Below are 114410 nucleotides of genomic sequence, written 5' to 3'. Positions count from 1 at the left end.
CATGACTTGTCCGGCTGTGCATGCCGGTGGACATTGGTCAGGAGTTCCGTGACGCCCAGCGCTGCCTGGTCGATCAGGGGATCGAGATGCCAGTAGCGCAACTGCGCCGAGATGATTCTGCGGACCTGACCGATCCGCGACGGCAGGGCCTGGAGCTCCACCGTGCAGTGCCTGCTTGGCTCGCTGATCACGGCTGCGACTCCCCGAAATAGGTCCGGAAGAAGACGAAGGGACGGATCCAGCAGATGGCTGACCGCTGATTCCGGGCCGGCGGCCTGGATCACAGTGTGACCGCCGGTAAACCATGAGTGACGTGACTCCAATGTCGCTCAGGGGTTCCGGCTCCGCAACTCGCGGTGTCCCCGTGGCACCGCTCCGTCAGCCGTGCGCGGCCGCCGCCCCGCGCAGCGCTTCGAGGAACCGGCGCGCGGGACCGGCCTCGTCCGGCTTGTCCGGGCGGCGCGGCATCGTCAGCCGGTACCGCGTCCCGTTGACCCGTGCCACCGTCGCGTCCGCGCCGGAGAACCACGCTCTGCCCGTGCTCACCGTCCCGACCGGTGCGCTGTCGATCTCCCGGCCGTAGCTGGTCAGCAGCGCCAGCCGGCCGTCCTTGACGGTCACCTGCCCGGCCCGTGAGAGCGAGCGCGCCCACCGGTCGATCCGTACGCCTGTCTCACTGAACTCCGTTTCGGACATGGCCCCTTCGCCCCCTTCGTCACGCCCCCGAATGAAAGTGTGCACAACCCGGACCGGCTGCACCAGACCGGGGCGGGGCGCAAAGACGCATTCGCGCCGCGACGGCTCCCGCAAGCGCCCCGCCCGCAACACCAAGGCAGGGCTATGGAGTATCAAAGTCAATGTTTGTGCAGGTAGGGGGCATATCGTGGGGCGCGCCGAGACCGGTCGTACGAGGAGAAGCGCGCTGATGGACACGAGTGAGCACAGAAGTGAGCACAGACACGACGGCGAAGCGGTGGCGACCGTCGACATCGACCGCACCGACCTGGCGTACCGGGCCTGGCTCAAAGAAGCCGTACGCAAGGTCCAGGCCGACGCCAACCGCTCGGCCGACACGCATCTGCTGCGCTTCCCGCTGCCCGAGAGCTGGGGCATCGACCTCTACCTCAAGGACGAGTCGACGCACCCCACCGGCAGTCTCAAACACCGGCTGGCGCGCTCGCTCTTCCTCTACGGACTCTGCAACGGCTGGATCCGTCCCGGACGGCCGGTGATCGAGGCGTCCAGCGGTTCGACCGCCGTCTCGGAGGCGTACTTCGCCAAGCTGATCGGGGTGCCGTTCATCGCCGTGATGCCCCGCACCACCAGTCCCGAGAAGTGCCGGCTCATCGAATTCCACGGCGGCCGCTGCCACTTCGTGGACGACTCGCGCAGGCTGTACGAGGAGTCCGCCAGGCTCGCGGCGGAGTCCGGCGGCCACTACATGGACCAGTTCACCTATGCCGAGCGGGCCACGGACTGGCGCGGCAACAACAACATCGCGGAGTCGATCTACCAGCAGCTGCGGCTGGAGCGGTACCCGGAGCCCGCCTGGATCGTCGCCACGGCGGGGACCGGCGGCACCTCCGCGACCATCGCGCGGTACGTGCACTACATGCAGCACGACACCCGGATCTGTGTGCCCGACCCGGAGAACTCCTGCTTCTTCGACGGCTGGACCCATCACGACCCGCTGGCCACCAGCGACTGCGGATCGCGCATCGAGGGCATCGGCAGACCCCGGATGGAGCCGAGCTTCGTCCCGGGAGCCATCGACCGGATGATGAAGGTCCCGGACGCGGCGACGGTCGCGGCCGTGCGCGCGCTGGAGCGGTCCATCGGCCGCAAGGCCGGCGGCTCCACCGGGACGGGGCTGTGGAGCGCCTTCAAGCTGGTCGCGGAGATGCTCGCGCAGGGCGTCACCGGCAGCATCGTCACGCTGATCTGCGACCCCGGTGACCGCTACCTCGACAAGTACTACTCCGACTCCTGGCTGGCCGCACAGGGCCTGGACATCACGCCCTACGCCCGGACCATCGACCACTTCCTGAGCACCGGCAGCTGGCCCGGCCCGCACGGGAGCGAGGGCTGATCCACGGGAGGCCGTACCCGCCGCGAGCTCCGGGCCGCCGCCCCGCTCAGGCCCCGGCCGGTCCGGAGAGCCGTCGGCCGAGGTTGCGCACGGCGTCGCTGAACGATTTGCCCACCGCAGGCCGGGCCCGCCGCATCGTGAACCGGAACAGTGCGGACCCGTCGGCGGCGAAGGTCCACTGCACCCGGGTGCCGGCACCGGACGGGGTCAGCAGCCACTCCTCCACCAGGGCGTGCAGACCAGGGGCGTTGGAGTCGTCGATCCGGTACGCGTACCGGCTGCCGGGCTCGGCCGCGACGACCGTCTCCCGGAACCTGACCCCGCCCCGGAGCCGCACCTCGCGCCCGGCGCCCGCGTCGACCGGCCGCGCCGACGTCAGCTGGGTGAACCAGCAGGGCCAGCCCTCGACGTCATCGGCCAGGGCGCGGTACACGGCGTCGGGCGGCGCGGCCACCTCGGCGGCGAAGACCAGTCTCAGCGGTGCGGCCCCGACGAAGTCGAGGTCCACGGAGCGGAGTCGGCGTGCCATGGAACGCACCTCCCGTGCGGTCGGCGGCGGACGGGCCGCCGCCACCATAGCTGACATGCTGTCAGTTGTCCTCTGCGGTACCGGAGCCGACCCGGCCGGCCGTACGCGGGCCGGGTCAGCGCACCGCTGTGAGCGAACCGCCCTCCCGGAGCCGGGCCTTCAGTTCCACCGAGGCGTCGCGCGGCGCCCGCACCGCGAGCGTCGTACCGGAGGCCGACGCGCGGACCGCGCCGGTGGCCTGGATCCGGTCGACCGCACGGCTTCCCGCTGCCAGCACGTACCATCGCCCCGAGGGCGCCTTCCAGTGCGTGCCGCCCAGGACGTGCTGACCGAACCGGCTGCACAGCGCCGTGTCGCGCTGGTCGCCCACCACGGTCGCCGGGGCGGTCGTCGACGGATCAGGTCCCAGGAACTGCACCAGCACGCGTCCTGGCCCCTGCCAGGTGTCGGCCCGGGTGCAGACCCACTGCGCCGGGGCGCCGCCCTCCGGGAGGCGCTGCTCGGCGAAGTCCCAGTTGTTGACCGCCCGCACACCGGTGCCGCCCAGCGCGCGCAGCGAGCACGCGGTGCGCGCCCAGCTCAGCAGTGCGGGGCCGCCCGTCGCCTCCCTGGGCTGCCGTGCGGGAGCGCCGCCGCCGGGTTTCGGCGTGAAAGTGAGGTGAACCGGGGCGAGATCGCCCAGGTCGGTGACGAGGAACGCGTGCTTCTCCACGATGCGCTCCGAGGACCGTAGCTGCATCACCGGCCAGGAGTCGCAGCCGCCCTCCGGTGAGGGACGCGGGACGGGGTCCGTCACACCGTCCGCCCCCACCTTCAGCGCCCGCGCCGGAGTGTCCGGCCGCAGCAGATCGCGGGTCGTGGACTGCGCGATCCAGGGCGCCAGCAGAAAGCGGGCACGGCCCCCGCCGCGGCTGACGACCACGGCCGCACCCGTCGTCACATCCGCGTCATCGGTCCGGGCGAAGTCCAGGGCCGGGGCCCCGGTCCCGGACAGCGGCTCCGCGTAGCGCACCACCCGTACCCCGCCGTCGTGGAACAGCACCACGGCGGCGCCGTCCACCTCACCGGCGTACAGCAGCCGAGGCGGCTGGGCGGGGGGCACCGCGAGCGCCCCAGGGGTGGTCGAGACCGAGGTTCCCCTCGGGGTACGGCCCCAGGCCGACAGCGCCCGGCCGAGCAGCGCCCGGTCGTCGGTGCGGTCCCCCCGGGCCGGCCACGCGGTGAAGTCGACGCGGGAGGTGTCCGCCCACTCCTCCGCCGCGGTACGCAGCAGCGCCGCCGGATCGAGGGCGGGGGCGAGCGTGCTCCCGGCGTCGGGGAGACGGACAGCGGAGCCCTCCTCTGCCAGCGCGACCACGCCGCCCGCCACCACGCACAGCGCGGCGACGCCCGCCACCACCCGCATCCGGTGCCGGCGTCGCAGCAGATCGCTCGGCCGCGTCTGGAGCACGCACGGATCGAACTCCCCGGACCTCAGCAGCGCCCCGGCCCCGGCACGGTCACCGGTCCCGAGCCGCCTGGCCGCCCGTACCGCGCTCGCCGGGTCCCGCGCATCGGCGCGGGCCAGCAGGGACTGCGCCTCCGGCTCGTCGAGCTCCTCCAGCAGCCGCAGCGCGAACGCCGCCCTGACAGCCGCCGACACCGTCGACAGCTCCTGGTCCAGCGCCAGTTCGGCCGCTCCGCCGGCCCGCGGGAAGAGCCGCAGGCCCCAGACCGCCGGGAGCGAGGGGCGCAGCGCGGCCGGTGCCGGCAGTCGTCCCGGCCACCAGCGCGGCCGCCGCTCGTGGGCCAGCGCGGTGTGCAGGACACGCAACCGCATCCAGGCGTAGGCCGAGGTCACACCGTCGTCAGGAGCGGGCGCGGGGGAGGCGCCGCGGGTCTGTGCCGCAACCCGGGCGGGCGCCGGAGCCTCGGGCGCCCTGCCCGCCCCGGGCAGGGCGCGCTGCACAGCGGCGTGGGCGGCCAGCACCCGGCGATGCCGGCCGAGGGCGGGCGGCAGCACCAGATAGGCGAGCCGGACGAGACGCGGGTAGTGCTCCACGAGCGCGGCCTCGGCCTGCGGGACGCCGGGGCGTTCGCTGCTGCCGGAGGACCGCTGCTGCGGTTGGTGGATCGGCATGAATTCGATGCTTCCTGAGCCGTGGGCGGAAACCGTCACACCGACAAACGACTCGATCGTGTGACGGTCACATCACCTGCTCAGGGCACCCGTCAGCACCGTACGGATCCGGCCACCGGTCACTTGCAGTCCCGCGCCGGCCGGTCGAGCATCGAGTCGAGCACCCGGCCGAAGATCCGCCGCCCCGCCCCGGAGATCAGCGGATCACCCCACCTCGGCAGCAGCCGCACGCTCAGCTCCTCCACCCACACCACATGGGAGCCGGCATGAGTGGGGTACACGTCGATCGACGCCCGGCCCAGCACCACCCGGCCACGCTTCTCCAGACGGCACATCCCCGCCCGGCTGCCGGACGGCGGTGACCACCGGACCACTTCCATCGGATCGTCGAACGCCAGCGGACCGATTCCGGTGCGTGCCACGAAGACCGTCCCGGCCCGGGTCGCTGTCCCCGCGGGCACCGTGATCGTGGTCAGCGGGACCTGCGCGGCGTGCCGTTCCCAGTCCGTCACCCGGCGCCAGGACTCGGCTGCGGGCAGTGGGGTGAAGCGCTCGATCCGGAAGACGGCCACCACACGATCCTAGAGCCTGCCGGGCCTCCCGCGAGCGGAGCGGAATCCGGGGGGCCACCGCGGGCCGGGCCGAGCCCGCCTCAGCCCCGGGCGGGCCCGCCGTCGGCGCCCCGGCCCGCGACCACCAGACCGGGCAGGTGCTCCTCGATCTCCTCGCGGACCTCGTCGGAGAGGCCCGCGTCCGTGACGAACGTGTTCACCTGCTCCAGTGTGGCGAACGAACTCAGCCCCACCGTGCCCCACTTGGTGTGGTCCGCGACCACCACCACGCGCCGCGCCGACTGGACGAAACGGCGGTTCGTCTCGGCCTCGGCCAGATTCGGCGTGGACAGGCCGGCCTCGACCGAGATGCCGTGCACACCGAGGAAGAGCACATCGAAGTGGAGCGAGGCGATCGCCTGGTCCGCGACCGGGCCGACCAGCGAATCGGACGGCGTCCGTACCCCGCCCGTCAGCACCACGGTCGCGGCACCCGGCCGGGCACCGGGCGATCCCGGACGCTGCGCGGTGTGGAACACATCGGCGACCCGAACCGAGTTGGTCACCACCGTGAGGTCCGGCACGTCCAGCAGGTGCTGGGCGAGCGCGTAGGTCGTGGTACCGCCGGACAGCGCGATCGCACTGCCGGGCACGGCCATCGCGGCGGCAGCCCGCGCGATGTCCTCCTTGGCGGTCAGCTCCAGCGTCGACTTCGCCTCGAAACCGGGCTCGTGCGTACTCGCCTCGACCACCGGTACGGCGCCGCCGTGCACCTTCTCGATGACACCCTGCCGGGCCAGCGCGTCAAGATCCCGGCGGACGGTCATGTCGGAGACGCTCAGCTTGCGGGTCAGCTCATTGACCCTGACCCCGCCGCGCCTGCGCACCTCGTCGAGGATCAGCGCGCGTCGCTGCTCCGCGAGCAGATTCTGATTCTCGCTCAACGCCGGGTCCGGTCCTTCCCTGTGGCCGTGCAGGAGTCCGTTCGGACGGGGCTCATCCTGCCACGCGGTGTCGCGGGCCGCCGCACTGGGGAGATTTCGTGAGAGCGGCACGGACACCGCCGCCAGGGCGTGACTCTGGTGACCGGCCATCAGCCGCCTTCCCCTCCGAGAGCGAGTCACCCAGTGCCACCTCCCACCCAGGCCACCCAGAGCACCGGGCCAGCGCTGGAACTGCTGGTCCACGGTGTGGGCGGAACCACGCCCCAGGAGATGCTCGTCGACCCGCGCACGGTCCGCGTCACCGGCGACGCCACCGCCGCCATCTACCGGCGTTCCGGCGACATCGACGCGGAGCAGCACCCCGAGCGGTACCGGGACCGGCCCATCCCCGAGGCCTACTGCTGGTCCAACCTCACCTCCGGCAACGGCTCCCGCGCGCTGTGGCTCCTGCTGCTCCCGTTCATGGTGATCAACCTCGCCCACTGGATGCGCCCGGCCGCCACCGGCCGCCCCCGCACCGTCCGGCTCTACGGGGCACTGGTCCGGCTGGTCGCGCTGAGCCTCACCGTCCTGCTGACCGCCGCGGCCTGCGAGGTCGCGCTCGACCTGACCGCCTGGCAGTGCGCCGGGGTGGCCGCCTGTTCCGACCAGCGATCGTGGCTGGGCTTCCTGTCCGCCGCCCAGGGCGGCTGGTGGTCTCAGCCGGGCCGCCGGCTCGCCCTCGCGGCCCTGGTCCCCACCGCGCTGGTGGGACTGCTCTGGTACCTGTCCAACCGCACCTGGAGCGCCTACGAGTCCCAGCGCCCGCTGACCGGCGCCTTTCCCGATGACGACGACAGCGCCGGGACCGCCCCCGCCGAGCCGCTGCGGCCCGCGCTCGGGCGCCCCGGATTCTGGTTCGGGCGCCGGCTCGTCGCCCGGCTGCGCGCCGCCCACACCGCCGCCGGGTTCCTGACCGTCACCGCCTCCGTCGCGGGCGCGGCGGCCCGGCACGACCGGGCCGCGCAGGGTTCGGTCCCCGCGGTGTACGGCCGGGTCATCGAGGCGCTGCTCGTCCTCGGGATGCTGGTGGTGCTCTGGGTCGTCTGCCGGCGCGGCCGCAGCGAACGGCGCCTCGACAACCGGCTCGACCGCGCCGTCATCACCTACCTGCCGGGGGCGGCGCTGACCCTGCTCGTCCTCGCCTCTGTGCACGCCGCCTGGTCCCGGCCCGGCTGGGCCTCCTCCGGCACCCTCCCGGGCGACATCACCTTCCGCGTCGTCACCCTCGCCCAGGGAGCCTTCGTCGTCGCGCTGGCCGCGGTGGCGTGGCGGCTGTACCGGCGCGGCCCGGAGCCGCGCACCGTGATGCGGGGCCTCGGCGGCCCCTCGGTCGCGATGCTCGCCTGCGCGCTCGGCGGCGTGATGACCGGCGGGGTGGCCCAGCGGGTGGCCGACTGGCTCGACGGTCCCGGCAGCCCCGGCATGGGCCGCAGCGCCGTCATAGAGGGGCCGCCGGTCCTGCTGAGCTGGCAGGCCTCCGTCATCCCCGTGCTGCTGGTGCTGCTCCTGCTTCCCGGCGCCGCCCTCGGCGTACGGACCTACCTCGCCGCCCGCAGCCTGGAGCCCATGGTCGACGCGGAGTACCAGGAGCGGCGGCCCGACCCCGCCCGTACCAAGCAGATCGCCCGGACCCGCGCCACGGCCGCGCTCACCGACTCCGCGCCCGGCATCGTCGGCCTGGTCTCCGGCGCCACGCTGCTGCTGGGCGCCGGGGCGGTCGGCGGGGCCTGGGCGAGCGGGCAGGTGCCGGGGCTCGCGATGGACGGCAGCAGCCCCTTCGTCGAATCGGTGGCAGAGGCGGCGCAGTCGACCGGATCCTGGATGATCGGCTTCGGCTTCCTGGTCTTCGTCGCCTGCGGCCGGCGTGCCTACCGGGACGCCTCCGCCCGGCGCACCATCGGCATCCTCTGGGACGTCGGTACGTTCTGGCCGCGCGCCGCCCACCCCTTCGCACCGCCCTGCTACGCGGAGCGCGCCGTCCCCGACCTGGCCTCACGCATGTCCGGCTGGACGGCGAGGACCCGCGGCCGGCTCGTCATCTCCGGCCACTCCCAGGGCAGCGTCCTGGCCGCGTCAGCGGTCTGGCAGCTGCCCGCCGGTACCCGCCGCAGGGTCGCCCTGCTCACCTACGGTTCACCGATCGAGCGGCTCTACGGGCGTTGGTTCCCCGCCTACTTCGGCCCCGCCCAACTGCACGGACTGCACCGCTCCGTGCACTGCTGGCGCAACCTGTGGCGGGCCACCGACCCGATCGGCGGCGAGATCCGGCTCGGCGAGGAGTCGGGGCCGGAGGTGGACCGGGGCCCGCTGAAGGACCCGCTGGTCTACGGACGCACCCCCGAGCACCCGCTGCCCGAGCCGGTGCTGGGCCACTCCGACTACCAGGCCGACCCGGTCTTCGCCCAGGAGCGGGCCGCGCTCCTGGAACGGCTGACCCCGCTCCTGCCCCAGCAGGCCGACGAGTCCCGCCAGGAGCTCAGGGAAGTTCCGGGAGGTCCTCCGGGTACAGCAGGGTGAGGTCGTCCGTGCTCGTCTCCGCGAGCTGGGCGACCCGGCCCGCATGCCGCTCCACCATCGACTCGAAGGTCTGGCGGGCCGTGCGGCCGTTGCCGAACGCGGGCCCCTTGGGCAGCTCGGTGAAGTACTTCAGCAGCGCCTCGTCGGTCCCGGAGGCCAGGCTGTACTCCTGCTCCTCCGTCTGCTGCTCGACGATCCGCAGCAGCTCGCGCGGATCGTAGTCGCTGAAGGTGATCGTCCGTGAGAAACGGGACGCCACACCGGGGTTGACGGTGAGGAACCGCTCCATCTCGTGGGTGTAACCGGCGACGATGACGACCACCGCGTCCCGGTGGTCCTCCATCAGCTTCACGAGCGTGTCGATCGCCTCGCGGCCGAAGTCCCGCCCGGAGTCCTCGGGGGACAGGGCGTACGCCTCGTCGACGAACAGCACCCCGCCGCGCGCCCGCTCGAACGCCTCCTGGGTCCGGATGGCGGTCGAGCCGATGTGCTCGCCGACCAGATCGACCCGGGACACCTCGACCAGATGGCCCCGCTCCAGGACGCCGAGGGCGGCCAGGATCTCCCCGTACAGCCGGGCCACCGTCGTCTTGCCGGTGCCGGGGGAGCCGGTGAAGACGAGGTGGCGGCGGACAGAGGCGGCCTTCAGACCGGCCTCCTGGCGTCGTCGCCCCACCTCGATCATGTCGGTGAGGGCGCGCACCTCGCGCTTGACGCTGTCGAGCCCGACCAGCGTGTCCAGCTCGCCCAGCACCGCCGCGGAGGTGCGCACCGGCCGGGCCGGGGGCTCCACGGCGACGGGCTCGACGGCACGCGGCGCCGGGACCGCCCCGAGCAGTCCGGGGGTCGCCTGGGTCGCCGTCAGGACAGCCGGCGGCGGGGGAGTGGCGGTGCGCAGCGCGCTCTCGTCGCTGGTGCAGTCCTCCACGACCGGGCCGGTCCCTGACCCGTCGCTCTGGGCGCCGCCCTCCGGGAACTCGTAACCCCCGCGGGCACAGCGCTCGGTGCGGCAGCGGGTCAGCGTCGTACGGCAGCCGTCCATCACGTGGAAGCCGTAGCCCTCGCTGCCGGTGACCCGGCAGCCGTGGAAGGTGCCGCGGCCCTCGGCCGACACGTAGAAGCCGGCCTCGGCGGGTGAGGTGACCGTGCAGCGCTCGATCGTGGGATCGGCGCCCTTGGTGACGATCACGCCCGTCTGGGCGGTATCGATGGTGCAGTTGTTCAGGGTGCCGCCGCTCCCGTGGTCGCGGAACCAGGCGCCGGTGGACGTCTCACGGATCCGGCAGTCGTCGAGCTGCGCCGTCGCTCCGTCGCTCACCGAGACCGCCGTGTTGCGGATCTGGGAGAGGTCGCTGTCCACGACGTCGGCGCGCGAGCCCCGGTCGAGCACGAAGATGGCGTCCGGCACGTCGTGGACGCGGCAGGAATCCAGTATCACCGTCGCTCCGTCGCTGACCCAGACCGCCGGGTAGTCGCCCGTACTGTCGTGGATCTCGCACTGGTTCGCGTCGACCCGGGTGCCCGGGTCCCAGACCGAGAGCCCGTTGCGGCCGAACCGGCGCACCGTGGAGCGGGTCAGGGTGAGGACCGAGCGCGAACGCAGGTCCACCGCGTTCTCCGGGATGTCGTGGATGTCGCAGTCGGCCAGCGTGAGCACCGCGTCGGTGTCGAGGGTGACCCCGTCCGCGGAGGTGCGGTGGACGGTGCAGTCGGTGAGGTGGGCCGAGCCGCGGGCGGCCACCTGTATTCCGCTGCCCTTGATCTCGTAGATCTCGCAGCCGACCGCCTCAAGACCGCTGCCCTCACCCGTGACGGACAGCCCCGCCCCCGAGGAGTGGTGGATACGGCAGCGCTCCAGCCGGGGATGCGCGCCGTCGCGCACCGAGACACCGGACTGACCGGCCGAGACGATCTCGCACTCCTCGAACACGCCGCCCGCGCCGTCGAGTACGGCGATGCCGACGCCGGCCGGATTGTCGACGGTGCAGCGGCGCACGGTGGGCCGGGCCGCGCCGCGCACCTCAAGCCCGGCGGCGGAACGGGTCACGATCCGCAGGTCCGCGAGTTCCGGGGCGCCTTCCTCGATCAGCAGCGCGGGGGCCGCCGAGTCCTGGCCCTCGACATGGAGGTCCTGGACGACGGCGGAGGCGCGCAGCGTCAGCGGTACGCCGTCCACGGGGGCGATCCGGACGGACCCGAGGGAGCCTTCCGGGCCGCGCAGCGTCACCGCGCGGGCGATGACGAGGTTCTCCCGGTAGGTGCCCGGCGCGACGGTGAGCACATCACCGTCCGCCGCCGCTTCCAGCGCCGCGGTGAGGGAGGCGTATTCGCCAGTGCGGCGCCGCCACCGCGATGTGCCGGTGTGCGTCACCTGGACCGTGCCCTGTGCCATGGCGCTGACGTGCCCCCGCCTCGTGCGTGTGTGATGCCCTGGTCACCGGCCTCGCGGCAGTGACCACCCAGAGTCCGCCCTGCCGAAGTGAGAGGCGGGCCGGTCCACCGTAGCGCGCGCGGAGGGCGGGAGTTGACCTGATGGGCAGCCTCGCGGTGCCGTGACGGGCAAAGCCTCCCGGGCGGGACGGACCCGGCTCAGCTGCCGGTACCGGTCCTGCCCCAGTCCGGACCGGCCCTGGCCCAGGCCCGGTCGAGCCGCTCGTACCGTTGCCGGACCATGCGCCAGACGATCAGCCGGCGACCGGCCTCGATCAGCAGGGCGGTGAGCATCGTGGCACCGAGCCCGGCGAGCACGGCATGGGTGTGCGCCGTCGGCGCGTCCATGGGGCGCAGCGCGGGATGCCCCTCGGGGTCGGTCCAGATCCTGACCCGGGCCCCCGGAGCGGTGTTGCGCGATGAGGTCGTCACCGTGGCGCTGCGGGCGGTGCCGTCCGGTGCGTGCCAGCGGGCCAGCACCGTGGTCATGGCCGCGCGGTCGGTGGAGACCTCCGGGTCGGCGACGAAGTGCTGTGAAGCCGCAGAGCGGCGCACTACGACGGCGGTGGTGAGACGGGTCCGCGCCTGCTGGGCCCGCACGGATTCCTGCAACGCGCCGTCGACGCGCGAACCGGACAACCAGCCGGACGCCGGCGCCGCGAGCACGAGAGTGACGAACGCGACCAGGGCCACCCACGCCTCGTGCCGGTCCGTGGCACGGCGCAGAGGGTTGTGCCGCCAACGCCAGACTCCCGAAAGTGCCCGCACAGTCCTGCACCCCCTTCCGTATCCGTCTTAACCCGATACGGTGCGGTCCGCACGCCGGAGCGACCGGGAGAGAGCAACCTCACCCCGCCCAACGCACCGGCCCGCTCCGGGAGTTCCCGTCAACGGGGGACGGTTCGTCACGGGCATCCGGCGAGAGCCGCCGTCGAGTCCCCATGGCTCGACCGCACTCTCGCCGGCCGCCGGTGCCGTCTGCACTCCGAACGGGCGGCTGTGGACGGCACGGGGTACGGCAGGGCGCATGCGCCCATTCTGCCAGCAGCCGCCGACAGCACGCCGCCTGCGCGGCGTTACCCCTACAGGACGCCCTGGACGTCCCCAGGTCCTGGTACCTCTGGCCCTAGTACCCCCGGCCCTGGTACGGGCGGTTGTACGGGTCCTCGTACGGCGACTGCGCGGGAACCGGACGCGGCGACGCCGGGCGCATCGACTCGTAGCCGGTACCCGGCGCGGGCCGAGGCTGCTGTTGCTGCTGCGGCGGCGACTGGTAGCCGCCCCGGCCGGCGGCCGGCTGCTGCGGGATGTACGGCGCCGGGGCGTGCTGCAGATGGGCCGGCTGCATCGGCGCGTAGCCCTGCTGCGCGGCCGGCTGCGGGTAGCCGTACGACGGAGCCGGCTGGGAAGGCGCCGACGGAAGGGCGGGGAGAGCCGACGGGAGTGCCGGCAGATAGCCGCTGCCGGTGTCGTAGGCGGCAGGCACTCGGATCGGCGCGATCTGAGGGGTGCCCCGCTCCGCGACGAGGGAGTCGTAGATCGGGGTGTCGGGGAACGACGGCGCGGCGTAGTAGCCACCACCGTAGGTGGAGCGAGGGGAGGTCATGCCACCTAAGTTAAGCCCACGATGTGCCGATTGGGGAGTCCCAATCTTGCGGTTATCCGTTTTACGCGGATTCTGCCGTCCTGACCTGCCAGAACATTGTTAAAGCCTTCGTTAACAGAGGGGGCTTTTCAGTGGGAGGTTCCGCAGGACGTGAATAGGGCTTGGTCGAATCGGTATTAGCCGGCCGGCCGCTTGTCCAAGGGAGTTCGGCGCCAGGATGGTCATGAACCACTCGGGGAAAGGGAGGGAGCGGGGCCGCCCCAGTGGACGGCCCCGCTCCCTCCCTTGTCTCCTCTGCGGCCGGTCAGGCGGCCGGGTCGCGCCGCAGCGCCACCACGTCGATCTCCACGAGGATGTTCATCAGGTCCGAGCCGACGGTGGTGCGCACCGGGCGCGGATCGCTGAAGTGCTCCCGGTAGACCTCGTCGTACGCCGCGAAGTCCCGGTGCAGGTGCTGGAGGTGGACCGTCGACTTCACCACGTCGTCCAAGTCGAGTCCGTCCGCCCGGAGCAGGGCGCGGAGGTTCGCCAGGACCTGGCGGGTCTGCTCCTGGACGGTGTCGGCCACCGCCCCGGTGTCCGGGTCCTGCGGTCCCAGACCCGAGGTGAACAGGTACGGCCCGGCGGCGATCGCCTTGCTGTAGCCGCCGGCCGGTGGCGGCGTGCGGTCGCTGTGCACGGCGCGCTTGACGGGGGCCGCGACGGGCCGGGGAGGGGTACTCATCGGGTCAGGTCCCCCTCGCGCTCGTTGACGCCGGCGTAGTGGCGCAGCTTGTCCTCGTCGACCGTGACGCCCAGTCCGGGGCCGTCCGGCACCCGCAGCCGGCCGTTCTCCAGTGTGAGCGGCTCGATGATGTCGTCCGCGTGCAGGTAGTACATGGAGTCGATGGCGCGCGACAGCACGGGGGTGGAGGCCACCACCGCGAGGTGCGCCGCCGTCGCGATGCCGAGCTCGCCACCGCTGTGCAGGTTCATGCCGAGCCCGAACGTCTCGCAGTGCGCGGCCAGCGCCTTCGTCGGGGCGATGCCGCCCCACTTGTACACGTCACCGTGGATCACGTCGACGGCGTTCAGCCGCATCGCGGGCGCGAAGTCCTCGAAACGGACCACGCACATGTTGGTGCACAGCGGGATGCGGACCTTCTGCCGGACCTGGCTCATGCCCTCGATCCCGACGCACGGGTCCTCCAGGTACTCCAGGTCCAGCTCCTCCAGGGCGATGCCGGCCCGGATCGAGTCCGGCACCGACCAGGCCGCGTTCGGGTCGACGCGCAGGTTCACGTCCGGCAGCGCCTCGCGCACCGCGCGCAGGATGGCGACATCGCCCTCCACGTCCTTGGTGCCCTTGAGCTTCACGGCGGTGAAGCCGCCCTCCGCCACCACCCGCACGGTGTGCTCTGCCAGCACGCCCGGCAGGTCCGCGGGGCGGGCGCCCGGCGCGTCGGCGCGGGTGATCAGCGCGGTCAGCGGCACCTCGTCGCGGACCCGGCCGCCCAGCAGGTCGGTCACCGACTGGCCGGTGGCCTTGCCCATGGCGTCCCAGCAGGCGACATCGAGCGCGGCGAGCGCCGCGTAGCCGAGGTAGCCGTAGAAGAACGGCACCATGTGGTGGCGGCGGTGGAAGGACTCCAGGGCGAACGGGCTCGTCCCGATCAGGTCCGCCGCGAGGTCGCGGACGATCGCGGCGACCGGCTGGCCCCACATCGTCTCGCCCCACCCCTCGACGCCGGAGTCGGTCCTGATGCGCACCACGGTGCGCGTCTCCCCGGTCTTCGTCTCGAACGAACTGGTGAACGGGTTGACCAGGGGAAGGTTGACGACCTGGACGTCGACCTCGGTGATCTTCATGGGGTGCGGGTTCCTCTCGGTGGGGGCAGGCAGGGGGCGGGTCACGCGGTGGGGCGGGTGGCGGCGTCGAAGGCGAGTACCGCGCGCGCCAGGCCGAGGGCGCGGCGCTCCAGCAGCCGGGCCCCGCTCCCCGCGTCGGCGCCGGACGCGTCGTCGGTGGAGCCGCCCACCCGCTCCCACTCGCCGTGCCGCTCCACGGTCAGACCGGGGTAGGGCGGCTTGTCGAACAGCGGCGGCGGGTCGACGGGCTCGCGCCCGGCCCGCTCCGTCCGCACCAGCTCGGGCCGGGCGGCCAGCATCAGCGAGGTCTCGAACCAGCCGGCGTGCCCGGGGATCAGCCCGGAGGCGCCGTCCTCCTCCGGGGCCTCCCCGGGCTCCCCGGTGTCGGTGAGCGTCCAGTACGAGCAGGCCGCCGCGGTCACCTCGGCGCGCAGCGCGAACCGCTTGACCGCGAGGCGCATGATCTCGTCGTTGCCGCCGTGGCCGTTGACGACGAGGACCCGGCGGTAGCCGCAGGCGGCCAGCGAGTCCAGCAGTTCGTCCAGGACGGTGCCGAGCACCGGGGCCGACAGGGTCAGCGCCGCGGCGAACAGATGGTGCGGGCTGTGCCCGTACGGCAGGGTCGGCAGCCGGACCAGTCCGGGCACGTCCGCACCGGCGGCGGCCCGCTCCGCCAGGACGGCCAGGGCGCGGGAGACCACCGCGTCCGCGAGCATCGTGTCCGTGCCCATCGGCAGGTGCTCGGCGTGCTGCTCCTGCGAGCCGATCGGCAGGATCGCGATCGATTCGGCCGCCGCGGCGCGGGTCTCGCGCCAGGTGCTCTCGGTCAGATTCCGGTGAGTCATGCCGCTGTCTCCCCGGATCGGTGGCATGACAGAGTCGGCGCATGGCGCATGAACGTATTCCTTTGCGGTTGGTACCCGATCCGCGGCCGGACGAGCCGGCCGGGCGGGACGTCGGTGTGCTGGGCGCCGTCGAGGTGCTGCCCGGTCTGGTGCGCTCCGCGCTGCTGGAGCGCACCGGGGTCGTAAGGGAACGCGCGCAGGCCCGCTTCGACGCGGGCAGCGCGGACCCGGGTGTGGTCGACGAGGCGCTGCGGGAGGCAGCCTCGGTGTTCGCGGGCCACGCCCCGCTGGGCGTCGGCGTGGCCGCCGCCGGGGTGGTCGACCCGGCGGCAGGGCGGATCGTCGAGGTCAACGACGCGCCCGCGCTGCGCGGCTACCCGGTCGCGGAGCGGCTGACGGAGCTGGCCGGTGCGCCCGTCCAGGTCGAGCACCGGGCCCGCGTCCAGGTCCTCGGGGACCGGTGGTTCGGCGCGGGACGCGGCCGGCGCTCCTTCGCGTCCGTCGCGACCGGTGAGGTGCTGGGCGTCGGCATCCTCTACGACGGTCAGGTGCTCGCCCCGGTCGGCGGCCGCAGCGGCGCCCATATGACGGTCACCGCCAGTGGCGACGTCTGTACCTGCGGCCGGCGCGGCTGCTGGAAGACCGTGGCGACGACCCGCTGGCTGCGCGACCGCGCCGCCGCACTCGGCATGGACCCGCGAGGCGTCTCGCCGGGCACGCTGCTCGCCTTGGCGGACCCGGCGGCCCGCGAACTCGTCGTGCGGTACGCGGAGAACCTGGTGCTCGGCCTCGCCACCGTCCAGCAGCTCTTCGCCTGTGGACTGTTCGTGCTGCACGGCGAGGCGCTCGACGGCGGTGAGCCGTTCCGTGAGCTGGTCGAGACCCTGCTGCGCGCCGATGAGCTCGGCGGCGGCGAGGCCCCCACCGTGGTGCTCGGCGAGCCGGCCGACACCGGCACGCTGCTGGGTGCGGCGGGTCTGGTCCTGTCCGGACGCTAGGGCGCCGCGAAGGCCTGGCGATCCGGCGGGCGGTCGCGGGTTCATGCCGCCTCGTCCGCCCGGACGCGGCGCCGCGAGGGGTCGGGGACCGGCACCGCGTCCAGGAGCCGCCGCGTGTACGCGTCCCGAGGCTCCGTGAAGACCTGCCGGGCCTCGCCGCTCTCCACGATGCGGCCCCGGCGCATCACGGCGACCCGGTCCGCGATCTGCCCGACGACGGCCAGGTTGTGCGAGATGAAGAAGTACGTGAGACCCAGGCGTTCCTGGAGCTCCGCGAGCAGGTCCAGGACGCGGGCCTGCACGGACACGTCGAGCGCGCTCGTCGGCTCGTCCAGGACGACCAGGCGCGGCTCCAGGGCGAGGGCGCGGGCGATGGAGATGCGCTGGCGCTGTCCGCCGGAGAACTCGTGCGGATAGCGGTCCAGGATGCCCCCGTCCAGGCCGACGGAGTCCAGGAGCTCGCCCGCCCGCTCGCGGACCGCCGCCCTGCCGCGCCGCCCGCGCGCCCACTCCTCATGGGTGACGAGCGGTTCCCCGACGATGTCCGCGATGCGCATCCGCGGGTTCATGCTGGAGTACGGGTCCTGGAGGACGACCTGCATCTGCCGTCGCAGCGGCCGCAGTTCGGCGCCGGTCAGCGACAGCAGCTCCGTACCGTCGAACCGCACACTGCCCGCAGTGGGTTCCAGCAGTCGCAGCAGCAGCCGGGTCAGCGTCGTCTTGCCGCAGCCGGACTCCCCGACCAGGGCGAACGTCTCTCCCTCGCGGACCGTGAGGGAGACGTCGTCGACGGCGACGCTCGGCGGCCGGCCGGGGAACTCCTTGCGCAGTCCGCTGATTTCCAGAAGGTCGCTGGTGGTCATGGGGCGGGCTCCAGTCGGGGGGTGGCGGCCAGCAGGTCGCGGGTGTACTGCGCGGCGGGGCGGCCGAAGACCTGGTCCACGTCCCCGGTCTCCACGACCTCGCCGTGCCGCATGACCGCCACCCGGTCGGCGGTCTCCGCGACCACCCCCAGGTCGTGGGTGATGAGCAGGACGGCCATGCCGTGCCGGCGCTGCAGCGTGACGAGCAGTTCGAGGATCTGCCGCTGCACGGTCACGTCGAGCGCCGTCGTCGGCTCGTCCGCGATCAGGACGCGCGGCCGGGCCACGAGCGCGGAGGCGATCATGACGCGCTGGCGCAGCCCGCCGGACAGTTCGTGCGGGTACTGCCGGTAGCGCTGCTCAGGGTCGGGGATGCCCACCTCTTCGAGCGCGGTCAGCGCCGCCTGGCGCGCCTGCGCGCGGCTGTGGCCGCCGTGCAGCCGCAGCGCCTCTGCGACCTGGGCGCCGACCCGTTGCAACGGGTCGAGACTGGTCATCGGGTCCTGGAACACCATGGAGATCCCGGCGCCGCGCACCTTGCGCAACTCCCGCTCCGGCAGGGCCAGTACGTCCCTCCCGTCGAGAAGGACCCGGCCGCCCGCGTAGACGCACGGCGGTTCGGGGTTGAGGCGCATCGCGGACAGCGCGGTGGCGGATTTACCGCTGCCTGACTCACCGACGACGGCGAGGGTCTCACCGGCGGCGACGGACAGGCTCACCCCGCGCACCGCGTGCACGGTGGAGGCGGCGAGTTCGAAGTCGACGCGCAGGTCCTGGAATTCGAGGACGGGTGCGGCGTCCGGGGCATCGGGGGAGTGGGTCATCGGCGGTACGCCTTCGGGTCCGCGACGTCGCGCAGCGCGTCGCCCAGGATGTTGATGGCCAGGGAGGTGAGCATCAGAGCCACACCGGGGAACACAGCGATCCACCAGGACGTGCCGAGGTACAGCTGTCCGTCGGCGAGCATGCCGCCCCAGGTCACCGTCTCCTTCGGCACACCGAGGCCCAGATAGCTGAGTGAGGCCTCCGCGACGATCGCGGCCGCGATGTGCAGGGTCCCGATGGTGGCGAGGGGCGCCATGACGTTCGGAAGCAGATGCCGCCGCATGATCGTCAGGTCGTCCACGCCGATGGCCCGCGCCTCGGTGATGAAGTCGCGGGTGCGCAGCGACATCACCTCCGAGCGCACCACCCGGGCGTACGAGACCCAGCCGGTGATGCCGAGCACGAGGATCACGTAGCCCAGTCCGGAGCCGACGAAACCGACGACGGCGAGCGCCAGCAGGATCGCCGGGAAGGCGAGCTGGACATCGGCGACGCGCATCACGACGCGGTCCGTCCAGCCGCCGAGGTAGCCGGTGGCGAGGCCGGCCGCGGTGCCGATGACGCCCGCGAGCAGGGCGGCGCCGGCGCCGACGAGCAGCGAGACACGGGTCCCGTACACGACGCGGGAGAGCAGGTCGCGGCCGAGCTGGTCGGTGCCGAGCAGATGGGCGGTGCTGCTGCCGGACTGCCAGGCGGGCGGCTGGAGGCGGCCCAGGAGGTTCTGCGCGTTCGGGTCGGCGGGCGCGATCAGCGGTGCGCACAGCGCACACACGATGATCACCGCGAGGAGGACGAGCGCGACCGCGGCGAGCCGGTTGCGCAGCAGCGAGCGCCACACGGACGGCTGTTTCGCGACGGCCGGGGGGATTTCGGCGGTGGGCGCGGGGGCGGTGGTGGTCATCGGGAGTTCCTCACCCTCGGGTCGAGGAGGCCGTAGGACAGGTCCACGAGCAGGTTGACCACGACGAACGTGGCGGCGAAGAGCAGCACCGTGCCCTGGACCAGGGGGAAGTCGCGGTTGGCGATGGCCTGCACGGTCAGCTGGCCGACACCGGGCCAGGAGAAGACCTGCTCGGTGAGGATCGCGCCGCCGAGCAGGCTGCCGACCTCCAGGCCGACGACGGTCACCACCGGCAGCGACGCGTTGCGCAACCCGTGCCGCAGCACGGTGCGCACCGGACCGAGACCACGGGCGCGGGCCGTACGGATGTGGTCGGAGCCCAGCACGTCGATCAGGGACGAGCGCAGCAGCCGGGCGACGACGGCGACCGAGTAGACGGAGAGCGTGACCGCAGGCAGGACGAGGTGGGCGAACGTGCCGTACCCGGAGGCGGGCAGCGCGTGCAGGCCGACGGCGAACACCAGGATCAGCAGGATGCCGATCCAGAAGGGCGGGGTGGACTGGCCGACGAGCACGGCCGTGATGACGCCCCGGTCGGCAGGCTTGCCCCGGCGCATCGCCGCGATCGTCCCGGCGGGCAGCGCGATCAGCAGCGTCACCACGAAGGCACCCGCCGCGAGCAGCAGGGTGGCCGGGATGCGGTCGGCCAGTACCTGGCGCACTGGCTGGCTGTAGAAGAGGGAGTCGCCGAAATCGAAGCGCGGCAGCCCCCACAGATAGTCGAGGTACTGGCTGAACAACGACTTGTCCAGGCCGAGGCTGTGCCGCAGCACGCTCTCCTGCTGGGCGCTGGCGTCCGGCGGCAGCATCACCTTCACCGGGTCGCCGGACAGCCGCACCAGGAAGAAGACGACGGTCGCGGTGCACAGCAGCACCAGGACCGCGGTGCCCAGTCGGGCGGCGGCCGGGCGCAGCACGGCCACGACGCGGCTGCGCGGTGCCTCGGCCGGACCGGCGGGCCCGGCGGACTTGGCGGGCAGGGTCAGGGACTCGCTCATCACACGGCCACCTTCGCGCTCGCCATGTCGAGGATTCCGGCGGCGCCGGGCGTCCAACTGGGCCGGGTGTTGTGCACGTAGATGTTGTCGATCTGGTAAAGGGGCACGAAGGGCGCCTCGTCCTTGATCAGTTGCTGGAGACCGGAGAAGGCGCGGCGCCGGACGGCCGGATCCACGGACAGTTCCTCGGTGTCCACGAGCTTGTCGGCGCGCTTGTCGTGCCAGCGGCTCTGGCGCCGGTCGCTGCGTACGTTGGACTGGAGCATGCTCTCGCCGTCCAGGGTCCATACGGTCGACGCGGCCAGGTACATCGGCCCGAGTGCGCCGTGGTTGTCCGAGGTCAGCCGCTGGGCGTAGGTGCCCGGGTCGAGCAGATCCACCTTGGCGCGCACCCCGGCGTGGGCGAGCAGCCCGGAGATCGCCTCCGCGACGTTCGCGTCGAGGTTGGAGGCGGTGAGCGAGGTGCTGATGCCGTCGGGGTGCCCGGCCTCCGCGAGCAGCGCGCGGGCCTTGGCGGCGGAGCGGAGGTAGGGCTTCACGGTCTCGTCGAAGCCGAACGCCCCGCGCGGGATCATCGCGGGGACCTCGGTGGCGTTGCCGCCGAGCACCGCCTTGATGAGCAGCGGTACGTCGACGGCGTGGTTGATGGCCTGACGCACCCGGCGGTCGCGCAGCGGCCCGTCCGCCAGGGTGTCGAGCGACAGGTAGGAGGTGCGGACGCCGGTGTGGTGGTCGATCCGCACCCCCGGATAACCGGCCAGCTGCTGGGCGGCGTCCGGGGTCATGCCCGCCACGATGTCCACGCCGCCGCTCTGCAGGGCGGCCAGCGCGGAGGAGGAGTTGGGGGCGGGGACGAAGACCAGCTCGTCGAGGTGCGGGCGGCCCTGCCAGTGGCCGGCGTAGGCGCGCAGCCGCAGTTCGTGGTCGCGCTGCCAGCGGCGGAACGCGAAGGGGCCGGTGCCCACGGGATGTGCGGCGAAGCCCTCGTCCCCGACCTTGTCCAGGTAGCGCGGGGGAACCACGACACCGCCGAACAGGGACAGCTTCGCCGGCAGGATCGGGTCGTGCACCGAGGTGTGCAGGTCCACCGTGTACCGGTCGACGACGGTGACGTCCTCGACGTAACGCAGCTCCACGATCGGTGACTTGGTCGCGGGGTCGAGCAGCCGCTTGATGCTGAACCGGACCGCTTGCGCGTCGCAGGGCTCGCCGTTGTGGAACGTGACGCCGCGCCGCAGCTCGAACCGCCAGACCTTGGCCCCGACGGCCTTCCAGGAGAGCGCGAGCCGTGGCCGCAGGGTGTTGTCGCGGCCCATGGAGGTGAGCGTGTCGAAGATGTTGATCAGGGCGTTCATCGACGTCATGTCGCCCTGCTTGTGCGGGTCCATCGTCTTGGGGTCCCCGGTCTGGGACACCCGCAGGACGTTGCCGGCGGCGTCCGCGGGCGGCGACCCGCACCCGGTCAGCAGGGCGGGGGCGGCCAGGGCGGGCGCGGCCAGAGCGCTGGCCCGCAGTACCGAGCGGCGGGAGCAGCCGGCGCGGGGGCCGCTTTGCCCTCCACGTATTCGTTCCATTGAACAACACACCCGTTCCGGTGAATGGAATGCAGTGCGGGTAAGGTAATCCCCATGGGGAAACCGGTCAACAGTCGTTCGCAGCAGCAGACGTCCGCCACCGCTCTCGACGAGGCGGCCGTGACAGCCCTTCCACCCGCGCCAGGCCCGGTGGACAAGGCCATGGAAGTGCTCTCCGCCCTCGCAGAAACCGGAGCGCCACACCGCCTCGCGGACCTCGCCCGTCACACGGGCCTCGCCAAACCCACCGTGCACCGCCTGCTGCGCGCTCTCGCGGCCAGTGGCTACGCCGAACCTGCCGCAGGCGGCAGCTACCGCCCCGGACCCCGCCTCCTCGGACTTGCCGCAGGTGTCCTCGCCGATGACGCGGCCACCCGCCAGACCGGCCCGGTCCTGGAGGAACTCCGCATCCGCACCGGCCTGTTCGCCTCCTACGCGGTGCGCGACGACAGGGCCCTGGTCCACCTGCGCGTGCACGCACCCGCCCAGGGGCCCGCCCTCGGCCTGCGCCCCGGAACGCGTGAGTCCGTCACCGCGGGCGCCGCCGGACTGGCCCTGCTGGCGGCCCTTCCCGCAGAGGACGCCGAAGCCCTGCTGACCGGACCGGACGGGGCCCCCGCCGACGAGGTGACACGCACCGCGCTGGCCGCCGCCGCCCGCGACGGCTACGCCTTCGACAGCGCTGACGCCTGGCGGGACCGCCGCGCGCTCGCCGCCCCGGTCCGCGATGCCGCGAGCCGTCCGGTGGGCGTGCTCGTCCTCACCGGCCTCGCCTTCACCCTCGACGAGGCGGCCGCGCATCTGTACGGGCCGATGGTGCGCTCCGCCGCGGCCGCGGTCTCCGCGGGCCTCGCCGCGCAACCGGGAGCACGGCTCGGCCTGGTGGCGGAGCCGGACCAGGGGACGGGGTACGGACGGTGAGCAACCACCACGCCGCCGCACGCCGGCGCATCCTCGAACAGGGACGGGCGCGCGGCCTGTACTCCGGCGCTGCCTGGTCCCTGGGCGACGCGAACGGGCCGTACGACCGGGGCTGGACCGGCAGCCGGGCCAACGGCGGAGCCCCGCTGGACGGCACCGACCTGTGGGACCTCGCCTCGGTGACCAAGCCGATCGTGGGCCTCGTCGTCATGGCCCTGGTGGAGCGGGGCGTACTCGGCCTCGACGACACCGTGGGCCACCACCTGGACCGGTACCGCGACAGCCCGCACGCCGCCCGCACCCTCGCCCAACTCCTCGACCACACATCTGGGTTGCCCGGCGGCGTCCCCCTCTACCGCGAGCACCCCACCCGCGAATCGCTGCTCACCGCGCTGGGGACACTGGAGCGCACCGCCGAACCCGGCACGCACGTCGCGTACTCGTCCCAGGGGTTCATGCTGCTCGGCCTGATCGCCGAACAGGCCACCGGCCGGGGGCTGGACGCGCTGCTGACGGAGTTCGTCAGCACGCCGCTCGGACTCACGGACCTGTGCTTCCGGCCCGGCCCCGGGCGCCGGGCCCGTGCGGTGGCCACCGAGGACTGCCCGTGGCGCGGCCGGACCGTGACCGGCGAGGTGCACGACGAGAACGCCGTCGTGCTCGGCGGTGTCGCGGGCCACGCCGGTCTCTTCGCCACCCTCACCGACATGGAACGGCTCGCGCGCTCCCTGCTCGGCGGTGGCCCGGCGTTGCTCGCACCGGACACCCTCGCGCTGATGACCGCACCCCGCACCGACCATCTGAACCTGCGCCGCGCCCTGGCCTGGCAGGGGACGGACCCGCACACGTCGCCGGTGGGCGACACCTTCGGGCCCGCCTCGTACGGGCACACCGGATTCACCGGCACCAGCCTGTGGATCGACCCGGAGGCGGCGCGTTACGCGATCCTGCTGACCAACCGCGTCCACCCGGACCGGACGGAACGCGGATTCGTGCCGCTGCGACGGGAGTTCCACACGGTTCCCGCCCACCCCTGACCGAGGCCGGCGGCGTCGCGCACGCCGGGCGTAGGGGCCCGGAGCCAGATGTCGGGAGCTGTGGCCCCGGCTGAGGGACGCCGGTTCGATCGTCACCGCGCCCGATCCGGCGGACGGCAGAAGGATCGTGACCGCGCCCGATCCGACGGACGGCAGAAGGCGGTTGATCCGCCGGGCCCCGTCCGGCCCTGAGTAACAGCCTTCCCGCACCTCATTGACAGCGCTTTCCGCCGTGGGCGAGTATCCGTCCCGAACACCTCTGACAACGTTGTCCAGGGCGGGAGATCTCATGCAATCGCAGGAGCACCAGGGCGGACTTCCACGACGGCGGCTGCTCCAGGCGGGCGCCGTACTCGGTCTGGCCGCCACCCAGGTGGCCAACGCGTCGCCCGGTCACGCGGCCGCGCGCACGGCAGCAGGGCCGCCCGGCATCGAGTTCGGCGGCGGACAGGACCAACTGCTGGGCGCCGCCTACCGGTCCGCGTGCCACAACCTGCTGGACATCAACACCGTCCCGTACGACCCGGCGGAGTACAACCAGACCGGTCTGATGACGGACTCACCCGGTACGTTCATCCGGGCGGGCGGCGGATACGAGCAGCCGTGGACCCGGGACGCGTCGGTCAACTCCTGGAACGCGGCCAGCTTTCTGACGCCGCAGGTGGCACGCAACACCCTGTGGGCGGTGTGCCGCCGGCAGGACGACGGCACGCTGATCGTGCAGCAGGACAACCAGTGGTGGGACCAGATCGTGTGGGCGGTGGCGGCCTGGCACCACTACCTGGTCACCGGGGACCGCGCGTTCCTCACCGATGCCTTCCAGAGCGCCGTCAACACCCTGCGGGCCGACCGCGATCAGCACCACAACGAGCGCTACGGGCTCTTCGAGGGCCCCGCGTTCCTCCAGGACGGCATCGCCGGCTACCCCGCCCCGCCCGCAGACCCGGACAACCCCTCCTCGTTCGTGCTCGACCACCCGGGCACGGACAAGATGATGTGCCTGTCCACCAACTGCCTCTTCCACGCCGGGTATCTCGCCACCGCCGCGATGGCGCAGGAGACCGGCGACCGGCGCACCGCGCAGGAGTTCCGGCTGGCCGCCGCCCGGCTGCGCACCGCGATCAACGCCCACCTCTGGCGCCCCGACGCCGGAACCTACGGCTACTTCATCCATGGCGAGGGCGAGCGGGCCGGCCGGCTGGAGACGTACGAGGAGGCCAACGGCCTCGCCTTCGCGGTGCTGTGCGGGGTGGCCTCCGAGCGCCAGGTGCGCACGGTCCTGGACCGCACCCATCACGAACCGCACGGCGTGGTCAACGTATGGCCGCACTTCGAACGCTTCGACGACCAGCATCCCGGCCGCCACAACGCGATCGTGTGGCCGATGACGGTCGGGATGTGGGGGCACGCGGCTGCGGCCGGCGGCCGGACGGACCTGCTGGCCCGCGCGGTCACGGACATCGCCACCCTCGAACACCAGGACGGCCACTTCTGGGAGATCCACAACGCCCTCACCGGCGCGGTGGACGGCGGCTGGCAGAACGCGCGTCAGTGGGGCTCGGAGCCGGACCAGACCTGGTCCGCGACGGGCTACCTGCGCCTCATCCACCAGGGCGTGTTCGGCATCCGGCACGAGCGGGACGGGATCCGGTTCGCCCCGAACCTGCCGCCCGGCTGGGGTCCGGTGACCCTGCACGACCTGCCCTACCGCGGCATGACCCTGGACATCACCCTCACCGGCTCAGGCCGCCGGGTCGTCTCGTCCACCGTCGACGGACACCACCGCACCACGGTCCCCGCCGGCCTCCGGGGGCGGCACCGGGTACGGATCGAACTGCGCTGACGTCCCTCGGTCCGGGAAGCGGGCTCATCGCCTGACGCCGCGGGACCGCTGCTACCGGGGAGGCGCCAGGGTGTACCGCGTCTCCCCGGGGATGTGCGACGTGTCGCGGCGGGCCAGCAGCCAGTACAGCACCGCCGGGATCACCAGGCCCACGATCCAGGAGATGTCCGCGCCGCCCAGCGGATCCACCAGCGGCCCCGTGTAGAAGTTCGTCGCGAGGAACGGGAGCTGGGCGAGGACGCCCACCCCGTAGACCGTGAGGGCGTCCCAGCGCCAGGCGCCGTAGCGGCCCCCGGGGTCGGAGAGCGCCGGGATGTCGTACCGCTCCCGCGAGATCAGGTAGTAGTCGACCAGGTTGATCGCGGACCACGGCGTGAAGAACGTCAGCAGGAACAGCAGGAAGTCCTTGAAGGACGTCAGGAAGCTGTCCTTGCCCAGGAGCGCCACCGCCGTTCCCGCGACCATGATCACCGCGATGTAGAGGGCCCTGCCGCGCTGCGAGAGCGTCTTCTGGCCGCGGAATCCGCTGACGCCGGTCACCATCGACATGAAACCGCCGTACGTGTTCAGCACGTTGATGGTCAGCTTTCCGAACGCGACCACGAAGTACAGGAACGACGCGATCAGGCCCGCACCGCCCAGGCCGACCACGTATCCGACCTGGTTGGAGAGGAACGCGTCCCCCGCGCTCGCCGCCACCAGCACTCCGAACGTCATCGACCACTGCGAGCCGAGGGCAGAGCCCGACAGGGTCCACCAGAACGTGGCCCGGCCGGACGTCGCCCGCGGCAGATAGCGCGAGTAGTCCGCGACGTACGGCCCGAAGGCGAGCTGCCAGGACGCCGAGAGCGACACCGCGAGCAGGAACATCGGCAGTCCGAAGTGCGCGTCGCCGAGCAGCGCCGACAGGTCCACGCGGTCCAGGAGGCGGATGCCCAGGTAGATGAAGGCCAGCGCGCAGACCACGCTCGCCACTCGTCCGAGGACGTGGATCACCCGGTAGCCGACCGCCGCCACCACCCCGGTGACCACCGCGAAGACGATGATGCCGGTGGTGTCGTTCGTGTGCGTGAGCTCGGCCGTGGCCTGTCCGGCGAGGACGCTGCCGCTCGCGAAGAAGCCCACGTACATCAGGACGACCAGGAGGAGGGGGACGACCGCGCCGCGCACCCCGAACTGGGCGCGGGACTGGATCATCTGCGGCAGACCGAGCTTCGGTCCCTGCGCGGAGTGCAGGGCCATGACGGCGCCGCCGAGCAGATTGCCCAGCAGGAGGCCGGCCAGCGACCACACCACGTCGCCGCCGAAGACGACGGCGAGCGCGCCGGTGACGACCGCGGTGATCTGCAGGTTCGCGCCGAGCCAGAGGGTGAACTGACTGAACGCGGTTCCGTGCCGTTCGCCGTCCGGGACGACGTCGATGGAGCGCCGCTCCACCAGGTCTTCAGCTGCCATGACTCGGTTACCCGGCCTCTCGTTGTTGTGTCCCGCCGTGTGGTCCGGCGGTGGGTGCTACTTGATTCCGTGCCGTGCCGCCCAGTCGCCCGCGACGTCCTCCGGGTCCTTCTTGTCCTTGTCCACCAGGCGGTTCAGCTCGGTGAGGTCCTCGGTCGTCAGCGCGTTGCCGAGCCGGCCGAGCGCCTTGCGGACCGTCGAGTCGGCCTTGCGGTCCGCGATGAGCGGGACTACGTGCTGGCCCGGGACGAGGTTCTTGGGGTCGGTGAGCACGACCCAGTGCTCGGCGGCGATGTCGGTGTCGGTGGTGAAGAGGTTCGCGACATCCACGTCCCCCTTCTTCAGGGCGCCCTTGACCAGCGGCCCGGAGGAGTCGAGGGACTTGAACTCCTTGAACTCCACGCCGTACACGTCCTTGAGGCCCACCGCGCCGACCGCGCGCTTCTTGACCTCCGGCGCCGCGCCGATGACGAGCTTGCCGTTGTGCCGGGCGAGGTCCGCGAGCGACTTGAGACCGTACTCGGCGGCGGTCTCCCTGGTGACGACGAACGCGTCGGAGTCCTCGGCGCGGCCGTACGGCAGGATCTGCAGTCCGGCGGGCAGGGCCACGGCGAGGGCGTTCTGCATCTCGCCCTCCTCCGCGGCCTTCGACTTGGTGTCGAGGTAGTGCAGCAGGGCGCCCTGGTACTCGGGCAGGAGATCGATGTCGCCGCCCTTGAGCGCGGGGATGAGGATCTCGCGGGTGCCGAGGTTGGGGCGGACCTTGGTCTTCACGCCGGCCGCTCCGAGGGCGGCGGCGTACAGGTACCCGAGGACCTGGTTCTCGGTGAAGTTGGCGGTGCCGATGGTGACGCCGTCCTTGCTGGAGCCCCCGCCCCCGCCGCCGGACCCCTGCCCGTCGAGCGAGGTGACGCCGCCGCTGCAGGAGGCGAGCGCGGGGACGGAGGCGGCGGCGAGGAGCCCGCCGAGGAGGTTTCTGCGGTTCATCGTGTGTGCTCCTAGGCCGACTTGGCGGGGCGATGGCGGAAGAGGGCGCGTTGCAGGGCGGAGAGCGCGAGGTCCAGGACGACGGCGACGACCGCCACGAGTACGGCTCCGCCCAGTACCTGTACGAGGTCGCGCTGGGCGAGACCGTCGAAGACGTACCGGCCGAGCCCCCCGAAGGAGACGTACGCGGCGATGGTGGCCGTCGCGACGACCTGGATGAGGGCGAGCCTGAGTCCGGTCATGATCAGCGGGAGGGCGAGGGGCAGTTCCACCTGGAGGAGGACCTGATGCCAGCGCATGCCCTGGCCGCGCGCCGCGTCCCGTACCTCGGGGTCGACGGCGGACATCCCGGCGTAGGTGTTGGTGACGATGGAGGGCACGGCGAGCGCCACGAGGGCGATGTAGACCGGCCACATCGAAAGGCCGCTGGCGAGGAAGACCAGCACGACGAGCCCGACCGTGGGCAGCGCGCGCCCGAAGCTGGAGAGGTTGATCGCGAGGAAGGCGCCGCGCCCGGTGTGGCCGATGAGCAGGCCGACCGGCAACGCGATGGCGGCGGCGATCAGAGTGGCGAGCAGTGAGTACTGGAGGTGTTCCGCGAGGCGGTGGCCGATGCCGTCGGGACCGGTCCACTGCTCACCGCTGACCAGCCAGGCGCCGAGGTTCTTGAAGAGTTCGTACATGAGCGCTCAGGCCCCCTGCTTCTGCCGGCGGGTCCATGGGGTCAGGACGTACTGGAGGGCGACGAGCACCGCGTCCGCGACGAGTGCGAGGAGCAGGGTCAGGACGACGCCGACGATGACGGGGGTGGGGAAGTTGCGCTGGAAGCCGTCCGTGAAGAGCTGGCCCAGTCCGCCGTCCCCGATGTACGTGGCCACGGAGACCAGCGAGATGGCCATGACCGTCGCGATCCGCACGCCCGCCATGATCACCGGGAGGGCGAGGGGGAGTTCGACGGTGAGCAGGGTGCGCAGCGGCCGGGTTCCCATGGCCTTCGCGGCCTCCTTGGTCCTGGCGGGCACGGAGTCCAGACCCTCGACGGTGTTCCGCAGGAGCACCACGAGGGTGTAGATCGTCAGGCCGATGACGGTGGTGGTGCGGGTGAGCCCGCTGACCGGCAGGAGGAGCACGAAGACGGCGATGGACGGAATGGTGAACAGGATGTTCGACAGCCCGAGGAGCAGCCCGCGCAGCCGGCGCACCCGGTGCGCGAGTACGGCCAGGGGGAGCGATACGACCAGGCCCAGGAGTACGGCGGTGAGGGCGGCCTGGAGATGGGAGACGGCCAGGGTGGTGAGATCACCGGAGTGGTCGGATATCCACGACCAGTCGATGCTCATGCGCCCACCGTGCTCGCCGCGCCGTGGACGCGTCCCGCGTGGTCGTGGATGTCCTCGCGGGACGTCACACCCGTGAGAACGCCCTCCGCGTCGACCCGGGCGACGAGTCCGCTCGGCGCGGCGATCGATTCGTTGAGGGCCGAGAGGAGCGAGTCCGTGTCGCGCAGCGGCCGGACCGGGGCCTGCGCCTCGCTCTCGGTGTCCTGCCAGGCCAGCGGCTTGCGGGCGGCGTCGAGGGTCAGCTGCCAGCGGGTGCCCTTGGGAGCGGGGCCCTGGGTGACCTCCGCCAGTGCGGTCAGCGACAGCAGCTTCAGACCGCGCTCCGCGCCGAGGAAGTCCGCGACGAACGCGTCCGCGGGGCGGGCCAGCAGCTCGGCGGGGCCGGCGCACTGGACGAGGTGGCCGCCGGTACGGAAGACGGCTATGCGGTCCCCGAGCCGGACGGCCTCGTCTATGTCGTGCGTGACGAAGACGATGGTCTTGTTCAACTCCCGCTGCAGGCGTAGGAGTTCGTCCTGGAGCTGGGTGCGCACCACGGGGTCGACGGCGCCGAACGGCTCGTCCATCAGGAGTACCGGCGGGTCTGCGGCGAGCGCCCGTGCCACGCCGACCCGCTGCTGCTGGCCGCCGGAGAGCTGATGGGGGTAGCGCTTCCCGGCGTCGGCGGAGAGGCCCACCGTCTCCAGGAGTTCCGCCGCCCGTGCCCGCGCCTTCTTCCGGCCCCAGCCGAGCAGCAGGGGCACGGTCGCGATGTTGTCGAGGACCGTGCGGTGGGGGAAGAGCCCGGACTGCTGGATCACGTAGCCGATGGAGCGGCGCAGGTCGGCGGCGTCCTGCTCCAGGACGTCCTTGCCGTTGACCCTGATCGTCCCGGAGGTCGGATCGACCATCCGGTTGATCATCCGAAGTGTTGTTGTCTTGCCGCAACCGGAAGATCCGACGAGGACGGTCACGCCGCCTTCCGGCATGTCGAGCGTGAGGTCGTGCACCGCGGTCGTGCCGTTCGGGAAGCGCTTGTTGACCGTGTCGAATTGGATCATGTGGAGTCCCTTGCCCGGCTGCATATCATCATGCAGAGTTCTTGGTGTCTGAATAGATTGTCAATAGTCAGTCGCCGTTCAGGAGTAAATCCCTGGTGACAAGTGGCCGTAGGGCAAGACGAAGCTTCCGGTTGAGGAGGAATTGCGCGTGATGTCGTCTCATATCGCGGACGGGGTGACGGTCGGCAGCGATGCGGTCGTCACCCTCGACGGCCGGGGACTGATGGTCGCAGATGTCGTACGCATGGCCGAATCCACCGTAAAACCCGTCCCCGGGGCGGAGGGTATGAAGCGTGTGGAGACCTCGTGGAACGCCGCCCGGGAGATCGCCTCATGGGGTCGCGTCTACGGCCGCTCCACCGGCGTGGGTGCCAACCGGAACGAGCCCGTACCGACGGAGGCGGCCGCCGATCACGGGCTGCGGCTGCTGCGCAGCCACGCCGGATCGATCGGGGAGGAGCTGCCCGCGCGGCAGGTCCGCGCCATGCTCGCCGTCCGGGCCAACCAGCTGCTCGCGGGCGGTGCCGGTCTGCGCCCGACCGTCGTCACGGCACTCTGCGAGGCGCTGGAGACGGGCGCCCATCCGAAGGTCAACGAATTCGGCTCGGTCGGCACCGGCGACATCGCCGCACTCGCGCAGATGGGCCTCGCGCTGGCCGGTGAACACCCCTGGCAGGGCCCCGGGGTGGCCCCAGCCCCGCAGCCCCTCGACAACAACGACGCCCTCGCCCTGATCAGCAGCAACGCGCTCACCCTCGGCCAGTCGGCCCTCGCCCTGCACGAGCTGCGCGGCCTGATCGCCGCCACCCAGGTGGTGGCGGCACTGTCCCTGATGGCGACCGACGGTTCGTACGAGGCGTACGCGCTGCCCGTGCACGAGGCGCGGCGGCACGCCGGTTCGTACGCGGTCGCGGAACGGATGCGACTGCTGCTCGGCGCCGCCGACCGCCCCACGCCCCCGCTCGGCCGGATCCAGGACCCGTACGGCTTCCGCTGCGTGCCCCAGATCCACGGACCCGCGCACGATGCGGCGGACGCGCTCGAAGACGTCCTCACCGTCGAGATCAACGCGGCGGCGGAGAACCCGCTGATCTCGGCGGACGATATGGCGGCCTACCATCACGGCGGCTTCTACATCGCCCAACTCGCGCTTTGCCTGGACCACTTCAGGCTTGCGGTGACGCAGGTGGCGCGGCTGTCGACCTCGCGCCTGTCCACGCTGAACGAACCGGCCTTCACCCGGCTGCGGCCGTTCCTCGCGGACGGCGCGCCGGCCGCGTCGGGCGTGATGATCCTTGAGTACGCGGCCGGCGCGGCGCTCGGGGATCTGCGCGCCTTCTCCGCGCCCGCCTCGCTCGGCCACGCGGTGCTCTCGCGCGGGGTCGAGGAGCAGGCCAGCTTCGCCTCACTGGCGGCCCGGCAGACGCTGCGCGCGTGCCAGGCGTACCGGCTGGTCGTGGGATGCGAACTCGTCGCGGCCGTAAGGGCGTTGCGCCAGCGTGACATGCGGCTCGATCCGCAACTGCCGGTCGGGCGGGCCTTCGCGCTGGCGGACGCGGTGCTCGACGCGGAGCTGGCCGACCGGCCGCTGACGGACGATGTGACGGCGGCGGCCGGGCTGCTCGACCGGTTCACCGAACTGTGGCTGGACCTCGGCTCGCGGAGTGACACGGCCTTCGACGCCCAGGGCGCGGTGCGGCGCGGGTGAAGAGCGGCCGTGCGGGCGTGGGACGGTCCCGGGGCGCGACCGTCCCGGCGCGCGCGACCGGAAGAGTTTCCTCCCAGTAGGTGCAGACCGCGAGAAATTGAGCAGGCGAGAGATATGGGCTCACTTCTTCGAACCACCCCATCACCGTCCGAGCAGTCGCTCCGGTCGCGGGAGAAGACGACGGCTCGGCGGGCCGGTACGCGCCGGCCCCGGCTGCTCGTCCCGGTCGCGGCCGCGTCGATCGCCCTCGTCACGGCCGGCTGCGGCGGCACCGCGGCCTCGGCCGGACAGCCCGCCGCGAGCGGCTCCGCCGGCAGCGGCGCGCCGACGGCGAAACACTCCTCGGACCCGCAGACCTCCGCGCCGGCGGCGGCCACGGGCGCCCCCGAGAGCTCGGCTGCCCCCGAGGGCTCGACCGCCCCGGACTCCGCCGGCTCCGGAACGGGAACCCGGCGCTGCACGACCAAGGACCTGTCGATGAGTCTGCGCACCGGCGACGGCGGCGCGGGCCAGGTCCACTACCGGCTCACGTTCGCCAACAAGTCCGGCCACTCGTGCACCCTGCGGGGATTCCCCGGCGTCTCGTTGATCAGGCGCGACGGCAGCGCGATCGGCGTCCCGGCCGAACGCGAGGGCGCCTCGGGGCAGCAGACCGTGATCGGCGCGGGCGGGACGGCGGACGTCACGCTGCACACCCTGAACCAGGGGATCGCGGATTCCGGCTGCTGGCGCACGCCCGACTACCTCAGGGTCTACCCGCCCGGCTCCAAGGAGGCGCTCACCCTGCGGACCTCCGGCATCCGGGTCTGCGGCGACCGCTTCACCACCACGGCGGTGGAGGGCTGAACCACCGGTCGGCGGACAGGACCACCGGCCGCGGGCCGCCCGGGACTTACCGGGCGGCCCGCGGTGCGTGGACGGCGGCCGCTCAGCCGAGACTGCCGGTCATCGCGTTGAGCAGGGTGCCGACGGCGTCGTCGTTCTCCAGGGAGAAGGCGAACATGCCGGCCAGCCCCTTCTCGGCGGCGTACGCGGCGCGGGCCTCGATGGCCCGAGGCGTGTCACCGGTCCAGAAGTTGGTGCCGTCGTAGATCCAGGAGCTCTCGGTGACGGGGTCCCAGTGGGTCTGGGCCGCCGTCGGGTTCAGTTCCTTCCAGGCCGCGAGCCCGGCCTCCTGACTCAGGGGTCTGGCGGGGGTGGGGCCGGTGGCGCTCTGGTAGAGCCCGGAGTCCGTCCCGGCGGGCACGCCGGTCCAGCCGCGCCAGTAGAACGGCACCCCGAGCACCAGCTTCGACGCGGGGAAGCCGCCGGTGATGCCGTATTCGGGCAGTCCGTCGGTGTAGGCGGTGACCGCCGTGTCGAGGTTGTACTTGGCGCTGCCGGGTTCGATCGGGGTGGTCGGGTCGGCGGGGCTGTCGTGCAGCGGGTCCTGGTGGTTGGTGGGACCGGTCGCGTCCCAGGAGCCGTGCATGTCGTACGTCATGACGTCGGCGTAGTCCAGATAGGCGCCGATCCTGTCCGTCTCCAGGTACTTGATCTTGTCCTGTCCGCTGGGAAGGGCCGCGGTCAGCAGGAACTTCTTGCCGAGCGTCGCCCCGTACGCGTCGAGCTGGGTGCGGAACTCCTTGAGCAGCAGGGTGAAGTTGGCCTTGTCCGCGTCGGCGTAGTGGTTGCCGGTGTGGCCGCCGGCCGATCCCGGGTACTCCCAGTCGATGTCGATGCCGTCGAAGATCCCGGCGGCGGAGGCCACCCCGCCGGACGGGTCGCCCTGGACGTTCTTCGGCAGGTTGCCCTTCATGAACATGTCGATGCAGGAGGAGACGTACGCCTTCCGGGACGCGTCGGTGGCAGCGGCGTCGGAGAAGTACTTGGAGTAGGTCCAGCCGCCGAGCGACACGGTCAGCCGCAGGTTGGGGTACTTGGCCTTGAGTGCGCGGAGCTGGTTGAAGTTGCCCTTGAGCGGCTGCTCGTAGACATCGGCCGTGCCGTCCACGCTGTCGCCCGCGGCGACATCGGCCTGGTAGTCGGCGTAGGCGTCACCGGCACCGTCGCCGGCGTTGGGGTTGTCCTCGTTGCCCGCGTCCGACGCCTTGATGGCCTCGAAGCACTTGTGCGTCGTGGGATGGACGTTCTCGAAGGCGTACGTCACCACGTCGAGCCCGGCCGCCGCGCCGCTGGTGCCGATCTGCTTCGGGTAGTACGCGTTCTCGTAGATCCCCCACTGGTCGAAGTAGGCGGAGGCGTACGGCTTCGCCGCGGGCGCCTCGCCGGTTGTCACGGTGACGGGCTCGGACTGGCCGGAGGCGTGGCCCGCCCGGTCGTAGCCCTGCACGGTGAAGGTGTAGGAGGTGCGCGGCCGGAGGGAGCTGACGGCGACGGTGGTGCCCATGGACGTGGCGGCGATCTCGCCCTTGGCGTAGACCTTGTACGCCGGAACGTCGCCGTTCTGCGAGGAGTCCGTCGACTTGTTCCACTTGAGCACCACGGCGTTGCCGGTGACCTTCGTGGAGACCAGGCCGGTGGGGGTGCTGACCTTGCCGTCGCCCGTGGGGCCGTTCGGGTCGGTGCTCGGCGGCGGTGTGGTCGGCGGGGTCGTCGGAGGGGTGGTCGGCGGCGTGGTGGGATCGCCGCTCGGGCCGGTCAGGGTCAGGTCGTCCGCGCGGTAGGCGCCCTGTCCGTACCAGCCGTGGGTGTAGACGGTCACCGAGGTCGTGCTGGCCCCGGTGGTGAAGGTGGTCGACAGCCGCTTCCACGAGGTGGCGTCCGGCGCCCAGGCGCTCGCGTCGACACCCGTGCCGGTCGCGCCCAGGTAGACGTAGCTGCCCTGGACCCAGCCGGCCAGCGTGTACGGCGTTTTCGGCCGCACGGCCACCGTCTGAGCGCACCGGCCGGTGTCGGAGGCGGTGGCGGGTGCCGCCAGGGCGCCCGAGCCGCTGTGCGGGGGAGCGGAGGCGGTGGCGCCGGCGGCGCACGTCCAGCCCTCCAGGGAACCGGCCTCGAAGCCGGAGTTGGTGAGCAGCTCGGCGTCCGTCGCGGCGGCGGAGCCCGGGACGGCGGCGAGCGCCGCACCCGAGGCGACCAGGACGGCGGCCACCGCCAGCGCGCTGTGGCGCAGCGCGCGTCGTGCCGGGCTGCGGGCCGCCGGAATTCCGGGGCCGGCCGGGTTTGCAGGCATCATGCAACCTCCGTGGGGGACGGACCGCACCAGGGGATGTGTTCATGCCGCATCCAGCGGCACGCCCAAGAGATTGGACTGGACCAATAGGGGCGTCAAGGGGTGCGGCAGGCACTCGGGGGAATTTGGATTAGACCAATTTCGCGGCGCTGAGACATCGGGGCAGCTGGCCCGGCCCGTGCGCCGGAGTACCACGGGCGAGGCGCGGCCGGACGCGCCGCGACGGCAAGGGCACCTCCGGGCCGCAGGCTGCGGCCCGGAGGTGCCCTTCGCCCCGCCGGGCGGACGGTGCGGTGCATCAGGAGGCGGGATCAGCCGGGCAGCTTCGCCAGGACGACCTTGTTCGAGCCACCGTTCTCCGTGTCCATGGCGTAGAACGCCACCTCGCCCCGGTTGTTGATGCTGATGCCCTCGGTCGGCACCCAGCGCGGCGATTCGATCATCGCGCTCACGTCGTACATGCGGCCCTCGGGGTCCCAGACGACCGGCGTGTTCGCATCGGGCGCCGTCTCCGCGCTGCCCACGATCCAGCCCGCGTCGTTGACCTTCAGTGCCTTGGCGCTGAACCCGAAGTCGGGCAGCCGCGTCATCGTGCCACCCGGCTTCAGCACGAACGCGTCGTCACCGCTGGTGCCGACGATCGTTCCCGAGGAGTTGACGCTCTCGGCGTAACTGTCGGCCATGCCGGGCAACGTACCCAGTTCGGTGATCGTCCCGCCGGCGTCCCACCGGACGGCACGACGCCTGCCGTCCTTGGACGAATGCCCGACGACCACACCGGAGTTGTTGATGGCGAGGGGCTCGGTGAGGTTCCGGCTCTCCGTGAGGTGCGGCAGCTTGCGGAAACCGTCCTTCGCGTTCCAGACGAAGCCCTCGTTCACCTCCAGGCTGCGCCCGGTCGCCGGATCGGTGATGTTCCCGGTGGCGTTGCCCACGACCGTTCCCGTGTCGTTGACGGCGAATCCCCGTGCGAACCGGTAGTCGGCCCAGTCGGGCAGCGGCAGGGTGGTGAGTTCGCCGTCCGCGTTCCACAGGCCGGCCCGGGTGCCCTCGGCCGGCGTCAGCTGACCAGTGGCGTATCCCGCCGTCGCGCTCTGGCCGAGCACGTGGCCGTCACGGGCACCCCCGTTGTCGAGCAGGGTGACGCCGTTCGACGCGTCCCAGCGGATCGGCCGGCCCATGCCGGAGACCTGCTGGGAGCCGGCGACCCGTCCGGTGTCATCCAGGCTGAAGGCGACGGCCGGGCCGAACGAGGCGGTGACGTCCGCGTGCGGGTTGGTGACCTTGCCGAGCAGCACGTCGGCGCTGCCCAGCGTGGTGCCCGCGTCCGTGGCCAGCGAGAACCGTCCCACCAGGCTGCGGCCCGCAGGCGGCGCCGTTTCCGCCGTCAGACGGCCCGTCACCTTCGTCGACTCACCCGGGTCAAGGCGCACCGGCTTCCTCCGGTCCACGGTCACGGAACCGAGCGACGCCGAGAACATCGTGTCCTGGATGTCGAACGCGGTACTGCCCGACGGCACGTCCGTACCGGCGATGTACAGCAGGTAGTAGCCGGGGGTGGGGTTGTCCAGGGAGAGCGACTCGCGCGAACCGCCGTTGGTGGAGGAGGCGATCAGCGCCCCCGACTGGGCCACCAGGTACAGATCCAGATCGGCGTTCTTGTCGGAGGCGTTGCCCATCGACACCTCAAGCCGCGTCGCGTCCCTCGGCACCGCGATCTGCTTGCCCGTCATGTCCTGGTCGCTGACGGTCGGGTGCTCCTGCGACAGGGCGCCCAGGGAGCCGCCCACCGCGTGGGCGGTCACCGGCGCGAACCGGTTGACGGCCGTGAACGACTTCTCGGCCGGAGCGTGGACCGCCGCCTCGTCGATCACCGAGGACGCCGGGTCGAGCGCGGCCCCCAGCACGGTGGCGGTGAGCCGGTAGGGGTTCTCCAGGACGGGGGACGTGCGCCGGGCCTCCACCTCGAACTCCCAGACGCCAGGCATCGGCCGCTCGTACGTACGCGAGCCGGGAGCACAGTCCTTCGGGTCCGAGAAGTTCGTGTAACAGCGGCTGACGGCCGTGTCCTCCACGGGCTTCCCCTGCGGATCGACCGCCAGGAAGCGGGTCTGGCTGTCACGGGCGACGCCGGACAGGTCCACCTTCACCGCCGCCGCGCCCTCCGGCACCGCGACGAAGACCGACCGGGTGCCGTTGCGGTCCACCGAGCCCTTCGCCGACACGGCGTACGACGGCTTCGCGGGGGCGGCGGCGGCCACGACGGTGACCGGCACCAGCCGGTCGACGCCGGGTGTCGCCGGATCGTCGACGCGCAGCAGCGCGGAGTGCGCACCCGTGGTCCCGGACTGTGCCCGGATGCTGATCGTGGCCTTCCCGCCCCGGTCCAGCCTCACCGAGCGCGGCGCGCGGAACGTTCCGTCGTTGCCGAGCCACGACAGCTCGGCCCGGCCACTGCCGGAACCCGTGCGGGTCAGTTCCACCGTGTAGTCCTTCGCCCGGTGGACCTCCTGCCCGCCGTCGCCGGGAGCGCAGCGGTTGTACACCCCGGCGCCGGACTTCGGAGTCGCCAGCAGCCCGGCGAGTACGCCGCACACCGGCGCCTCGACGTCGTACGAGGTCGGCCGGCCCTTCTTCGCCAGCAGCTTCCACGCCGCCGGCACGGAGATCAGACCGGCGCCCTGAGCGTAGGCGGGCCGATCCTCCAGGTACGCCGCAGAACCGGTCAGCGCGGTGCGCATCGCGGCCGGTGACACCTTCACCCGGGTGTCGGCCGCCGCCGACAGCAGCAGTGCGACGGCTCCGGCGGCCTGCGGCGACGCCATCGACGTGCCGTTGAACATGCCGTAACCGGCCGGCAGTTCATAGCCGGTGTCGGGGACACTCTCGCCGGGCAGCCACGTCGGTATGGACGACACGGCGGCGCCGGGGGCGAGGAGCTCCGGTTTCATCCCGCCGTCCTCGCGCGGACCGCGTGCGGAGAAGGGGAACAGCGACTGACGGGCCTTCACCCGGGAGCCGTAATCGGCCCACCAGGTGTCCTTGCTGACGGAGGCGCCCACCGCGATCACCTTGTCGGAGGTCGCCGGGTCGGAGACGGTGTTCATGCCCGGCCCGTCGTTGCCGGCCGACGACACGATCTGCACGCCGTACTCGTCGATGAGGCGGTTGTACAGCACCGCGCGGACGTTGTCGCCGTCATTGAGGGCCGACAGCCCGCCGATCGACAGGTTGACGACGTCCGCGCCCTTGTTCACGACGACATCGATCATGCCCTCGGCAAGGGCGTAGGAGGTGCAGCCGGAGGCGAACAGGCAGACCCGCTCGGAGACGATCCGCGCACCCGGCGCGGCACCGTCCATCTTCCCGCCGAACAGCCCGTGGCCCGCGGTGATACCCGCGACGTGAGTGGCGTGCGAACCGGAGACGATGCCGATGTTCACGAAGTCGGCGCTCGTGCCGGCGCTGCCGCCGCCACGCGCCGAGAGGTCCACGTCATCCCGGTACTCGACGGTGAACGGCAGGGACTCGACGACCACCGTGTCCGGGTCGTCCTTGCCGAAAGTGCCCCAGGTGCCGCTGTCGGCGTACGGCTCCACGACATCGGAGTCACCGAACGACCGGTCCAGGTCGGCGTCGACCCAGACCCGGTGGTCCGACTTCCGGTACAGGACACCGAACCGGTCACTGTGGTCGCCGTCCCGGTTCACGTCACCGGCGAGTTCGCTGCCCCAGGTGGCCTCCTCGTCGAAGAGCTGGAACTCGTAGGAACCGTCGGGGGCTTTGTAGTCCACGCCGCCGTACCGGAAGGTGCCGTCCGTGACGGTCACCTTGAGACGCATCTCCAGCCATGTGGGGTCGGCGTCGGTGACCGGGTCGGTCGCCGTCACCCAGTCCTGGATCTTCGGCTTTCCGGTCGTGGTCGTGCGCAGTGCCGGATGGGACGGATCGACCCCGGTGTCCAGGATGCCGACCGTGACGCCCCGGCCGTCCCAGGAACGGTGGTCCTCGGTGAAGCCGGTGGCGCCCGTCTCGGCGACCGGCAGATAGGGGTTGTCCGCCGGGGTCCTCCGGCCGGGCGGAGCCGGGGCGGCGGTGTCCGAAGGCCCCTTGCCCTCGGCCTTCTTCCTGTCCTGGCCGGTGACCGGTGAGGGATCGGGGATCTTGAACGTCTCGCTCAGGTCGACGGCGCGGACCGACTTGAGCGCGGCGAGCGCGGTGACCTTCCCGGTGGGCACCGTGGCGCGGACGTAGCCGAGCCTGTCGTCCGCCCTGACGACGTGACCGCCGAGGCGGGCGACCTCGGCACGCGGCGTTCCGGTGTCTCCCTCGGCGGTGGCCAGCAGGACGGTGACCGTTCCGCTCTTCCTGCTCTCGGCCTTCTGCAGCAGCGTGCGGTCGCGCGAACCCAGCTTGTCGCGCTGGTCCGTGGGGGCCTTCTTCGGTACGCCGGGCACGGCCGTGCCCAGCGGGTGCGGCACATCGGCCGCCTGGGCGGGCAGCGTCGACAGGCCCAGCAGCGAGCCGCTCAGGCCGGCCGCGAGGACGACGGCGGTGAACCGTCTGCGGCGCGTGGTGGGGCGGGACATGGGTGCCCTTTCGCATGGCGGGGCCCCGGCGGGACCGGGACCACGGCGGTGGCTTCGCCGGTACCCGGGGCGCCGGCGAAGGGTCATGGGCACGGTCTACCGAGCAGGCGGCGGGTGACGCAGCCGGAACGACTGGCGGATGTGTGACACGACGTGAAGTCGCCACGCCCCGTGCGGCCCAGCACACCAGCAGAGATACGGCCGGACCCACCCGGAGAGATGCGGCTGGACCCATCCGGAGAGGTCCGGCTGAACACTCCCGCAGCGATGGCGACTTGCCGACAGGCGCAATCTCGCCACCGGCATTCACTTCCGCCGGCCCGGCTCCGGGTTCATGATCATGCGATGCCCGTCTCTCCGTCGCCCACAAGGCGAGTTGAGGCACCGTCACTGCCCAGAGCGGAGCCACGAATCATGAGTCAAGTCCCGGGGCGCAGACGCCTCGCGATGGCTGCGGCGGCAACCGTCCTCGCCACCCTGGCGGCCACCGCACCCGCTGCCGCGGCGGCGCCCTCCCCGGCCGCCACGCAGAGCGCGGACCGCCTGCTCGCCTCCCTGGACGGCCAGGAGCTCCAGGCTCTGCATCACATGGCCGGCCTGGACCTGGGCGGCCTGCACCTCACCGACAAGGCCGCGCTGCGCAGCGCGGAGCCGGTCGACGTGATCGTCCAGCTGAGCACACCGCCCGCCAGGACCGCCCGGCTGCTGGCGGCGGCCGAAGGCCGCACCGTCAGCGACGCGGAGGCCCGCGACGCGGTGACGAAGGCGCACCAGAAGTTCCGCACCGCTCTGGAGGGCATGTTCGCGCGGCCCGACGGCGCGAAGACGGCGAAGAAGACGCCCGCGCCGACGCCGGGACGCAGTTTCACCCACAGCTTCGACGGTGTGAGCCTCAGACTGCCGGGCAACCGGGTGGCCGCCCTCCTGGACAACGACCAGGTCACCGCCGTATGGCCGGACACCACGGTGAAGGCGCTCGCACAGCGCGAGCCGGCCGGCGCCGCCGTGTCCGGAGCCCGGGAGCCGGGCGGCGCCGACGACGGCGCCACCCGGCTGCACGAAGAAGGCATCACCGGCAAGGGCGTCAAGGTCGGCATCATCGACACCGGCATCGACTACCACCACCCCGACATCGAGGCCGCCTACGCGGGCGGGTACGACTTCGTCGACGACGACTCCGACCCCATGGAGACGACGTACGCCGACTGGAAGGCATCCGGCCAGGCCGAGACCAACCAGGGCGCGACGTACTACACCGAGCACGGCACCCACGTCGCCGGAATCATCGCGGGGCGCGGCGCCGCGTCCACGGAACGCGCCGCGCACGGCGTCGCTCCCGGCGCGTCCGTGTACGCCTACCGCGTGCTGGGACCGTACGGCAGCGGCCGCACCAGCGACATCATCGCCGCGATGGACCGGGCCGCCGACGACGACGTGGACGTCGTCAACATGTCGCTCGGCGCTGCGGTCAACGACCCGCTCAGCCCGGCGTCCATAGCCGCCGACAACCTCGTTCTCGACGGCGTCACCACGGTCATCGCCGCAGGCAACAGCGGGCCGGGCACGAACACCCTCGGCAGCCCGGGAGCCGCCGCACTGCCGCTCACCGTCGGCGCGCACGACGAGCCGATGACGCTGCCCGCGTACACCCTGGACGCCGGCGGCACCACGGGCCAGGGACGGCTGCTCGCCCAGCCGTTCGGCGACGCGCTCGACAAGCTGGCCTCCGGCGAATACCAGGTGGCCGACGCCGGCACCGGGACCGCCGCCGGCTACACCGGCAAGGACGTGACCGGCCGGGCGGTCCTGGTGCGCCGGGGCGGGATCACCCTCGACGAGAAGGTGCGGCGCGCGCAGTCCGAGGGCGCCGCGGCCGTCCTCCTCGTCAACGACAACGCCGCCGAAGGGCACATCCCCTCCTACATCGGTGAGAGCCCGTCCTACGTCCCGGCGTTCTCACTCACCGCCGCCGACGGCGCCGCACTGACGGCCGCGACCGCGGACGGCTCCGCCCGGCTCACGTTCACCGAGGCCGGGACGTTCAGCCTCGGCGACGGCTCACTGGCCGACTTCACCTCACGCGGTCCGGCGTACGGCACCGGCACCATCAAGCCGGAGATCACCGCCCCCGGCGTCAGCGTGCTCTCCTCCGTTCCCTCGGACGTCGTCGACCCGGAGACCGGGGACTACACCTACGCGTACGCCCGGCTGAGCGGCACCTCCATGGCCTCGCCGTACATCGCCGGAGCCGCGGCACTGATGCTCCAGCACGACCCCCGGCTCACGCCCGACGACATCAAGACGGCGCTGATGAACACCGCCCGCCCGCTGCCCGGCAAGGTCAGCGTCTTCGACGCCGGGGCCGGCGCCGTCGACCCGTACTCCGCCGTGCACGCCACGGCCGGGCTCCAGGTGCAGGCCCGCACCCCGTACATCGGCCTCGACGGCACGCGGAGCGAGATCGGCCACCGCACCGGCGCCCTCGACCTCGGCACGCTGCCAGTGGGCCGGGCCGTGCGGACCGAGCAGCGGCTGAGTCTCGTCAACGAGGGCCGCTCCAAGGAGAGTTACGCCGTGAGCGCGGAGTTCACCCGGGGCAACGGCACCTCCGGCGATGCCCGCGCCGCCCGCATCAGCCTGCGCACCGATGACCGGGTCACCGCGAAGCCCCGCGGCACGACGACCGTGCGCACCACCCTGCGGGTGCCCGCCGGTGCCCCGGCCGGCTACTACGAGGGCTTCCTCACCCTCACACCGGTCCGGAGCGGGGGGTCGCACGCGCTGCGGGTGCCGTTCGGGCTGCGCGTGGCCGAGTCGGGCTTCGAGGAGATCGACATGACGAAGCCGGTGATGTCGACCAACCAGTTCTCGGACGCCGGTTCCGCCGGCGGCGGGGCGGCCACCTTCGACCTGCGGATGGCCGGGCAGCTGCGCAGCGTCGACGTGTTCCTCGCCGACGCCCGCGGCAAGGACCTCGGCTACATCGGCGGCGTCAGCACCGTGGGCCTCACCGAGGGCGTCCTGTACGGCCCGGTGACGGTCGGCGGCTGGTACCACCCGCTGACCGGGCGGGCCGCCACGCCGGTCGACCCGCGCGGCCGGTGGGCCGCGGACGGCCACTACAAGCTGCGGATCGTGGGCACCGACGCCCACGGCGGCACCGACACGGAACTGCGTGACGTCTACGTGGACTCCCACCCGCCGGTCTACGAGGACGCGTACGGCGGCTGGGACCTGTCCCATCCCGTGGTCGTCCAGCGACCGGCCGACGCGACGTCGTTCGCCGTCTCCGGCATCCTGCGTGACGGTGAGAGCGACGCGATCCACGACGCCGGGTTCGACATCGGCCAGCAGGACAACCAGCTGCTGTACTCCACCTACAGCCCCAACTCGCCCACCGGGCACGTCAACGCCGACGCGCAGGGCAAGGTGGGCCTCCAGGTCCCGATCAGCGCGGGCCCGCCGACCACCTACCTCAAGCTGTGGCCCACCGACGCGGCCGGCAACATCGGGGACGTCCGCGTGGTCAACCTCATCAAGGAGGGGACCCCGTACGTCGTCGGCACGGCAGGCGCTCCGGCGGCGCGCGCCGGGGACCGCGTCACGTACACCCTCACCGCGCACGACCTCGACCACTGGAAGTCCTTCACCTCCCAGATCCGCTACGACGACCGCGACGTGCGGCTCGTCGGTGTCGAGCCGACCGCCGAGCTGGCGGCCCACGGCTCTTCCGCGATCCACCGGACCGACGTGTCCGACGGGGCGTCGTCGTACAGCACCGTCTCCTTCGACGTCTCCGACACCGCCGGGCTGACCAGCGACTCGATGCCGCTGCTGAAGGTGACGTACGAGGTGACGGGGGAGCACTGGACGACGTCGGCCGGGCTGAACACCGGCACGACGTACGCCGTCGACACAGCGGGTGCCAAGGTGCAGCTGAACATCCAGTACTACGGCTCGGTCCGGATGCTGAACCCGGAGTCCACCTTCGGCGCACGGCCCGCGGCCGAGGCGCTGCTGACCGAGGACTACGGATTCGACACCGGGCGCGACTACGGCCTCGACGGCTTCGACGCGGCTCTGACCGCGCCGGACGGCACCCGGCGAACCCTGCCGGTCGACGCGGGCGCCAGGGTCTCCGCCGACGGTCTGCCTCCTGCGGAGAAGCCCTACCGGTTCGAGGTCAAGGTCCCCGGCCACTTCGCCTGGTCGGAGGAGATCGACCTGGGCCTGCACGGATACGGGCCCGTGGCCGGCACCGGAGGCTCCTCGGTGCCCGCTCTGGTCGCCGGTGACGTCAACGGCGACGATGTCATCGACGTCCGCGACGCGGCCGCCGTGTACGAGGCGCGCGGCACCGCGAACCGCGCCGCCGACATCGACCACGACGGCACGGTCGACGACCGGGACCTGCACTGGGTGGTGCAGAACTACCTTCAGCACAACACCATGTCGGAGCACGTCACCGACCCGGTGAAGCGGCTGCGCGGCAGGACCCTGGAGGACTACGTGAACCGGATGTGAACCCCGGTACCGGGTGAACGGTCCGCCCGTCGGCGCCCCGGCGGCGGACCGTTCACACCCAGTTGTTGCGCATCGCGTACCAGCCCAGCTGGACACGCGAGGAGACCGCCGCCACGTCCATCAGAGCGCGGAGCCGGCGCTGGACCGTGCGGGGCGACGTGCCGAGCTGGTGGGCCGTCGCCGCGTCCGTCAGACCGGACAGCATCAACTGCAGGAGCCGGCGGTCCTTCGGGCTCAGATCGCCGTCCTCGCGCAGATACGGGCGCGAACGCCGCCAGACCGCTTCGAACAGCTCGACGGCCAGCAGCACCACGGGCGGCCCCAGCACCATCGATCTGCCGCCCCCCACCTGGACCATCGCGGTCTCGCCGTCCGCGACGACGAGTTTGATCAGGGGCTGGTCGACGACCCGCACCTGATGACCGGCCGCCAGCCGCTCGTCGAGCGCGTGCAGGGCCGCCGGCTCGGAGAGGAAGTCGCGGTCGACGACCACGCGGTAGGCGGCCGTGGGGTTCCCGTCCTTCCGCAGGGCCGGCTCCGGACCCTCGTTCGGCGGCGGCGGCGGCGGCGGCGTGGGCGTGGGCGTGACCAGCGTCGACGGGACGGGCGCGACGGTGTTGGCCCCGGACTGGAAGACCAGGAGCGAGGTGCGGGCCGAGTACTCCAGCTCGTACAGGCGCCGGGCCTGCGCCTCGTGCCCCTGCCAGTACTCGATGGGCTGCTCCGGCTCCCCGTCGGCGCCGGTCCGCCACTGGCCGAGCAGTTGGGCCAGCGAGTCGTCGGCCCGGCGCAGGTCCTCCTGGAGCCTGGCCAGGGAGGAGCGCACGGAGTCGGAGGGCCCGGCGGCCGGGGAGCCCGGTGGGTCGGGAGACGGTATAACTGCCGGACGCGGTGGTATTCCTGAATCGGACGACATGGATCAAGTGTCTTCACGAATGGATCAGTTCTGACAACACCCCCCGGGACGCCGCCCGCGCCTTCCGCTCACCGGCCACGCGGCTCACGCGTCCGAAGCTGGAGGCCCCACCGCGCAAACCATTAGGTTGGCCGGGAAGGTTTCGGCAGCCGGACTCACGATGGGGGCGAGCATGACCATGCTCAAGGGAACCAACGTTCCAGTGGCGGCGCAGGCCGTGCGCGTCGAGCTGGGGTGGCACACCACCCCCGGGACGCCGGACGTGGACGCCTCCGCGCTCCTCCTCCTCGCATCGGGAAAGGTGCGCGGCGACGCGGACTTCGTCTTCTACAACCAGCCGGCCCACGCGTCCGGCGCGGTGCGCCACGAGGGCAAGCAGGTGGCCGACGGCGCGGCCACCGAGAGCCTGGCCGTCGATCTGACACGGGTGGAGCCCGCCGTCGACCGCATCGTGCTGGCCGCTTCCGCGGACGGTGGCACATTCGGCCGGGTGACCGGGCTGTACGTGCGGATCACGGACACGGCGAGCGGCTCGGAACTGGCCCGGTTCGACAGCGCCGACGCCACCGTCGAGACCGCGTTCGTCCTCGGCGAGCTCTACCGGCGCCAGGGCGCCTGGAAGTTCCGGGCCGTGGGCCAGGGATACGGGAGCGGGCTCGAAGGCCTCGCCACGGACTTCGGGATCTCCGTCGACGAGCCGCGGCAGCCGCAGCAGGCCCCTCAGCCCCCGACACCGCCGCAGCCCCAGCAGCCGAACCCGGCGACACGGGTCGACTCCGTGCCGCCGCCGCAGCTGTCGCCCCCGCAGCCGCCGTATTTCCAGCCGGCCGCCGCCGCTCCGATCGCGCGCCCGGCCCCGCCCGCCCCTCCGGCGCCTCCAGCCCCTTCGGTCACCCAGCCCGTCAGGCTCACCAAGGTGACGCTCACCAAGGAAGCGCCGTCGGTCTCGCTCGCCAAGCAGGGCGGTACCTCGGGATCCATGCGCGTCAACCTCAACTGGGAGGTGCGCAAGCAGTTCAAGGGGTGGGGGAGCAAGCTGGGCCGGGCCGTCGCGAACCACGCGGACCTCGACCTCGACCTCTGTGCCCTCTACGAGCTGACCGACGGGCGCAAGGGCGTGGTGCAGTCGCTCGGAAACGCCTTCGGATCCCTCCGGCAGGCGCCCTACATCCACCTCGACGGCGACGACCGGACGGGTGCTGTCGCCTCCGGTGAGAACCTGACCGTCAACCTCGACCAGAAGTCCAGGATCCGCCGGATCCTGATCTTCGTCACCATCTACGAAGGGGCCCGGAGCTTCGCCGATCTGCACGCGACGGTGACCCTCCAGCCCCAGCACGGTGCCGCGATCGACTTCTCGCTCGACGAGTGCACCGTCCCGTCCACGGTCTGTGCACTCGCGCTCATCAGCAACGACGGGGGCGATCTCACCGTGCAGCGGGAGGCCCGCTACCTGGTGCCGCAGCGCGGGGTGAGCCCGCAGCGCACCATCGACCAGGCCTACGGCTGGGGCATGAACTGGACCCCCGGCCGCAAGTGAGCTCCGGCCGCCGGTTCACCGGTCCGGTGCGGCCTCGGGACGCGCGTACGTACGCCCCTTCCAGGCCGCACCGCGGCCCCGGTAGTGCTGGACGGCCGAATCGACCGTCATCAGCAGGTACAGCAGTGCGGTGAACGGCAGCAGCGGCGCCAGCCACAGGGACTGCCGGTAGTACCCCAGCATCGGCATATACGTACCGGCCATCACGACCCAGGCGACGCCCCCCGTCCAGGCCGCCAGGGAATTGGGGGCCAGCAGTCCGGCCACCAGCGTCACGGGCGGCGCGAGGTAGACGAGCGCGAGCCCCAGCACCGTGCCGAGCAGCAGCAGCGGATTGTGCCGCAGCTGGGCGTACGCGCTGCGGGAGATCATCCGCCACAGGTCGGCCAGGCAGGGGTACGGCCGCACGCTGTCCACCCGGTCCGCGAGCCCCAGCCAGATCCGGCCGCCGCTGTCCCGCACCGCACGGGCCAGCGACACGTCGTCGATCACCGCCTGCCGGATCGACTCCGGCACCCCCGCCCGTACGGCGGCCTCGGTCCGCAGCAGTACGCAGCCGCCCGCGGCCGCGGTGGTGCGTGCAGCCGCCCGGTTCACCCACCGGAACGGGTAGAGCTGCGAGAAGAAGTACACGAACGCCGGGACGACGAGCCGCTCCCAGGTGCTCTGGACCCGCAGCCGGGCCATCTGCGACACCAGGTCGAAGCCGCCCGGCCCGGCGGCCGCCACCAGCTCCCGCAGACTGTCCGGCTCGTGCGCGATATCGGCGTCCGTGAGCAGCAGGTACTCCGGGTCCCTGGTCCGGGCCTGCGCCATCCCGTGCCGCACGGCCCAGAGCTTCCCCGTCCAGCCGGGCAGCGGCTCCCCGGGCGACACCACGGTCACCGGCAGCCCACCGTGCCGCACGGCCAGCGCGCGGGCCAGATCCCCGGTGCCGTCCTTGCTGCAGTCGTCGACCAGGAAGATCTCGGCCGGTCCCGGATAGTCCTGCGCCATCAGCGACGGCAGACTCACCGGAAGCATGTCGGCCTCGTCCCGGGCGGGGACGACGATCGCGACGGACGGCCAGTCGCCGGGCTCCGTGCTGTCCGGCAGCCGCTGGTCCGTCCGCCAGAAGAATCCCTGGCCCAGCAGCAGCCACACCCAGGCGGCGAGGGAACCCACGGCGATCCAGACAATGGCGCTCATTGGCCGAAGTCTGCCCCACTGAGCCGGGACCGCAAGGGTGGTCGACTATGGTGACCGGGTGAAGATCGCGCTCATGGACTCCGGAATCGGCCTGCTCGCCGCCGCCGCAGAAGTACGCCGGCTGAGGCCGGACGCCGATCTGGTGCTCTCCTCCGACCCCGACAGCATGCCCTGGGGCCCCCGCACCCCCGAGTACGTGACGGAGCGCGCGCTCGGCGTCGCCCGCGCGGCCGCCGCCCACCGGCCCGACGCGCTGATCGTCGCCTGCAACACCGCCTCTGTGCGCGCGCTCCAGGCGCTGCGGGCGGAGCTCGAACCCGGCCTGCCGGTCATCGGGACCGTTCCCGCGATCAAGCCGGCCGCGGCCGCCGGCGGACCGTTCGCGATCTGGGCCACCCCGTCGACCACGGGCAGCCCGTACCAGCGAGGACTCATCAGTGACTTCGCCGGCTCCGCGGCCGTCACCGAGGTCCCCTGCCCCGGTCTCGCCGACGCCGTGCAGTACGCCGACGAGGAGGGCATCGACCGGGCCATCGCCGCGGCCGCCGCGCTCACCCCGCCCGACGTCCGGGCCATCGTGCTGGGCTGCACCCACTACGAGCTGGTCGCCGAGCGCATCCGCGACGCCGTGCGCCGGCCCGGCCGGCCCGCCGTGGCCCTGTACCCCTCCGCCGGAGCCGTCGCGGCCCAGGCGCTGCGCCGGATCGGGGCCGAACCCGCTCCGTCGGCCGAACCGGCCTCCGGTCTCGTGGTGCTCCTCGGCGGCCGGGTGTCCGAACTGCCGGAAGCCGCTCTGGCCTACCCGGAGGGGCGCCGGCTCATGGTGGCCACCCCCGCCCGCTGACCTTCCGGCGACCCGGCCGGAGCCGCGGGACCCGTTCCGTCGTGCGGATTCTTCAGTACGCTGCTTGGCATGAGGGACCACCCCCGAGAACCGAGGCACAGCGGAGCCGACTCCCACCCGGCGGTCTGGACCGGCCGGGCCACCAACCGGACCCAGTGGGTGCTCGCCGCGGCGGGCGCCGCCTGCCTGGCGCTCGGCATCCAGCTCGCCGTCAGCTCCACCTGGACCTCCGGCATCGCACCGCTGCTGATGTCGGTGATCGGCTGCATGGCGGCCGGTCTGCTGATGCTCTTCGGCACCCTGGCCTTCGTGAACGTGGCCGTCCGGGTCGACGGCGACGCCCTCGAAGTGCGCTGCGGCCACATGGGCCTGCCGCGCCGCCGGATCCTGCTCACCCATGTGGTGGGCGCGGAGTTCGCTCCCCGGGTCACCCCCCGCCAGTGGGGCGGCTGGGGCTACCGCTGGCGCCCGGAGCAGGGCACCGCCGTGGTCGTACGGCGCGGCGAGGGCCTGGTGCTCCGGCTCGGTGACGGCAGGACCTTCACCGTGACGGTGGACGACGCGGAGGCGGGCGTCCGGTTCATCCGCGACCGGCTGCACCTGCCGGCCACCGGCGCCCCGGCCGGAGCCTGAGACACCGCGGCGGGTCTCCGGGCCTGTGACGGCCCGTGCGTGACGGCCGGATCAGACCGGTCGGCGGGGGACTGCCGCACAGATCAACGGCCCCGGCAGGCACCCGTCAGGGATATGCGCAGAATAGGCTGAGAAACGATCCGGATGTACGGATTCCGCCATCGGGACAGGGCTGCCGGACGCACAGCGGGCCACCGTAGACTCCGCCTGGTGAGCACCACCATCGCCCCGGTCGGCGACCCGCAGCAGCCCGCCTCCGTCCATCGAGCCAGGCGCCTGCTGCCTCGACTCGTCCGTCCCAGCGCAGCCGTGCTCTCCGGGCTGATGCTGTACGTGAGCTTCCCGCCCCGGCCCCTGTGGTGGCTGGTTCTGCCCGGGTTCGCACTGCTGGGCTGGGTGCTGTTCGAGCGCAGGCCCCGCGCCGCGTTCGGCCTCGGCCTGCTCGCCGGGCTGGGCTTCATGCTGCCGTTGCTGCACTGGACCGGTGAAGAGGTCGGCCCGCTGCCTTGGCTGGCCCTGGCAGCCGCCGAAGCACTGTTCATCGCGCTGGGCTGCATCGGCATCTCCGCCGTGTCCCGGCTCGCAGGCTGGCCGTTCTGGGCCGCGGCGGTCTGGGCCCTGGACGAGGCGGTACGAGCCAGGGTGCCGTTCGGCGGCTTCCCCTGGGGCAGGATCGCCTTCGGCCAGGCGGACAGTGTCTTCCTGCCGCTCGCCGCGCTCGGCGGCACACCGCTGCTCTCCTTCGCCGTCGTGCTGTGCGGCTTCGGGCTCTTCGAGGCGGTCCGCCGCTTCCGGGTCCGCCGCGCCACCGGTGAACTGCCCCGGCTGGCCGCCGCGGTGACCGCCGCGGCCGTCCTCGTCCCGGTCGCCGCGGCGCTCGCGTCGCTGCCGCTGGTGGACGACTCGGCCGAGGACGGCACCGCGACCGTCGCCGCGATCCAGGGCAACGTGCCGCGCCTCGGCCTCGACTTCAACTCCCAGCGCCGCGCCGTCCTGGACAACCACGCGAACCGCACGGAGCAGCTGGCCCGGGACGTGAAGGCGGGCAAGGTACCGCAGCCCGACTTCGTCCTGTGGCCGGAGAACTCCTCCGACCTCGACCCCTACCGCAACGCCGACGCGAAGATCGTGATCGACGACGCGGTGCGGGCGATCGGGGTGCCGACCGTCGTCGGCGCGGTCGTCGAGCCCGACACCGGCAAGCTGCGCAACACCCTCATCCAGTGGGACCCGGACAAGGGCCCGGTGGCCACGTACGACAAGCGCCACATCCAGCCGTTCGGCGAGTACATGCCGATGCGTTCCTTCGTGCGGCTCTTCAGCTCGGACGTGGACCGGGTGCAGCGCGACTTCGGACCGGGCAAGAAGGTCGGCGTCTTCGACCTCTCCGGCTCCTACGTCGGGCTCGTCACCTGCTACGAGGCCGCGTTCGACGACGCCGTGCGCGACACGGTCGAGCACGGTGCCCAGATGATCGCGGTGCCCAGCAACAACGCCACCTTCGGCCGCAGCGAGATGACCTACCAGCAGCTGGCGATGTCCCGGGTGCGCGCGGTGGAGCACAGCCGGTCCGTCGTCGTCCCGGTCACCAGCGGCGTCAGCGCGGTCATCCGCCCGGACGGCACCGTCGTCCGCAAGACGAAGATGTTCACCCCGGACGCACTGGTGGAAGAGGTGCCGCTGCGGTCCTCGCTGACCCCCGCGACCAGGATGGGACCGCTGCCCGAAGGGGTGCTCTCGCTGCTCGCGGTCATCGGCCTCGGCTGGGCCGGCACGCGTGCGGTCCGCACGCGCCGCGCCCGCTGAACGACTCCGCACGCGACGTAGGCTCATCTCATGGCAATTCCTGACTTCATCCGAGAGATCCGCGCCACGGCGGGTCAACAGTTGCTCCTGCTGCCCGGCGTCAGCGCCGTCGTCTTCGACGAGGAGGGCAGAGTGCTGCTCGGACGGCGCGCGGACACCGGGAAGTGGTCGATCATCGGGGGCATCTCGGAGCCGGGGGAGCAGCCGGCGGCGACGGCGGAGCGCGAGGTGCACGAGGAGACGGCCGTGCACTGCGTCGCGGAGCGCGTCGTACTGACCCAGGCGCTGCCCGCCATCCAGTACGACAACGGCGACCGGTGCCAGTTCCTGGACATCACCTTCCGCTGCCGGGCCACCGGCGGCGAGGCCCGCGTCAATGACGACGAGTCGCTGGAGGTGGGCTGGTTCGGCGTCGACGCGCTGCCGCCACTGGACGAGTTCGCGCTCCTGCGCATCAAGCAGTCGCTCAACGACGGACCCACCTGGTTCGAGGCCACAGAACCGCAGTGAACGTGACGGACCGGGCGACGGCGCGAACGGCCGCCGCCCGGTCCGCGACACGGCACGGAATCCGACGGGCCCGCCGCCCCGCGCGCGGATCCCGGTCGTGCCGACGGGAGTTGTGGTCCGGCGTGTGCGGATGTGGCACAGTCGGGCCGTGGACGCACTGAGGCCCCAGGACCCCGCCCGCATAGGCACCTACCAGCTGCTCGGCCGTCTCGGCGCGGGCGGTATGGGGCAGGTGTACCTCGGCCGGTCACCCGGCGGACGGCTGGTCGCCGTCAAGGTCATCCGCGACGAGATCAGCGATCACCCCGAGGCACTGGCCCGGTTCCGGCGCGAGGCCGCGACCGTCGAGACGGTACGCAGCGTGTACACCGCCCAGCTGATCGAGGCTTCCCTCGACGCGTCCCCCTACTGGCTGGCCACGGAGTACGTACCGGGGCCCACGCTGCGCGCCGCCGTCCGCGCGGGAGGCCCCTTCCCGCCGGACAGCGCCCTGCGGCTGCTGGCCGCACTCGCCGAAGGACTGGCCGCGGTCCACGTGCACGGGGTCACACACCGGGACCTCAAGCCGCACAACGTCATCCTCTCGCCGCAGGGACCGCAGCTGATCGACTTCGGGATCGCACGCGGCATCGAACAGTCGGTCCTCACCCCGGAGGGGATGGCGTCGGGGACACCCGGATACACGGCCCCCGAGGTGCTGCTGGGCAATGAGGCTGGCCCGGCGGCGGACGTCTTCGCGCTGGGTGCCACGCTCGCGTACACGGCGACGGGCCGGCCCCCGTTCGGCACGGGCGACGCCGCCTCGGTGAGTTACCGGACCGTGCACGAGGAGATCGACCTGACCGGAGTGCGGCCGGACCTGGCCGCGCTGATCCGGAAGTGCGTCGAGAAGGACCCCGCGGAGCGGCCGGCGCCCGCCGTCGTGATCGCGCTGTGCGGGGTGGACTCGCCGCTGGCGTCGGACGCCCACTACGGCGCGCTGGTCCGCGCCCCGGGAGCCGTTCTCGTACCGGGGGGCGCGACCACGGCGCCGATGGTGTCCGGCGCGCACCCGGCGCCGGGGACGGACACGGTGCAGGCCCGGGGGACCGCCGCCCCGACCCGGCGGGAGCCCGGCCCCGCCGATCAGCCGGCGGCGGGGCCCTCGACGGCCGGGACCGTGGGCCGGCGCCCGCGGCGGGGGAGGGTCTGGGCCGCCGTGTGCGCGGTGGCGGTCGCGGTGCCGGTGACGGTCTGGCTGCTCCCGGAGACGGACGGCGGGGGCGCAGGCGCCGCGGCCGAGCCCGGTGCCACCGCGTCGGGCCGGCCGGCCGCGAGCCGTTCGCCAGCCGCGGAGAAGCCGAAGAGCCCACCGGACCACATAGCGAACGACCGTGTCTCGCAGGACCGCTGGACCCTGTCCGACGATCCGGACCAGGCCGCTCTGGGCAGCGGCGGCTGCGATGCGGACGAGGTTCCCGAGTCCTTTCCGCCGTCCGGTCTGACCTCCACCGTTTCGCACACCACCGGCTCCGGCACCGCCTCGGTGTCGATGCGGTTCGAGGACGCCGGGAAGGGAAGGAGACCGGCGCCCTACTACGTCTCGGTGGGCGTGCGGCCCCCGCACGAGACCGACCGCGCCACCGGGCGGCCGCTCCGGTCCGAGGCCAGGGGCATCGGTTTCACCAGCAAGCCGGTCGACATCTACTCCCACTGGTCCTCCGGCGGGGCCGTCAGGCTGAAGTACCCCGATGACTTCCGGGCCCACTTCGGAACGAAGACCCTCGGCGCGATTCCGGTGGGGGAGGACCGCGGGGACTGGACGGTGGTGATCTACCGCGTCGACGGCGGGCCGAAGGACTACACCCCCGTCGTGTGCAACGGCTTCCACGCCTGAGGCAGCACGTCTTCCTGTCCCGCGGGCCGGGTCAGGCGGCGTAGGCGGAGATCTTCAGCGTTTCGGCGAGGACGCGCCACAGGACCTGGGCACCCGTACGGCTTGCCGCGCTGCACAAGGTCCGCTCGCTGCACGGGGTGGGCCTGTCCTGCCAGGCGCTGACCACCAGGCAGTGCAGCCCGAGAACGCGGGCGAAGGTGAACCGGATGTGCATGCCGTCGCCCAGGTCGTGGCCGGGAAGCGTCGCGATCTGCAGGCTGTCGTACCCGATCGCCTCCACCCGGACCGGGTTTCCGCCCAGCAGATCGCATTCGTCCGCCGGGTGGATCACGGCCGGGCAGTCACCGCTCACCGGGAACAGCCAGAAGTTGCCGGTGAGCTGGGCGGTGACGTCGTGGGGGCTGGTGAAGGGGTGGAAGCCCAGCGAGTAGCCGTACCGGTAGACCAGGTTCGGACCGGTGGACGGCGATCGAGATCCGGCAGACGGCGACCGGCTCGGCGGTGAGCCGGCGTGGGACGGGGTCGCTGCCGCTGTCGTTGTCACCGTCGCTGTCGTCGCCGTCGCGAGCAGGAGCGCGGCGATGAGCCGGCCTGCGGACGCGGTACGGACCGAGGCGCTGCCCGGCCCCTGGGCGGAGCCGCTGAGCGCCCGGCGCGGAGTGCGGCCTGCCTTCCGCATCAGCACCTCCCGAAGCGCGAACATGAGCCAAGTGGAAGGTATGCGCTGGTACGCGCTTCGGCATCTCGGCACCGTGCGGTGGGCCGGTGGCGAGCCGCACTGACCGTGGCGAGGGGGTAAACAACGGTCACCCGCCCGCTGTCACGGCCTTCAGCTCGTCGAGGACCTCGCGGATGAGCTGTGACATGTCCGGAGAGCCGGTCCCGTCGATCCAGCGCTCGAACGTCACCTTGAAGACGGCGATCCCCGCCTCGGCGGCCAGGCTCGCGGCCGGTTCCGCGACGCCGCGTCGGCGAAGGGTGTCGGAGATGGCCGCGGACAGCCTCGCGAGCTTGATCAGCTCGCGTTCCTGCAGCTCGGCGTTGGCGTTGATGATTTTCTGGCGCTGCTGGGCCTGTTCGTGACGGTCCTGGAAGACGGTCGCGGCCGCATCGAGCGCCGCGGCCACGGCATCGATGGGGGCCGCAGATTCGGGTGTGCCCGCGAGCGTGTCCACGAAGAGGTCCTGGAGCGTGGACGAGCCCGCGAACAGGACCTCGCGCTTGTCGCTGAAGTGCCGGAAGAAAGTCCGCTCGGTGAGCCCCGCCCGCCTGGCGATCTCGGTCACGGTGGTCTGTTCGAACCCGTGCTCGCTGTAAAGCTCCATCGCGGCCTGTTCCAGCCTGCCGCGTGCGTTCGGCTCCCATCTGCTCATAGCGGCGATTCTATGTGATGACAGTGACTGGCATCAGGTGTACGGTGATGACAGTTGCTGACATCGACTGTCCGCTGAGATTTTCGACGTGGGTGGTCGGCATATCCGGGAGGTTTCCCATGCGTGTCTTCGTCACTGGAGCGTCCGGCTGGATCGGATCCGCCGTCGTTCCCGAGCTCATCGGCGCGGGTCATCAGGTCGTCGGACTCGCCCGTTCGGACGCTTCGGCCGCCGCGCTCGACGCGGCCGGGGCCGAGGTGTACCGAGGCAGCCTCGAAGATCTCGACGCTCTGCGGAGTGCGGCCGAGGCCACCGACGGCGTGGTCCACCTGGCGTTCAAGCACGACATCGCCTTCTCGGGCGACTTCCAGGGTGCGGCCGACGCGGACCGCGCCGCCATCGAGGCGTTCGGCGACGCGCTCGCGGGCTCCGGCCGGCCCTTCGTCATCGCGTCCGGGACGATGGGGCTCGCGCCTGGGCGGGTCGCCACCGAGCGGGACGGGCTCAGCTCCGACGGCGAGGTGCCGTTCGAGGGTGCGGGGGCCCGGCTGGCCAACGCGCAGCTGACGCTCTCCCTCGCCTCACGCGGTGTCCGCCCGTCCGTGGTGCGGCTCCCCCCGACGGTGCACGGTGACGGGGACAAGGGCTTCATCGCGTCCGTGGTCGGCGTCGCCCGAGACAAGGGCGTCTCCGGCTATGTCGGTGACGGCTCCAACCGCTGGCCGGCCGTGGCCCGGCTCGACGCCGCACGCCTCTTCCGTCTGGCGCTGGAGCAGGCTCCCGCAGGATCCGTACTGCACGCGGTCGCTGACGAAGGGGTCCCGATCCGCGACGTCGCCGAAGTGATCGGACGCGGTCTCGACCTCCCCGTGGCCGCCGTCGCGGTGGAGGACGCGAGCGAGCACTTCGGCTGGCTGGGCGGGCTCCTGGGCCTGGACGGCCCGGCGTCGAGCGCCCTGACCCGCGAACTGCTCGAGTGGCGGCCGACCCACCCCGGGCTCCTTGAGGACCTCGGCAAGGGGCACTACTTCGACAGCCCGTCCGCGTAACGTCCCGACCGCGACAGGGCTGGAGTCACAGACAGCGTTTGCCGGACGGGGGTCGGGCCGGGTGTGCCCCAAGGGGCGACGTGAAGTCGCGCCGGCACCGACGCGGGCGGACATGACGGCCCGGCTCCGGGACAGCGGGCCGGATCCGCCGCTACATTTTGGCCTCGCTGGGCACGACGACTGCCGGTCGGGACCGGTGGGTTGGACTCCAGCTGTTCCGGTACGAGGGGAGAGGGTGCACGGATTGCGTCTAGCGACGCTAGGAATAATTTCGACGACATGCTAGTGTCGACCTAATTCCTTGCGGTGCTAGAAATGGAGACGGATCATGCTCACGTCCCTCGCCTACGGCTTGGCCATCCTGCTCAACGCCATGATCATCTTCATCGGGGTGCGGTTCCTGGTGGTGCCGCACCCGGCTGCCGCCGCCTACGGGGTGCCGGCGAAGGAGAACGGGGATGCGGCCTACCTGTCCATCAAGGGTGTGCGCGACCTCAGTTACGGCATACTCGGCTTCGCTCTGCTGGCCTTCGCGAGTGCTCAGACCGCCGGATGGTTCATGCTGGTCGTCACCATCGCCCCGCTCGGTGACACCCTCATCGTTCTGCGCAACGGCGGTACCAGGGCGGTCGCGTTCGGCATCCACTTCGCCACGGCCGTGGTCATGCTCATCAACGCGGCTCTCCTCTTCGCCGTCTGACGCGAGGACCCGACCCTCCCGATCGGAGTATCAGATGTCGCTCATCGTTCCGGACTTCGACGAGTCCGTTGTCGTCCGTTCCGCCGACGCCGAAGTGATCGGCCGGGCACCCACCACCATCAGGCTGCTGGCCGACAGCAGTTCGACCGGCGGAGCGCTGTCCACCCAGCGGGTCAGCCTGACCAACGGCGCGGACGGCGCCAGGCCGCACCACCACGCGCGATCGGCCGAGCTGTTCTATGTACTGGACGGCACGGCCCAACTGCTCTCGGGCGAACAGCTCGTGACCGCGGAACGGGGTGACCTCGTCATCGTCCCGCCCGGTCTCGCGCACGCCTTCGCCGCCGCGCCCGGAGAGGACGCCGACATCCTCATCGTCATCACCCCGGGCGTCGAGCGCTTCGAGTACTTCCGTCACCTGGAGCGCATCGCCTACGGGAAGGTGCCACCGGAGAGCCTGCTGGAGGTTCAGGAGCTGTACGACACCTACTTCCTCAACAGCGAGGCCTGGAACGGGGCGAGGGGGTGAACGGCCCAGGCGCACCCGGTCATCGTGCCGGGGACCGGACGCCGAACCACTGCTCGGCGCCGAAGGCCTGATATCGCTCCACCTCGGTGAATCCCAGCTTTGCCGCGAGGCGCATCGAGGCCTTGTTGGCGGTCTGGGTGCGGAGCACCACCGCTTCGCCGGGGAGCTCGCCGGCCAGCCAGGCGAGGGCCGCCGCGCACGCCTCCGCGGCGTACCCGTGCCCCCACGCCCGCGGCAGGAAGAGGTAGCCGAGCTCGGTCTTCCCGATGTCCGGGCGGATGTGCCCCGGACGCTCCGCGTGCGGATCGAGCAGGATCGTGCCGATCGCCGCCCCGTCGAGCTCGACGACGAAGAAGCCGGGGCGCTGTCCGGGCACTTCGGGCACCGTGCGTTCGAGCTCCTCGCGCGGCTGGGGGCCACCGAGGTACGTGGTCACCTCCGGCGAGGCGTTCAGCTCGATGGTCACCGCACGGTCCCGCGCCTCGGACTGGCGCAGTACGAGCCGCTCGGTCCGTATCGGGGCGGTCGGCCAGGTCAGGGGTCGGGTATCAGTCATGCCGTGCCACTTAACCAGCAAGCTCGACGATGATCAAGGTTCGCTCTGTGAGCTCCGCGGACTCCGTCAGCTGCGCCGGGCGAGCAGGAACAGGTGGGGTTCGGGCACAGCCCCCGGATGGGCCGGCGTGAACACGCTGTTGCTCTCCGACAGGACCGTGAATCCGGCCCCGGTCACCAGCGCGGTGAATTCCGCGGGCCCGAAGCTGGTCACCCGCGCGGGCCGCCCCATGAACTCACCACTCACGTCCTCCAGGTCCAACGGGACTGTCGCGACGGCCAGATGGCCGCCGTTCCGCAGCACCCGCCCGAGCCGCGCCAGCACCGTCGACTGGTCGGCGCGTGACATCTGAAGGAGTGAGAAGTACACGCACGCGGCGTCGAAACTCCCGTCCTCCAGCGGCAGCTCGCGGATATCGGCACAGCGGAACTCGGCCCGGGGCACCTGCCGGGACGCGATGTCCACCATGACCGGCGAGACATCGACGCCGGACACCTCATGGCCGGCGCCGGTCAGGGTCTGTGCGGTCGGCCGTCCGGTGCCGCTGCCGACGTCCAGTACCCGGCTGTGCGGTGCCAGGTGCTCCAGCAGCAGCGCCAGCGAGGCTCGGTGCGCGGCCGATCCGGCGAACGCCTGCTCGTACTCGGCGCCGATGGCATCGAACAGTGAGGCAGCGGCGGTGGGCTGTTGGCCTGAATCCATGACGATCCACTCTCCTCCGGGCCAGGTCACCGGCCCCCGTGACGACAGTATTCGCACCCGCCGTGGATTACTGCAACGCGTGCACAGCCACCCCGAAGACGGCTGGTGCGCGGTATGCGACCGGGACGATCAGGCGGGCGGTCGCCGGATGCCGTGCCATCGACAACAGGCCTTCGGTGAGCAGGCGGTGACGCCTGGTCAGGCTCCGCCACCGGGCCGGGTAGTCCTGCGGACGGCCGGCGGCCAGTGCGTCCACCGCGGCCCCTGCCGTCGCCAGGGCCAGCGCCACCCCCTCGCCGGTCAGCGCGTCCACATAGCCCGCGGCGTCACCGACCAGCAGGACCCGGCCGGCCCGCCGGTCCAACGCCCGCCGGCGCAGCGGTCCGGCGCCGCGCACGGGCCCCGCGTCCCGGCCGGCGAGCGAGGCGGCCAGCCGGGGGAACGCCGTCAGATGCTCCTCGTAGGAGCGCCGTTCCCGGCTGAGTACGGCCACCCCCACCAGGCCGTCCCCGAGCGGCGTCACGTACGCCTCCCCGCGCCGGGACCAGTGGACCTCCACGAACTCCGTCCACGGGGCGATCCGGTAGTGCCGGCGCTGCCCGTACCGGCGTACCGCCGCGCCCGGTCCGTCCAGGCCCAGTTCGCGGCGGAGCGGCGAGTGCAGCCCGTCGGCCGCGACCAGCCAGCGTGCCGTCAGTCCGCCCACGCAGACCCGGTCCTCGCTCTGCGTCACCCCGGAGAGCTTTCCCGGCACGATCCGGACGCCGAGCTCCACCGCGCGGCCGTGCAGGGCCGTGTGCAGCTCGGTCCGCCGCACACCGAGCCCCGTCCGGCCCCGGAACGCCGCTTCCGCGCTACGCGTCCCCTCCAGATATCGGATGCCGCGCAGCCGGTGCCCGGACACCTCGACGCCGAGGGCGCGCAGGGCGGCGACCCCAGTGGGCATGATGCCCTCACCGCAGGCCTTGTCGATGGGGGAGGCGCGGGGTTCGACCACGACGGTCTCCAGGCCCAGCCGGGCCGCCCGGATCGCCGCCGCCAGACCGGCCGGACCGCCACCCGCCACCAGCACGTCGATCACGCCGTCACGTCCGCCGCCGTCGTGGCGGTCAGAGCCGCCTCCTCGCACCGGACCCGCACGGCCATGAGCGCCGCGTTGAGCACGGTGAAGAGCGCCGCGGTCAGCCACGCGCCGTGGACGAGCGGCAGTGCGAGCCCCTCGGCGGCGACGGCGGCGTAGTTCGGGTGGCGCAGTAGCCGGTACGGCCCGCCGGTCACCAGCGGCAGCCCCGGAACGACGATCACGCGGGTGTTCCACCGGTGGCCGAGCGTACGGATGCACCACCAGCGCAGACCCTGTGCGGCCACCACCACGGCCACCATCGCCCAGCCGAACAGCGGCACGAACGGCCTTTCCGCCAGCCGGACTTCCACCAGACAGCCCAGCAGCAGTGCCGTGTGCAGCGCGACCATCGCCGGGTAATGGGCGCGACCCGTCTCGACACCGCCCCTGGCCAGTGCCCAGCGGGTGTTGCGGAGCGCGACGACGAGTTCGGCGAGCCGTTCGCCCGCCACGGCCAGCACCAGCGCCGTGTACCAGATCATGTGTCCTCCGAACTACCAGCGCAGCAGCACCAGTTCGCAGCAGAATCCCGGCCCCATCGCCATCAGCAGCCCCGGCGACCCCGGCTCCGGCCGCCGCTGTTCCAGCGTGTCCCGCAGCACGTGGAGCACAGAGGAGGACGAGAGGTTCCCGACCTCGGCCAGCGAGCGCCAGGTGACATCGAGAGCGCCGTCGGGGAGCGAGAGGACCTCGGAGACGGCCTCCAGGACCTTCGGCCCGCCCGGGTGGCACACCCAGTGCGCCACGTCCTTCGGCTTGAGCCCGTGCTCCGCCAGGAAGTCGCCTACGTCGTCCGCGAGATACCGGCGCACGACGTCGGGGACGGCCGGATCGAGCAGCACCTTGAAGCCGGAGCTGCGGATGTCCCAGCCCATCAGGTGCCCGGTGTCCGGATACATGCGGCTGCGGGCCGCCACCACCTGCGGCCCTGTCCCGGCCGCCCGGTCCGCGCCGAAGGCCACTACGGCGGCCGCCCCGTCACCGAACAGCGCGGTCGCCACCAGGTTGGCCGTCGACGCGTCGTGCCGCTGGAACGTGAGCGAGCACAGCTCCACCGAGAGCAGCACCGCCACGTCGTCGGGGTGGCCGAGCAGGTAGTCGTGCAGCCGGGCCACCCCGGCGGCCCCGGCCACGCAGCCGAGCCCGAAGACCGGCAGCCGCTTCACATCGGGGCGCAGACCGAGACGTCCCACCAGCCGGGCATCGACCGAGGGGGCGGCCACCCCGGTGACGGATGTGAACATCAGGAGGTCCACGTCCTCGGGCCGCAGCCCGGCTGTCCGCAGGGCCCCGCGCAGCGCCTCTGCGCCCAGGTCCACGGCCGAGGCGATGAACACGTCGTTGGCGTCGCCGAACCCGTCCAGCTCCGCATACCGCTCCAGGGGCAGCACCATGTTCCGGGTGCGCACCCGGGCGTTCTCGTGCAGCCGGTCCAGCACCCGCCGGTCGGCCCCGGGCGGCAGACAGGTGCGGGCCACCATGTCGGTGACCTCGCGCTGGGTGTGGCGGTACGGAGCCGGGGTGCCGTGAACGGCGGCGATTTGAGTCATCCCGGGTCCTGGTGCGGAGGCGTCATGGCCCAACCCTGCCTCACTCGGTGGACAAAACGCCGCAAACGACCCCGTGGGTGGCGGGTAAAACGCCGCAGACGACCCGCGCGTGGCAGGCAGAACGCCGCGAACGGCCCGCGAGTGGCAGGCAGAACGACGCGAACGGCCCGTGTGGCTGTCATGTTCCTCCGGCACGGAGTACCTACGATCACCGGATGGGTACCCCAGACCCGCCGCGCGTGTACGCCGCGACCGGCTGGCCGCCGCGCCGTACGACAGCACTCGCCCGCTCCTGTCACCCGGGCCCGGTGGTCGCGGTGAGTGTGCTGGCCGGCGCCCTCGGCGTCGGCGTGGGACTCGACGGGGTCCGCCGCGCCCTTCTCGTCGCCGCGGTGTTGAGCGGTCAGCTCTCGGTGGGCTGGTGCAACGACGCGTTCGACGCGCGACGGGACGCCGCGTCCGGCCGCCGCGGCAAGCCGGTGGCCGACGGGTCCGTGAGCCGCCGGGCGGTGTGGACGGCCGCGTTCACCGCCGCGCTGCTGTGCGTTCCGCTCTCGCTGGCCTGCGGACCGCTCGCCGGAACCGTGCACCTGGCCGCGGTGGCGGCGGCCTGGGCGTACAACCTGGGGCTGAAGGCGACGGTCCTGTCCTGGCTGCCGTACGTCATCGGGTTCGCCGCCCTGCCCGCCATGGCCGCCCTGACCCTGCCCGGCAGTCCGGGCCCGGCCTGGTGGGCCGTCACGGCCGGTGCGCTGCTGGGCCTGGCCGCCCATCTGGGCGATGTGCTCCCCGACATCGACGACGATCTGCGGGGCGGGGTGTGCGGACTGCCCCACCGGCTGGGTGCCACCGGCACCCGGCTGCTGCTGCCGGTGCCGCTGGTGGCGGCCTCCGCGGTCCTGGCGTTCGGCCCGGCCGGATCTCCGGGCCGGTGGGGAGTGGTGACCCTCGCGGTGGCGGCGCCGGCCGCGCTGGCCGGGCTGGTGCTCGGCCGGTACTGGCGCGAGGCGGCCCTCGCCGCCGCCGTGGTCGTGGCGGCGGCCGACGTGGCACTGCTCCTGGTGCGCGGCGCCGCCCCGCTGTGACCTGGACCTGGGCCGGCCGCTGAAGCCTCACACCGTGCGCAGCCACGCGTCCAGCTGCCGGAAATCGGCGTCGGTGAGACCGCGCCCGGGGTCGACGCGGTGGAGCAGGGCCCGTCCGCCGTGGTGCGCGGTCACCCATCTCCGGTCCGCCGCCCGGCCCCGTCGCCGGGCCGAACGGCAGGAGCGGGCCGTCGACGTCGAGGAAGAGCGGCGGAAGCCCGCCGGAACCGGTCACCGCCGCACCGTACCGCCGGACGTCAGCGTCCGCCCGCCACCCGCAGGATCGCCCCCGTCGTGTAGGACGCGTCGTCCGAGAGCAGCCAGGCGACGGCTCCGGCGACCTCGTCCGGGCGTCCGGGCCGGCCCAGCGGGATGCCGGCTGCGGCCTTGTCGGGGCGCTCGGGGTCCTCGTGGAACTCGGTACGGATGATGCCGGGCGACACCGCGTTGACCCGGATGCCCGCCGCGGCGACCTCCTTGGACAGTCCGATGGTCATCGTGTCCACCGCGGCCTTGGCGGCGGCGTAGTGGACGTACTCGCCGGGGCTGCCGAGCGTGGCGGCCGCCGAGGACATGTTCACGATGGCCCCGCCTCCGGTGCGGCCCATGTCGCGCACGGCGCGGCGGGCGCAGAGCAGGTACCCGATGACGTTGACGTCCAGGGCGCGCCGGAGCCCGGCCGGGTCGGCGTCCGCGAGCGGGCCCGTCGGGCCACCGACGCCCGCGTTGTTGACCAGCCCGGTGACCGGGCCCAGCCCGTCGGCCGCCGCCTCGAAGAGCCGGTCGACACCCGACTCGTCGGTCGTGTCCATCCGCACCGTGACGCAGCGCCGGCCCGCCCCGCGTACGGCTTCGGCCACGGCCTCCGCGGCAGCCACGTCGGAGCGGTGGCCCAGCGCGATGTCGTGGCCGTCGGCCGCCAGACGTACGCAGACCGCCGCGCCGATCCCGCGGCTGCCGCCGGTGACCACAGTGACCGGATGACGGCTCATGAATGGATGCCCCTGTACTCCCGTGCGAGGACCCGGTGGCCCCCGCCGAGGGACCATCGTAAGGAGTGCTGATCGAACACCGCCCGGCGACGGTCCGGAAACGGCTCGGTGGACTGTCACCCACTCATGGAAGAGTGACAGTCCACCGGCGGTACACGTGAGGCGGTGCTACACGGGGAGGTCGCTGCCGCCCCGGCCGGCCGGCCGCTCGCTCTGCTCCTGCAGCTTCCGGGCCTTCTCCTGCAGCCGACGGCGCTGCTCCGGGTCGTTGGTGCGCTCCGCGGCCTCGGTCATGTGCCTGGCCTTCTCGCGCATCTGGTCGGCTCGGCCGGTTTCTCCTGCAACGCTCATCGTCGCTCCTTGGACGGTAGGGAAGAGCGGGCTCACTCAGAGAACCAGCGCTCCGGGACCGTCGCACCCCGAAGCGTTACGTACCGTGAAGGTGCCAGGTGGGACGGGCTCCGGGAGCGGGCCGAGGCACCGGCGGGACTCGCGGGCCCGCGACGCTGGCATGATCAGGGGTATGAACGAGCGCATGATCGCCGCGTGTGACGGGGCATCGAAGGGGAATCCGGGGCCCGCGGCCTGGGCATATGTGGTGGCCGACGCGGACGGCAGGCCGTTCCGGTGGGAGGCGGGGCCACTGGGCACCGCCACGAACAACGTCGCGGAGCTCACCGCGCTCCAGGAGCTGCTGGAGTCCGTAGACCCCGGTGTGGCGCTTGAGGTCCGGATGGATTCGCAGTACGCGATGAACGCGGTCACCAAGTGGCTCCGGGGCTGGAAGCGCAACGGCTGGAAGACGTCGGCCGGCAAACCCGTCGCCAACCGTGGGCTGGTGGTCCGCATCGACGCCCTGCTGACCGGCCGGGCGGTGGACTTCGTCTACGTGCCCGCCCACCAGGTGGACGGCGACCCGCTGAACGCCCTGGCCGACCAGGCGGCCAGCGAGGTGGCCGTGGCGCAGCGCGCGGCAGGCACCTCCCAGGGTTCCGCGGACCTGCCGGTGCCCGTGGCCGCCCGCGCCTCCGAAGGGCGCCGGACCGGCGGTACGGAGAAGAGTGCGACGAAGAGCCCGGCGAAGAGCACCGGCGGGGCGGCCCGTTCCGGTGCCACCATCCGCGCCAGGTACGCGGGGCGGTGCCACTGCGGCAAGCCGTACGCGGCCAAGGACACGATCGCGAAGAACGATCAGGGCTGGGGCCACCCGGAGTGCCGCACCGCCTCCGCCTGAACCGCCTCCGCCCGAACCGCCGCTGAACCTGCGGAACCGCCCCGCGCGGCGCGTTCCGCGTGCCATGATGCGGCTCCGGCGGAGCGGTCGACGCGCCGCCGGAGCCGTGGACGACGGCGACACGCTGGGGGGCGTATGGAAAGCACGGGAACGGTGCTGCGTGAACTGCGCGGGGCGCAGAAAACGGCCAAAGGGGTGTCGCTCTACTCGCGGTACGTGAACCGGCCGGCCGGGCGGATCTTCGCCGCCGCCGCGTTCCGGCTGGGTATGACACCCAATCAAGTCACTTCGCTGAGCGCGGTGTTCACCTTCGCCGCCGTCGCGTCCGTGGCGCTGGCCAGGCCCACGTGGGCGCTGGCCGTGCTCGTCTACCTGGGGCTCGCCGTGGGGTTCGCACTGGACTCGGCCGACGGGCAGCTCGCCCGGCTCACCGGCCGGGGAGGCCCCGACGGCGAATGGCTCGACCATGTCGTCGACTGCGCCAAGATGATCCTCGTCCACACCGCCGTACTGATCTCGTTCCACCGCTTCTTCGCCCTGCCGGCGGACGGCTGGCTGCTGCTGCCGCTCGGCTTCCTGTTCGTGGCCGTGCTCACCTTCTGCGCGGGGCTGCTGCGGGAACAGCTCGGGAAGGCGGCCGCCGCCGCCCGGCCGGAGCCGGACGGCGGCGCCGGGCCCCCGCGGGCGGCCTCCCGGCTGCGGGCCGCGGCATTGCTGCCGGCCGACTACGGGGTGTTCTGCCTGGTGTTCCTGCTGCTCGGTGACGAGACGCTGTTCCGGATCGGCTATGCCGCACTCGCCGCCGTGCACGCGCTGTTCCTGGTGGCGTTCCTGGGCAAGTGGTTCAGGGAGCTGAAAGCGCTCCGGGCAGGCTGACCAGTGAGTCCAGCGCCCGGCGCAGCTGGGTGCTGGACGTGTGCGCGGTGTACGGGAAGTAGACGACCTCCACGCCGACCTCCGCGAAGTCGCGTTCGAGCCGTCTGCCCTTCTCCGTGTCCCGCCAGTCGTCGCCCTTGAAGATGACGTCGAACCTGACCTGCTGCCAGGTCTCCACCTTGTCGGGGACGGTCTCGACGAACGCGGCGTCCACGTACCGGACGCTCCGTACGATCTCCAGCCGCTCCGGCAGGGGTATGACCGGTCTGTGACCCTTCGCGAGTGCGGCCATCTCGTCCGAGACGACCCCCGCGACGAGGTAGTCGCACTGACTGCGGGCATGCCGCAGGATGTTGAGGTGACCCACGTGGAACAGGTCGTAGACACCCGGCGCGTAGCCGACCCTGTGCACCATCCGTTCTCTCCCCCCACGGTGAACGCGATGTCCGTCTCCCACCGGCAGGTTTCCGGACATGGCGTCCGGTCCGGTGGGATATCGGTATCGGTGTTGATCGTGCAACGACCTTACTGTGAAGACCACTTGCGCATCTCGTGAACGGATAAGCTCACTTTTGGGGCTGTTCCTTGGGGGGAACACAGGTGGCTCCGGGGGGAAGGCGACCGTCCGATGCCAGACGCAGATCAGCTGCCGTACGCGGATCAGCACGAGCCGTTCCGGAACCGCCGCCTGCTGGTGGTCTCGACCAACTACGCGCCGGAGCTGACCGGGATCGGCCCGTACGCCGCGCAACTCGCGGAACACTGGGCCGCGTCCGGTGCCGAGACCCATGTGCTGACCGGTATGCCGCACTATCCGTCCTGGCGGACCGAGCCGGAGTACCGGGGCGTGTGGCGGGCACAGGAGGAGCGTTCGGGGGTGACGGTCCACCGGCGAAGACACTATGTGCCGCCCCGTCAGAGCGCCCTGCGCAGGGCCGCCTTCGAGGCGTCCGTCCTCGCGCACGGTCTGGTCTCCCCGCCCTCGGTGCGGCCGGACGCGGTGATCTCCCAGCTGCCGAGCCTCGCCGGCGGCGTCCTCGGCGCGCGGCTGGCCCGCCGCCACCGCGTCCCCTACATACCCGTCGTGCAGGACCTGATGGGCGCCGCCGCCGCGCAGAGCGGCATCCGAGGCGGCGACAGGGCGGCGGCGGTTGCGTCCCGGGCCGAGCGGTACGCACTGCGTGCCGCCGCGCTCGTCGGCGTCATCCACGAGAGTTTCGTCCCCCGGGTCACCGCCTACGGAGTCGACCCGGGACGCATCCGGATCGTCCCCAACTGGACCCATGTGAAGCCCCCTTCCGCAGAGCGTGCCGTGACCAGGGCGCGTCTCGGCTGGCCCGAGGGTGCCCCGGTGGTCCTGCACTCCGGGAACATGGGGCTCAAGCAGGGCCTGGAGGTCCTCGTCGACGCCGCCCGGCTCGCCCCCGGGATACGCGTCGTGCTGATGGGCGACGGCAACCAGCGCGAAGCCCTGCTGGCGCGTGCCAACGGGCTGCCCAACGTCGAGTTCAGGGCGGCGGCGGAGGCGGACGAGTTCACCGACGTGCTGGCCGCCGCCGACGTCCTCGCCGTGACCCAGCGCGCGTCCGTACTCGACATGAGCGTGCCCTCCAAGCTGACCTCGTACCTCGTCTCCGGCCGCCCCGTCGTCGCCTCCGTGGCGGAGGAGGGGGGCACCGCCCAGGAGGTGCAGCGCTCCGGGGCCGGGCTGCTCGTCGCGCCGGAGGACCCGGCCGCGGTGCTGGCAGCCGTCCGCAAACTCGTCGAGCAGCCGGCCGCCGCCGACGAACTCGGGGCCCACGGCCCCCGCTACGTGGCACAGCACCTCGGCCGGGAGGCCGGTCTCGCCCGCTTCGACGCACTGCTCACCGAGGTCCTTCAGGACGCCGCCCAAGGGAGACCACGCCGATGACCCAGCCGATCCGTGCCCTGGAGGACCAGGACGAACCCGCGCTGCTGCGGGATCAGTTCAGGCAGCTCCTGCGCTACCGCGTCCTGCTCGCGTCAGGCGTGGTGCTCGGGCTGCTCGGCGGCGGCTGGCTCGCCCTGAGCGGCGAGGACACGTACACCTCCATCGGGGAGGTGTCGGTGCGGTCGGCCGCCTCCGACCCGTTCGCGGCGGGCGCCTCGGCCGACAAGGGCATCAACATCGGCTCCGAACGACAGACCGCCGTCAGCGACGCCGTGGGCACCGTCGCCGTCGGCTCGCTGGTCAAGCACGGCGACCGGATCGAGGTCGGAAAGCTGCTGACCGGCCTCCAGGTCACCAACCCGCCCAACACCCTGGTGCTCAGGTTCTCCTACACCGCCCGCGACCCGGAACAGGCCAGGGCGCGCGCCCAGGCGCTCGCCGAGGCCTACCTGGAGATCCGCCGCGAGCGCACCGAGAACAGCATCGACAACATGGTCGACGGCTACCGCGCCCAGCTGAAGCCGCTCACGGAGCAGCGCGACCGACTGGCCGAGCAGGAGACCGGCGTCGCGGGCAGCGACGTCACCAGCGCCCGCGCCAACATCATCGTCGCCATCTCCGAACTGAGCCAGAAGATCTCGGAGTTGCGCGCCCTCGACACCACACCCGGCTACCTGAACAAGAAGCCCGTCGCGCCCGAGCGGCCCACCGGCGCGGGACTGCCCCTGCTCCTCGCACTCGGTGGCGTCGTCGGACTCGCCCTCGGCCTGCTGCTGTCCTGGGTACGGCTCGTCTTCGACCCGGCGGTCCGCTCCACCAGGGAACTCGTCCGCTCACTCGGTGCCCCGCTGCTCGGCACCCTGCCCAGGGAACGCGTGGGGGCGGGCCGGCTGCTCGCTATCGGACGCGGCGGCAGCCGGCTGGCGGAGGAGTACCGGGCGGTGGCCTTCCGGCTCGCGTACGACCCCTCGTTCGCCGAGCGGCGACGGCTCCTGGTCACGGCGCCCCGGGGCGACAACGCCATGGCCGCCGCCGCGGCGGTCAACCTGGCGGCCGCCTTCGCGGAGATGGGGCGTGACGTCCTGCTGGTCGAGGCCGATCTGCGCACCCCGTCACTGGCCAGGGACCTCGGCGACGCGAACCGGGGCGGGCGGCCCCGCTGGGCCGCGGAGCGCGACGAGCGCGGCTGGCCCTCGGAGAGCCGCACCAACGTGGACGTGCCCGGCTCCGGGGCCTTCACCCTGGTCGCGGGCCGCCGGATGGACAACGTGCCGCGCGCCCTGACCTCCGCGCCGGTCGGCCGGATCCTCGCGGAGGGCGGCCGGCCCGGAGCCGTCGTCATCGTGCTCGCCCCGCCCGTCCTCTCGTACGCCGACGCCGTCGCGCTCATCGACCGGGTGGAGGGCGTCGTCGTGGTCTGCGACCCGCGCGAGGTGCACCGCAGCGACCTGGAGCGGATCCGCGAGATCATCGGCGCCGCGGGCGGGTCCGTGCTCGGCACCCTGCTGCACCCCGGTCACGGACGGCTTGAGCGCCGGGCGCGCCGGAAGGCGGCCAAGGGCCGCGTCCGTGACGGTCAGACACCGGGACCGGGGAGCGACGGACAGGGCGGCCGCGCGCGGCCGGACGGACCCGGCCGGGCCGGCGGCGGGCGGGCCGGGGACCCCGCGGAGACGCTCGGCCTGCGCACCCTGGACGGCGGCAGCACCTGGCACGGCGGCGGGAACGGCCACACCGGCGGCAGTGACCACAGCAGTTCCGCGGGACAGAGATGAAGGCACGCACCGCGGTCGTCTGCTCGGTCGCGGACCAGGGGGTGGCGGCGCTCACCAACATCCTGGTCCTGGTGGTGGCCGCCCGGCTCTCCACCGTCTCCGACTTCGCCCGGTTCTCCGGTGTCTACCTGGTCTTCACCGTGCTGCTCGGCGTCTTCGGCGCCTACACCGGACAGCCGCTGGTGCTGCGCCGGGGCGCGGGCGAGGAGACCCGTGGCGCCTGCCGCTCCGCCGTCGCCTTCACCCTGCTCGTCTCGGCCGTCCTCGGCGGCGCGCTCGCCGGGGTCTGCGCGCTGCTCGCGGGAGACACCGCGCGGGCCCTGATGACACTGGGGCTGGTCCTGCCCGTCGTCCTCGCGCAGGACACGGCCCGCTACGCCTTCGCCACGCTCCAGGCCCAGCACCTGGCCCTGGCCGCGGACACGCTCCGGCTGGCCTGCGTGCTCGGCGCGCTCACCGTGCAGCCGCACGGCGCCCCGGCCGCCCGGCTCGTCACCGTCTGGGGCCTGTCCGCGCTGCCCGCCCTCCTGCTGTCCGTCACCCTGCTGCACCGGCGGACCGCCGGAACGCCCGTGCGGCTGGCGCCGCTGCTGCGGCGCGGACACCTGGGGCGGCGGTTCGTCGTCGAGTTCGGGGTCGGCAACGCCACCAGCCAGCTCTCCGTGCTCGGCCTGGGCGTGGTCGGCAACCCCCTCGTGGTCGGGGCGCTGCGCGGCGCGACCACCCTCTTCGGCCCGCTGAACGTGCTGTTCACCTCCGCCACCGGCTTCGGCCCGCCGCTGCTCGGGCGGCTCGCCACCGACCGGCTGCGGGTCCGGGCAACCGCCGCCCTGGCCACCGTACTGGCCGCGACCGCCGCCGGCTGGGCCACCGTGCTGGCGCTGCTGCCCGGCTCGGTGGGCCGCCATCTGCTGGGCGACACCTGGCCCACGGCGGCGGCGCTCCTGCCCGCGACCGGCAGCCAGTACGCGGCGATGGCGGTCGGCACCTGCGGGCTGCTGGCGCTGAGGCTGCTCGATCCGCGCACCACGCTCTCCATCCAGGTGGTCTTCTCGCTCGCCGCGGTGGGCTTCCTGGCCGGCGGCTACTGGCTCGGCGGGGTGCCGGGCGCGGCCTGGGGCCTCTGCCTGGGCTCCGTCTGCAAGGCGGTCGCCACCTGGACCCGGGTGGCCCGGCTGAACCGTAGAGGCGGGGCGGCACGGCCCCCGGTCAGCGCGGCCGCTGTCCGTTCCGGTCCCTGAAACTCGTCACCAGCGCCAGGCACAGCGCGGCGATGGCCAGCTTCCCGGCCGCCTGCAACAGCGGGCCGCGCAGCAGGATGAAGGTGTACCCGGCGATCAGCGGCGCGGCGATGGCCAGGACGCTGCCGGGCCCGGGGCCGTCCCGGGAGACCGCCCGTGCGTAGCGGCGGTCGGTGCGCGCGGCCGCGTACCCGAGCAGGGCGAAGCCGCCGATCATGCCCGGGGCGGCGAAGTCGACCCACAGCTCGGTCCAGAGCGGCGCCGAGAGGTTGGTCATGTTCATCCCCATCCACTGCCCGACCCGGACCCCGGTGTCCTCGGGCTTTCCGCTCCAGGCCGCCCGGGGCACGAAGAAGAAGGCGGAGCCCGCCAGTTGACGGCCGTAGGTGTGGCCCCGGGTGTCGACCCAGGAGATGGTGTTGGCGAACATGACGGTCTGGTCGTAGTCCTTGGTGGCCAGCGGCTCGAAGACCGAGGACGACTCGACCGGCCGGTACCCGGAGTCGTCGTAGCGGAACCGGTCGGCGTACGGGAACAGCACCAGCGCCCCGATCACCCCCGTCGCCAGCACCGAGCGGTACATCGCCGCGCTGCTCGGGAACGCGGTGAACAGGAGCGAGACCAGCACGGTCAGGAACCAGTAACGGGCATTGGACACCGGATTGTTCACGACCAGGTTCACGATCAGCAGCGCGCACCAGACCAGTACGGTCGACGGTGCGCGACGGGCCCGGCGCGAGGTCACCAGCCGACGGGTGAAGAAGAGCAGTGCGAGCAACGCTGGAACCGTGCCGAACCCCTTGAGGAACGCGGAGCCCACATTGGAACCGCCGGACACCACTCCGCTCTCCGCGACCGAGGCGCTGATCTCCTGCCTGCTGGAGAAGAAGACCGCGGGCCCGCCGAGCTTCAGCACGTAGTAGCCGCTCGCGGCGAACGCCAGCAGCACCAGCAGCCGCAGCCGGACCGGGTGCGCGGTGGCCCGGCCACCGCCCCCGCGCGCGGCCGCACGCCCGCGCAGCGGACGCCGGGACGCCAGCAGCGCCCCCAGGTCGAACGCCGCGCACCCCACCAGCACGAGCGCGATCGCGGTCACCAGATCGGAGCGCGGCCCGACCATCGGAGTCGGGGTCTGCCCGATCACCACCTGGGCGAACGGGGCCACCCCCATCGCGATGTACACGAACATCCAGAAGACGCCCTGCAGCAGCCGGCGCCGGGTGGAGAGGATCATGGTCGCCAGCCGCGCCCCCGAATAACACGTCAGCACCAGTTGCAGCCAGTACCCGGTGTCCCGGACTCCGCTCCCGGGCTGCGCGGCGATCAGCGCGGGCAGGAAGCAGACCAGCCCGAGGATGAGCGGCACGGCCATCGCGCGCGACAGCATCGCCCAGGACATGGGCTTGGCGGCCGGCTCCACCGGACTCTGCGGCCCGCCCCCCAGGACGGGACCGGGCGGCGCCGCCCCATGCACGGACGTCATCTGTTCCCCGTTCCGTGAGCGCCGTGAGCGTGTGAACACTCTAACGAATCAACCCACTTGGGGTGATGTGATGACTAGTCTGTGCACAGCTGCCGAGGTCGAGGGGAACCCTGGTGAAGATCCTGCACGTCGTCACACTGCACACCCCGGACCACGCCTTCGGCGGTCCGACCCGGGTGGCCCTGAATCTCTCCCGGGTCCAGCGCGCCGCGGGGGACGACGCCCGGATCATGGCGCTCGGCGACGGATTCGAGGGCCCACTGCCGTCCCTCGTGGAGGGGGTACCCGCCCACCTCTACCAGGCCCGCCATCCGCTGCCCCGGTTCGAGGTCAGCGGCATCACCTCCGCACCGCTGCTGCTGGCCGCGCGCCGGATGATGCGCGGCGCCGACATCGTCCACGTGCACCTGATGCGCGATCTGGTCACGCTGCCCGCAGCCCTGCTCGCACTGGCGTCGGGGACCCCGCTGGTCGTCCAGACGCACGGGATGGTGGACCCGACGGAGAACCGCGTCGCGCAGCTGACCGACCTGCTGGGCGTACGCAGGGTCCTGCGCCGCGCGGACGTCGTGCTGCACCTCACAGAGGCCGAGCGTGTCGATGTGAACGCCGTCGCGGCGCCGGTACCGCTCACCCGTACCGTGCGCCTGGTCAACGGCGTACGGCCGCAGGAGCGGGGGCCCGCCCGTGACCCGGCGCGGCCGCCGACGGTGCTCTTCCTCGCCCGGATACAGGAGCGCAAGCGCCCCCAGGACTTCGTCGCCGCGATGCCCGCCGTACTGGCCGAGCACCCGGACGCCAGGTTCGTACTGGCCGGACCGGACACCGGGGCCCTGCCCGGCACCCTCCGGCTGGCCCGCGAGCTGGGCGTGCTGGACTCGCTCGACCACGTGGGGCCGCTCGGCCACGAAGAGGTGCTGGCAGCGGGACGGCAGGCCGATGTGTACGTCCTGCCGTCCATCGAGGAACCCCTCGGCGTCTCGGTCCTGGAGGCGATGTCCGTCGGCACCCCCGTGGTCATCACCCGCACCTGCGGCCTCGGGCCCGACGTCGCACGGGCCGGTGCGGGTCGGGTGATCGACAGCCGGGTGGGCGAGGACGGGGCCAACGCGGACAAGGTCGCGCGGGCCGTTCTGGAACTGCTGGAGCCGAAGACCAACGCCGAGGCGGGACAGGCGGCCTGGGAACTGGTCGGGAAGGACTTCACCATCGACGTCGTGACCCGGACGCTCCGGCGGACCTACGAGGACGTGGTCCGCCGGAAGCGCCGGTGACTCAAGGAGCGGGCGCCTCACGTGACTTCAGGGCGATCTGCCACCGGTAGAAGCTCATCGCCAGGGCGAAGTCCAGGCCCGCCCGACCGTCCAGGAAGCCCCGCCGGTACACGTACATGTACGCGAACGACACCAGCGGCTTGAACGGCGCCTTGTGGAACAGCTGCCCCTGGCGGGACTTGACCCTGCGCACCTGTTCCTTGACCTCGGGATGGTGCTCCAGCCACGCCTCCCAGTCCGAGTACCGGTTGTGCCGTTCGAACCAGGCGGTCACCGGGTCGAGATCCTGGTGCTCGATCGGGTTACGGAGGGTGCCGGCGCTCTGAGCGACCGGCTGGTAATGGCCCTCGACCTCACCGATGCCGGGTGCGCCGAGATCCCCGACCTCCGGGTACCGGCTGCGGGTGCGGTCGGTCAGCGACCGCTTGCGGATGGTGTAGCCGTGCCGCAGCCGCTTCCCGGAGAACCAGTACCCCAGCGGAATGTCGTACGCGGCGGGCTTCGGAGTGTCCGGATCCGCGAAAATCCGCCGCAGTTCGGCCAGCAGACCGGGGCTCAGCCGCTCGTCGCCGTCGAGCAGCAGGATCCAGTCCAGGTCCGTGCGGACATGGTCCAGGCACCACTGCTTCTTCCGGGGATGCCCGCCGTCCCAGGTGTACATGACGACCTCGGCCCCGCACTCCGCGGCGATCTTCGCCGTGTCGTCCGTGCTGTGCGAGTCGACCACCACGACCGCCTCGAAGTGACCGAGGACCGACTTCACCGCCTCCGCGATGTTGAGCCCCTCGTTCTTCGTGGGGATGGCCACGGCTATCGGCAGCCTGTTCATCCGTTGCCTCCTTCGGGCAGCCAGGCGTAGCAGCCTGTGGAGCTGAAGGCGCGGGCCGTCGCAGGGATCGTGATGCGGCTGCGCTTCCCGTCGTCGGACGAGCCCGACGCCAGGACCTTGCCGTCCGCCCCGGTGATCTCCCAGCCGCAGCCCTTCGTGGGCGCGACATCGCGGTAGCGGCCGGGCCGCAGCCGAGCGCCCTCGTAACGGCCGTCGGGGTACGCCCGCGAGGCCTCCGCCACCAGCCCCTTGTGCTGGGTGCACAGCTGCCCGGCGGCGGCCTCGGCACCGGTGATCTCGCCCGTGGCCACGGCCCCGATCGCGATGTCCCGGTCGACCTTGACCAGATACGTCAGCCGGTCGCAGGTCGCCTGTCCGGTCTGGAGCACCGCCGCCGGGTCCATGCCCTTGGGCACCCGGTTCACCAGATACTTCTTCTCCTTCTTGGTGAACGTGCCGGTGGCCGGGGTGAGTTCGTCGGTCGGGGTCTTGGGCGGCTCACTGGAGCGCGAGGCCCGGGGACCCGCCGGAGCGGAACCGGAAGGCTCCGCCGGTGCGCCGGCCACCGGCCCCGCGGACGCCGCCGGGCCCGCGTCGGCCCTCTTCTCCCCGCCCTCATCGGAGGAGGAGCCGCAGGCGGCCAGCGCCGCCGCTGTGATCACGGCGGCGGCGCCGGCCAGGAACGGATGTCTCATCCACCTGTCCTCAGGGCGTAGTGAGCACTGACCTGGGCAGCGGTCAGCGCGGTCGGGTACACGGCGGTCTCGTCGATCTGCCCCGCGAAGAAATTGCTCGTCGGACGGTTCGGCCAGGTCGCCAGGTTGTCCCCGCCCACCCGCCAGTAGCCGGGATATGCCTCGTTCTTGGTGTACTGCGCGTTCGAGGCGCGGAGCTTCCCGTCCACGTACAGGGCCATCCCACCGGAACCCTGGGTGGCGACCACATGGTGCCAGGCACCGTCGTTATAGGCCGCGGTCGTGCTGACGGTCTGGCCGCCGGTGTTGTGGGTGCCGAAGGTGAGGCGTCCGTTGTTGAGCATGTACACGTGCTTGTCGTACTTGACGCTGGGCTCCATGGTCTTGTTGCCGAAGCCGATGATCTTCCCTCCCCGCGTCGTCGTCGTCTTGATCCAGGTCTCCACGGAGAACTTCGCGGTCTGGGTGTGGGTCCGGTTGCTGTACGCGTACTGGGTGGACCCGTTGAATCCGATGGCGGTCGAGGGGCCGGACACGGCCGCCGGGGTCTGCCGGTAGGAGGGCGTGTTGCGAAGGAAGCCGTTGTCCTTGCCCGTGCCGGTGTCGGCGGCGAAGGTGGACGTGCCCTCGTCGTAGCGCCAGTACAGGCTCGCTCCGTCGGACAGCACCCTGGCCGGGTAGCTCTCGGCCTTCGCCGCCACGGTCGCGGTCACCGCGGGCGACTTGGCGCTGGTGTTGATGCCGTCGCTCGCACTGATCCGGTAGGTGTGCGTCTCGCCGGGTGCGACAGCGGTGTCGGTCCACCGCAGCTGCGGCCGGTCCCAGAACACCGAGTAGCCCGGCGTGGTGTACACGGGTGTGGTCGCGCCGTCCTTGTAGATCCGGTAGGTCAGCTCACCGTCATCCGTGTCGAAGCTCGTCTGCCAGTTCACGTCCACCTTGCCCGCGGCGACCGTGGAGACGCTGACGTTGGGCACCCAGGGCGCCCCGGTGTCGGGCCCGTCGGCGAAGCGGGTCAGCCCCTGCTGCGGTGAGCTGTTGACGGTGGTGAACTCGCCGCCCACCCAGAGGTAGTGGTGGCCGCCCTTGTCGGTCTGGGCCATCGCCCGCGGGCCGACCGGTTCCCCGATGCCGTCGTTGGTGTCCGGGAACCACGGCAGCAGCTTGGGATCGTCCACTGACTGGGCCAGCAGATGCTTGCGCGGCTGGTCGGGGAACTCGCCCATCGAGGCACAGTCGTGTGCGTGACTGCCGCTGTAGAGCACCCCCTTGTGCACCAGGATGGCCTGGGTGGCACCGAGGCAGGTGTCGCGCCAGACCTGCTGGAAGGTGGTCAGGTCCACCGCGATCCGGCCGTCGAAGACACCGCCCCCGGTGCCCTCGTTGGCGGTGTAGAACTTGGTGGCGTCCGCGGTGAGGTCCTGCACCGTCGAGGTGTCCGGGATGAAGCCCGGGTAGCTCTTGTCCAGGGCGCCCGTCGTCGCGTTCACCACCGCGAGCGCGTGGGACTTGGTGCCGTTGACGGTGAAGAAGTCGCCGCCGATCACGACGTGCGAGCCGTCGGGAGTCACCTGGACGGCCCGGCCGACCTCGTCCGTGTTGGCCTTCCACGGTTTCAGCGCCGCAGCCGTGGTGACCGCGGCGAACTTGTTCCGGGTCTGCCCCGCGACACTGTTGAAGTCACCGCCGAGATAGACCGTGTCGTCGGTGACGGCCAAGGCCCTGACCGTCGCGGAGACGGCGACCTTGAAGTTGGTGCGCGGGGTGCAGCTCGCCGTGTCGATGGCCGCGATGTTACTCACCCCGACGCCGTTCACCGAGGCGAACTGGCCGCCCACGTAAAGGGTTTTGCCGTCGGGGGAGAGGGTCAGGGCCCGCACGGTCGAGGTGCCGGAGGACTGCGTGAACGACAGTTTGCAGCCGGTCGGCGCACCGGTCGCGGCGTCGAACGCGGCGAAGTTCACCGCCGGCTGTTCGGACGTCCCGGCCGGTGCGTCCGGCGGCCGTACGGTGGAGAACGTGCCGCCCGCGTAGACGAGCCCGTCGTCCGTCGCGGCCATCGACCAGACGATTCCGTTGGTCTGCCAGGTGGAGAGGTCGTCCGCGGTGAGCGAGACCGGAGGGGTGAGCGCCGCTGCCGGAGAGCCCCCGGCAGCGGCGCCCAGGGCCCCGGCAAGCAGGCAGAGCGCGGCGGCCGCGGCCCGTACCCGGCCGTGGCCACGGGATCTGCGCCCCGTACTTTCGTTCATCATTCAGCTCCGAAGGTGAGAACGAGCTGCGGCCGGTGGGCCGCGGTTGCGATGTCGCCCGACCGGAGACGGAGCGAATCCGCTCCGTCGCCGGTCAGGACGGACGAGTAGGCGGAGCCCAGGGCTCCGCCCGTGCCCGGCGCGACCGTCTCCACCGAGTAGCCGGTGGAGACGGTCGCGCGGGAGATGGTCCCCAGCACCGTCGGGGCGAGCGAGGGCGGGGAGTTGTAGGTGACGTTCTGGCCGTCCGCGGTGAGCGCCCGGCGTCCGGGTCCGCTCACCGGTCCACCCGCACCGCGGCCCCGGTGAGCTGGTCGGCCAGCTGCCTGACATCGGCGTCGACCATGATCCGGGCCAGCTCCCGCGACTTCACGGCCGGCTTCCAGCCGAGCAGCTCCGCCGCCTTCGACGCGTCCCCGATCAGCGCGTCGACCTCGCTGGGGCGCTCGTACTTCGCGTCGTGGCGGACGTGCTCGCGCCAGTCCAGACCGGCGTGCTCGAAGGCGTACTCCAGGAACTGCCGCACGCTGACCCCCTCGCCGGTGGCCACCACGTAGTCGTCCGGGGCATCGCACTGGAGCATCCGCCACATGGCGTCCACGTACTCGGGGGCGTACCCCCAGTCCCGGACCGCGTCCAGGTTCCCCAGGTGCAGCCGCGTCTGGAGCCCGGCCTTGATCCGGGCCACCCCGCGAGTGATCTTCCGGGTCACGAAGGTCTCGCCGCGGCGCGGGGACTCGTGGTTGAAGAGGATCCCGTTGACCGCGAACATGCCATATGCCTCACGGTAGTTGACCGTGGACCAGTACGAGTAGACCTTCGCGACGCTGTACGGGCTGCGCGGGTGGAACGGCGTCCGCTCGTGCTGCGGCGGCGGGCTGGCGCCGAACATCTCGGAGGAGGACGCCTGGTAGACCCGGGTGTCGATGCCGCTGGCGCGCACCGCTTCCAGGAGCCGGGTGGTGCCGAGCCCGGTGACGTCCCCCGTGTACAGCGGCGCGTCGAAGGAGACCCGGACGTGCGACTGCGCGCCGAGGTTGTAGACCTCGTCGGGCCGGATGTCGCGCAGCAGGTTCACCAGGGCGACCCCGTCCGCGAGATCGGCGTGATGCAGGACGAAGGAGCGGTCCGCCTCCTCCGGGCCCTGGTAGATGTGGTCGATCCGCTCGGTGTTGAAGCTCGACGAACGGCGGATGAGTCCATGGACCGTGTATCCCTTGTGGAGCAGCAGCTCGGACAGGTACGAACCGTCCTGTCCGGTCACGCCGGTGATGAGCGCGGTCTTCGCCACGTCTCCCCCTTCTGTGGTCGTCCGAGAGGCTGTTGGCCGTCGAAATTTCAGAGTTTGAGCGATCTGCGGTAAAACGTCACCGCGTCATGGAGCTGCTGGCACAATCCGAGCCATGACGACTGATCTCCCCGGCCCTTCCCAGGAATCCGTCCCGTCCCTGCTACGGCCCGGCGCCCGGGTGTTCGTCGCCGGCCACCGAGGTCTGGTGGGCTCTGCGGTGGTGCGCCGCCTCACCGCCGAAGGCCACGAGGTGGTCACTCGCGGCCGCGACCGCCTGGACCTGCGCGACGCCGGGCGCACCGCGGCCTTTCTGCGTGACGCCCGGCCGGACGCCGTGGTGCTGGCCGCCGCCAAGGTCGGCGGGATCATGGCGAACAGCACCTACCCGGTGCAGTTCCTGGAGGAGAACCTGCGGATCCAGCTGAGCGTGATCGCCGGGGCGCACGCGGCGGGCGTCGGGCGGCTGCTCTTTCTCGGCTCTTCCTGCATCTACCCCAAGCGCGCCCCGCAGCCCATCCCCGAGAGCGCCCTGCTGACCGGCCCGCTGGAGCCGACCAACGAGGCGTACGCGCTGGCGAAGATCGCCGGGATCGTGCAGACCCAGTCCTACCGCCGGCAGTACGGCGCCTCCTACATCAGCGCCATGCCCACCAATCTCTACGGGCCCGGCGACAACTTCGACCTGGAGACCTCGCACGTACTGCCCGCGCTGATCCGCCGCTTCCACGAGGCAGGGCGCGACGGGGCTCCGGCCGTCACGCTCTGGGGCTCCGGCAGCCCCCGGCGGGAGTTCCTGCACGTCGACGACCTGGCCGCCGCCTGCGTGCTGCTGCTGGAACGCTACGACGGCGAGGAACCCGTCAACATCGGTTCCGGCCAGGACCTGACGATCCGTGAACTCGCTTCGACAGTAGTTGATGTGACGTCCTATCAGGGGCGGATCGAATGGGACGGCGACAAGCCTGACGGCACCCCGCGCAAGCTGCTGGACGTGTCCCGGCTGGCCTCCCTCGGCTTCGCGCCGCAGATCGCGTTGCGTGACGGAATCGCCGCGACCTACGCCTGGTGGCTCCAGGAGCAGGGCGCCCAGGTCTGACCGGCGGTCCGCCCGGCCGGCCGGCCGGGCGGACACCGTCGCGCCGCCGTCCGCCCGGCCCCCTCCGGCATTCCGCGTCCGCCGCCGCACTCAGTACGCCCCTCGGCCGTCGGTGACGGCGCGCAGTGTGCGGGCCATCAGTCCCATGTCCGTGGCCACCGACCAGTTGTCCACGTACCAGAGGTCGAGCGACACGGTCTCCTGCCAGGACAGGTCGGAGCGCCCGCTGACCTGCCACAGGCCGGTCAGCCCCGGTTTGACCGAGAGCCGTCTCAGCTCGCGCTCGTCGTAGCGGGACACCTCGTCCGGCAGCGGCGGGCGCGGACCGACCAGGGACATGTCACCTCGAAGGACGTTGAGGAGCTGGGGCAGCTCGTCCAGGGACGAGCGGCGCAGCAGCCGGCCCACCCGGGTGACCCGGGGGTCGCGGCGCATCTTGAACATCGGGCCGTCGGTCTCGTTGCACGCGGCCAGCCGCTCGCGGTGCTGCTCGGCGTTGGCCACCATCGTGCGGAACTTCCACATGGTGAACGGCCGGTTGTGCTGCCCGTGGCGGATCTGCCGGTGGAAGACCGGTCCGCCGGAGGTGAACCTGACCGCCGCTGCGACCAGCAGCAGCAGGGGGGCCAGCGCGAGCAGGCCGAGGACGGCGCCGCTCCGGTCCACCGCGGCCTTGAGCGCGGCCTGTGGCCCCCGCCGCAGCGGCGGCACGATGTGCAGCAGGGTCAGTCCGGCCGCCGAGGCCGGCCGGATCCGGCCCGCCGCGATCTCCGAGAGGTGCGAGAGCACGGACAGCTCCAGTCCACCGTCGTGCAGCCCCCAGGACAGCCGCCGTAATCGTTCCTCCGTGAGCTCAGGGCCCGGTATCACCAACGCCAGGTCCGCCTCGTGCGCGAAGGCCGCGCCCAGCACCGTCGAGGCGTCGTCGTCGGCCGGCGCGGGCGCGAGCCGGCCCGGCACGGGGGCGTCGCAGCTCAGCGCGGCCGTCCCCACCGGCACGGCGGCCACCACGAGGTAGCCGTGGTCCGCACGGGAATCCAGCAGCCGCACCGCCCGGTCCACCCCCGCGGCCGCCCCGACCACCAGCACCCGGCGGGCCGTCCGCCGCTTCCCCCGCGCGGGCAGCCGGCGGACTCCGGACACGGCCGTCGTCGCCAGCAGGCCGGGAATCAGCGCCACCACCGCCGACGCCGGATCGATGGCCGGGTCGGTGACGGTCCAGAGCACCGCCAGCACACCGATGAGCAGCAGCCAGTCCCCGGACGCGGTCAGCGCCCCCGGAGGCCGGCCGGGAGCCCGGAGCGAGTACCGGCCGCGCGCCGCCCGCACGCAGGACCAGGCCAGCGCCGCCGCGGCCGCACCGGCCAGGGCTCGCGGCTCGCCGTCGGTGCGCAGCACGAGCCAGCCGGGAACGCCGAGGCCCAGCAGGTCGAAGCAGACGACCAGCGGCAGATACCGGCCAGGCCCTCTTCTCTGCCCTGGCCGGGCGGAACGCTCGCGCTGTACGGTCGGGCCCTGCGGCAGCCGGTCGAACTCCTGGCTGCGGGGCCGGTTCGAAGCGGTCCGTGGCAGCGGCGCCCCCGCCAGTCCCACGGGTCCTGACCTTCCGGTTTCGGGTAGCTCGACATGCCCCATGAACCCCCCAGTCACAGTTGCATCTCCACAAACGGGGCGCATCCGCCGATCCTGGGGACTGACGGACGCGCCCTCGCTCGGTGCACGATATCCACACACGTGCCATTTCGCTGGAGTTCCAGTGAAGTTCAGACATGCGGTGTGAGCCGGAACTCGTCCCGTTCCGGGCTGGATCACAGGTTCTGTGCGGGGCTGTTGGTATTTGGGAACCACCGGAATCGGTCGGTGTGCGGATATGTACCGGCGCTCCGCCAACTACAGTACGTGGCCGGTCGGTTCAGCTGTGCTGCCGCCTCGGTCGAGGGGCCCGCGGCGCCTTCTGGGAGAATGCACCGCCGGGAGACTGCGCCCGGCCACGAGTGAAAGAGGACGCACGGTGACTCCCGCGGAGAAGAACTGGGCCGGCAATGTCACGTTCGGGGCGAGGCGGCTGTGCGTCCCCCGCTCGGAGGCCGAACTGCGGGAGACGGTGGCCGCTTCCACCGCGGTACGCGCCCTGGGCACCCGGCACTCGTTCAACACCGTCGCCGATACCGCCGGGGACCTGGTCTCGGTGGCGGGCCTGCCGCGCGTCGTCGAGATCGACCCGGACGCGGGAGCGGTGACGGTGAGCGCGGGGCTGCGCTTCGGTGAGTTCGCCGGGGAACTGCACGAGCGCGGCTTCGCCTTGCACAACCTGGGGTCGCTCCCGCACATCTCGGTGGCCGGCGCCTGCGCGACCGGAACCCACGGCTCCGGCGCCGGGAACCGCTCGCTCGCCGGCGCCGTCCGGGCACTGGACATGGTCACGGCGGACGGCGGGACCGTCTCGCTCCGTCGCGGTGACGCGGACTTCCCCGGTGCGGTGGTCGCCATGGGGGCGCTGGGTGTGGTGACCCGGCTGACGCTGGACCTGGTCCCGGCCTTCGACGTACAGCAGTGGGTGTACGAGGACCTGCCGGAGTCCCGGCTGACCGGCGGTTTCGACGAGGTCATGTCGGCCGCGTACAGCGTCAGCGTCTTCACCGACTGGCGCCCGGGACCGGTCGGCCAGGTATGGCTCAAGCAGCGGGTCGGGAGCGGGGGAGCGCGGCAGGCACCGGCCGAATGGCTGGGCGCCCGGCTCGCCGACGGCCCGCGCCACCCGATCCCCGGGGTGCCGGCCGGCAACTGCACCCGGCAGCAGGGCGCGGCCGGTGCCTGGCACAGCCGGCTGCCGCACTTCCGGCTGGAGTTCACCCCGAGCAACGGGGACGAGCTGCAGTCGGAGTACTTCGTGGCCCGCGAGGACGCCGCGGCCGCCTACCGGGCGCTGGGCAGGCTCCGGGACCGGATCGCCCCGCTGCTCCAGATCTCCGAGATCCGCAGCGTCGCGGCAGACGAGCTGTGGCTGAGCCCGGCGTCCGGCCGGGACTCGGTGGCCTTCCACTTCACCTGGATACCGGACACCGCGGCGGTGGCGCCGGTGCTCGGGGAGATAGAGGAGGCGCTGGCCCCGTTCGGCGCACGGCCGCACTGGGGCAAGGTGTTCAGCACCGCCCCCGACGTCCTGCGCACCCTGTACGGGCGGTACACGGACTTCGAGAAGCTGATGGCCCGGTACGACCCGCACGGCATCTTCCGCAACGACTTCCTGGACCGGCACTTCCCGGGCTGACGCCCGGCCCGGCGCAGGTCAGCGGCTCTCGCGCTCGTCCCTCGCCCTGGACGGCCAGGCGGCCGCGGAGCGGCCCGGCGCGAGATGGTCCACCACATCGGCCAGCTCCTCGCAGGCGCGCTCGATCCGGCGGCGGATGTTCTGCTGCTCCGCGACGACGGAGGCCAGCAGCAGCGAGGTCAGCGCCACGGCCCCGTTGAGGACCGTGAGGTTGACCATCACCTCCAGCATGCTGTGTCCGGCGAACGGTCCCACCTGCTCCGTGCCCGCCACCACCGCCAGGACGGACACCAGCAGCGCGCACGGCGCGCTGCCCGCCAGCTGGAACCGCAGCGCCGCCCAGATGAGGATCGGAAACACCAGATAGAGCATCGACAGCGGACCACGGGTGGCCACCAGCGCACCCGCGACCGTGACCACCAGCAGCGCACCGGCCTCGATCCACCGGTCGGACATCCGGGGCAGCCGCGCCTTGCGCAGCACCACGAGCACCAGCGGAGTGACCACGAGCACGCCCATGGCGTCCCCGGCCCACCACGCCACCCATACCGTCCAGAACCCGCTGGCGGGCAGCTTGCCGTCCACCGCGAGCATGGCGCTGCCTACGGTCGCGCTGACGGCCATCCCGCCCAGCGCACCCAGGAAGACCAGCAGCACTCCGTCGCGCAGCCGGTCCAGCTCCGCCCGGAAGCCGACCCGGCGCAGCATCAGGCAGGCGCAGACGGGCGCGAGCGTGTTGCCCGCCACGACGGCCGCCGTCGACGGCGTCACGTAGCCGCTGAGCGTGGCGATGACGACCAGCGAGCCGATGGCGATACCGGGCCAGACGCGCAGCCCCATGATGAGCAGGCAGCCCAGGGCGATACCGGTCGGCGGCCAGAGCGGTGTCACGATCGCCCCGTGGACCGTCACCTGCCTCAGCAGACCCAGGCCGCCGCCCACGTAGTAGGCGGCGGCGACTGCCAGGATGCGCAGCAGTGCCACGGCCCTGCGCCGGTTTTCCTCGCTGCGGATCACGGTTCTCATCAGATCTCATGAGACACCGGACCCGGCCGGAGGCGGTGGCGTGACACGCACCAGCCGGATCACCGGGTCATGCGGGAGCGGCGGGAAACGCGTCGTGGCGTACGACGAGCACGGCGGCGTCGTCCTCGTGCCCGGTGCGCTCCGCCGTCCCCAGGATCGCGTCGGCCAGCTCGTCCGCGTCGTCACCGACCCGCGAGCTCACCAGCCGCACCACGGCGTCCAGCCCCTCATCGATGGAGTAGGAGGGACCCTCGATCACCCCGTCGGTCAGCAGCACGAAGGCGCCGGGGGTCGTGAGACGCCGGGTGCTGACCGGGTACTCCTCACCGGTCTGGATCCCCAGCGGCAGACCGCCCTCGTCCTCTGTGGTGCCCGCCCGTCCGTCCACCGTGGCCCACACCGCGGCGACATGACCCGCACGGGCGCTCTGGAGCTCCCGGGTGAATGGGTCTATCCGGACGAAGGTGCAGGTGGCGAGGAGGCCGGAGTCGACGGACAGCAGCAGGTCATTGGTCCGCCGCACCACTTCGCCCGGATCGGCCGCGGTGACGGCCAGCGCGCGCATCGCGATCCGGACCTGGCCCATGAAGGCCGCCGCCTCGACGTCGTGCCCCTGTACGTCCCCGATGGCGAACGCCAGCGAACCGTCCGGGAGCAGGAAGCCGTCGTACCAGTCGCCTCCGATGTCCAGACCGCTGCGCGCGGGCGTGTACCTGGCGGCGGTCTGCAGCCCCGGCAGATCGGGCAGCGACGAGGGCAGCATCTCCCGCTGGAGGGCCTCCGCCAGCTCCACCCGCGCCTGATGCAGCTCCACCTCGCGGCGCGCTCGCGAGGTGAGCTGATGGAGCGTGGTCAGCAGCTCTTCGGCACTGGCCGAGCGCGGAGGACGACGCCGGTTCATGGGCCGCTCCCCAGTGCGTGTGGTGGCGAGCCGCACCACAGGGCCTGTCGTGGCGGACGATCCGGGAGGTCAACGTTTCGGATCCGGTACGGGGCCGCGCGCCGGCTGTTCCGGACGAGGCTCCGCTCATCGTATTTCGGCGCGGTGATCCGCGCAGTCCGAGCCGTCCCCGGCGGCGGGCGCGCGGGGCGCACCGGTTGGGTGGATGCTGGGAGTGCACCCGCGTGGCGGCGTCGCACGGCGGCCGGCGCGGGCCGGGAGGTATGCGATGAGCCGGACGATGGAGTGGACGGTCCACGTCGACCTGTCCGAGCAGGACGGCGCGACCAGGGCGGAGGCGGTGCTGGACACCGGCACGGCGAGACTCACCGGTCACGGGGTCGCCCGCTGCAGCCCGCAGGACCCGGATGTGCCCACCATCGGTGACGAGCTCGCGGCGAGCCGTGCGATGCGCGACGTCGCGGCCCAGCTGATGAGCGTGGCCGACCGGGAGATCGGAGAAGCCGGCGCGGGGCACCCGGACGGGCCGGTTCCGCCGCCCTACGCCTGGACGGACGCGACGGCCTGAGCCTCACCGCGCGCGGCCGCGTCAGCTGTCGCGCCCGCCGCGGGGGCCGTAGCGTGACCGGCGAGTGGACCGGTTCACGCGAACGAGAGACCCCCGGGTGACGCCATGTGCTGGAGCGCGACCGCCGACCTCGTGGCGGGCTCCGCCATCGCGGCGGTCGGCGCCGCCTGTGTCTTACGCACCCGCCGGGTCCGGGATCTTCCGCTCGCCGCGCTCCCGCTGCTGCTGGGCGCCCATCAGATCATCGAGTCCGCGGTGTGGCGTGCGGAGGGCGGCACCGGCCCGGCGACCGTGGCCTGGGCGGTCATCGCCCTGCCGCTGCTGGCACTCTGGGTGCCGGCGGGCGTCCTGTGCGCCGCGCCGCCGCACGCCCGCCGCCGTCTGCTGGTGCCGCTGGCGGCCGGAGCCGCGACATCCGCCGTCCTCGGGTACGGCCTCGCCGTCCGGCCGGTGACCGCCCGGATCCGCGGGCACACCCTGGGCTATGTGCTCGACCTGCCGCTCCCCGCACTGCTCGTCGCGGGCTACCTCCTGGCCACCGTCGGATCGCTGCTGCTGTCCGGCGACCGGTGGCTGACGTGGCTCGGCGGACTGGCCGCGGTCGGGGCCGCGGTCTGCGCCGCGCTGTGGCGGCTGGAGTTCGTCTCGACCTGGTGCGCGTTCGCCGCCGTGTGCTCGGTGGTCCTGCTCGGCCGGTCGGGGAGGCGCTCCGCCCCGGACGCCGCATCCGCCGGATCGTGAACCCCGGTTCAACACGTGTTCGACGGAACCTCCGTGCGTGCTTTCCCGGGGTAACGGAACGGGCGTTCAGGTCCGTCCGCGCGGTGACTGTTACAGGTTTCGGTACCGGATTCAAACACCGGGTGCGGGCCCGCGACGGTGGGGGAGCAAGGGCGTACGACCCCGTCAACCCGGCGTCGTACGGGTGGGTGCAACGGACAGGAATTGACAGGTACCGGGAGGGTTCGGTGGGTGGTGCCTGCAGCCGTGTGTGACGGAAATGTCCGCACTTCGTAACACGTACCGGGGCGCTGTCCACGGAACGGGCAACAGGTTCAAAGTGTGGCTTCCCGGCACGACGCCGGGGCCGGACAACGCCCGGACCGCACGGTCCGGGCCTGCACCTGAGGGGTCTTCATGTCCCGTTCCGCACGGCGGATCACCGCCACCGTTCTCGCTTCCGGCGCGCTCCTGGCCGCCGCCGCCCTTCCGGCGGCAGCAGACGGCCACGGCCACGGCCGCGGTCACGACCACGGCCACAGCAAGCCGGCCCCGCGCTCGGCCGTCGTCCTGGGCAAGATCCAGTACGACAGCCCCGGCCGCGACAACGGATCGAACCGCAGCCTGAACGGTGAATGGGTCACCGTCACCAACACCGGCCGCGGTTCGGTCAACCTGCGTGGCTGGACCCTCAGTGACGAGAGCCACCGCACCTACCGCTTCGATCTGCGCCTGGCGGGCCGCTCCTCGGTGCGCGTCCACACCGGTGCCGGCCGTGACAACCGCCACGACGTCTACCAGGACCTCCGCCGCTACGTCTGGGACAACAGCGACACGGCGACCCTCAAGGACGCGCGCGGCCACAAGGTCGACTCGAAGTCCTGGGGCCGCCACCACGGCGGCCGCCGCTGACCGCTGCCGGCCGCCCCTGAACCCGGGGCCGCCGCCGGCTTCCTGACCGCGGCGCACCACGGCCCACCCGGCCGCGGTGCGCCGCACCCGTTCGGCCGGACCGGACAGCGGCCGTCAGGAGCCGCCCTCCGGAGCGGGGACCTCCTGTTCGGTCCACAGGGCCTTGCCCTCCGCGCCGTACCGGGTGCCCCAGTGCGTGGCGAGCTGGGACACGATGAACAGACCGCGGCCTCCCTCGTCCAGGGTGCGCGCGTGGCGCAGGTTGGGCGCCATCGGACTGGTGTCATGGACTTCGCAGGTCAGGGTGCGGTCCAGCAGAAGACGCAGTTGCAGCGGCGGGGTTCCGTAGCGGACCGCGTTGGTGATCAGCTCGCTCACGATGAGTTCGGTCGCCTCGATCGTCTCCTCGTCGAGGTTCCACCCTTCCAGCCGGTCCCGGACGAGGGTGCGGGCCATGGCGGGTGTGGCCCGGTCGTGGGCCAGTTCCCAGGTCGCGACCCGGTCGGCCGGGACGACGCCGGTCCTGGCGAGAAGCAGCGCGGCACCGTCGGGACGGGCGCCGGCCGGCAGGTTGTAGACGACCGCGTCGCACAGCTGCCGCAGCGGGCGGTCCGGAAAGGCGAGCGCTTCCCGTACCCCGGCCACGGACCGGGCGTCGGGCACCAGCGAACCGGTGAGGAACGCCAGCACACTGCCCTCGTCGAGCCGGACCGTGGCCGTGGCGAAGGGGGCGCTGTCGTCGGAGAAGAGCGGCGGACCCTCGGGGACGTCCAGGGCCACCGGGCTGCCGTCGGGCCCGACAGCCACCGGCGCCGGATGCCCCGCCCGCGCCACGGTGCAGGTCCGGGCGAACGGGTCGTAGACCGCGTACATGCACGTCGCCGTCAGGGCCTGGTTGTGCAGCGAGTCGCCGGGCGGCAGCGACCTGCGCTCGCGCGCCAGCCGTTCGGCCGTGTCGTTGAGCCGGGCCAGCACCTCGTCGGGCTCCAGATCGAGGCCGGCCAGCGCGTGGATGACCGTGCGCAGCTGCCCCATGGTGATGGCCGTCTGCAGCCCGTGCCCCTCGACATTGCCGATGATCAGCGCCGTACGCGCACCCGACAGCCCGACGGTGTCGAACCAGCAGCCGCTGTTGCGCCCCGGCAGCAGGATGTGCGCGGTCTCGACGGCGACCCGGGCACGGTCGTGCTGGGGGAGCAGCCGTCGCTGGACGGTGGAGGCGATCACGTGGTCGCGCTCGTAGCGCCGGGCGTTCTCGACACTCAGTGCGGCATGGGCGGCCGCCGTCAGCGCGAGCGCGACATCGTTCTCGTCGTACGGTTCGGTTCCGCGGAACCGGTAGAGGCTCACCAGGCCCTGCACGGCGCCGTGCAGCTTCAGCGGCACCACGATCAGCGAGTGCGCCCCCGACACCTCGATCAGCCGCGCGGTGTCCGGATCCGCGGCCAGCCACGGGGTGTCCGGTCCGAGCGCGGACAGCCGGGGGCGCAGGTCCGTGACGGCGAGCGCGAACGGCGTGCGCTCCGGCAGCCGCCGCACGTCCCCGGCCACGCCGTCGCCACCGGCTCCCCGCTGCGCCGCGCGGCGCAACGGGACTTCGCGCCCCAGCGGACCGGCCGGCGGGGGCGAGCCCCGCAGGACCTCGTCCACCACCTCGACCACGGCGAAGTCGGCGAACCTCGGTACGAGGGCCGCGACCAGGCCCTCGCAGGTCACCGCCACATCGAGGGAGTGGCCCACCTCCCGGCGCACCGCCGTCAGGCAGTCCGCCCGCGCGAGGGCCTTCTCCCGTTCGTTGATGTCGACGACCGCGGCCAGCACCCCGAGGGGCCGCCCCGTGGGGTCGTCCAGCCGGTGCAGGGTGATCCGCAGGCTGTGGCTGGTGCCGGGCGCCGACGCGATCCGTCCCCGGATCACCTGGTCGAGCACGGGCGTGCCGTTCTCCAGCACGCCGCGCAGCAGTCGTTCGGCCTTGACCGGATCGTCGAACCGGTAGGCCTCGGTGAAGTGCAGTCCCACCAGCTGATCGGCGTCGACCGCTTCGGACAGCGGGTTGACGCGCTCCACCCGCAGCTCCGTGTCCAGGACGTGCAGGCCCACCGCGGACTGGCTGAACAGGGCGTCCAGGAGCGCCACCGACATGACGTCACCCGTGGACGTCCCAGGGGCCGTTCCACCGGCGTCCGACACGTCGCACCCCCATCGGGCTCCGCCGTCCCAGCGAATCGACGGCTCTCACGACAGCCTGCGCACCTCCCGTCCGGCCCGCCACCGTGCGGGGCCGGACGAGTGAAGCGGAACCGCTGGGCCCTAGCTCTCCAGGGCGGCCGAGACGACGGCCTTGGCCTCCTCCTGGACCCGGCCGAGGTGATCCGCGCCGAGGAAGGACTCGGCATAGATCTTGTAGACGTCCTCCGTGCCCGAGGGCCGGGCGGCGAACCAGGCGTTCTCCGTGGTCACCTTGATTCCGCCGATCGCCTCCCCGTTGCCCGGCGCCGAGGTGAGCACGGCCGTGACCGGTTCGCCCGCGAGGGTGTCGGCGCCGACCTGCTCGGGGGAGAGCCGCGCCAGCACCGCCTTCTGCTCGCGGTCCGCCGGGGCGTCGATCCGGGCGTACGCCGGCTCGCCGAACCGGGAGACCAGCGCGGCGTAGTGCGCGGACGGCGATTCGCCCGTCACCGCGAGGATCTCGGAGGCGAGCAGCGCGAGCAGGATGCCGTCCTTGTCCGTCGTCCACACCGATCCGTCATGGCGCAGGAACGAGGCCCCGGCCGACTCCTCGCCGCCGAATCCGAGCGATCCGTCGGCCAGGCCGTCCACGAACCACTTGAATCCGACCGGCACCTCGACCAGTTGCCGGCCGAGACCGGCGGCGACCCGGTCGATCATTCCCGAGGACACCAGGGTCTTGCCGATGCCCGCTTCCGCCGGCCACCGGTCCCGGTGCCGGTACAGGTAGTCGATGGCGACGGCGAGGTAGTGGTTCGGGTTCATCAGGCCCGCGTCGGGGGTGACGATGCCGTGCCGGTCCGCGTCGGCGTCGTTGCCGGTGGCGATGTCGAAGCGGTCGCGCTGCCCGATCAGCGAGGCCATCGCGTACGGGGACGAGCAGTCCATCCGGATCCTGCCGTCCCAGTCCAGCGTCATGAACCGCCAGGTGGGGTCGGTGAGCGGATTGACCACGGTCAGGTCGAGCCGGTGCTGCTCCGCGATGCGGCCCCAGTACGCGACCGACGCCCCGCCCAGCGGATCGGCGCCGATCCGCACCCCCGCGGCGCGCACCGCGTCGAGGTCGAGCACGGACGGAAGGTCCGTCACATAGCTGCCGAGGAAGTCGTACGTACCGGTCGAGGGCGCCGCCAGCGCACGGACGTAGGGCACCCGGCGGACGTCCTTGAGCCCGCCCGCGATGATCTCGTTGGCCCGCTCCTGGATCCAGCCGGTCGCTGCGGACCCGGCCGGACCGCCGTTCGGCGGGTTGTACTTGAACCCGCCGTCACCGGGCGGGTTGTGGGACGGGGTGACCACCACACCGTCGGCGAGATGCGAGGTACGGCCTCGGTTGTGGGCGAGGACGGCGTGCGAGACCGCGGGCGTCGGGGTGTATCCGTCGGCGGAGTCGATGAGCACGGTCACCTCGTTCGCCGCGAACACCTCAAGGGCGGTGACCCGCGCGGGCTCGGAGAGCGCGTGGGTGTCGGCCCCGAGGAAGAGCGGACCGTCCGTGCCCTGCCCGGCCCGGTACTCGCTGATCGCCTGGCTGGTCGCGGCGATGTGGTCCTCGTTGAACGCGGTGGCCGTCGACGAACCCCGGTGCCCAGAGGTGCCGAACGCCACCCGCTGTCCGGCCTCGGCCGGATCCGGGTGCAGCGTGTAGTACGCGGTCACCAGCCGGGCCACATCGGTCAGGTCCTCGGGGCGCGCCTGCTGTCCGGCTCGTGTGTGCGGCATCTGCCACTCCTCCGTATCGGTCGGTCGGTGCGATCTGCCCGCCGGGCCATCTTCACCGGTCGTCTTCGTGTGCGGGCGGGCGCCCCGCCGTGCGGACGGCGACCGCCGCGGCGTATCCGTGGGGGACCGCGACATCGGTGACGGTCCAGCCCGCGGGGCCCGGCTGCGGAACCGGGCCGGTCCCCAAGTGGTCGTGCGAGATGCCGTCGGCCAGTCCGATCCCGGTGCCCTTCAGATACGCCTCCTTGCGGGTCCAGGCCCGCACGAAGGCGGCGGGCCGCTCCTCGGCCGGCAGCGCCGCCAGCTCTTCGCGCTCCGCCGGATGCAGCTGGTCCCCGATCTCCGACACGACCCGGTTCTCCGGGGCGCGTTCCACATCCACCCCCACCGGCTCGTCCGCGAGCGCGAGCAGCGCGACGCCCCGGGTGTGCGACAGCGAGAAGTGCACGCCACCGTCGGTCGCGGGACGGCCGTGCGGCCCGCCGCAGGAGGGACACGGCTCTCGCCTCAGCGGCACGGCGTCGGGGGCGACGCCGAGCCGCGCCCCCAGCAGCATCCGCAGCGCCACGTGCGAGGCGACGAAGCAGAAGCGGTCGGCCTCGACGGCCAGGCTCCCGGCCCGCGCGAGCTCCCGCGCGTCGAGGATGCCCGGGGCCAGCGCCTGCGCCCGTTCGCCCTCCCGCTGCGCGTCCACGATCCACAGCGCGGGAACACCGGTGCTCCGGGCGGCCGTCGGGGCCCGGCAGCCGGTCTCGGTGAATGCGAACTCGTCGGGCTGGTACACCGTTGCGTCTTCCCTCGGCCGGGGCGGGCGCCGTGAGCGGTCGTCAACGGCGGGGCGGTCGCTCACATTCTATGGAGACCCGAGCCCCGGTGGGCTCAGGAGGTCCTGAGGGCGAGAGCCCATTCCGCGACGGTGGCGGTCTCGCAGCGGCGTGCGAGGAGGTCGTTCACGAGCGTGCGGTGCAGCGCGGGATCCGGGTCGGCGCAGGCGTCGGACAGGACGGTCACCCGGTAGTCGAGATCGGCCGCCTGAAGCGCGGTGGACAGGACGACGCCCCCCGTGGAGATGCCGGCCAGGACGAGATGACCGATGTCCTGGACGGCGAGTATCTGCTGGAGGTTGTTGCCCGCGAAGGCGCTGACGCGGTTCTTGTGGACGACGGTCTCGCCCTCGGCCGGGGCGGCGTCCGGATGGATCGCGGCGCCCGGGTCGTCGGCGGTGAAGAGGTGGGCGGCAAGTGATCCGAAGGTCTTGTTGCGGGGATGGGCGTCGGCGTGGCCGGGACGCAGCCGCAGCGTCACGTGGATGACGGGGATTCCCGCGGCGCGGGCCGTGGCGAGAGCGCGCACCGCGTGGGGCAGGTAGTCGGCGGGCATGTGGTCGAGGTGGCTGAGCTGGAGATCCATCGAGAGCAGCGCGGTGCGGGACATGGTTCGGGCCTTTCGGTGGGTTGAGCCTGTTCGGGATACGGGCGAAGGACGACGGGTGGTCAACGCGCCCGCGGTGCGGCGGCCGGGGCACCCTTGTCCGTCGCGCCGCCGAGGGTGCGGTCGAACACGGTCATCAGGAGGTAGAGCACGGCCGCGCCGAGCATGATCCAGGCGAGGTGGTGCATACCGCCGGTGTCCACGCGCCGGCCGAAGGAGGCGGCCGCCGTGGCGGAGGCGACCATCGAACCCACATAGGCGAAGGTGCGCAGCAGCCCGGCGGAGGAAGCGGTGCGCTCGGGATCGGCCTGGAAGTAGACCGAGTTCTGCAGGCCCAGGCTGTTCAGCCCCTGCGGGAGGCCGAATATCAGGGCGACGAGTACCAGCGTCCACACCGGGCTCGCCCCGGTGAGCGTCAGCATCACCGCGCAGGCGGCGATCTGGCCGAGCCCGCCGACGATCAGCTTGCCGCGCACCCCCTTGCGCCGCCCGGTGAGGACCGAAACCCCGATGGCCACCAGGAACATGGGGATCTGGACGAGCCCGGCGTGGAAGGGCGAGAGCCCGAAGCCCTCCTCCGTCCACTGGGTGAACCCGTAGAGGAAGGCGTACGAGACGACATAGGCGACGAGCGCGCGCCCGTAGGTGGCCAGCAGCGGCGTGTTGCCGCCCAGCACCCGCAGGTCGATGAACGGGGTGGGCGCCCGCAGCTCACGCACCGCGAACGCGGCGCTCGCGGCGGCGGTGACGGCCAGGAGGTACCAGTCGCGCAGGTGAAGGTTCATCAGGAACAGCAGCAGGGAGACGAGCGTCGCGGCGAACAGCGCCATCCCGGGCAGGTCGAGCTGGGCGGCGATCCGTCCGCGCTGCGGGGACTCCCCGGTGCCGGCCTCCCTGGGCAGCCGGAGCAGCCCCAGCAGTACGGCCGCGCCGGCGAGGGGCACATTCAGCGCGAACGTGGAGCGCCAGCCGCCCAGCCCGATCAGCAGGCCGCCCAGCAGCGGGCCGATCACGGCGATGGTCTGGTTGGCGACGGCCAAGGCGGTCAGCACCCCGCCGGGGCTGTCCCGGCCCGTCCGCCGGGCCTCGCTGCGCAGCAGCGCCATCGCGGCGGGATACCCGGCACAGGTGCCGAATCCCAGCAGGACGCGTGAGGCGATCAGCACTCCCAGGTTCGGCGCCGCGGTGCCGATGGCGCCGGCGACCCCGACCAGTGTGGTGCTGACGAGGAAGAGCCTGCGCGGCCCGAAGATGTCGATGAGCCGGCCCACGACGGGCTGCCCGAGCGCGGTGGCCAGGTAGAGGGCCGAGACCAGCCACGCGGTCTGCGAGGGCGGGGCGCCGAGCGCGTTGCCGATGGGTATCAGCGTGACAGCGATGATCGTCGAGTTGACCGGGTTCAGGACCGAGCCCAGCAGCATCGGCGGCAGCAGCCGCCGGTCGAAGCCCGCCGTCGCCGTGCGGCCGCGCGCCGCTGTCGTCCGGTCAGTCATGGGTCAGGCGCTCCAGTACGGTCATCGCGGCGATCACGGCCTGCCGTTCCTCCTCGGTGCACCGCTCCTGCAGCTCACCGGCGAGCCACTCCTGGCGGGCCTGGCGTCCCTCCGCCACCCGTTGGTGCCCCGCCTCGGTCAGCGCGACCAGCAGGCGGCGCCCGTCACCGGGGTCGCGGCGGCGTTCCACGAGCCCCAGGGCGGTGAGCGACGCGAGCGTCGCCGTCACCGACTGGTGGCGCACGCCCTCGGCCGTGGCCAGCTCACTGGCCGTGACGCCCGGATCGGTGGACAGCCGGGTCAGCACGGACTCCTGGCCAAAAGTGATGTCCTCGGCCTCGGCGGCGTTCAGGATGCGGCGTCGCAGCCGGCCGATGACCGTACGGACCTCTCGCGAGGCCTGAACCGCTGAGGGCGACGTGCGCGAGCTCTCGTTCATGCGCTCCACAGTAGAACCTACAGGCTGAGTTGTACAGTTTCAGCTGTATAACTCGGCCGATCTCTCCGGGCGTCTCCCTGTCCGAGCTGGCGCTTTCAGCGCCTTTCGCTTTTACGCAAATCTGTTGCGTAAATTGCAGCCCGTTTGCAAGACCGTCCGTGCGGACTCGCCGATTGCCGATGCGCCATCTATTGCCTTATTTGTCAGGGCAGTTGAGCCGGTGCGAGGCAATCCGCTTACGTCTCGGTTTCTGTCACGACAGTGGACTCCCCGTCATTTCTCTGCAACTCTCTGACCGCTATACGCAAAAGTCCATCCTGTGGGCGCAGGAAATCATGCCCCCATCAGGTACGCAGAAAGAGCCGCGCCTTGGACGCGTCCTGCGCCGAGGCCGAAGATCGGGGACATATGAGAACGCAACGCTGGAGATGGCGGGTTCTCTCCGCCACTGTCACCACCAGCCTGCTGATGGTCGGCTGGCCGGCGATCAGCGCATCCGCCGCCGGCGGTCCGAACATCGCCGCCGACCAGAAGGCGGCCGCGAGCAGCGCCGGCAGCGGGAAAGCCGCCGGGAACATCGCCGACGGCGAGCAGTCGACGTACTGGGAGGGGTCGAGCAGCGCCCTGCCCCAGTGGGTACAGAGCGACCTGGGCAAGGTCACCCGCATCGACCAGGTCACCCTGAAGCTTCCCGCCGACTGGAAGACCCGCCGCCAGACCCTGTCGCTCCAGGGCAGCGCCGACGGCACCAGCTTCTCCACACTGAAGACCTCGGCCGCCTACACCTTCGCACCGGGCAGCTCCAACAAGGTGACCATCAGCTTCCCGGCCACCCGGACCCGGTTCGTACGGGCGAACATCACCGCGAACACCGTCGCGGAGAACGGCCAGCTCTCCGAGCTGGAGGTCCGCGCGGCGGCCGACTCCTCGGTGAACCTGGCCGCCGGCCGCACGCTCACGGCCAGCAGCTACACACAGAACTACATCGCCGCCCAGGCCAACGACGGCAACGCGGCCAGCTACTGGGAGAGCCGCAACGGCGACCTGCCGCAGTGGATCCAGGCCGACCTCGGCTCCTCCGTCCGGGTCGACCGCGTGGTGCTGCGCCTGCCCGACGGCTGGGAGTCGCGCACCCAGACCCTGAAGATCCAGGGCAGCGCCAACGGCTCGGACTTCACCGACCTGACGCAGTCCAAGGCGTACACCTTCAGCCCGACGGCCGGCGAGACGGCGACGATCGGCTTCGACGCCACGACCACCCGCTATGTACGCGTCCTGGTCTCGGCCAACTCCGTGCAGCCCGGCGCCCAGGTCTCCGAGCTGGAGATCTACGGGCCCACCTCCGGTGACACCCAGGCGCCCACCGCCCCCTCGCAGCTGGCCTACACCGAGCCGGCCACCGGGCAGATCAAGCTGACCTGGAAGGCGGCGACGGACGACACCGCCGTCACCGGCTACGACGTCTACGCCAACAACACGCTGCTGACCAGCGTGGCCGGCAACGTCACCACGTTCACCGACACCCGTCCGGCCGGCTCGACCGTGTCGTACTACGTCCGGGCCAAGGACGCCGCGGGCAACGTCTCGGGGAACAGCAACACCGTCACCCGGACCGGCGACACCGGCGACACCCAGGCGCCGACCGCACCGGCCGGCCTGAGCTTCACCGAGGCGACCGCCGGACAGGTCAAGCTGGTCTGGCAGGCGTCCACCGACAACAAGGGCGTCACCGGGTACGACATCTACGCCAACAACGTGCTGCGCAAGAGCGTGGCCGGCGATGTCACCACCTACACCGACACCCAGTCCACCGCCACCACGGTCTCCTACACCGTCCGGGCCAAGGACGCGGCGGGCAACGTGTCGGGCGACAGCAACACCGTCACCCGCAACGGCAGCACGAGCGCGGCGTCCAACCTCGCGGTCGGGAAGCCCATCACCGCCTCTTCCGTGGTCCACACGTTCGTCGCGGAGAACGCCAACGACAACAGCCTCAGCACCTACTGGGAGGGTGCCGGGGGCAGCTACCCGAACACGCTGACGGTGAAGCTGGGCGCGAACGCCGAGACCGAAAGCGTCGTCGTGAAGCTGAACCCGGACAGCAGCTGGGGGGCGAGGACCCAGAACATCCAGGTCCTGGGCCGGGAGCAGAGCGCCTCCTCCTTCAGCAGCCTGGTCGCGGCCAAGGACTACGCCTTCAGTCCGGGCAGCGGCAACGCGGTGACCATTCCGGTCAGCGGCCGGGTCGCCGACGTCCAGCTGAAGTTCAACTCCAACACCGGCTCCGGTGCCGGTCAGGTCGCGGAGTTCCAGGTGCTGGGCGCACCGGCTCCCAACCCGAACCTCCAGGTCAGCTCGGTGACCGCAGCTCCGGCCGCACCCGTCGAGTCGGACCCGGTCACACTGACCGCGACAGTGCGCAACAGCGGCTCCGTCGCGGCCCCGGCGAGCAAGGTCGAGTTCCGGCTCGGCGGCAGCAAGGTCGCCACGGGGTCCGTGGGCGCGCTGGCCGCGGGTGCCTCCACGCAGGTCAGTGCGGCGATCGGAGCGCGTGACGCGGGCAGCTACGAACTGAGTGCCGTCGCGGACCCGGCGAACGAGGTCATCGAGCAGAACGAGACCGACAACACCTTCACGAGCCCGAGCGCTCTGGTCGTCAAGCCGGTCGCCAGCTCGGACCTGGTCTCCACCGGGGTCAGCACCTCCCCGTCGGCCCCGTCCAACGGCCAGAACGTCACGTTCTCCGTCGCCATCAAGAACCAGGGCTCCGTGGCGTCCGCCGCCGGCGCCCACGCCGTCACGCTCAGCCTGCTCGACGCCAAGGGCGCCACGGTGAAGACCCTCACCGGCAGCTACAACGGGGCCATCGCGGCGGGCGCGACCAGTGCGCCGGTGAGCCTGGGCAGCTGGACCGCGGTCAACGGCTCCTACACCGTGCGGACGGTGATCGCGGACGACGCCAACGAACTCCCGGTGAAGCGCGAGAACAACACCGCCAGCAGCTCGTTCTTCGTCGGCCGCGGCGCCAACATGCCGTACGACATGTACGAGGCGGAGGACGGCGTCACCGGGGGCGGGGCCAAGGTCGTCGGCCCGAACCGGACCGTCGGTGACATCGCGGGCGAGGCGTCCGGCCGCAAGGCCGTCACCCTCGACAGCACCGGCAACTACGTGGAGTTCACCACCAGGGCGAGCACCAACACCCTGGTGACCCGGTTCTCCATCCCCGACTCCGCGGGCGGCGGAGGCATCGACTCCAAGCTGAACCTCTACGTGGACGGCACCTTCCTCAAGGCGATCGACCTCACCTCGAAGTACGCGTGGCTGTACGGCGCCGAGACCGGACCCGGTAACTCCCCGGGCTCGGGTTCGCCGCGGCACATCTACGACGAGGCGAACGTGATGCTGGGCAAGACCGTCCCGGCGGGCAGCAAGATCCGGTTCCAGAAGGACGCGGCGAACACCTCCACCTACGCGATCGACTTCGTCAGCCTGGAGCAGGCCACACAGATCGCCAACCCGGATCCGGCCGCCTACGCCGTGCCCACCGGATTCACCCACCAGGACGTCCAGAACGCCCTGGACAAGGTCCGGATGGACACCACGGGCAAGCTGGTCGGCGTCTACCTGCCGGCCGGTGACTACCAGACCGCGAGCAAGTTCCAGGTCTACGGCAAGGCCGTGAAGGTCGTCGGCGCCGGTCCCTGGTACACCAGGTTCTTCGCGCCGTCGGGCCAGGAGAACACCGACAACGGCTTCCGCGCGGAGGCCAGCGCGAAGGGCTCGTCGTTCGCCAACTTCGCGTACTTCGGGAACTACACCTCGCGCATCGACGGACCGGGCAAGGTGTTCGACTTCTCCAACGTCTCGGACATCACGATCGACAACGTCTGGAACGAGCACACGGTGTGCCTCTACTGGGGCGCGAACACGGACAGCATCACCATCAAGAACTCCCGCATCCGTGACACGTTCGCCGACGGCATCAACATGACCAACGGCTCGACGGACAACCACGTCGTCAACAACGAGTCCCGCGCCACGGGCGACGACAGCTTCGCCCTGTTCTCGGCCATCGACTCCGGTGGCTCGGACATGAAGAACAACGTGTACGAGAACCTCACCTCGATCCTGACCTGGCGTGCGGCGGGTGTCGCCGTCTACGGCGGCTACGACAACACCTTCCGCAACATCCTGATCGCGGACACCCTGGTCTACTCGGGCATCACGGTGAGCTCGCTGGACTTCGGCTACCCGATGAACGGGTTCGGCACCGAGCCGACGACCATCGAGAACGTCTCCGTCATCCGCTCCGGAGGCCATTTCTGGGGGACGCAGACCTTCCCCGGAATCTGGCTGTTCTCCGCCTCCAAGGTGTTCCAGGGGATCCGGATCAACCACGTCGACATCGTCGACCCGACGTACAGCGGCATCATGTTCCAGACCAACTACGTGGGAGGACAGCCGCAGTTCCCGATCAAGGACACCGTACTGACCGACATCTCGATCACCGGCGCCCGCAAGAGCGGGGACGCCTTCGACGCCAAGTCCGGCTTCGGACTGTGGGCCAACGAGATGCCGGAGGCCGGCCAGGGGCCCGCCGTCGGTGAGGTCACCTTCAACGGACTGAAGCTCAGCGGCAACGCGCAGGACGTGAAGAACACGACCTCCACCATGAAGATCAACATCAACCCGTAACCCCCTCGCACACAGGAACGCCGTCCGGCTTGCCGGACGGCGTTCCGTGGTGCGCAAATTCCTTGCGCCCACCCGTGCGAAGTTTGCGGAAGCGGAACCGCGCACCGGTCACGAACCGTGCGGAACCACCCCTGGCGTGCTGTCTCGGCCGCGTGGAGCCGAGTGGCACGCCTCTGTCGTACCTCACAGTGGCGCGCAACGGACTGTCAAACTTTTACGAAAACTGCGCGAGATATTGCGTTCACATGTCGGCGCTGGTTGAGTGAACCTCGCCCCGGCAGAGAGCCGGCCGAGGGCCTTCCATGCTCATGCCCGAAGGGGACCATCGATGAGAAGTGCTGGGTTCAGCCGCACACGCCGTACAAGCCGTGCCTCAGCGGCTGCCCTTGTCACCGCACTCGCCCTGACCGCTCTCGCCTCCTGCGGCACGAGCAGCAGCAGCGACAACGGTGACAACGGCAGTGGATCCAAGGGATCGTCCGACCCGTCGGCGCCGCTCGACCCGAAGACGAAGGTGACGATCTCGATCGACTGTATGCCGCCGGCGGCCAAGGCCGCGGAGCTGCGTGAGTGGAACGAGGACATCAAGACGTTCAAGAAGCAGTACCCGAACGTCACGATCAACGGGAAGTCCACTCCCGGCCAGTGCAACGAGCCGCCCCGCTTCACGGCGATGCTGAAGGGCAAGTCGCAGCCCGACGTCTTCTACGCGTACTTCAGCGACCTCCAGCAGGTCCTGGACAACGACGGCGCCGAGGACATCTCCGCCTACGTCACCGACAAGACGGTGCCCGCGCTCAAGGACATCCAGACCCAGGTCATCGATGTGGCCCGCAAGGACGGCAAGCTCTACGCCCTGCCGACCAGCAACTACACCATGGGCCTGATGATCAACCGGAAGCTGTTCAAGCAGGCCGGTCTGGACCCGAACAAGCCGCCGACCACGTGGGACGACGTCCGCACGGCCGCGAAGAAGATCGCGGACCTGGGCAAGGGCATCTCCGGCTACGGGGAGTACAGCGCCGGCAACAACGGCGGCTGGCACTTCGCGGCCACCCAGTTCGGTCTCGGCGGGGACATCGTGGACGCCTCCGGCAAGAAGGCGGCCTTCAACAACGCCACCGGCAAGCAGGTCCTCCAGCAGCTGCACGACATGCGCTGGGAGGACGACAGCATGGGCAAGACCCAGCTGCTGAAGTGGGGCGACCTCCAGAAGCAGATAGCCAGCGACAAGCTGGGCATGTTCCTGGCCGCCCCCGACGACATCGCCTACATGGTCCAGCAGCTCGGCGCGGAGTACGAGACCTTCGGCCTCGGCCCGATCCCGGGCGGCAAGGGCACTCTCTTCGGCGGCAACAACTACATGATCAAGAAGGGCAGCTCGCCCGACCAGATCAAGGCCGGCATCGCCTGGCTCAACTTCAAGAACCTCACCCCGGGCAAGGGACAGTTCGACTGGGCCCGCACCAAGGCCGACAAGCTCCCCGTCGGGCTGCCGCAGCCGAACTTCTTCCTCAACGACTCGAAGACCAAGGACGACGCCGCACGGGCCAAGGACGCGACGATGCCCGTCGAGAACTTCAAGGCCTTCATGGACAACCCCGTCCCGGGCAAGGCCGAGCCGCCGAAGGCCCAGGAGATCTACAAGATCCTCGACAACGCCATGTCCGGCGTCCTGACCAACAAGGGCGCCGACATCGACAAGCTGCTCTCCACCGCTGAGCAGCAGGTCAACCAGGTCCTGGCGAACCAGTAACGGACGCGCGGGACCGGGTCACGCGGACCCGGTCCCGCATTCCGCCCCCGTCCGACTACTGCGCTTCAGTTCACCGGCACCTAGGAGACACCATGTCGGCCCCTACTCTGTCCACCCACAAGGCCGCCAGGCCGGGGACAGGACTTCCAGGCCCCGCACGCCGGACCTCCGCCCGCGAGGAGTTCCTGCGCGCCGTGCGCCGCAACATCTCAGCCCACGGCTTCCTCATCGGAGCGGTGCTCTGCTTCTCGTTCTTCTCCTGGTATCCGATGGTCCGGGAGTTCATCCTGGCCTTCCAGAAGACCGAGAACGGCAAAACCACCTGGGCCGGCTGGTCCAACCTGACCTACGTCTTCAACGACCCGGCGTTCTGGCAGGCCTGGCGCAACACCCTGCAGTACACCGTGCTCGCGCTGCTGCTCGGCTTCGTCGTCCCGTTCGTCGTCGCCGTCGTACTGAATGAGTTCCGGCACGCACAGGGCTATCTGCGGCTCCTGGTCTACCTCCCCGTCATGCTGCCGCCGGTCGCCTCCGTACTGCTCTTCAAGTACTTCTACGACCCCGGGTACGGCCTCTTCAACCGCATCCTGGAGATCTTCCACCTGCCCGCACAGCAGTGGCTCCAGTCCACCGACACCTCCATGCTCTCCGTCGTCATCGCGGCGACCTGGATGAACATGGGCGGCGCCACCCTGATCTACCTCGCCGCGCTCCAGGGCATCCCCGGAGAGCTGTACGAGGCCGCGGAACTCGACGGCGCGGGCCTGTTCCGCAAGATCTGGCACGTCACCATCCCGCAGACCCGGCTCATCCTCTCGCTGCTCCTGCTCATGCAGATCATCGCGACGATGCAGGTCTTCACCGAGCCGTTCCTGCTCACCAACGGAGCCGGCCCGGAGGGGTCCACGACCACCGTCGTCTACCTCATCTACCAGTACGCCTTCAACTTCAACAACTACGGCAGCGCGGCGGCACTCGGCCTCGTCCTGCTCGTCGTCCTCGCGGGATTCTCCGCGGTGTACGTACGACTGAGCCGCAGCAGCGAAGACTAGGACGGGAGCACGACCATGGCATCGAACACGCTAGTCTCCCGGCGCGGGAGCGAGAGCCGCAGAGCGGCCTGCCGCAGGGCCGACCGCGCGGCCGACCTCGGACGCCAGCGGACCCTGATCTCGCCGGCCCAGCTCGGCAGACGCCGCGGCAAGACGTTCTACTGGATCACCTTCGCCGTAGTCGTCATCGTCTTCACCGTGGCCTTCCTCGGGCCGCTGTACTGGATGGTCACCGGTGGTCTCAAGACCACCCAGGAAGTCGTACAGAGCCCGCCCACGGCCTTCCCCAGCTCCGTCCACACCGAGAACTACAGCCAGGCCTGGACCGTCATGGACCTGTCCAAGCTGCTGTTCAACACCCTGTACTACGCCTTCGGCGCGCTCGCCTTCCAGCTGATCTTCGACGTCGCCGCCGCCTACTCGCTGTCCAAGCTGCGGCCGGTGTTCGGCAAGGTGATCCTCGGCATGATGCTGGCCACCCTGATGATCCCGGCCACCGTGCTGGTCGTCCCCCAGTACCTGACCATCCTGGACGTCCCGATCTTCCAGCGGAACCTGGTCAACTCGCCCTGGGCCATCTGGCTGCCGTCGGTCACCAACGCGTTCAACATCTTCCTGCTGAAGCGCTTCTTCGACTCGATCCCGCGCGAGCTGCTCGACGCCGCCTCCATCGACGGCGCCTCGCCGCTGCGCACCCTGCGCTCGATCATCCTGCCGATCTCCCGGCCGATCCTCGGAGTCGTCTCCATCTTCGCCATCGTCGGCGTGTGGAAGGACTTCCTCTGGCCGATGCTCACCCTGCCCGACCCGAGCAAGCAGACCCTCAACGTGGGCATCTACTCGCTGGCCAGCGGCGTACCCGAGAACATCCTGATCGCCGCGCTCACCATCGCCTCCATCCCCACTCTGCTCATCTTCCTGATCTTCCAGCGCAACATCATGGGCGGTCTGACCGCGGGCGGCCTCAAGGGCTGACCCCCGCCACACCTCCCCGCGCCGGGACCCCGCACAGCCGCCTTCCCCTCAGCACTCCGCCGCCGGCCCGACCGTCCTGCCCCGCTCGGGGGCCGGCGGCGGAGTACCACCTGCCCGAAAGGAACGCCACGTGGCAGCCAACCGTCCGTCCGAGCCCACCGCGAACTGGTGGCGCGACGCAGCCATCTACCAGATCTATGTACGCAGCTTCGCCGATGGCGACGGTGACGGCACCGGCGACCTCGCGGGAGTACGGGCCAGGCTGCCCTACCTCGTCGAACTCGGCGTGGACGCACTCTGGTTCACCCCCTGGTACCTCTCCCCGCTGGCCGACGGCGGCTACGACGTGGCCGACTACCGCACCATCGACCCCGCGTTCGGCACCCTGGCCGAGGCGGAGAAGCTGATCGCGGAGGCCCGCGAACTCGGCATCCGCACCATCATCGACATCGTGCCCAACCACGTCTCCGACCAGCACGCCTGGTTCCGGGCCGCCCTCGAAGCCGGTTCCGGCAGCCCCGAGCGCGACCTCTTCCACTTCCGCAAGGGACGCGGCCCGGACGGGGCGATCCCGCCCAACGACTGGGTCTCCGAATTCGGCGGCACCCCCTGGACCCGGCTGGACGACGGCGAGTGGTACCTCCACCTCTTCGCCACCCAGCAGCCCGACCTCAACTGGGCCCACCCGGCGGTCCGCCAGGAGCACGAGGAGGTGCTGCGCTTCTGGTTCGAACGCGGCGTCGCCGGCGTACGGATCGACTCCGCGGCCCTGCTCGCCAAGGACCCCGCGCTGCCCGACTTCGCCGAGGGCGACCCGCACCCCTTCGTCGACCGCGACGAACTGCACGACATCTACCGGGCCTGGCGCGCCATCGGCGACGAGTACGGCGGCGTCTTCGTGGGCGAGGTCTGGCTGCCGGACGCCGAACGGTTCGCCCGCTACCTGCGCCCCGACGAACTGCACACCGCTTTCAACTTCAACTTCCTGGCCTGTCCCTGGGACGCCGGACTGCTGCGGACCGCCATCGACGACACCCTCTCCGAGCACGCCTCGGTCGGGGCCCCCGCCACCTGGGTCCTGTGCAACCACGACGTCACCCGCACCGTCACCCGCTACGGCCGGGCAGAGACGGGCTTCGACTTCGGCGCGAAGACCTTCGGCACCCCGACGGACCTGGCCCTGGGCACCCGCCGTGCCCGCGCCGCCGCCCTCCTCTCGCTGGCCCTGCCCGGCGCCGCCTACCTCTACCAGGGCGAGGAACTCGGCCTGCCGGAGGTGGACATCCCGCTGGACCGCATCCAGGACCCGATGCACTTCCGCAAGGGCGGAGCCGACCCGGGCCGCGACGGCTGCCGAGTGCCGCTGCCCTGGTCGGCGCAGGGTCCTTACGCCGGCTTCGGCGGCGACGCCGAACCCTGGCTCCCGCAGCCGGCCGACTGGGCCTCGTACGCCGCGGACCTGCAGAGCGACGACCCGGAGTCGATGCTCACCCTGTACCGCGAGGCGATGCGACTGCGCCGCGAGGAGCCGGGGTTCGCCACGACGGGGGAGCCGGGCGCGCGCGAGCTGACCTGGCTGGACGCTGCGCCGGGGGTGCTCGCCCTCAGCCGGACCGACGGACTCCTGTGCGTGGTCAACCTGGCCGCGGAGGCGGCCGAGCTGCCCGAGCACACCTCGGTACTGCTGGCCAGCGGCCCGCTCGACGGGGCGGGCAGGCTCCCGCAGGACACCGCGGTCTGGCTGCGGGCCTGACCCCTGACCCCGGACGCACCTGCCCATGGACCCGGCGGGGCCCATGGGCAGGATCGCGGGGGGACGAGGGCTGCGGCACAGTGGGGTGTATGGATGGAGCGAATGATCTCAACGCCCTCGCAGCCGAGCACCTGGCCGCGGCCCGCACCTCCGCGCACGGCCGCAGCGCGCACCTCCTGCTGCACGAGGAGCCGCTGCGGCAGACCGTCATCGCCCTGACGTCGGGCTCCGCGCTCGACGAGCACAACGCCCCGCCCGCCGCCTCCCTCCAGGTGCTGCGCGGCAGGGTCCGGCTCACGGCCGCGTCCGGCGATGTGGAACTGGCGCCCGGACGGCTGCTCCCCATCCCGCAGGAGCGGCACGGGCTGCTCGCCCTTGAGGACGCCGTGGTGCTGCTGACGGCGGTCAACGGCTGACAGAACCGGCCAGCCGCGCCCGGCCGGGCGCTGTCTTGGCCAAAACCCTTTGGGAGCGCTCCCAACAGCGGGCAGGATGAGGGCATGACCTCGCGAATCAGCCCCCGCGCCTACCGCCCCGACGACCGTGCGGCCCTTGCGGACATCTGCGTCCGGACGGCCGACAACGGAGGCGACTCCAGCCACCTGTACCCGGACCCGGAGCTGATGCCGTCGATCTTCGCCGCCCCGTACGCCTACCTCGAACCCGATCTGGCCTTCGTGCTCGACGACGGCACCGGCCGGGCGGTCGGATACATCCTCGGGACGGCGGACACCCCGCGGTTCGTGACGGAGTTCCGCGAGCGCTGGCTGCCCCTGGTCGACGAGCGCTACCCACGGCCGCAGGGCGAACCGCGCGGCCCCGCCGACGAGATGATCGCCCTCCTGCACAACCCGGAGCGGATGGTCCTGCCCGAACTGGCCGACCACCCGGCCCACTTGCACATCGATCTGCTCCCCGACTGGCAGCGCAAGGGGTACGGGCGGGAGCTGATGGTTACGTTCCTGGCGGCCCTGCGCGCCAAGGGGGTCAAGGGCGTGCACCTGTCCATGCTCACCGCCAACACCCCGGCCAGAGCCTTCTACGACCGGCTCGGCTTCACCGAGATCCGGGTGCCGGATCCAGGTCCCGTCAGCTATCTGGTGCGCGGCACGGAGGCCGGCCTGTAGAACGGCGCGACGGCGGGGGTGCCAGCCCTCATCGCTGGGCAGGTACTGGTGTACGAGCCCGAAACGGGGCGAAGTGACCGGTGGCGAGAGGCGTGTGACGTGAGCGAGCAGACCTTATGGCAGTTCTCCGACGACCGTGGACAGTTGTCGTCCGCCGGGCGGCCCCCGACGCGGGTGCTCGCCTACGTGCAGGCCGGAGCGACGCTGTGGGACCACGGGATACGGCCGGTCGGGATATTCGGCTCCGGCCACGACGACCCGGCCGTGCCCGACACCGCGAAGACCGGATCGCTGCCGCTGGCCGAGATCGCCTACGCCGGCGCGGGGCCCGCTCTGGACGTGGAGACGCTGCTGGGCTCCGAGCCCGACCTCGTGGTGGCCGTCAGCTACGGTGGCGGCCAGGTCTACGGCCTCGCCCCGGAGACGGCCAAACACCTGGAGGAGCACGTCCCGGTCGTCGTCATCGACGTGGGCCAGGCGCGCACCCTCGCGGAGACCGGCGACCGGTTCGCCCGCCTCGCCCGGTCGCTGGGCGCGGCGGAGCCCGCCTCGGCCGCCCGGGAGCTGGACGCCGCCCGCGACCGGCTGCGCGCGTTCGCCGCCGGACCGGACCGGACCCGGGTCCTCGCCCTGTCCCCGGCCGGACAGCAGCAGGCCCACCTGGCCCGTCCCCGCATGTGGCCCGAACTGCGGGTGCTGGCCGAACTCGGCATCGACCTCGTGGAACCGGCCGACGGGCCCGGTGCGAACTGGTCCACGGTCGACTGGGCGGATGCCGGGGCGCTGCGCCCCGACGTCGTGCTCGCCGACATCCGGGTCAACGCCACCCCTCTCGGCGAGCTCGGGACGAACGAGGCGTGGGCCTCGATCGAACGCACCGCCCGGGTGGTGCCCTGGAACCCGGAGCCGGTGTGCAGCGCCCACGCCCACGCCAGGTTCCTGGCCCTGGTGGCCGACGCGCTCGGAGCGTAGCCGGGCCGGGCGCCCCCGCGCCGATGCCCCGTACGGCCGTGTCCGATCGCGCGGGACGCCCCGGTTCGCGAGGCTGGCCAGGAGCGTCCCGAGCCGGTACCCGCACGTCCCCAGGAGCAGACCATGCAGCAGGACAAGCACCCCGACTACCGCCCCGTCGTCTTCCGTGACCGTGCGGCGGGCTACGCCTTCCTGACCCGGTCCACCGCGTCGAGCGAGCAGACCATCGGCTGGGACGACGGAAACAGCTACCCCGTCATCGACGTCGAGATCTCCGCGGAGAGCCACCCGTTCTTCACCGGGAAGGCCCGGGTGGTCGACTCGGAGGGCCAGGTCGCCAAGTTCGAACGCAGGTACGGCGACGACGGGGGCGCGGACGCCTCCTGACCCGTTCGGCCCAGTGGCCGCATCCTCGGCGGGGGTTCGGCCGTTCGGCCCAACGGGGCGTGGAGCGACGAAGGGGAGAGCCGCGGCATGGTGCGGGACGGGTCGGCGACAGTGGTGACGGGTCTGGGGCTGGTGACCCCGGTGGGTGCCGACGAACACACCTTCTGGGCGGGGCTCTGCGCAGGCGTCGGCGCGGCCCGGCACTGCGAGGAACTGGCCGGTCTGCCGGTCGACTTCGCCTGCCGGGCCGTCGGTCCTGACCTGGACGAGGCGGTGGGCGGACGCGCCGTGTTCCGGATGGCGCGGTTCGTGAAGATGGCCCTGGTCGCCGCCCGCCGTGCCGTGGCGGACGCCGGGCTGCGGCCCGACCGCTGGGACGGCGGCCGGGTGGGCGTCGTGCTGGGCGTCGGTGTCGGAGGCGTCTCCGTACTCGTCGACAACGTCCGCAGGCTGGACGCCGACGGGCCGCCCGCGGTCTCCCCGCTCCTCGTACCGATGATGATGCCGAACGCGGCGGCCGGGGAGATCGCCATCGACCTGGGCGCCCACGGGCCGAGCCTGGCCCCGGCCACCGCCTGCGCTTCGGGCGCCACCGCGATCTCCCTCGCCCGCGAACTGCTGACGAGCGGGAGCTGCGATGTGGTGGTGGCGGGCGGCGCGGAGTCCGTGGTGACCCCGCTGGTGGTCAGCGCGTTCGCGGGCATGGGGGCGCTCTCGGCGCGCACCGGTGACCCGGCGGCCGCCTCCAGGCCGTTCGCCGCGGACCGCGACGGGTTCGTTCTGGGCGAGGGCGCCGCCGTGCTCGTACTCGAACGGGCCGGTGACGTCCGGGCCCGAGGCGGCCGGGCGAGGGCGGTGCTGGCCGGTGCGGGAGCGGCCACGGACGCCCACCACCCCACCGCGCCCGAACCGGGCGGCCGTGGCGCGGAGCGGGCGGTCGAGGCGGCGCTTGACCGGGCGGGCTGGGCCGCCGGCGAGGTGGACCACATCAACGCCCACGGCACCTCCACTCCGCTCAACGACGCCATGGAGAGCGCGCTGATCGCCCGGCTCTTCCCGCACCGGCCCTCGGTGACCGCGCCCAAGGGCGTCATCGGGCACACCCTCGCGGCGGGCGGCGCGATCGAGGCGGTGGCCACCGTACTGACCCTGGAACACGGCCTGGTCCCGCCGATCGCCAACCTCGACGCCCCGCCGCCGGACTCCGGGCTCGACTGCGTGACCAAGCAACCCCGCAGGCAGCGCGTCGAGCGGGCCCTCAGCCACTCCTTCGGATTCGGCGGCCACAATGTCGCCCTCGCCTTCCAGCGGGCCCCTTCACCCCGCTGAACAGGAAGTAAAGGGCTGCGAATGCCGGAATCCGGGTGTCCTGGCTGATTCCTGATCGTTTCTGTCGTATGACCACAACGATCGACAGCCCCGTGATGGCCGAGGCCGGCCAGGAGCGCGCCGCAGACCGGCTCACCTCGGTGCTCCTCGGCACGGACGCCCGCCGGGAGCACGGATTCTGGCAGCGGCTCATCGCCACGGACCCGTTCCGCAGGCCCGCCGTCCCGCCGCCCGGCCCCACCCCCGACGAACGGCTCGCCCTCGCCCACGCACGGCTGCGCACGCTCAACAGCACGCTGGACAGCGGCGCCAGGCTGGCCGCCGACCCGCGCGCCCTGGCCGCCCTGCACGAATGGCTCGCCCCGGTGGACCCCTCGCTCGCCACCGTCGCGGGAATCCACTACAACCTCTTCCTCGGCAGTCTTCTGGACCACGACACCGACCGGTCCCGCGACCTGTCGGACTTCCTCGCGATGCGGCGCATCGGGACCTTCCTCTGTACGGAGGTGGCGCACGGCAACGACGCCGCCGCGGTCGAGACGACGGCCACCTACGACCGCGCCCGGGACGGATTCCTGCTGCACACCCCGCACCTGGGCGCGCAGAAGTTCATGCCCAACACCAGCCCGGCGGGCGGTCCCAAGTCAGGACTCGTCGCCGCCCGGCTGCTCGTCGGGGACACCGACCACGGGGTCTTCCTGCTGCTGGTGCCGCTCACCGACGCCTCGCGGGCCCTGCCAGGGGTACGGATCCGCAGGCTGCCGGCCCGGATGGGCAGCCCCGTGGACCACTGCCTGACCTCCTTCGACCAGGTGTTCGTGGGACGCGAGGCGCTGCTGGGCGGCAGGCAGGGGCGGATCGACGACGACGGGGTGTTCCGCAGCGGCACCGCCGGGCGCAGACGCCGGTTCCTGGCCTCCATCGCCCGCGTCACCACGGGCCGCATCTGCATGAGCGCGAGTGCGATCGGTTCCGCCCGTGCCACTCTCGCCATCGCGGTCCGCTACTCAGGACACCGGTATGTCTCCGGGGGCCGCGCGCTGCCGCCGCTGCCGGTGATCGCCCACCGCAGCCATCACGGCCCGCTCGCCGGGGCCATGGCCACCGTCTTCGCGATGAGTCTGCTGCACCGGCGGGCCCTGGACCGCTGGGAGGTGGCGGCGCACGGCCCCGAGCCGGAGCGCGAGGCGGCCGGCCGGCTGGTCGACGTCGCGAAGGGCTGGATCACCTGGCAGGCCCGCTCGGTGATCGTCGAATGCCGTGAACGGTGCGGCGCCCAGGGACTGCTGGAGCACAACGGGATGAGCGAACTCGTCACCGGGGTGGAGGGCGCCATCACCGCCGAGGGCGACAACATGGCCATCCACGCCAAGGCCGCCTCCGAGATGGTCATCTCCGCGATGGCCGACGTACCGGACACCTGGGGCGTCCCGGCCCCTGGCGTGGGCCCGCAGACCGGCGACCTGGACGATCTGCGGTTCCTCGGCCGGCTCCTGGCGCACGTGGAGCGGATCCAGTTCGCCCGCTCCCGCGCACGGATGGCGCGGGCCCCGCACGGCGGACCGCTGAAGCGGTGGAACGAGGGGTCCGGGCCCGCGCTGCGGGGAGTCGAGGCGCACGCCTGCCGGCAGGCGGCCGAAGCGTATGCGGACGCGGTCGAGGGTCTGCCGCAGGGGCCCGCCCGCGATCGGCTGACCGAACTGGCCCGGCTGTTCGCGCTGCGCCGGATCCAGCAGCACAGCGGGGACCTGCTCGTCGCCGGGCACCTCACGGCCGGTCAGGTGGAAGACCTCACGGAGACCACCGAACGACTCGTCGCCGCCGTCGCGGCCCATCTGCCGGAGCTCGTCGACTCCTTCGCGCTGCCGGAGGAAGTGCTCGCGGACTGGCCGATCACCGGACCCCGCTATGCCGAGGCGTACGACGACCCGGGCGCCTCCTGGCACACCGCGGAGCGCCCGGTACCCGCCGGGAGCGGGCGGTGAGGGAAGCGCCCGAGCGGGCGGTGAGGGCCGCGCCGGAGCAGGCGGCGCCGCAGGGCGTGCGCCGGGCGGCCGAAGCGGTACAGGGGCTCGGCGTCGGTCTCGTACTCCTGGCCTTCTGGGGCACCTCGGCCGTGCTGGCGCGGTGCTGCCAGGGGGCGGGAACGCCCGGAGGCGAATCGGTTCGCCGCAAGGCGTAACCGGCCGGACGCTGCTCAGTTACTCCGGAGTCGGGGTGGTGAGAGGCGCCACCCCGGGACCCCCGCCGGACGGGCATGATGGAGAGGAAGACCATGAGCGCGATTCACCCCACGATCACCGAGGTACTCAGCCGTACCTTCAGGGTGCCTGTGGCCGAGATTCTCCCGGAATCCACGATGGACAGCCTGGACATGGACTCCCTGGCAGTCGCCGAGTTCGCCGTCGTCATGAGGGAGGCGGTCGGCGTCGAACTGGACCCGGGCACGCTGCACCGGGACACCACCCTCGCCGGACTCACGGAGTTCCTGCGCGCGAAGGCCGGCGGCGAGGCCCCCGCGAGCACCGTCCGATGAAGATGCCGTCCATCGCTGTCACCGGTCTGGGAATGATCACCCCGGTCGGCAACGACACCGAGTCCACCTGGGACGGGGTGTGCGCCGGGGTCAGCCCGGCCCGCACCGTGCCCGCACTCGCGGGGTGCGCCATCGACTTCGCCTGCACGGTCGACGGGATCGACCTGGACGCCGCGGTCGGCCGGCGTACCGCCTTCCGCATGGGCAGGTACACGAAATTCGCCGTACTGGCCGCGCGGGAGGCGGTCTCCGACGCGGGACTCGACCCGGGCGACTGGGACGGCAGCCGGGTCGCGGTCGTCGTCGGCACCAGCAGCGGCGGTTCCGCCGGCCTCACCGACCAGGCCCTGGTGCTGGAACGGCGCGGGCCGGAGGCGACCTCGCCGTCCGGGATCCTGCTCACCATCCCGAACATGCCCGCGGCGGAGATCGCCATCGAGATGAGCGCCACGGGCCCCAGCCTGGCTCCCTGCACGGCCTGCTCGTCCGGCGTCACCGCACTCTCTGTGGCACGGGACCTGCTGGTCACCGGGCAGTGCGATCTGGCGATCGCGGGAGCCACCGAATCGACCCTGTTCCCGATCGCCATGACCGGGTTCGCCAGATCCGGCGCGGCCGCCCTCGCCGACCGTGACCTGTCCCGGCTCAGCCGGCCCTTCGCGGCCGACCGGGCCGGGCTCGTCATGGGGGAGGGCGCCGCCGTCATGGTGCTGGAGCGCGCGGCCGACGCCGAGGCCCGGGGTGCGGAGCCGCGCGCGCTGCTCGCGGGCACCGGCGCCACGACCGACGCCCACCACCCCACCAGCCCGCACCCCGACGGCCGGATCGCCCAGGCGGCCGTCGAGGCCGCGCTGCGCGACGCGGGCTGGCAGGCCGGGGACGTCGAGCACATCAACGCCCACGGCACGGCCACCCCGCGCAACGACGCGGCCGAAGCCGCCCTGATCGGCCGGGTCTTCCCGCACCGGCCGCCCGTCACCGCACCCAAGGGCGTGCTCGGCCACTGCATGGGGGCGGCCGGAGCGATCGAGGCGGGGCTCACGATCCTCACGCTCCAGCGCGGAATCATCCCGCCGGTCGCCAACCTGGACGCGCCCGCGCCCGGGTTCGACATCGACTGCGTGACCAAGCAGCCGCGGGAGCTGCCCGTCCGGCGTGCCGTCAGCCACTCCTTCGGATTCGGCGGACACAACGCGGTGGTCGCACTCCAGCGGCCCTGAACCGCGTAGCCGGTGGAACCGGGGCCGGGCGGCCCCGTCCCACCAGCTACGCACGAGAGGGCGGACCCCCGTGATGCGGGTCCGCCCCTCGCTCCTGTCCGGTTCGGCCGGTCCGGCGCGGTGCGCGGGGTCAGCGGCGCCGTCCCTGACCGAACTCGCCGCCGGCGTCCTTGCCGCCCATGTCCTTGCCGTCCTTGGTCATGCCGTCCGCGTAGTCGATCTGCTCCTTGCGCAGTTCCGCGGAGACTTCCTTCTGCTCGGTCACCTTCTTCGTTTCCATCCGGACCCGCTCGACCGGCACGCTCTCCTTCCTCATCGTGGCGCGTTCGGCGTGCAGGGTGACCTCCACATCCTGTTCGTTGATGTCCGAGCGGGCCGCCTTGTCACCGGGCTGGAGCGGCTCGCGCACCACGCGGACCTCCTCGTGCGTCACCGGCACGGTCCTGGTGACGTTCTCGGTGACGACGTACTTGTGCAGGCGGGCCTTGCCGCTCTCGTACTCCTCGGTGCCGACGCGCAGCTGTTCCTCGGAGCGGATGAGTTCCTCCTTGCCGCCCAGGTCTGCGGAGGCGGACCGCTCCGCGCCCGCTCCGGCCAGCGGACGGGCGGTACCGGAGGTGTCGGCGTCCCGGTGCTTGCCGGTACCCGCGCCCGCGGTGCCGGAGGCCTTCGCGCTGTCGGTGCCGCGGGCCGCACCCATGGCGCCGGCCCCGGCTCCTGCCCCGGCGGCCGCGCCGGCTCCGGCAGCGCCCATCGTTCCGGTACCGGACGTGGTCGGCGCACCGGCCGTGCCGGCGGCCCCGGAACGGTCACCGAGCTTCCCGCCGGTGTTCCTGGTCAGGCCGTAGTGCCGGTAGAGCTCCTCCTCCTCGGAGACGGAGAGATGAGCGTCCGCGTCCACCCGGGGGGCTTCCTTGACGCGGTCCTTCGGATGGGAGATGTGCAGGTCGGAGCCCACGCGACGGGCTCCGGCGAGAGGCACGAAACTCTCCTTCATACCGAACAGGCCGGTCTTCACCGTGATCCAGTCCGGTCGGCCGGTGCTGTCGTCGACATACACCCGCCCCACGTTGCCGATCTTCTCGCCCGCGGTGTCGTACACCGTCAGGCCGTCGAGCTCTCCGGAATCCGTGAAACCGTCAGCGGCTCCCATGACCGATTCCTCCTAGCTCGGGCGCGTCCTGTGGGTGGGTCCAGCAGGTGAGGCGCGTCCGGATTCCATCGCGCCTCACCCGGATGGACGCTGCAACTTCCCGGCCGGTGGGGGCGGGGCGCACCACCCCCGACGGATGGGGCGGGGCCCCGCACGATGGAGCTGGGGCCCCTGCAATCCTGTTAGGCCAATCGAGTGAACGACCGGTCGGGTGCGCCCGCCCCGGCGGCCGCCGGCGCGCGGTCTGCCGCAACCGCCGCTGAGCAGGCCGTTCCCGCGACGCGGCGAATTTCCGGCAAACCCTTGACACCCGCTGGACGCGGCACCATTCTTTCGCCAGAAATCGCAACGGCGTTGCGATTTCCGCACCGACAGACGGACGAAGCGGACGAAGGAGGCCCGGCCCATGGCTGAGCGCGGCACGGACACCACCACCCCGGCCCGCGACGGACAGCAGGCCCCCGGAGTGCTGCAGACCGTCGACCGGGCCCTGCTCGTCCTGCTGACCTTCACCGAGCAGCGGCCCGAATGGGGCGTCAGTGAACTGGCCCGCCACCACGGCTGGGACAAGGCCGTCGTACAGCGGCTGCTCACCACCCTGAGCGCCCGGGGCTTCCTGCTCTGCGACGACAACAGCCGCCGCTACCGCCCGGGTCCCGCGCTGTCCCGGCTGGCCAGGGTCAGCGAGCACAGCGGAGTGCTCTCCTCGATCTCCCGGCCGATACTCGCCCGGCTGCTCCGCGAGACCGGCGAGAGCGTCGTCCTCAACGTCCCGCACGGCGGCAGTTACCGCTGCGAAGCCGCCGTCGACGGCACCGGACCCGTCCGCTACACGGCGATCATCGGCGCCGTCATGCCCGGTCACGCCGGGGCGTCCGGACACACGATCTTCGCCTACCACCCCGAGCGCGAGATCCGGCAGATGTTCGGCGCCACCGGACTGACGCGCTTCAACGACCGCACCATCACGGACCTGGACGCCCTGCTCACCTGCTACGCCCAGGTCCGCGCCGACGGTTACTCCATCAGCCACGGCGAGTACGACGAGGCCGTCACCGCGGTCTCCGCCCCCGTCTTCCAGGGCGACGGCGTCCCCGCCTCCCTCACCGTCATCGGCCCGTCCCACCGAGTGGACCGGGCAGCCGACACCCTCGTGACCCTGGTCCGCGCCGGAGCGGCGGAGATCACCGCCGCCCTCGGCGGCTGAACCAGCCCCGGTACCGTCCGGCCGCGACCTCCCCGCCGCCGTGCCCCGGGCTCCGCCCTGCCGCGGAGACCCGGCCCCGCCTCCCAGCCCTGCAAACCGAAGGGGGTGCCCCATGGCGCACCACGTCTCAGCGCCGCACCCTGCCCCGCCGCCGTCCGCCCCCGACGAGCCCCGGTCGCACCCCAGGGTCATGGAACCCGTGCTGCTGGTGATCCTGGTCGTGCTCTCCGCCGTGGGAGCCGTCATCGGCATCGACCTGGTCTCCAAGCTGGGCATCTCGGCCAACACCTCGGTCGTCGGCGCACTCG

98 protein-coding genes and 1 pseudogene (2 of these 99 cut by a window edge) are annotated in these 114410 nt (G+C 71.9%); 46 read left to right on the top strand and 53 right to left on the bottom strand.

Annotated elements, in window-relative coordinates; translation table 11 throughout:
• Positions 1 to 191 carry the start of an ATP-binding protein gene (locus ACZ601_RS15135; RefSeq protein ID WP_469537516.1) on the bottom strand. The gene continues 331 nt to the left of window position 1, outside the view, so 191 of the gene's 522 nt are visible here — the first part of the coding sequence; it begins with the start codon at positions 189 to 191; the stop codon falls past the left edge of the window.
• A 187-nt stretch (positions 192 to 378) separates the two neighbouring features.
• The gene (locus ACZ601_RS15130; protein WP_311307291.1) at positions 379 to 696 is read right to left on the bottom strand and encodes a hypothetical protein; all 318 of its coding nucleotides are present in this window, start codon (positions 694 to 696) and stop codon (positions 379 to 381) included.
• Between the two features lie 229 nt (positions 697 to 925).
• Between ACZ601_RS15130 and cds1 the strand changes: the two genes are divergently transcribed.
• Positions 926 to 2089: an L-cysteine desulfhydrase Cds1 gene (gene cds1 / locus ACZ601_RS15125; protein WP_469537513.1), complete on the top strand. Its 1164-nt coding sequence runs from the start codon at positions 926 to 928 to the stop codon at positions 2087 to 2089.
• A gap of 46 nt (positions 2090 to 2135) precedes the next feature.
• Here the strand turns inward: cds1 and ACZ601_RS15120 are convergent, their stop codons facing one another.
• The 4 genes from ACZ601_RS15120 to ACZ601_RS15105 all read right to left on the bottom strand — a co-directional run bounded on the left by ACZ601_RS15120 (position 2136) and on the right by ACZ601_RS15105 (position 6232).
• Positions 2136 to 2618 (bottom strand): SRPBCC family protein, encoded by a 483-nt coding sequence (locus ACZ601_RS15120; protein WP_469537510.1) that lies wholly within the window; start codon positions 2616 to 2618, stop codon positions 2136 to 2138.
• A 115-nt stretch (positions 2619 to 2733) separates the two neighbouring features.
• The gene (locus tag ACZ601_RS15115) at positions 2734 to 4737 is read right to left on the bottom strand and encodes a hypothetical protein (protein ID WP_469537507.1); all 2004 of its coding nucleotides are present in this window, start codon (positions 4735 to 4737) and stop codon (positions 2734 to 2736) included.
• Between the two features lie 119 nt (positions 4738 to 4856).
• Positions 4857 to 5309 carry an SRPBCC family protein gene (locus ACZ601_RS15110; RefSeq protein ID WP_440574878.1) on the bottom strand — a complete coding sequence of 151 codons (453 nt, stop codon included), beginning with the start codon at positions 5307 to 5309 and terminating at the stop codon, positions 4857 to 4859.
• 80 nt (positions 5310 to 5389) lie between these two features.
• A complete protein-coding gene (locus tag ACZ601_RS15105; protein WP_440574879.1) occupies positions 5390 to 6232 on the bottom strand; it encodes a DeoR/GlpR family DNA-binding transcription regulator in 843 nt (280 codons plus the stop codon).
• A 183-nt stretch (positions 6233 to 6415) separates the two neighbouring features.
• Between ACZ601_RS15105 and ACZ601_RS15100 the strand changes: the two genes are divergently transcribed.
• On the top strand, positions 6416 to 8791 hold the full coding sequence (locus tag ACZ601_RS15100) for a hypothetical protein (RefSeq protein WP_469537504.1): 2376 nt from the start codon (positions 6416 to 6418) through the stop codon (positions 8789 to 8791).
• Here the strand turns inward: ACZ601_RS15100 and ACZ601_RS15095 are convergent.
• The 6 genes from ACZ601_RS15095 to ACZ601_RS15070 form a co-directional block, all read right to left on the bottom strand.
• Entirely contained in the window at positions 8751 to 11183 is a 2433-nt protein-coding gene (locus tag ACZ601_RS15095; RefSeq protein ID WP_469537501.1) for a right-handed parallel beta-helix repeat-containing protein, read from the bottom strand. The two genes, ACZ601_RS15100 and ACZ601_RS15095, sit on opposite strands and share 41 nt — an antisense overlap.
• A gap of 197 nt (positions 11184 to 11380) precedes the next feature.
• On the bottom strand, positions 11381 to 11989 hold the full coding sequence (locus tag ACZ601_RS15090) for an Rv1733c family protein (RefSeq protein WP_469537498.1): 609 nt from the start codon (positions 11987 to 11989) through the stop codon (positions 11381 to 11383).
• 358 nt (positions 11990 to 12347) lie between these two features.
• Positions 12348 to 12827 carry a DUF6643 family protein gene (locus ACZ601_RS15085; RefSeq protein WP_469537495.1) on the bottom strand — a complete coding sequence of 160 codons (480 nt, stop codon included), beginning with the start codon at positions 12825 to 12827 and terminating at the stop codon, positions 12348 to 12350.
• Positions 12828 to 13131: 304 nt separating this feature from the next.
• Positions 13132 to 13551, bottom strand: a complete 420-nt coding sequence (locus ACZ601_RS15080; protein WP_469537492.1) for a RidA family protein — start codon at positions 13549 to 13551, stop codon at positions 13132 to 13134.
• The gene (locus tag ACZ601_RS15075) at positions 13548 to 14675 is read right to left on the bottom strand and encodes a mandelate racemase/muconate lactonizing enzyme family protein (RefSeq protein WP_469537490.1); all 1128 of its coding nucleotides are present in this window, start codon (positions 14673 to 14675) and stop codon (positions 13548 to 13550) included. The genes ACZ601_RS15080 and ACZ601_RS15075 overlap by 4 nt, the downstream gene beginning before the upstream one ends.
• Positions 14676 to 14716: 41 nt before the next feature.
• On the bottom strand, positions 14717 to 15520 hold the full coding sequence (locus ACZ601_RS15070; RefSeq protein WP_469537488.1) for a creatininase family protein: 804 nt from the start codon (positions 15518 to 15520) through the stop codon (positions 14717 to 14719).
• A gap of 41 nt (positions 15521 to 15561) precedes the next feature.
• Here ACZ601_RS15070 and ACZ601_RS15065 point away from each other — a divergent pair, with 41 nt between their 5' ends.
• Positions 15562 to 16518, top strand: coding sequence for an ROK family protein (locus ACZ601_RS15065; protein ID WP_469537485.1), 957 nt, complete (start codon positions 15562 to 15564; stop codon positions 16516 to 16518).
• 41 nt (positions 16519 to 16559) lie between these two features.
• Here the strand turns inward: ACZ601_RS15065 and ACZ601_RS15060 are convergent, their stop codons facing one another.
• The 5 genes from ACZ601_RS15060 to ACZ601_RS15040 are packed head-to-tail and all read right to left on the bottom strand — an operon-like array spanning position 16560 to position 21679.
• Positions 16560 to 17381 carry an ATP-binding cassette domain-containing protein gene (locus ACZ601_RS15060; RefSeq protein ID WP_469537482.1) on the bottom strand — a complete coding sequence of 274 codons (822 nt, stop codon included), beginning with the start codon at positions 17379 to 17381 and terminating at the stop codon, positions 16560 to 16562.
• A complete protein-coding gene (locus tag ACZ601_RS15055; protein WP_440576569.1) occupies positions 17378 to 18205 on the bottom strand; it encodes an ATP-binding cassette domain-containing protein in 828 nt (275 codons plus the stop codon). Before ACZ601_RS15055 ends, ACZ601_RS15060 begins: the two co-directional genes overlap by 4 nt.
• Complete coding sequence (locus tag ACZ601_RS15050; RefSeq protein ID WP_469537479.1) at positions 18202 to 19107, bottom strand: ABC transporter permease; 906 nt, start codon at positions 19105 to 19107, stop codon at positions 18202 to 18204. The genes ACZ601_RS15055 and ACZ601_RS15050 overlap by 4 nt, the downstream gene beginning before the upstream one ends.
• Positions 19104 to 20105 carry an ABC transporter permease gene (locus tag ACZ601_RS15045; protein WP_440576567.1) on the bottom strand — a complete coding sequence of 334 codons (1002 nt, stop codon included), beginning with the start codon at positions 20103 to 20105 and terminating at the stop codon, positions 19104 to 19106. The genes ACZ601_RS15050 and ACZ601_RS15045 overlap by 4 nt, the downstream gene beginning before the upstream one ends.
• Positions 20105 to 21679: an ABC transporter substrate-binding protein gene (locus ACZ601_RS15040; RefSeq protein ID WP_469537476.1), complete on the bottom strand. Its 1575-nt coding sequence runs from the start codon at positions 21677 to 21679 to the stop codon at positions 20105 to 20107. Before ACZ601_RS15040 ends, ACZ601_RS15045 begins: the two co-directional genes overlap by 1 nt.
• Positions 21680 to 21733: 54 nt before the next feature.
• Here ACZ601_RS15040 and ACZ601_RS15035 point away from each other — a divergent pair, with 54 nt between their 5' ends.
• The 3 genes from ACZ601_RS15035 (at position 21734) to ACZ601_RS15025 (ending at position 25480) form a co-directional block, all read left to right on the top strand.
• Positions 21734 to 22600 carry an IclR family transcriptional regulator gene (locus ACZ601_RS15035; protein WP_469537473.1) on the top strand — a complete coding sequence of 289 codons (867 nt, stop codon included), beginning with the start codon at positions 21734 to 21736 and terminating at the stop codon, positions 22598 to 22600.
• Entirely contained in the window at positions 22597 to 23637 is a 1041-nt protein-coding gene (locus tag ACZ601_RS15030) for a serine hydrolase domain-containing protein (protein WP_469537470.1), read from the top strand. Before ACZ601_RS15035 ends, ACZ601_RS15030 begins: the two co-directional genes overlap by 4 nt.
• A 289-nt stretch (positions 23638 to 23926) precedes the next feature.
• A complete protein-coding gene (locus tag ACZ601_RS15025; protein ID WP_469537467.1) occupies positions 23927 to 25480 on the top strand; it encodes an MGH1-like glycoside hydrolase domain-containing protein in 1554 nt (517 codons plus the stop codon).
• 51 nt (positions 25481 to 25531) lie between these two features.
• Here ACZ601_RS15025 and ACZ601_RS15020 read toward each other — a convergent pair whose 3' ends face one another.
• Genes ACZ601_RS15020 through ACZ601_RS15000 form a run of 5 tightly spaced genes read right to left on the bottom strand, consistent with a single transcriptional unit; the run spans position 25532 to position 30302 of the window.
• Positions 25532 to 26935, bottom strand: coding sequence for a purine-cytosine permease family protein (locus tag ACZ601_RS15020; protein ID WP_440576562.1), 1404 nt, complete (start codon positions 26933 to 26935; stop codon positions 25532 to 25534).
• A gap of 57 nt (positions 26936 to 26992) precedes the next feature.
• Positions 26993 to 27922: an ABC transporter substrate-binding protein gene (locus ACZ601_RS15015; RefSeq protein ID WP_469537463.1), complete on the bottom strand. Its 930-nt coding sequence runs from the start codon at positions 27920 to 27922 to the stop codon at positions 26993 to 26995.
• An 11-nt stretch (positions 27923 to 27933) separates the two neighbouring features.
• Positions 27934 to 28605 (bottom strand): ABC transporter permease, encoded by a 672-nt coding sequence (locus tag ACZ601_RS15010; RefSeq protein WP_469537461.1) that lies wholly within the window; start codon positions 28603 to 28605, stop codon positions 27934 to 27936.
• 6 nt (positions 28606 to 28611) lie between these two features.
• A complete protein-coding gene (locus ACZ601_RS15005; protein WP_371774704.1) occupies positions 28612 to 29262 on the bottom strand; it encodes an ABC transporter permease in 651 nt (216 codons plus the stop codon).
• Positions 29259 to 30302, bottom strand: a complete 1044-nt coding sequence (locus ACZ601_RS15000; RefSeq protein ID WP_469537456.1) for an ABC transporter ATP-binding protein — start codon at positions 30300 to 30302, stop codon at positions 29259 to 29261. Before ACZ601_RS15000 ends, ACZ601_RS15005 begins: the two co-directional genes overlap by 4 nt.
• 151 nt (positions 30303 to 30453) lie before the next feature.
• Here ACZ601_RS15000 and ACZ601_RS14995 point away from each other — a divergent pair, with 151 nt between their 5' ends.
• Together ACZ601_RS14995 and ACZ601_RS14990 are read left to right on the top strand one after the other, a co-directional pair.
• Positions 30454 to 32010 (top strand): aromatic amino acid ammonia-lyase, encoded by a 1557-nt coding sequence (locus ACZ601_RS14995; RefSeq protein WP_469537624.1) that lies wholly within the window; start codon positions 30454 to 30456, stop codon positions 32008 to 32010.
• Positions 32011 to 32124: 114 nt separating this feature from the next.
• Positions 32125 to 32856 (top strand): DUF4232 domain-containing protein, encoded by a 732-nt coding sequence (locus ACZ601_RS14990; protein ID WP_469537453.1) that lies wholly within the window; start codon positions 32125 to 32127, stop codon positions 32854 to 32856.
• An 82-nt stretch (positions 32857 to 32938) separates the two neighbouring features.
• On the opposite strand, the gene ACZ601_RS14985 is transcribed toward ACZ601_RS14990, so the two are convergent.
• Entirely contained in the window at positions 32939 to 35188 is a 2250-nt protein-coding gene (locus ACZ601_RS14985; protein ID WP_469537450.1) for a glycosyl hydrolase family 18 protein, read from the bottom strand.
• A gap of 308 nt (positions 35189 to 35496) precedes the next feature.
• A complete protein-coding gene (locus ACZ601_RS14980) occupies positions 35497 to 39774 on the bottom strand; it encodes a S8 family serine peptidase (protein ID WP_469537448.1) in 4278 nt (1425 codons plus the stop codon).
• A gap of 414 nt (positions 39775 to 40188) precedes the next feature.
• Here ACZ601_RS14980 and ACZ601_RS14975 point away from each other — a divergent pair, with 414 nt between their 5' ends.
• Positions 40189 to 44298, top strand: a complete 4110-nt coding sequence (locus ACZ601_RS14975; RefSeq protein ID WP_469537445.1) for a S8 family serine peptidase — start codon at positions 40189 to 40191, stop codon at positions 44296 to 44298.
• A gap of 52 nt (positions 44299 to 44350) precedes the next feature.
• Here the strand turns inward: ACZ601_RS14975 and ACZ601_RS14970 are convergent, their stop codons facing one another.
• Complete coding sequence (locus ACZ601_RS14970) at positions 44351 to 45124, bottom strand: helix-turn-helix transcriptional regulator (protein ID WP_469537443.1); 774 nt, start codon at positions 45122 to 45124, stop codon at positions 44351 to 44353.
• Positions 45125 to 45386: 262 nt separating this feature from the next.
• On the opposite strand from ACZ601_RS14970, the gene ACZ601_RS14965 reads away from it, so the two are divergent.
• Positions 45387 to 46754 carry a TerD family protein gene (locus tag ACZ601_RS14965; RefSeq protein WP_469537440.1) on the top strand — a complete coding sequence of 456 codons (1368 nt, stop codon included), beginning with the start codon at positions 45387 to 45389 and terminating at the stop codon, positions 46752 to 46754.
• 15 nt (positions 46755 to 46769) lie between these two features.
• On the opposite strand, the gene ACZ601_RS14960 is transcribed toward ACZ601_RS14965, so the two are convergent.
• The gene (locus tag ACZ601_RS14960; RefSeq protein WP_469537437.1) at positions 46770 to 47942 is read right to left on the bottom strand and encodes a glycosyltransferase; all 1173 of its coding nucleotides are present in this window, start codon (positions 47940 to 47942) and stop codon (positions 46770 to 46772) included.
• Positions 47943 to 48000: 58 nt separating this feature from the next.
• On the opposite strand from ACZ601_RS14960, the gene ACZ601_RS14955 reads away from it, so the two are divergent.
• The 5 genes from ACZ601_RS14955 to ACZ601_RS14935 all read left to right on the top strand — a co-directional run bounded on the left by ACZ601_RS14955 (position 48001) and on the right by ACZ601_RS14935 (position 53611).
• Positions 48001 to 48786 carry a glutamate racemase gene (locus tag ACZ601_RS14955; RefSeq protein ID WP_469537434.1) on the top strand — a complete coding sequence of 262 codons (786 nt, stop codon included), beginning with the start codon at positions 48001 to 48003 and terminating at the stop codon, positions 48784 to 48786.
• Positions 48787 to 48855: 69 nt separating this feature from the next.
• Positions 48856 to 49419 carry a hypothetical protein gene (locus ACZ601_RS14950; protein WP_073738060.1) on the top strand — a complete coding sequence of 188 codons (564 nt, stop codon included), beginning with the start codon at positions 48856 to 48858 and terminating at the stop codon, positions 49417 to 49419.
• Between the two features lie 210 nt (positions 49420 to 49629).
• Positions 49630 to 51225 (top strand): apolipoprotein N-acyltransferase, encoded by a 1596-nt coding sequence (lnt, locus tag ACZ601_RS14945; RefSeq protein ID WP_469537431.1) that lies wholly within the window; start codon positions 49630 to 49632, stop codon positions 51223 to 51225.
• Positions 51226 to 51255: 30 nt separating this feature from the next.
• Positions 51256 to 51735, top strand: coding sequence for an NUDIX hydrolase (locus tag ACZ601_RS14940; protein ID WP_469537429.1), 480 nt, complete (start codon positions 51256 to 51258; stop codon positions 51733 to 51735).
• Between the two features lie 148 nt (positions 51736 to 51883).
• Positions 51884 to 53611, top strand: coding sequence for a serine/threonine-protein kinase (locus ACZ601_RS14935; protein ID WP_469537426.1), 1728 nt, complete (start codon positions 51884 to 51886; stop codon positions 53609 to 53611).
• Positions 53612 to 53642: 31 nt separating this feature from the next.
• Here ACZ601_RS14935 and ACZ601_RS14930 read toward each other — a convergent pair whose 3' ends face one another.
• Both ACZ601_RS14930 and ACZ601_RS14925 read right to left on the bottom strand, forming a co-directional pair.
• Positions 53643 to 54314: a hypothetical protein gene (locus ACZ601_RS14930; RefSeq protein WP_469537424.1), complete on the bottom strand. Its 672-nt coding sequence runs from the start codon at positions 54312 to 54314 to the stop codon at positions 53643 to 53645.
• Between the two features lie 103 nt (positions 54315 to 54417).
• On the bottom strand, positions 54418 to 54984 hold the full coding sequence (locus ACZ601_RS14925; RefSeq protein WP_469537421.1) for a TetR/AcrR family transcriptional regulator: 567 nt from the start codon (positions 54982 to 54984) through the stop codon (positions 54418 to 54420).
• Between the two features lie 119 nt (positions 54985 to 55103).
• Between ACZ601_RS14925 and ACZ601_RS14920 the strand changes: the two genes are divergently transcribed.
• From ACZ601_RS14920 to ACZ601_RS14910, 3 genes are all read left to right on the top strand, one after another.
• The gene (locus ACZ601_RS14920) at positions 55104 to 56033 is read left to right on the top strand and encodes an SDR family oxidoreductase (protein WP_469537418.1); all 930 of its coding nucleotides are present in this window, start codon (positions 55104 to 55106) and stop codon (positions 56031 to 56033) included.
• A gap of 328 nt (positions 56034 to 56361) precedes the next feature.
• Positions 56362 to 56733: a DUF4267 domain-containing protein gene (locus tag ACZ601_RS14915; protein ID WP_469537415.1), complete on the top strand. Its 372-nt coding sequence runs from the start codon at positions 56362 to 56364 to the stop codon at positions 56731 to 56733.
• A gap of 34 nt (positions 56734 to 56767) precedes the next feature.
• On the top strand, positions 56768 to 57262 hold the full coding sequence (locus ACZ601_RS14910; protein WP_469537412.1) for a cupin domain-containing protein: 495 nt from the start codon (positions 56768 to 56770) through the stop codon (positions 57260 to 57262).
• A 19-nt stretch (positions 57263 to 57281) separates the two neighbouring features.
• On the opposite strand, the gene ACZ601_RS14905 is transcribed toward ACZ601_RS14910, so the two are convergent.
• The 5 genes from ACZ601_RS14905 to ACZ601_RS14885 all read right to left on the bottom strand — a co-directional run bounded on the left by ACZ601_RS14905 (position 57282) and on the right by ACZ601_RS14885 (position 61193).
• Positions 57282 to 57818 carry a GNAT family N-acetyltransferase gene (locus ACZ601_RS14905; RefSeq protein ID WP_469537410.1) on the bottom strand — a complete coding sequence of 179 codons (537 nt, stop codon included), beginning with the start codon at positions 57816 to 57818 and terminating at the stop codon, positions 57282 to 57284.
• Positions 57819 to 57884: 66 nt separating this feature from the next.
• A complete protein-coding gene (locus ACZ601_RS14900; protein WP_469537407.1) occupies positions 57885 to 58520 on the bottom strand; it encodes a class I SAM-dependent methyltransferase in 636 nt (211 codons plus the stop codon).
• 67 nt (positions 58521 to 58587) lie between these two features.
• Positions 58588 to 59601: an NAD(P)/FAD-dependent oxidoreductase gene (locus ACZ601_RS14895; RefSeq protein ID WP_469537404.1), complete on the bottom strand. Its 1014-nt coding sequence runs from the start codon at positions 59599 to 59601 to the stop codon at positions 58588 to 58590.
• Positions 59598 to 60125 carry an isoprenylcysteine carboxyl methyltransferase family protein gene (locus tag ACZ601_RS14890; protein ID WP_469537402.1) on the bottom strand — a complete coding sequence of 176 codons (528 nt, stop codon included), beginning with the start codon at positions 60123 to 60125 and terminating at the stop codon, positions 59598 to 59600. The genes ACZ601_RS14895 and ACZ601_RS14890 overlap by 4 nt, the downstream gene beginning before the upstream one ends.
• Before the next feature lie 12 nt (positions 60126 to 60137).
• Positions 60138 to 61193 (bottom strand): type III polyketide synthase, encoded by a 1056-nt coding sequence (locus ACZ601_RS14885; protein ID WP_469537399.1) that lies wholly within the window; start codon positions 61191 to 61193, stop codon positions 60138 to 60140.
• Positions 61194 to 61408: 215 nt separating this feature from the next.
• On the opposite strand from ACZ601_RS14885, the gene ACZ601_RS14880 reads away from it, so the two are divergent.
• On the top strand, positions 61409 to 62278 hold the full coding sequence (locus ACZ601_RS14880) for a UbiA family prenyltransferase (RefSeq protein WP_469537396.1): 870 nt from the start codon (positions 61409 to 61411) through the stop codon (positions 62276 to 62278).
• A 27-nt stretch (positions 62279 to 62305) separates the two neighbouring features.
• Here the strand turns inward: ACZ601_RS14880 and ACZ601_RS14875 are convergent.
• The 3 genes and pseudogenes from ACZ601_RS14875 to ACZ601_RS14865 all read right to left on the bottom strand — a co-directional run.
• A pseudogene (locus tag ACZ601_RS14875) lies at positions 62306 to 62428 on the bottom strand (HAD domain-containing protein); the annotation flags it as partial.
• A gap of 107 nt (positions 62429 to 62535) precedes the next feature.
• Positions 62536 to 63270, bottom strand: a complete 735-nt coding sequence (locus ACZ601_RS14870) for an SDR family NAD(P)-dependent oxidoreductase (protein ID WP_469537393.1) — start codon at positions 63268 to 63270, stop codon at positions 62536 to 62538.
• Positions 63271 to 63438: 168 nt separating this feature from the next.
• Positions 63439 to 63621 carry a DUF6381 family protein gene (locus ACZ601_RS14865; RefSeq protein ID WP_328697839.1) on the bottom strand — a complete coding sequence of 61 codons (183 nt, stop codon included), beginning with the start codon at positions 63619 to 63621 and terminating at the stop codon, positions 63439 to 63441.
• Between the two features lie 172 nt (positions 63622 to 63793).
• On the opposite strand from ACZ601_RS14865, the gene ACZ601_RS14860 reads away from it, so the two are divergent.
• Together ACZ601_RS14860 and ACZ601_RS14855 are read left to right on the top strand one after the other, a co-directional pair.
• The gene (locus ACZ601_RS14860) at positions 63794 to 64504 is read left to right on the top strand and encodes a ribonuclease H family protein (RefSeq protein ID WP_469537390.1); all 711 of its coding nucleotides are present in this window, start codon (positions 63794 to 63796) and stop codon (positions 64502 to 64504) included.
• A 135-nt stretch (positions 64505 to 64639) separates the two neighbouring features.
• Positions 64640 to 65380, top strand: coding sequence for a CDP-alcohol phosphatidyltransferase family protein (locus ACZ601_RS14855; RefSeq protein ID WP_469537389.1), 741 nt, complete (start codon positions 64640 to 64642; stop codon positions 65378 to 65380).
• Here the strand turns inward: ACZ601_RS14855 and ACZ601_RS14850 are convergent.
• Positions 65349 to 65795: an FAD synthase family protein gene (locus ACZ601_RS14850; protein ID WP_440574695.1), complete on the bottom strand. Its 447-nt coding sequence runs from the start codon at positions 65793 to 65795 to the stop codon at positions 65349 to 65351. The two genes, ACZ601_RS14855 and ACZ601_RS14850, sit on opposite strands and share 32 nt — an antisense overlap.
• Before the next feature lie 213 nt (positions 65796 to 66008).
• On the opposite strand from ACZ601_RS14850, the gene ACZ601_RS14845 reads away from it, so the two are divergent.
• The 3 genes from ACZ601_RS14845 to ACZ601_RS14835 are packed head-to-tail and all read left to right on the top strand — an operon-like array spanning position 66009 to position 70308.
• The gene (locus ACZ601_RS14845) at positions 66009 to 67292 is read left to right on the top strand and encodes a glycosyltransferase (RefSeq protein WP_469537386.1); all 1284 of its coding nucleotides are present in this window, start codon (positions 66009 to 66011) and stop codon (positions 67290 to 67292) included.
• On the top strand, positions 67289 to 69067 hold the full coding sequence (locus ACZ601_RS14840; protein WP_469537384.1) for a P-loop NTPase family protein: 1779 nt from the start codon (positions 67289 to 67291) through the stop codon (positions 69065 to 69067). Before ACZ601_RS14845 ends, ACZ601_RS14840 begins: the two co-directional genes overlap by 4 nt.
• A complete protein-coding gene (locus tag ACZ601_RS14835; protein ID WP_469537380.1) occupies positions 69064 to 70308 on the top strand; it encodes an MATE family efflux transporter in 1245 nt (414 codons plus the stop codon). Before ACZ601_RS14840 ends, ACZ601_RS14835 begins: the two co-directional genes overlap by 4 nt.
• On the opposite strand, the gene ACZ601_RS14830 is transcribed toward ACZ601_RS14835, so the two are convergent.
• Entirely contained in the window at positions 70277 to 71791 is a 1515-nt protein-coding gene (locus ACZ601_RS14830) for a hypothetical protein (RefSeq protein WP_469537377.1), read from the bottom strand. The genes ACZ601_RS14835 and ACZ601_RS14830 overlap by 32 nt on opposite strands.
• 113 nt (positions 71792 to 71904) lie before the next feature.
• On the opposite strand from ACZ601_RS14830, the gene ACZ601_RS14825 reads away from it, so the two are divergent.
• Positions 71905 to 73065 carry a glycosyltransferase gene (locus ACZ601_RS14825; RefSeq protein ID WP_469537375.1) on the top strand — a complete coding sequence of 387 codons (1161 nt, stop codon included), beginning with the start codon at positions 71905 to 71907 and terminating at the stop codon, positions 73063 to 73065.
• A 1-nt stretch (position 73066) separates the two neighbouring features.
• Here the strand turns inward: ACZ601_RS14825 and ACZ601_RS14820 are convergent, their stop codons facing one another.
• From ACZ601_RS14820 to gmd, 5 genes are read right to left on the bottom strand one after another with little or no spacing between them, the layout of a single operon-like run.
• Positions 73067 to 73894, bottom strand: coding sequence for a glycosyltransferase family 2 protein (locus ACZ601_RS14820; protein WP_469537372.1), 828 nt, complete (start codon positions 73892 to 73894; stop codon positions 73067 to 73069).
• The gene (locus ACZ601_RS14815; RefSeq protein ID WP_469537369.1) at positions 73891 to 74589 is read right to left on the bottom strand and encodes a hypothetical protein; all 699 of its coding nucleotides are present in this window, start codon (positions 74587 to 74589) and stop codon (positions 73891 to 73893) included. Before ACZ601_RS14815 ends, ACZ601_RS14820 begins: the two co-directional genes overlap by 4 nt.
• Positions 74586 to 76841: a LamG-like jellyroll fold domain-containing protein gene (locus tag ACZ601_RS14810; protein ID WP_469537366.1), complete on the bottom strand. Its 2256-nt coding sequence runs from the start codon at positions 76839 to 76841 to the stop codon at positions 74586 to 74588. Before ACZ601_RS14810 ends, ACZ601_RS14815 begins: the two co-directional genes overlap by 4 nt.
• On the bottom strand, positions 76838 to 77119 hold the full coding sequence (locus tag ACZ601_RS14805; RefSeq protein ID WP_469537363.1) for a hypothetical protein: 282 nt from the start codon (positions 77117 to 77119) through the stop codon (positions 76838 to 76840). Before ACZ601_RS14805 ends, ACZ601_RS14810 begins: the two co-directional genes overlap by 4 nt.
• On the bottom strand, positions 77116 to 78129 hold the full coding sequence (gene gmd, locus ACZ601_RS14800; RefSeq protein ID WP_440579359.1) for a GDP-mannose 4,6-dehydratase: 1014 nt from the start codon (positions 78127 to 78129) through the stop codon (positions 77116 to 77118). The genes ACZ601_RS14805 and gmd overlap by 4 nt, the downstream gene beginning before the upstream one ends.
• A gap of 112 nt (positions 78130 to 78241) precedes the next feature.
• Here gmd and ACZ601_RS14795 point away from each other — a divergent pair, with 112 nt between their 5' ends.
• Positions 78242 to 79225, top strand: a complete 984-nt coding sequence (locus ACZ601_RS14795; protein WP_469537358.1) for a GDP-L-fucose synthase family protein — start codon at positions 78242 to 78244, stop codon at positions 79223 to 79225.
• Positions 79226 to 79315: 90 nt separating this feature from the next.
• On the opposite strand, the gene ACZ601_RS14790 is transcribed toward ACZ601_RS14795, so the two are convergent.
• Positions 79316 to 80818, bottom strand: a complete 1503-nt coding sequence (locus tag ACZ601_RS14790; RefSeq protein WP_469537355.1) for a sugar transferase — start codon at positions 80816 to 80818, stop codon at positions 79316 to 79318.
• A 418-nt stretch (positions 80819 to 81236) separates the two neighbouring features.
• Here ACZ601_RS14790 and ACZ601_RS14785 point away from each other — a divergent pair, with 418 nt between their 5' ends.
• Entirely contained in the window at positions 81237 to 82496 is a 1260-nt protein-coding gene (locus tag ACZ601_RS14785) for an FAD-binding protein (RefSeq protein ID WP_469537352.1), read from the top strand.
• Between the two features lie 18 nt (positions 82497 to 82514).
• Here the strand turns inward: ACZ601_RS14785 and ACZ601_RS14780 are convergent, their stop codons facing one another.
• Positions 82515 to 83513: an MASE1 domain-containing protein gene (locus tag ACZ601_RS14780; protein ID WP_440574226.1), complete on the bottom strand. Its 999-nt coding sequence runs from the start codon at positions 83511 to 83513 to the stop codon at positions 82515 to 82517.
• A gap of 76 nt (positions 83514 to 83589) precedes the next feature.
• Positions 83590 to 84423, bottom strand: coding sequence for a PP2C family protein-serine/threonine phosphatase (locus ACZ601_RS14775; RefSeq protein ID WP_469537348.1), 834 nt, complete (start codon positions 84421 to 84423; stop codon positions 83590 to 83592).
• A 268-nt stretch (positions 84424 to 84691) separates the two neighbouring features.
• Here ACZ601_RS14775 and ACZ601_RS14770 point away from each other — a divergent pair, with 268 nt between their 5' ends.
• The 3 genes from ACZ601_RS14770 (at position 84692) to ACZ601_RS14760 (ending at position 86623) form a co-directional block, all read left to right on the top strand.
• Positions 84692 to 84991, top strand: a complete 300-nt coding sequence (locus ACZ601_RS14770; RefSeq protein ID WP_440574222.1) for a DUF1876 domain-containing protein — start codon at positions 84692 to 84694, stop codon at positions 84989 to 84991.
• A gap of 105 nt (positions 84992 to 85096) precedes the next feature.
• Positions 85097 to 85732: a DUF6629 family protein gene (locus tag ACZ601_RS14765; RefSeq protein WP_469537345.1), complete on the top strand. Its 636-nt coding sequence runs from the start codon at positions 85097 to 85099 to the stop codon at positions 85730 to 85732.
• Positions 85733 to 86128: 396 nt separating this feature from the next.
• Positions 86129 to 86623 (top strand): lamin tail domain-containing protein, encoded by a 495-nt coding sequence (locus ACZ601_RS14760; RefSeq protein ID WP_469537342.1) that lies wholly within the window; start codon positions 86129 to 86131, stop codon positions 86621 to 86623.
• A 114-nt stretch (positions 86624 to 86737) separates the two neighbouring features.
• Here ACZ601_RS14760 and ACZ601_RS14755 read toward each other — a convergent pair whose 3' ends face one another.
• The 6 genes from ACZ601_RS14755 to ACZ601_RS14730 all read right to left on the bottom strand — a co-directional run bounded on the left by ACZ601_RS14755 (position 86738) and on the right by ACZ601_RS14730 (position 93937).
• The gene (locus ACZ601_RS14755; protein ID WP_469537339.1) at positions 86738 to 88813 is read right to left on the bottom strand and encodes a SpoIIE family protein phosphatase; all 2076 of its coding nucleotides are present in this window, start codon (positions 88811 to 88813) and stop codon (positions 86738 to 86740) included.
• A 120-nt stretch (positions 88814 to 88933) separates the two neighbouring features.
• On the bottom strand, positions 88934 to 90574 hold the full coding sequence (pgm, locus tag ACZ601_RS14750; protein WP_469537336.1) for a phosphoglucomutase (alpha-D-glucose-1,6-bisphosphate-dependent): 1641 nt from the start codon (positions 90572 to 90574) through the stop codon (positions 88934 to 88936).
• Positions 90575 to 90626: 52 nt separating this feature from the next.
• Entirely contained in the window at positions 90627 to 91358 is a 732-nt protein-coding gene (locus ACZ601_RS14745; RefSeq protein WP_469537333.1) for a 4'-phosphopantetheinyl transferase family protein, read from the bottom strand.
• 95 nt (positions 91359 to 91453) lie between these two features.
• On the bottom strand, positions 91454 to 92008 hold the full coding sequence (locus tag ACZ601_RS14740) for a cysteine hydrolase family protein (RefSeq protein WP_469537330.1): 555 nt from the start codon (positions 92006 to 92008) through the stop codon (positions 91454 to 91456).
• Positions 92009 to 92067: 59 nt separating this feature from the next.
• The gene (locus ACZ601_RS14735; protein ID WP_469537327.1) at positions 92068 to 93498 is read right to left on the bottom strand and encodes an MFS transporter; all 1431 of its coding nucleotides are present in this window, start codon (positions 93496 to 93498) and stop codon (positions 92068 to 92070) included.
• On the bottom strand, positions 93491 to 93937 hold the full coding sequence (locus ACZ601_RS14730) for a MarR family winged helix-turn-helix transcriptional regulator (protein WP_469537324.1): 447 nt from the start codon (positions 93935 to 93937) through the stop codon (positions 93491 to 93493). Before ACZ601_RS14730 ends, ACZ601_RS14735 begins: the two co-directional genes overlap by 8 nt.
• 408 nt (positions 93938 to 94345) lie before the next feature.
• Between ACZ601_RS14730 and ACZ601_RS14725 the strand changes: the two genes are divergently transcribed.
• The 14 genes from ACZ601_RS14725 (at position 94346) to ACZ601_RS14660 (ending at position 111742) form a co-directional block, all read left to right on the top strand.
• On the top strand, positions 94346 to 98635 hold the full coding sequence (locus ACZ601_RS14725; protein WP_469537322.1) for a discoidin domain-containing protein: 4290 nt from the start codon (positions 94346 to 94348) through the stop codon (positions 98633 to 98635).
• A 328-nt stretch (positions 98636 to 98963) separates the two neighbouring features.
• Positions 98964 to 100391 carry an extracellular solute-binding protein gene (locus ACZ601_RS14720; protein ID WP_440574212.1) on the top strand — a complete coding sequence of 476 codons (1428 nt, stop codon included), beginning with the start codon at positions 98964 to 98966 and terminating at the stop codon, positions 100389 to 100391.
• 92 nt (positions 100392 to 100483) lie between these two features.
• Positions 100484 to 101443, top strand: coding sequence for a carbohydrate ABC transporter permease (locus tag ACZ601_RS14715; protein WP_440574211.1), 960 nt, complete (start codon positions 100484 to 100486; stop codon positions 101441 to 101443).
• 15 nt (positions 101444 to 101458) lie between these two features.
• Positions 101459 to 102418: a carbohydrate ABC transporter permease gene (locus ACZ601_RS14710; RefSeq protein WP_469537318.1), complete on the top strand. Its 960-nt coding sequence runs from the start codon at positions 101459 to 101461 to the stop codon at positions 102416 to 102418.
• Between the two features lie 130 nt (positions 102419 to 102548).
• A complete protein-coding gene (locus tag ACZ601_RS14705; protein WP_469537315.1) occupies positions 102549 to 104171 on the top strand; it encodes a glycoside hydrolase family 13 protein in 1623 nt (540 codons plus the stop codon).
• Between the two features lie 89 nt (positions 104172 to 104260).
• Positions 104261 to 104587: a cupin domain-containing protein gene (locus tag ACZ601_RS14700; protein ID WP_440574208.1), complete on the top strand. Its 327-nt coding sequence runs from the start codon at positions 104261 to 104263 to the stop codon at positions 104585 to 104587.
• 84 nt (positions 104588 to 104671) lie between these two features.
• On the top strand, positions 104672 to 105298 hold the full coding sequence (locus ACZ601_RS14695) for a GNAT family N-acetyltransferase (protein WP_469537312.1): 627 nt from the start codon (positions 104672 to 104674) through the stop codon (positions 105296 to 105298).
• Positions 105299 to 105397: 99 nt separating this feature from the next.
• Positions 105398 to 106270: an ABC transporter substrate-binding protein gene (locus tag ACZ601_RS14690; protein ID WP_469537309.1), complete on the top strand. Its 873-nt coding sequence runs from the start codon at positions 105398 to 105400 to the stop codon at positions 106268 to 106270.
• 123 nt (positions 106271 to 106393) lie between these two features.
• Complete coding sequence (locus tag ACZ601_RS14685) at positions 106394 to 106657, top strand: type B 50S ribosomal protein L31 (protein WP_389219159.1); 264 nt, start codon at positions 106394 to 106396, stop codon at positions 106655 to 106657.
• An 87-nt stretch (positions 106658 to 106744) separates the two neighbouring features.
• The gene (locus tag ACZ601_RS14680) at positions 106745 to 107986 is read left to right on the top strand and encodes a beta-ketoacyl-[acyl-carrier-protein] synthase family protein (RefSeq protein ID WP_469537306.1); all 1242 of its coding nucleotides are present in this window, start codon (positions 106745 to 106747) and stop codon (positions 107984 to 107986) included.
• Positions 107987 to 108054: 68 nt separating this feature from the next.
• Entirely contained in the window at positions 108055 to 109971 is a 1917-nt protein-coding gene (locus ACZ601_RS14675; protein WP_469537303.1) for an acyl-CoA dehydrogenase family protein, read from the top strand.
• Positions 109968 to 110168: a hypothetical protein gene (locus ACZ601_RS14670; protein WP_469537302.1), complete on the top strand. Its 201-nt coding sequence runs from the start codon at positions 109968 to 109970 to the stop codon at positions 110166 to 110168. The genes ACZ601_RS14675 and ACZ601_RS14670 overlap by 4 nt, the downstream gene beginning before the upstream one ends.
• A gap of 93 nt (positions 110169 to 110261) precedes the next feature.
• A complete protein-coding gene (locus ACZ601_RS14665) occupies positions 110262 to 110522 on the top strand; it encodes an acyl carrier protein (RefSeq protein WP_440574202.1) in 261 nt (86 codons plus the stop codon).
• Positions 110519 to 111742, top strand: coding sequence for a beta-ketoacyl-[acyl-carrier-protein] synthase family protein (locus tag ACZ601_RS14660; RefSeq protein WP_469537297.1), 1224 nt, complete (start codon positions 110519 to 110521; stop codon positions 111740 to 111742). The genes ACZ601_RS14665 and ACZ601_RS14660 overlap by 4 nt, the downstream gene beginning before the upstream one ends.
• Before the next feature lie 130 nt (positions 111743 to 111872).
• Here ACZ601_RS14660 and ACZ601_RS14655 read toward each other — a convergent pair whose 3' ends face one another.
• Complete coding sequence (locus tag ACZ601_RS14655; RefSeq protein ID WP_469537296.1) at positions 111873 to 112895, bottom strand: PRC and DUF2382 domain-containing protein; 1023 nt, start codon at positions 112893 to 112895, stop codon at positions 111873 to 111875.
• Between the two features lie 406 nt (positions 112896 to 113301).
• Between ACZ601_RS14655 and ACZ601_RS14650 the strand changes: the two genes are divergently transcribed.
• Entirely contained in the window at positions 113302 to 114102 is an 801-nt protein-coding gene (locus ACZ601_RS14650) for an IclR family transcriptional regulator (protein WP_440579086.1), read from the top strand.
• Positions 114103 to 114214: 112 nt separating this feature from the next.
• On the top strand, positions 114215 to 114410 hold the start of the coding sequence (locus ACZ601_RS14645) for an OPT/YSL family transporter (RefSeq protein WP_469537292.1). 1472 nt of this gene lie beyond the right edge of the window; the window shows 196 of its 1668 coding nt (coding positions 1-196); it begins with the start codon at positions 114215 to 114217; its stop codon lies beyond the right edge, outside the window.

Source organism: Streptomyces sp. NPDC104307, from assembly GCF_055584045.1.
This window is presented reverse-complemented; position numbering and strand designations above follow the sequence as displayed.

Coding starts and splice junctions, on each gene's coding strand:
- ACZ601_RS15130 (WP_311307291.1), bottom strand. CDS start 696: ATGTCCGAAACGGAGTTCAGTGAGACAGGCGTACGGATCGACCGGTGG.
- cds1 (WP_469537513.1), top strand. CDS start 926: ATGGACACGAGTGAGCACAGAAGTGAGCACAGACACGACGGCGAAGCG.
- ACZ601_RS15120 (WP_469537510.1), bottom strand. CDS start 2,618: ATGGCACGCCGACTCCGCTCCGTGGACCTCGACTTCGTCGGGGCCGCA.
- ACZ601_RS15115 (WP_469537507.1), bottom strand. CDS start 4,737: ATGCCGATCCACCAACCGCAGCAGCGGTCCTCCGGCAGCAGCGAACGC.
- ACZ601_RS15095 (WP_469537501.1), bottom strand. CDS start 11,183: ATGGCACAGGGCACGGTCCAGGTGACGCACACCGGCACATCGCGGTGG.
- ACZ601_RS15085 (WP_469537495.1), bottom strand. CDS start 12,827: ATGACCTCCCCTCGCTCCACCTACGGTGGTGGCTACTACGCCGCGCCG.
- ACZ601_RS15080 (WP_469537492.1), bottom strand. CDS start 13,551: ATGAGTACCCCTCCCCGGCCCGTCGCGGCCCCCGTCAAGCGCGCCGTG.
- ACZ601_RS15075 (WP_469537490.1), bottom strand. CDS start 14,675: ATGAAGATCACCGAGGTCGACGTCCAGGTCGTCAACCTTCCCCTGGTC.
- ACZ601_RS15070 (WP_469537488.1), bottom strand. CDS start 15,520: ATGACTCACCGGAATCTGACCGAGAGCACCTGGCGCGAGACCCGCGCC.
- ACZ601_RS15065 (WP_469537485.1), top strand. CDS start 15,562: ATGGCGCATGAACGTATTCCTTTGCGGTTGGTACCCGATCCGCGGCCG.
- ACZ601_RS15060 (WP_469537482.1), bottom strand. CDS start 17,381: ATGACCACCAGCGACCTTCTGGAAATCAGCGGACTGCGCAAGGAGTTC.
- ACZ601_RS15055 (WP_440576569.1), bottom strand. CDS start 18,205: ATGACCCACTCCCCCGATGCCCCGGACGCCGCACCCGTCCTCGAATTC.
- ACZ601_RS15050 (WP_469537479.1), bottom strand. CDS start 19,107: ATGACCACCACCGCCCCCGCGCCCACCGCCGAAATCCCCCCGGCCGTC.
- ACZ601_RS15045 (WP_440576567.1), bottom strand. CDS start 20,105: ATGAGCGAGTCCCTGACCCTGCCCGCCAAGTCCGCCGGGCCCGCCGGT.
- ACZ601_RS15040 (WP_469537476.1), bottom strand. CDS start 21,679: ATGGAACGAATACGTGGAGGGCAAAGCGGCCCCCGCGCCGGCTGCTCC.
- ACZ601_RS15035 (WP_469537473.1), top strand. CDS start 21,734: ATGGGGAAACCGGTCAACAGTCGTTCGCAGCAGCAGACGTCCGCCACC.
- ACZ601_RS15025 (WP_469537467.1), top strand. CDS start 23,927: ATGCAATCGCAGGAGCACCAGGGCGGACTTCCACGACGGCGGCTGCTC.
- ACZ601_RS15020 (WP_440576562.1), bottom strand. CDS start 26,935: ATGGCAGCTGAAGACCTGGTGGAGCGGCGCTCCATCGACGTCGTCCCG.
- ACZ601_RS15015 (WP_469537463.1), bottom strand. CDS start 27,922: ATGAACCGCAGAAACCTCCTCGGCGGGCTCCTCGCCGCCGCCTCCGTC.
- ACZ601_RS15010 (WP_469537461.1), bottom strand. CDS start 28,605: ATGTACGAACTCTTCAAGAACCTCGGCGCCTGGCTGGTCAGCGGTGAG.
- ACZ601_RS15005 (WP_371774704.1), bottom strand. CDS start 29,262: ATGAGCATCGACTGGTCGTGGATATCCGACCACTCCGGTGATCTCACC.
- ACZ601_RS15000 (WP_469537456.1), bottom strand. CDS start 30,302: ATGATCCAATTCGACACGGTCAACAAGCGCTTCCCGAACGGCACGACC.
- ACZ601_RS14995 (WP_469537624.1), top strand. CDS start 30,454: ATGTCGTCTCATATCGCGGACGGGGTGACGGTCGGCAGCGATGCGGTC.
- ACZ601_RS14990 (WP_469537453.1), top strand. CDS start 32,125: ATGGGCTCACTTCTTCGAACCACCCCATCACCGTCCGAGCAGTCGCTC.
- ACZ601_RS14985 (WP_469537450.1), bottom strand. CDS start 35,188: ATGATGCCTGCAAACCCGGCCGGCCCCGGAATTCCGGCGGCCCGCAGC.
- ACZ601_RS14980 (WP_469537448.1), bottom strand. CDS start 39,774: ATGTCCCGCCCCACCACGCGCCGCAGACGGTTCACCGCCGTCGTCCTC.
- ACZ601_RS14975 (WP_469537445.1), top strand. CDS start 40,189: ATGAGTCAAGTCCCGGGGCGCAGACGCCTCGCGATGGCTGCGGCGGCA.
- ACZ601_RS14965 (WP_469537440.1), top strand. CDS start 45,387: ATGACCATGCTCAAGGGAACCAACGTTCCAGTGGCGGCGCAGGCCGTG.
- ACZ601_RS14960 (WP_469537437.1), bottom strand. CDS start 47,942: ATGAGCGCCATTGTCTGGATCGCCGTGGGTTCCCTCGCCGCCTGGGTG.
- ACZ601_RS14950 (WP_073738060.1), top strand. CDS start 48,856: ATGAGGGACCACCCCCGAGAACCGAGGCACAGCGGAGCCGACTCCCAC.
- ACZ601_RS14940 (WP_469537429.1), top strand. CDS start 51,256: ATGGCAATTCCTGACTTCATCCGAGAGATCCGCGCCACGGCGGGTCAA.
- ACZ601_RS14930 (WP_469537424.1), bottom strand. CDS start 54,314: ATGTTCGCGCTTCGGGAGGTGCTGATGCGGAAGGCAGGCCGCACTCCG.
- ACZ601_RS14925 (WP_469537421.1), bottom strand. CDS start 54,984: ATGAGCAGATGGGAGCCGAACGCACGCGGCAGGCTGGAACAGGCCGCG.
- ACZ601_RS14920 (WP_469537418.1), top strand. CDS start 55,104: ATGCGTGTCTTCGTCACTGGAGCGTCCGGCTGGATCGGATCCGCCGTC.
- ACZ601_RS14915 (WP_469537415.1), top strand. CDS start 56,362: ATGCTCACGTCCCTCGCCTACGGCTTGGCCATCCTGCTCAACGCCATG.
- ACZ601_RS14910 (WP_469537412.1), top strand. CDS start 56,768: ATGTCGCTCATCGTTCCGGACTTCGACGAGTCCGTTGTCGTCCGTTCC.
- ACZ601_RS14905 (WP_469537410.1), bottom strand. CDS start 57,818: ATGACTGATACCCGACCCCTGACCTGGCCGACCGCCCCGATACGGACC.
- ACZ601_RS14900 (WP_469537407.1), bottom strand. CDS start 58,520: ATGGATTCAGGCCAACAGCCCACCGCCGCTGCCTCACTGTTCGATGCC.
- ACZ601_RS14890 (WP_469537402.1), bottom strand. CDS start 60,125: ATGATCTGGTACACGGCGCTGGTGCTGGCCGTGGCGGGCGAACGGCTC.
- ACZ601_RS14885 (WP_469537399.1), bottom strand. CDS start 61,193: ATGACTCAAATCGCCGCCGTTCACGGCACCCCGGCTCCGTACCGCCAC.
- ACZ601_RS14880 (WP_469537396.1), top strand. CDS start 61,409: ATGGGTACCCCAGACCCGCCGCGCGTGTACGCCGCGACCGGCTGGCCG.
- ACZ601_RS14870 (WP_469537393.1), bottom strand. CDS start 63,270: ATGAGCCGTCATCCGGTCACTGTGGTCACCGGCGGCAGCCGCGGGATC.
- ACZ601_RS14865 (WP_328697839.1), bottom strand. CDS start 63,621: ATGAGCGTTGCAGGAGAAACCGGCCGAGCCGACCAGATGCGCGAGAAG.
- ACZ601_RS14860 (WP_469537390.1), top strand. CDS start 63,794: ATGAACGAGCGCATGATCGCCGCGTGTGACGGGGCATCGAAGGGGAAT.
- ACZ601_RS14855 (WP_469537389.1), top strand. CDS start 64,640: ATGGAAAGCACGGGAACGGTGCTGCGTGAACTGCGCGGGGCGCAGAAA.
- ACZ601_RS14850 (WP_440574695.1), bottom strand. CDS start 65,795: ATGGTGCACAGGGTCGGCTACGCGCCGGGTGTCTACGACCTGTTCCAC.
- ACZ601_RS14845 (WP_469537386.1), top strand. CDS start 66,009: ATGCCAGACGCAGATCAGCTGCCGTACGCGGATCAGCACGAGCCGTTC.
- ACZ601_RS14840 (WP_469537384.1), top strand. CDS start 67,289: ATGACCCAGCCGATCCGTGCCCTGGAGGACCAGGACGAACCCGCGCTG.
- ACZ601_RS14835 (WP_469537380.1), top strand. CDS start 69,064: ATGAAGGCACGCACCGCGGTCGTCTGCTCGGTCGCGGACCAGGGGGTG.
- ACZ601_RS14830 (WP_469537377.1), bottom strand. CDS start 71,791: ATGACGTCCGTGCATGGGGCGGCGCCGCCCGGTCCCGTCCTGGGGGGC.
- ACZ601_RS14820 (WP_469537372.1), bottom strand. CDS start 73,894: ATGAACAGGCTGCCGATAGCCGTGGCCATCCCCACGAAGAACGAGGGG.
- ACZ601_RS14815 (WP_469537369.1), bottom strand. CDS start 74,589: ATGAGACATCCGTTCCTGGCCGGCGCCGCCGCCGTGATCACAGCGGCG.
- ACZ601_RS14810 (WP_469537366.1), bottom strand. CDS start 76,841: ATGATGAACGAAAGTACGGGGCGCAGATCCCGTGGCCACGGCCGGGTA.
- ACZ601_RS14795 (WP_469537358.1), top strand. CDS start 78,242: ATGACGACTGATCTCCCCGGCCCTTCCCAGGAATCCGTCCCGTCCCTG.
- ACZ601_RS14775 (WP_469537348.1), bottom strand. CDS start 84,423: ATGAACCGGCGTCGTCCTCCGCGCTCGGCCAGTGCCGAAGAGCTGCTG.
- ACZ601_RS14770 (WP_440574222.1), top strand. CDS start 84,692: ATGAGCCGGACGATGGAGTGGACGGTCCACGTCGACCTGTCCGAGCAG.
- ACZ601_RS14765 (WP_469537345.1), top strand. CDS start 85,097: ATGTGCTGGAGCGCGACCGCCGACCTCGTGGCGGGCTCCGCCATCGCG.
- ACZ601_RS14760 (WP_469537342.1), top strand. CDS start 86,129: ATGTCCCGTTCCGCACGGCGGATCACCGCCACCGTTCTCGCTTCCGGC.
- pgm (WP_469537336.1), bottom strand. CDS start 90,574: ATGCCGCACACACGAGCCGGACAGCAGGCGCGCCCCGAGGACCTGACC.
- ACZ601_RS14740 (WP_469537330.1), bottom strand. CDS start 92,008: ATGTCCCGCACCGCGCTGCTCTCGATGGATCTCCAGCTCAGCCACCTC.
- ACZ601_RS14735 (WP_469537327.1), bottom strand. CDS start 93,498: ATGACTGACCGGACGACAGCGGCGCGCGGCCGCACGGCGACGGCGGGC.
- ACZ601_RS14730 (WP_469537324.1), bottom strand. CDS start 93,937: ATGAACGAGAGCTCGCGCACGTCGCCCTCAGCGGTTCAGGCCTCGCGA.
- ACZ601_RS14725 (WP_469537322.1), top strand. CDS start 94,346: ATGAGAACGCAACGCTGGAGATGGCGGGTTCTCTCCGCCACTGTCACC.
- ACZ601_RS14720 (WP_440574212.1), top strand. CDS start 98,964: ATGAGAAGTGCTGGGTTCAGCCGCACACGCCGTACAAGCCGTGCCTCA.
- ACZ601_RS14715 (WP_440574211.1), top strand. CDS start 100,484: ATGTCGGCCCCTACTCTGTCCACCCACAAGGCCGCCAGGCCGGGGACA.
- ACZ601_RS14710 (WP_469537318.1), top strand. CDS start 101,459: ATGGCATCGAACACGCTAGTCTCCCGGCGCGGGAGCGAGAGCCGCAGA.
- ACZ601_RS14700 (WP_440574208.1), top strand. CDS start 104,261: ATGGATGGAGCGAATGATCTCAACGCCCTCGCAGCCGAGCACCTGGCC.
- ACZ601_RS14695 (WP_469537312.1), top strand. CDS start 104,672: ATGACCTCGCGAATCAGCCCCCGCGCCTACCGCCCCGACGACCGTGCG.
- ACZ601_RS14685 (WP_389219159.1), top strand. CDS start 106,394: ATGCAGCAGGACAAGCACCCCGACTACCGCCCCGTCGTCTTCCGTGAC.
- ACZ601_RS14680 (WP_469537306.1), top strand. CDS start 106,745: ATGGTGCGGGACGGGTCGGCGACAGTGGTGACGGGTCTGGGGCTGGTG.
- ACZ601_RS14675 (WP_469537303.1), top strand. CDS start 108,055: ATGACCACAACGATCGACAGCCCCGTGATGGCCGAGGCCGGCCAGGAG.
- ACZ601_RS14665 (WP_440574202.1), top strand. CDS start 110,262: ATGAGCGCGATTCACCCCACGATCACCGAGGTACTCAGCCGTACCTTC.
- ACZ601_RS14660 (WP_469537297.1), top strand. CDS start 110,519: ATGAAGATGCCGTCCATCGCTGTCACCGGTCTGGGAATGATCACCCCG.
- ACZ601_RS14655 (WP_469537296.1), bottom strand. CDS start 112,895: ATGGGAGCCGCTGACGGTTTCACGGATTCCGGAGAGCTCGACGGCCTG.
- ACZ601_RS14650 (WP_440579086.1), top strand. CDS start 113,302: ATGGCTGAGCGCGGCACGGACACCACCACCCCGGCCCGCGACGGACAG.